This window comes from Mariniradius sediminis (assembly GCF_021491425.1).
In the GTDB taxonomy this organism is placed as follows: Bacteria; Bacteroidota; Bacteroidia; order Cytophagales; family Cyclobacteriaceae; genus Mariniradius; species Mariniradius saccharolyticus.
On record NZ_JAKEVZ010000006.1, the window covers coordinates 171,216 to 286,558 of the forward strand.

The following is a 115,343-nucleotide window of genomic DNA, read 5'->3' on the forward strand; positions in this document are numbered from 1 at the left end:
AGCATCCCGGCGTGAAATCCGCGGCGGTCAACTACGCCAACCATGCCGCTTGGGTGGAATGGGATGAAAAGGAAACCAATCTCCCGCAACTTCAGGAGGCGGTACAGCATGCCGGCTACGAACTGCTGATTGCCGATTTGGAAGCGGAGGACCTGGAAAGCATCCAAACCCAAGCCTATTTGGCGCTCAAGAAAAAAACCATGCTTGCAGGACTCTTGGCCCTACCCGTGTTCCTGATCGGGATGTTTGCCATGCACATGCCCTATGCCAACTGGATCATGTGGGCGTTGACGACGCCGATTTTGCTGGTTTTTGGGCGGCAGTTTTTTGTGCAAGCATGGAAACTGGCCAAGGTCCGCCAAGCCAATATGGACACATTGGTGGCACTTTCCACAGGGATTGCCTATTTGTACAGCAGCTTCAATACCTTTTTCCCAAAGTACCTGCTTGGTAAAGGCATCGAACCCCACGTGTACTTCGAGGCAGCGGCGGTGATCCTTTTTTTCATATTGCTGGGAAAAACATTGGAATCACAGGCCAAGGCCGGCACTGGCGCCGCCTTGAAAAAACTCATGGGCCTCCAACCCGACGAAGTGAGTGTACTGGATGGGAAGAATGAAACCGTCAAAAAAACCAATCAAGTCAAAGCAGGTGATACCATCCTTGTCCGGCCGGGACAACGAATCCCCTTGGATGGAAGTGTCCTGGAGGGCAATTCCTATGTTGACGAGAGCATGCTGAGCGGTGAACCCATCCCCCTTGCCAAAGCCAAAGGCGACTCGGTCTTCGCCGGTACGCTCAATCAAAACGGCAGCATAGCCATCCGCGTGGAGAAATCCAGCCAACAAACCTTGCTTTCCAACATCATCCGGCGGGTGAAACTGGCACAGGGATCCAAAGCCCCCGTGCAGCAGCTGGTCGACAAGATCGCGGCGGTCTTTGTGCCCACGGTATTGGCGATCGGCGTGGTCACCTTACTAATTTGGGGCCTAAGCGGGATCGAGGAAGCTTGGCTGAGGGGCATGCTGGCCTTTGTCACCGTGCTCGTAATCGCCTGTCCCTGCGCCTTGGGTCTGGCGACGCCCACGGCCATCATGGCTGCCATGGGCAAGGGCGCCCAGATGGGAATCCTGATCAAAGATGCGGAAAGCCTGGAGAAAGGCCGGAAAATCGATACCCTCGTGCTGGACAAGACGGGCACGGTTACCGAAGGCAAACCAAGTGTGACGCAGTTCTACCCTACCGCGCATTGGAACTCCGAGCATGCCCAGATCATCCATGCTCTCGAACAAAGAAGCGAGCATCCACTGGCCAAAGCAATACAAACCTATTTTCAAAAAGAGGCTGGACCTATCGAAATACAAGACTTTCAAGTCAAAGTCGGCAAGGGTATTTCAGGAAAGATCAAGGACAAAACCTACCGTATCGGTAGCCACGCCTGGCTGATGGGGGAAAAAGTAAACCCTAACACAGTCCTTTCAACCCAGGTTGAACCTGCACTTGAACAAGGTGCAATCCTTATTTACGCTGCGGAAAATGAGGAACTGATTGCCGCCATCCAGATTGCTGACCCGATCAAAGCCGGATCGCAGGAAGCCATCGCCCAAGTCAAAGCTGCTGGAATCGAAGTCCATCTGCTTACCGGGGACCAAGCGAAAACTGCCCAATGGGTAGCTGAACAGGTCGGGATTCCTTATGTCAAAGCGGGTACATTGCCCGAACAGAAAGCGGCCTATGTCCAAGCGCTGCAGGCACAGGGCAAAAAAGTCGCCATGGTGGGTGACGGGATCAACGATTCCGAGGCGCTAACCTTGGCGGATTTGAGTATTGCGATGGGACATGGGACGGACATTGCGATGGATGCCGCCGGGGTGACGCTGGTGCGCTCGGACCTGCGGCAGATCCCAGCCCTGCTGGAACTTTCCAAAAAGACGGTCTCCATCATCCGCCAAAACCTCTTTTGGGCATTTATCTACAACCTGATCGGCATTCCGATTGCGGCGGGTGTCTTGTATCCCAGCTTTGGCTTTCTACTCAATCCCATGATCGCCGGCGCCGCCATGGCCATGAGTTCGGTATCTGTGGTGGGGAATAGTCTGAGGTTGAGGTAAAATCGGTCTTTCAAAAATTCACTCAACCCAAATATTTTTGATTCAAATTCCCATTTCCATTAAACTCGTATAAAAAAATGAAACTGCGATTCAAAACCAACGTCAAATGCGGTGGATGTGTAGCTGCCATCACACCCGAAATGGACAAACTAGGCGCCACTTGGTCCGTAGACCTCAGCCATCCCGACAGAATCATGACTATCGACGGCGATGTCCCCAAGGACGCTGTCCTCTCCGCCATGAAAACGGCCGGATACCAAGCCGAAAGCCTCCCCGAAAATTGATTTTACGCTTAAATTGCTAGCTTTGCCCCGATAGTTATCCAGCCGATAGCTTTCGGAAAGCGTCTATGATCAACTACCAACAATTCACCTTAGACAACGGCCTTAACGTCATCGTCCACGAGGACCTTGGCTCCCAAATCGCCGTTGTCAATATTCTTTATAAAGTAGGGTCGAAAAACGAGGTTCCCGGAAAAACGGGCTTGGCGCATTTCTTCGAGCACCTGATGTTTGGCACCAGCAAAAACGTCCCCGTCTTTGACACCGCGCTCGAGCGCGTCGGCGGTTCCTGCAATGCCTTTACGAACACGGACTACACCAACTACTACATCACCCTGCCCGCGGTGAATCTGGAGACAGCCTTTTGGCTCGAATCGGACAGGATGTTTCAATTGACCCTGCAGGAAAAGACCATCGAAACCCAACGGAAGGTCGTAATCGAAGAGTACAAGCAGCGCTATCTCAACCAGCCTTATGGCAATGTGCTCCACCTGACAAGGGGCTTGGCCTACGATGTGCACCCCTACCAATGGCCGACCATCGGCAGGGATATTCAGGACATTGTGGATTATACCCAAGCGGATGTGGAGGCCTTTTACCGGACGCATTACCGACCTGACAATGCCATCTTGGTCGTGGCGGGCGGTGTGAAAACAGCCGATGTGCAGCGTTTGGCAGAAAAGTGGTTTGGGGAGATCCCGGCGGGAAACATCAAAAAAGCCGACATTCCCCGGGAACCAAGCCAAACCAAAAAGAAAACCAAGACCGTGTACGCCGACGTCCCGAGCGACGCGCTGTACAAAGTATATCATGTGCCTGGAAAGCTTGAAGAAGGCTTCCTACAAGCCGACTTGATCACCGATGTGCTGGGTTTTGGGAAATCTTCCATCCTGGAGCGTCAGTTGGTGCAAAAAGGCCACGTCTTCTCTTCCGTGGAGAATTATGTCACCGGCACCTCCGATCCGGGTTTGATGGTTTTTTCAGGGAAAATGGAAAAAGGCCAAACTGCCGAACAGGCCGAGGAAGCGCTTGATAAGGTAGTCGGTGCATTTCTCCAAAACGGTTTTCCGGAGCAGTTCCTCGAAAAAATCAACAACCAAGCGGAAGCAGGTCTCGCCTACGATCAGATCCAATTGATCGGAAGGGCAATGAATTTGGCTTATTTTGCTTACTTGGGACATCCTGACCTGTACATGCGGGAGTTTGAGCGAAAGAAAAACATCCCTATAGACAGCATCATGTCTTGGGCAAAGAACATCCTCAGGGAGGAAAACTCCTCGGTTATTTATTACAAATCAAACAATTGAGGTCCTCGGACCATTTATCCCATATGACCAATTTTAGAATAGGATTCGGATACGATGTACACCAATTGCAGTCGGGGTACGAGTTTTGGCTGGGAGGCATCCGCTTGCACCACCAAAAAGGCGCCGTCGGCCATTCGGACGCAGATGTGCTGATCCACGTAATTTGTGATGCGCTCCTGGGCGCCGCCAATCTGAGGGACATTGGCTATCATTTTTCCGACAAAGACCCCAAATACAAAGGTATCGACAGCAAAATCCTCCTCTGCGAGGTGATGCAGCTTATCCGGCAGGAAGGCTACGAAGTCGGCAATATCGACTCGACCATCTGTCTGCAGGTCCCCAAAGTCAATCCCCATATTCCTGAGATGAAGAAATGCCTCTCCGAGGTCATGGGCGTGGAAGAAAGAAACATCTCCATCAAGGCCACCACGACCGAGCGATTGGGATTTGTGGGCAGGGAGGAAGGAATTTCGGCCTATTGCGTGGCCCTTATATATGCAAAATGAGATGAAACGGGAAGTCAAAATCATCCAAACCGAGGACGGTTCCCATTCACTTTTTGTGCCGGAACTGAATGAGACCTACCATTCCTTCCACGGGGCGTACCGCGAATCCATCCATGTGTTCATGCTTTATGGCTTGGAAGCTTGGTACAGCAGAAATCCAGACCGCTTTCCGATCCGGATTTTTGAGCTTGGCTTCGGGACAGGACTCAACGCTTGGCTGACTCTGGTCTGGGCCGAACAGTACCATGTGCCGGTCCTTTACCATACGATAGAGCCATTTCCGTTGGAAAAAGAGATCTACAGCCAGTTGAATTACATTGAAGTCGACACTTCGATTTACCATTATGCCCCCTATTTCAAAAGATTGCATGAGGCACCTTGGAATGAGGGGAGGATTTTTTCGGAGTATTTCAACATGAAAAAAGACCAAACCACTTTGGCGAATGCCGTATTGTATCCAGCGGATGTGGTATTTTTCGATGCTTTTGCACCCAACAAGCAGCCGGAACTATGGACCAAGGAAAGTTTGGGAAAAGTCGTGGAAGCGATGAATCCGGGAGGAATTTTCGTGACCTATTGTGCCAAGGGACAGGTCAAGCGAGACCTGGCTGAGCTGGGTCTGACGGTAGAAACCCTTCCCGGCCCTCCCGGCAAAAAGGAAATGGTGAGGGCAACAAAGGCGGGTGGATAATTTCCCGACTCTATTTCACAGGCGGTTTTTCCTCGGAATTTTTCTTCTCTCTCGGTTTCTTGGCTTGACCTAGGCCGAGGCTTCCTTTGATACCGCTGAATGTGGTTTTCCACCAATAGTTGAAAATAAACTTCTCCTTGTCCCTTACTTGGTAGATGCTCGCATTGATTGGCTTTCTTTGATAGCCCCGCGGGTTGTTGGATCGGACCGCAAATGTGTTTAGCACAAAGGTCAACATGGATTTCATACCCTTTCCTTTGGTCAATGTCCGCTCATCCAATAGTTGGACGTTGAGATCCTCGTACAGGAAGGTCATTTTCCCAATCGCCTCGTCGTCATTGGCTTCGAAGGACCAATCTGCGTTCAAAATCCTTCCATCCCGAGCACTGGCAAATGCATTTGATTTCAGGATTGAATTCAAAATCCCCACTCTAAACTCACCCAATTGGGCGTTGATGCGCATGGGATAGGGCTCATGGTAAAACAAATGCCCCTGCATGTTCAATTTGGCCTCGCCATTGAGCGTCGCATTGGCAATCAGGAAGGATTCTTCCAATGGATAATCCTGACCGGTCTCCACGCCAACATCGAAAGGGAAAAAAGCAGCACTGATATCCGAAAACTCAAGGTAACCCGGCACCATTCCTTTGTCGGGAAACTCCTCATAACGTACAAAACCATCTTCAATCGTCAGGGTGTCCAGCCGCAGCGCCAATCCCGCTTCCTTCATCATCTGTTGGGGCATTGGTTTGAATACGTTTTCCTTTTTGGGGAAACGCTTGTCCCTGAACATTGCCGCCTCTATTCCCTGTAATTTTAGGGATTTTGCCACCAAGGTTTTGTCGGCCAGGTACTTTTGATAATCCGGCCTTTCCAACGTGATGTTTCCAACCGAAATATGGGCCACATCCGTTTGGACACCGATCCGACGGGCATAGTCATACTTGCCGATTCTTGGCAAAAACTCCAAATCCCGAATTTCAGCTTGACGGTTATTGAGCTTGATATTCCCGATCTTGATCCGGTTGAGGCTGTCTTTCAAAAGGATTTGGTAATCGGACCAGGAAACCTCAAAATCATTCTTCAACAAAGACTTTGGATCAAAATTCTCTTTTCCCGTAAGGTCCATGACGATATCCGCTAAGGAGACATTCAGACCATTTAAAAACAATGGTTCGGCACCGGTATTTTTGTCCAACACACCAAAACTTCCTTCCACAATCCTGAAATCGGCAAGCGTCAAGGATTCGAACATCGCTGTCTCGGATACTTGCTTTTCCCTATTTTTTGGAGGGGCTTTTTGCTGGTCCACAAATACCTCCATGTCGGGACGGAACAAACTCACTTCCTGCAAGCCGATTTCCTTGCCTTGCTGAAGTGCCTCAAGGGACTTTGTCTTGATTAAAACTGCGGGGATGTGTCCCGAGAACACCGGAATGCCCGGTTTGCCTGAAAGATTGTTGGGAATCACTCGGAAACTCTGTAGGAAGATTGCCTCCCTACGGGTATCAAACTGGACATTCTTGAAAGTCACTCTGTGGACACTGTCAGCCAATGTAAGCCAAAACTCCTCCGCACCAAGCGTCACACCCGAAAACATACCGACAAAATCCCGCTTACTGATAGTAGCGCTGTCAAGGTAGAAATCGAAGAAATTCAAGTTGATACCAGTGTTGACCAATTCCTTTTGAACTCCACCTTCCTTGATGGATACAAAAAGTTGGGCTTTCTTTGCTGTAATTGTATCGATCTGGATGACATCGATGGTCTTGGGCAAGCTACGGGGCCCAACCTGCCTTCTCCGCTTTGGGGCTTCAGGCAGCACAGCATCATCGTTGATCAAGATATTGACCAAGGCATCGTCCAGTTCCAATTTTTGAAGACCCAATTGGTTTTCAAAAAGAAACCTCTCCAAATCCACTCCCCTGAACAGCATCGTTGGTATTGTCGCCGATATTTTCAGTTTCTCGTTCAGGTCGGCCCTTGGATTCACCTTGACATTTCTTGCGATGATTTCTTCATTTGCCGAGTTGAAGTTGATACGCTCGGCATCCATGGTATATTTTCCGTCGGCGATATTAAAGATATACCTGTTCAACTGCAGGTCAACCTCTTCAGAAAACAGAAATCCCATGTTGGAAATTTCCGCGCCCTTTTGGACTTGAAAGTTCTTGATGCCGAGATCGATGTCCTTGTCCGAAAAGCTCTGTGTCCCTTTATTACTGCTGCTTTCCAATGACATAGTTCCATCAAAAAGACTCAGCGAATCCACCCTTATTTCATCAAAATAATTGGTCAATAAATTCGCAATTTCCTGCCGGGTAATCACATCCTGGACAGCAGAGTCTGTTTCTGTAGGTTTGAAGCTTTTGATGGAAATCTGTGGTCGAGGCACATTGATTTGTTTGACATGCAGGATCCCATCAAAATAGGCACTTACTATGTCCACACCTTTCGCTTCAAACTTGGGCACATAGATGTCCAGCACCGAATTTTTCCCATAAGTCTCCAAAACAGCCTTTGTTTGGACATTTTGCGGAGGTTTGATGGAAAACCCATCGATGATGATTTCCTGTTTTTTGGTATCGAGTGAAAGCCTGTTTGCCTTGAAAAAATGTAGGTTATCGGCAAGCTTCAAGGCATAATCCTCAAACTCCAAATGCAGGTTGTCTGCTAGGAAAATACTTCTGCTGTCACTTTCCTCGGTGCTTTCATCCAGTGCAAAATTCTCCAGCAATAGGTTCACTTTCCCAAAAGAAAGGCTGTCCTGCCTGATCTTGAGCCTGTTGTCCATCACCAAAGAACCGTCTCGGATCTCAAACCGCTTAAAGTACACCCCCTTCAAATATTCTTGAAAAACAAGACTCACGCTGGCGTCTGAGGGGTTTTTCTTTTTGCCCTGCAAATCCTTCAATACGATCTTTGGCTCCACCAAAACCACTTCCTCCATATCCAAAACCGACTCGTTGTAGGTTTTTTTCAGATTGGCGTTGTTGATCATCAGCTCGGCAACCTCGATGTCGAGAATATTCCGCGCCCGTGGCATTTCGGCAAACTGAACCGGAAACAACTGCAATCCTTGGATCCGGATATTGTCGTCAAAGGAGCTCAACTTGACATATTCGCCTTTGATCCAATGGATGCTATCGCTGAGCGCCAACTCAAATTCCCGCAGAGAAACTGAGGCGTCTTCTGCATAAAAAAACTGGTTGACTTTGCGTGACTCATCTGGGCCTACGTAAAAATCCGCCATTTGAAAATCAATCCTTTCCGCTTTGATCCGGTATTCCCCTTGGGCTTGGCTAAGATTCCTTTTTCGAAACGACCCTTCAATAATCTCAAAATCCCTGATTTCGACCGAATTCAAAATCCCGTCGATCAAGCTGTAGAGGTCAAATTGCTTTGGCTCAGTTGCCGTCTTTTGTCCCTCCCGGCTGACGATGTTGAAATTGGGACGCCGAAGCAGCAACTCCCCCACCTTCACCTCCGAGGTATAGAAGACCCGGTTGATGTCGGCATCCACCAGCTTGATATCGTCCAAATCGATGCTGAAATAGCTTGTGGAAAACTTCGAGAAATCCGGCTGGATATGGACGTCCTTTGCTTCGATGAACTGATCCAAGGATGATACGCGAATCTGCGCTGCCTTGATCGTATGCACGCTATCCGCCAATAAAATAGCGAAATTGTCAAACCCAAACTCGAATCCTTCAGCGTTGAAAGGCGTCGCAGGCCTTCGATCCTGCATGATCTGGATATCTTTCAGACGAAAAAAAGTGTTTTCAGCTTGGATCGATTTCTGGGAAATAAAGTCCTTCAACAACAGGTCGGCATCAGAAATAGCAATTTGCTTTATTCTGATTTCATTGATTTGAGAAGACAAAAACGACTTTCTTATCTCTTGCCGCAACACTTCCAGGGGAGATTGTCCCGGAATACTGTCTTTTTTTTCCGATTGCACAAACTTGAATTCCAATTGAGGGCCAACGAGCTCAATATCTCCCACGACGATCTCCTTTTTTCGAAAAAGATAATTCAACCCCTTGACCGTGACATCCTTTACCGCAGCCCTGTAGTACGGGCTGGCTGCCAAAGAATCAAATTGGCCTTCTACGGGATTGATTTTGAGTCCTACAAAGGTGATCCCCCGCTGGATAAATAGGATACGAAAGGTATCAAAGTCGATTTCGTATTTGTTACCCGAAGCTTGGTAAACTTTCTCCTTGAGGTAATTGCGCAGCAAAAGATCCGAACCAAAGTAGAAAAGTGTCTGAAAGATGAGAAGGATACCGCCCAGCACCAGGAGCATTTTCAAAAGCCTCCTTTTTTTCCTGGGTTTTTCTGTTTCAGTTACTGGTACTTCTTCACTCATAGGGACTCGATTAACTATTCAGAAAAACTATGTTCCTTCACGTAAAGGAAATCCAAAACAATCTACTCCCGCATTTTTAGATTCTGGGAAAAACCCCGAGCCACTTCGATTGGTATGGAATCAATACGAAAGGTAATAATTGTGCCATTTAAAAAAAAAAGGCAAGGACCAAAGCGCGGTCCTTGCCTTTTGTTTTCAACCCAAATTGGAAAGCTGTAGGAGAAGGATTCGAACCTCCACGGGGCAGTTAGGCAACACAAGAGCTCTTCATGCGCTTTTTCCAGTCCAATCCTGATCATAACCAGAAAAGGTTCCCCACCCCCGAGACAGGAGGGCTTGTCTGCCAATTTCAACATCCTACAGAGTGTCGATTCAAAAAACCGTTTGTTTTTCGAATGGGTCAAAATTAACAAACAGGTTCATTTGTTAAAATTTTTTTAAAAAAATATCTCAAAATTTACATATTCGTCATTCTTGGTCGAAATGATTGCCGTAAACGAATTTAAGTTTTGTGAATTTGCCTGAAAATTGGAAAGTCGATAACGTACCACCTGACTTATGGGCATAAAAAAAGCCGTGAAACAGGATTTCACAGCTTTAGTCAATTAACAATAAACCCAAAATAACCAGTAGCAGGAGAAGGATTCGAACCTCCGGGCAATGCCCACCTGGATTTCCATCCTACTTTTCAGTCGACTTTTACCAACTGATTTCGATTCAAAATTAATGGGAAAATTGATTCTTTAAAAATATTGCAAATAATTTAACAATAATTTACAGTATTTTTATTTTTGAGATTATTTTTTAACAAATCGTCACATAAAATCGATTGCGGAAACTTGAATTTTGAAAACTTAACAACGTGTTTTGAGTTTCCAGACCTGAAACAAAAGGAAAATCAGTGCGGACCAAGTCAATTTTGGTGGTATTCGAACATCCCTTAGGACAAAAACAGGATCAGGATTCGAACTTTACATAATTCTCCCATTTTTCTATCAGGGATTTGAAGTCTTGCGGCAAGGGTGCCTCAAAGTACATCTTCGCATGCGTAATCGGATGGACAAAGCCAAGTGACATAGCGTGGAGTGCCTGCCGGGGCATGATTTGGAAACAGTTGTCAATAAATGCCTTGTACTTGGAAAACTGTGTCCCCTTGCGGATTTTATCGCCTCCGTACATGGCATCGTTGAAAAGTGGATGTCCGATGTGTTTCATATGGGCGCGAATCTGATGGGTCCGGCCGGTTTCGAGTTTGCACTCAAGCAGTGTCACATACCTCAGGCGCTTCAGCACCTTCCAATGCGTGACGGCATGTTTTCCCTGCGAACCATCGGGATAGGATTCCATTACCTTGCGGTCCTTGGGACTGCGGCCCACGTGTGCACGGACGGTACCGGAATCTGCCTCTGGTTCGCCCCAGACCAAGGCAATATAGGTTCGATCGATGTGGTGGTGAAAAAACTGCTTGGCCAAATCCGTCATCGCCGCTTCGGATTTTGCAATCACCAACAATCCCGAAGTATCCTTATCGATACGATGCACGAGACCGGGCCTTCCCGTATTTCCAGGCAAAGTCGGCAATTGATTGAAATAATACACCAAGCCATTGACCAAGGTCCCGGTCCAATTGCCGTGCGCGGGATGGACTACCATGCCAGCCGGCTTGTTGATGATCAGGAGATAGTCATCTTCAAAGACTATGTCCAGCGGGATTGGTTCAGGCAAGACCTCCGTATCTCGTGGAGGCCGATCGATAAATACCTTGATCTCGTCGAAGGGCTTGACTCGGTAATTGGCTTTGATAGGTTGTCCGTTGACCAGGACATTTCCGGCGTCAATAGCCGTTTGGACCTTGTTGCGCGTGGCGTGGGCCACCTTTTCAGTCAAAAACTTATCGATCCGCGTGAGCCCTTGGCCCTTGTCAACGATAAATGAAAAACGCTCAAAGAGTTCTACCTCCTCATCCTCATCATAATTTTCGAGTTCCAAATCCTCCGCCATCCTGCAAAAATAAGGGCAATTGCGAAAGATTCGGATATTTGGCAGAGAATAGAAGTACGAAGTTTGAAATGTGAAGTGCGAAATTGCTTGCCAATGCAGCTCGGACTGGTAACGCTATGGATTACCAAAACCTCTGCACCAAAATAATATGCCCCAACAAGAACCAATGGCGAATGCTTTTTCCTGAGACAATTTTAACCCAAGAAATCGACCTGCCCATCCTTCGGGAAAAGGGAATCAGGCTTTCCGTGCGGAGATTGGACATGGTGCATCCCTTGGTCTCCGGCAACAAGTTTTTCAAACTCAAATACAACATCGCGGAAGCCAAAAGGCAGGGAAAGAATACCCTGCTGACCTTTGGAGGCGCTTTTTCCAACCATATCCATGCGGTTGCGGCAGCGGGAAAAATACTTGGTTTCAAGACTATAGGCGTCATCAGGGGGGAAGAAACCTTTCCGCTGAATCCGACACTCAGATTTGCGACGGAGGCTGGAATGCGGCTGCATTATGTCGACCGGGAGAGTTACCGAATCAAAACCCAGGAAACATTCTTGGAGAGTCTGAAACAGCAATTCGGCGAGTTTTTCCTTATTCCTGAAGGCGGAACCAATGCGTCTGCCATTCGCGGTACGAAGGAAATCCTATTGGCTGAGGATGAACATTTCAGCCACATTGCGGTCGCAATCGGTACGGGTGGTACTTTTGCGGGCATTGCGGGGAGCATGTATTCCCATCAGACGCTATTGGGATTCTCATCGCTGAAGGGGCTTTCTATCCAAAATGAAGTAAGCCAACTCATGCAACTTCAAAAAATTCAGCCAAGGGGAGCAGTTCGGATTTTGGACCAATACCACTTTGGCGGCTATGCAAAGCACAAACCCGAGTTGCTTGATTTTATGTTGGATTTCTTCGCGCAAACGGGCATCCCCTTGGACCCCGTGTACACTGGAAAAATGATGTTTGGGATCCTGGATCAAGTGAAAAAAGGAGCATTTTCCCCCGGATCAAACATCCTTGCGATGCATACTGGCGGGCTTCAAGGCGTATTGGGCTTCAATGAACGCTTTGGGACTAGGCTTCCCTACACTTCCTTGAGTACGTAAATATCTTCTTTCTCCATTGGCATGACCTGAAGGACGTTGGCCAATACCAGCCTGATGAGTGTTTTGGAAGCCAAGAATCGGGGCAGTTTGGCTAGCTGTTGGAACTCTCCGAGTGTGATTTGGCCCCTCTGCGCCAAGGCCTTCATCAGCACCGTTTCCTTTTCGCCGTAGGTAAAGACAATATCCTTCGGAACCCTACTTTTTTTGAGGATCTCCCACATCTCACGACTCGCCTGCAGGCTCTTCTCTCCGGAGCGCACGTAAGCCCTTTTGCGCTCACCATCAAGGATGTAGTGCGGCCGGGAAGGGGATTTAGGGATTTGGAAAACCGCCACGCCCTTTTTCTCACTCAGTTTGAAAATCTCCACTTCATATTCCAAAGTTGGTCGGATCATGTCGGCGATTGCATTTTTGATTACAAAAACCTCCTCTTCAATGAAGCGCTGCCCGCTGACCGTGCCGTCATCATCCACACCGACAAGCAGATATCCCCCTTCAGTATTGGCCAAAGCGATCAATTCACGCACGATTTTTTCGGGAAACATGGCTTTCTTTTTGAACTCCAGCCGGACGCCTTCGCCCTCTTTCGCCAATTTGTGGATATCCTGCAGGGTCATTGTTTTGGAATTCTTTTGTCTTTTTCGGGAAAAGCCTGTCTATCAAACGCCCCTTTTCAATTCCTCAAGCCTGTTTTTGAGTCCCTGCCATTCGTCGCGGAGACGGGCCGCCTCCATGAAGTTGAGTTCCTTGGCCGCCTTCTCCATCTGCTTCTGGGTTTGGGCAACCAACTTTTCCAACTGATCCTTGCTCAAATATTGCACAACCGGATCCGCTGCTACCAAGGCTTCCGCATCCACCGGTTCGTCGTAGAATTTGGCGTTTTTCTTACTGTCGGCCACTTTGGTTTGGCCGAGGATCTTCTCCTTGGATTTGCGGACAGTTTTGGGGACGATACCATTTTCCTCGTTATAGGCCAATTGCAGGCTTCGTCTCCGCTTGGTCTCGTCTATGGCGGACTGCATGGATTCGGTAATGGTATCAGCATACATGATGACCTTGCCGTTTTCATTGCGCGCTGCGCGGCCGATCGTTTGGACGAGGCTACGCTCATTGCGCAGGAATCCTTCCTTGTCGGCATCCAAAATCGCCACCAAGGAAACCTCGGGCAAATCCAGCCCTTCCCGCAATAGATTGACACCCACCAATACATCGAAAACTCCCAAGCGTAACTCCCTCAATATCTCGACCCGGTCGAGCGGCTTCACCTCTGAGTGGATGTAGCGGCTTTTTACGCCGACGCGCTCGAGGTACTTCTGGAGTTCCTCCGCCATCCTTTTGGTCAAGGTAGTTACCAATACACGATCGCCCATTTTGACACGCTCGTCGATTTCCTCCAAGAGATCGTCAATTTGGTTGGCGCTGGGCCGCACGTCGATGATGGGATCCAGCAATCCGGTTGGACGGATGATCTGCTCCACCACTACGCCCTCTGTCTTGGCCAACTCAAAATCCGCAGGCGTCGCGCTGACATATATGACTTGGTTGATCAGGCTTTCAAATTCGTCAAAATTCAAAGGCCTGTTGTCCAGGGCTGAGGGAAGGCGGAATCCATATTCCACCAAGTTCACTTTGCGGGAACGGTCACCGCCCCACATACCTCGGATCTGCGGCACGGTCACGTGGCTTTCGTCAATGACCATCAAAAAGTCGTCAGGAAAATAGTCAATCAAGCAGAAAGGTCGTGTTCCCGGTTTTCTCCTATCGAAATATCTTGAATAATTCTCCACCCCCGAACAATAGCCAAGCTCCCGGATCATCTCCAAGTCAAATTCGGTCCGTTCTTTCAGTCTTTTCGCTTCGATGAATTTCAGGTCCTTTTCGAAAAAAGCCACCTGTGCCATCATGTCGTCCTGGATTTCATGGATGGCCGTGTCGATCACGTCGCGACCTGTCACGAAGAGATTTGCCGGGAAAATGGAAATGATCTTTTCGTCCGAAATCTTTTTTCCCGAAGCCGGATCGATACGTTGAATTGCTTCGATCTCATCGCCCCAAAAGAATATCCGGTAGGCGAAATCAGCATACGCCACAAAGACGTCCACTGTATCTCCCTTTACGCGGAAAGTCCCATGGCTCAAATCATTGTTGGTGCGGCTATAGAGAATGTCCACCAATTTGAACAGCAATTGGTTCCGGGGTATCCTATCTCCTTCCTGCAGGCGGATCACGTTTTTTCCAAATTCGTCAGGATTCCCAATACCGTAAATGCATGAAACAGAAGCAACCACAATCACATCGCGTCTGCCCGACAGCAATGCGGAAGTAGCGCTCAGGCGTAGTTTCTCGATTTCATCATTGATCGAAAGGTCTTTTTCGATGTAGGTGTTGGAAGTGGGAATAAAGGCCTCAGGCTGGTAATAGTCGTAGTAGGATATGAAATACTCCACCGCGTTTTCCGGGAAAAACTGCTTGAATTCCCCGTAAAGCTGTGCTGCAAGGGTCTTGTTGTGGCTGAGTACCAGGGTTGGCTTTTGGACCTGCTGGATGACATTGGCAATGGTAAAGGTTTTTCCCGAGCCCGTCACACCCAACAGCACCTGGGCAGAATCCCCGTTATCAACGCCTTCGACCAATTGTCGGATGGCCTCAGGTTGGTCCCCGGTGGGCTGGTACTCCGATGTGAGTTTGAATTCCATACCTCAAAATTGAAAATAGATAACACTCGCAGGGAAGCAAAAAGTTTGGGAAAAAGAGAAATCGGCTATGCTTTTTTCTCCCACCCAAACCTATCCATATTGTAATACAAGAAATTTGTCCGAAGCAAAATCACCAACAAAACCGGCACGATGCTCGGATGAAAGGATTGAATCCCGAATATCCAAACCAACAGGGCCACATTGGTCAAGATCATCGCCGCGAGCAGGTATTTCCTCACCCAAGGTTTGACTTGATTTCCCAACAAAGCGAAAGCAAGGATCAGGTTGGTTGGCAATGCCCAAAGCACGTTCCAGTTGAGTTTAGTTTGGGAATGGAAAGTAAAAAACCAGAGTGACACAATGACAAGTCCCAATAATCCCAACGCCGCGAAAAAACCGACGTCGAAGCCCTTGTAAAGCCGCTTTTTCTTATATCCTACAAAGGTCAAAACCACAACCGCTATGGCAAATATCCACCAAAGCACATAGGGATTGAGCAGGTCCATCTTTGACTCCCTTGGCGGAAAATTGAGCACTTCGAGCTTTTCCTTTACCAGTTTGCGGCTAGGGCCGTCACCAACAATCACGGCGCGGTCAAATGCCGCCTCCATGTAATCAGGCAGGAATTGCTTTTCGCGTTCCTTTGCATCTATGTCGATGACAGAGCCTAATGCCAAATCAATCCCAAAATCCGCCCAAGGCAAGGGGTACACATATTCGTCGATCAGGTTTCTGAAGGTTTTTTGTTCAGCCAGCAGGTCTTCATTCCAATCCAGCTGTTCTCCCAGGACCTGTTCCATCACATCCCTTATCCGCGTCGCGCAGTTGTCATAGAAAAAGTCATAGCGGTAAAACCGGTTTTCGGGCAGGTAGTTGTTGTCCAAAAATTCGATCAGCTTCGCAATTTGTTCCGGACTGAGGTCGAGGACCTGCTCACGGACATTGCGCTGGAAATAGTTGTACTCCATCAAAAACCGCTCGTATGTCGTCACGCTGAGCATGTAGTCGAGCGTTCGTTGGGTGAATTTGAGGTAGAAAAACGGTGTATTGAAATCGAATGTCCCGTAGTTGTACACCCAGTTCTGGTTGGTCTCCTTGTTCCATATCCGGATGGCGCTGTGTCCAAAAGCCGAGTACAATTGGTCTCCCGGATCGCAGGTCAAAAGCGAAACCTGGTATTGCTGCGCGTTGGCAAAAAAAATAGTCGAATAAATAAACGGGTAAATCAGGAGTAACTTTTTCAAATGCTTGCCCATACAACTAAATTCATGAAGGTGATAGACTTTTTCAAATATGGGTGTTTACGGCGGGAAAAATCGTATCGGGTTTTCAAAATCTTTTGGCTTGCCAAAGGATGTCATTCATTTGTTCTTTTTGGCCTTGTGGATTGGTCAGTCCGCCTGGGCACAAATCCCATTGGAGCTGGGGGACTACCGGACCATAAGCTCCGGGGATTACAACAATCCGGCTGTTTGGCAGAGATGGGATGGTGCGGCTTGGGTTGCCGCCACTACCAAGCCAACCCAAAGCAATAACATTTTTATCGACCAAGGACATGAAATCAGGCTCACCGCCAACGAAGCCGCAAACCATGTGTACTTGTTTAGTGCAGCCACACCGGGAAGGAAGTTGAATCTCCAATCCTTCGAATTAAGGGTATATGGTGCATTGAGAGCCATGGAAACAATCGGTGGGGTATTTTTCCTGAACAATGTCACGAGTCTTTTGACGGATTGGATTTATCCAGAAGCAGGTCGGGTCGTTTTCAAAGGAGTATCGAGGACGGTTGTCGAGCGCGGTTCTTGGAGCGCAAGCAATATCAACAGCCGCTACACGGTGGTTTTTGACCCTGATCCTGGCGCTACACTAACCGTCAATGCCGGATTCAAAGCCAATACCTTCATCATCCAATCGGGGACGGTTCTCCAAAAGGTAAATACGGCAGGCACGCCCATCTGTGCGACTTTTTCCTATAACAACCAAACAATCTTCAATGGGATGGGTCCATACGGCGACTTCATCATAGAACCGGGCGCGACCCTTGTTTCCGAATGCTCAGCGCCTTTGGAGCAAATCATACGCAGGTCAGCGGCTGTTCCCGGCGCACTCCTCCATGTGAAACCAGGAGCAAACCTCGTGTTCCTGGGCAGCGAGCCAACCTTGGATGTGGCAGATTTCAGAATGGAAGGAAACGTGTACTACCGCTCCAATTCAGGCACACAACGCTTGGTGCGACGGGTTTTGTCTAGCGCCTCAAAACCCAATCAATACCACAACCTCCTTTTCGAAAACAATGCTACAAAGCAATTGCCTGACTCTGTTTTTGTAGCGGGGGACATCGCTTTATTGAACGGGGGAAACATCACCGAATCACCTACCTACTTGCGCCTGAATGGAGACGGCCTGCAACAAATCGTCAATTGGAACCTGAACGTGGACCAGGTCGAAGTCAACAAGCCGTCCGGAACTGTCCTTGCTTTGGAGGACGTTTCGATCAAACGCAACCTCATCATGAGGGATGGCCAGGTGGATTTCAACGGTTTTGATCTTTTTGTCAATACGGCAGGTACGGGCGGGCTTTTCTATGAAGGTGGACAATGGCTCAACCTCCACCGTTTTCATTACCAAAACACACCTACCACACTAAGTGAAACCAACGGCACTTTTCCTTTTGAAGACGGCTACCAAGGCGGCATCAGGAAAGTCCAGTTCCTCGGCAACACCAGCGGTGGCAATCTGCGGGTAAGGATGGTTGAAATCCCAGGTGCCAATTGGGATCCCAACTATGACGACAATGACGGCACGCCGATCCTGTACCAACTCAATTCCTACTTCGAAATGGAGGGGCTCAATGCAGGTCCGGGAACATTGGAAATGCGGATCTCAGCAGACAGTTTGGTGGTGTTTGCCGTCGAGGACCTGAGGATTGTAAGCAATGGGCAGGCTGCGCCGGGAAGCCATTTGACAGGGATCGACCCTGACCAACAGTGGGCTAGGCGAACGCTCTCGTTGAATGAAATCAACGGACAAAGCTTCACGGTTGGTAGTTTTGGCCCGCTTTCGGTGTTGCCATTGGTTTGGAAAGACTATGAGGCGATCCAAAACCAAAACCATATCACGGTCAATTGGACCGCAGTGCAGGAAAGAGACAATCGTCATTTCTCGATCCACCGATCCATAGGCGGGATTTCCAACTTCAGCAAGGTGGGGGAAGTCAAGTCAATGGGAGATTCGGAAGGCGAACAAAAATACGCGTTCAGCTATCTGGAGTCTTTCGCGGAAAAAAATGTCTTCTTCAAAATCTGCCAGCATGACTTGGATGGGAAAAGCACCTGTACACCGGTCTTCCGTATCCGCGGTGCAGCAGAACAGTTTTCCGAATCAGGCATCAGCATTTGGCCAAACCCCTATCATTCAGGGGAGCTGCGTGTCCTTTTCCCACAGAAGTTTCAAACCAGCCACACGATGGTCAGCCTGAGCGATTACCGTGGAATGCTTCTCTTCAGCGAAAGATATCCGGATGGTAATTGGCGCATGCTTTTGGAAAACCTTCCTCCCGGCATGTATGTGATGCGGTTCAGCGACAACAAATACACTGAAACCGTCCGGTTCTGGAAACAATGATATTCCTAAAATCTTCTTTTTAATACATCATCCCCATGCCCATCGCCTTGGTACATTCTACTTGGTACTTGGTACTTTTCTCCATTCCCCGTCTCTCAACGGCTTTGCGCATTTGTCCCAAAAAAGCCATCTGAAAACCCATTTTTAATTATCTTGTCCATCAAACCCAGACGAACCATGACCATCCTTTTTGTTTTTGTAAGCATCGCCGTGCTCATTCTGCTGATCACTTGGCTCAAGCTGAATCCATTTCTCGCTTTCCTGATTTCGTCCATTTTGGCGGGCTTTCTATTGGGCATTCCTCCGCAAAGCATCGCAGGTTCAATCCAAAAAGGCATGGGTGGACTGCTCGGGGACCTGGTGATCGTGATCGTGATGGGCGCTATGTTGGGCAAGCTAGTTGCGGAGAGTGGTGCCGCACAAAGGATCGCTGATACCCTGATGGACATCTTCGGGGTCAAAAACGTCACTTGGGCGATGATGGTCACGGGCTTGGTCGTAGGCATCCCCTTGTTCTACAATGTGGGTTTTGTACTGCTTGTACCCTTGGTATTTACGGTTTCCTACCGCTTCAAACTACCTGCCGTCTATGTGGGGATTCCGCTTTTGGCCGCACTCTCGGTCACACATGGATTTCTGCCGCCGCATCCATCTCCAGCGGCCTTGGTCGCTCAGTTTGGGGCCAATATGGGCCTGACATTGACCTATGGTTTGATCGTGGCTGTACCGACGATTATCATTGCGGGACCCTTGTTTGCAAAGTTTTTGAAGAAAATAGATGCCAAGCCTCTCGATACATTCCAGGCCAAACCAAAGGCGGAAGCCGAGCTTCCCGGCACCTTCAATAGCTTCTTTTCGGCGTTGTTTCCCGTATTTCTACTGGTGGGCACCTCTATCTTCAACCTGAATGCGGATAAAGAAAGCAGCCTTGCCCCGATCATTTCCTTCATCGGCGATCCGGGAATGGTGATGTTGATTTCCCTGCTTTTGGCGACTTATACCTTGGGTGTTCGCAGGAATTTTAAGATCCCTGCCCTGATGGATATCTATGTGGCAGCGACCAAGGATATCGCGATGATCCTGCTGATCATCGCAGGTGCAGGTGCACTGAAGCAGGTACTCCTAGACTCAGGCGTCAGTCAGACCATCGCCGACAACCTGCAAGGTTGGGACGTGCATCCTTTGGTATTGGCATGGACGATTACGGCGATTATCCGGGTTTGCGTAGGTTCGGCGACTGTGGCCGGCCTGACCACGGCGGGCATCATCGCGCCGATGGTGGGTGCATCAGGAGTTGATCCGAATCTCTTGGTCTTGGCGATTGGTGCCGGCAGCCTGATGTTCTCCCATTTCAACGATGGGGGATTTTGGCTGTACAAGGAGTATTTCAACGTCAGTGTCAAGGACACCATCAAGTCCTGGTCCCTGATGGAAACCATCGTCGCAGTGGTCGGACTGGCAGGTGTGCTTGTGTTGGATATCTTTGTGTAGAAATGCCGGGTGAAGGAGGACCAATGGGAAAATGGAAGGAATGCCGAGGACCGAAGACGGAAGTTCCAGAATTCAAGACTCTCCGTTCTTGTTCCTTGCATCTTGTTTCATATCTCTCATCTCTCGTTTCTAACCTCTTGATCCTTGTATCTTGTGTCTTGTGTCTTGTGTCTAGCATCTCGTTTCTCATTTCTCCCGTCTCATATCTCAAATCTAAACCATGCATACCCCAGAAGAAAACTTCGCTTCCCTAGGCCTCAGCCTACCTCCCGCCCCCAAGCCCTTGGGCGTTTACAAACCTTGCCTTGTTGATGGCAAATACCTCTACCTCTCCGGACATGGGACCGTCAAAGAGGACGGCACACTGATTATCGGCCGCATCGGTGAGGATATGGATATCGAGGCCGGCAAACTCGCCGCCCGGCAGGTGGGCCTCGCGATGCTTGCCACGATCAAAGCCAACATTGGCTCGCTCAACCGGATCAAAAGGGTCATCAAGGTCCTCGGCATGGTCAATTGCACGCCGGATTTTGAGCGGCATCCTTATGTCATCAACGGCTGCAGCGAGTTGTTTGCCGCGATATGGGGAACCGAAAACGGCATCGGCGTCCGCAGTGCAGTAGGCATGGGTTCACTGCCAGACAATATCCCGGTGGAAATCGAGGCGCTGTTTGAGTTGGGGTAAATGGAAAGAAATCCTGTAGTCATGGCTCAGGAATTACTTCGGTCCGTACACCAACGACACTGTATCTGCTGAAATATCCTTTATGGTCAAGGTCCTTAGTTTTTGAGCCAATTGTTTTTCAATTATCTCCTGATCAGAATTTGCCCCCAAATCTCCTTCCGAGATTATAAATACTGTAAGCCTCCCTTGGTATCTGTTTCTGATGATCGATTGGGCGCTGACGCTGTTTACAAACACTTCCGATGACTCAGAGGTAATGATCGGCAAAACCGCACCTTTGGGTATGAGATTCCGGTATAAGTCCCGAAACTGATCATCAACGCTCTCGTCATAGCCCAAATAGCTCGATGGTCGGATGGAGGAAATTTCTTCCTCGCTCGGATTTAGGCTGTCGTTCGAAAGAATAAAATAAACGTTTTCGTCTGAAGAATTTTGTAAAAAAATCGCTTGGGAATTGCGACCTCCGCATGAAAGGGAAACTACCAAGACAAGAAGTGAAGTAACACTTTTTGCACTTAGAGTCTTTAAGATTTTGAAAACCATATTGATCATTGATTTCAGAATTCTTTGGACGGAAATCACTTCTCTTCTCCAGCTTGGTTTTGCCTAACCTCTTCCAGTTTTTTGAGAAATTCCTTTCTCGTCAATGGCTTGGCGTGCTTCAGCCGACGGGCTAGTTCCGCTTCCGGGTCATTCGAAAATGGCTTAAATGATGTTTTTGTCTTCATAGAAGTAAGGTACAAAGGAAATTTCATTTTCCGCAAAAGTACTTTTTGATCTCTGTTTTATCGGCTCTTCTTGCGTATTGGGACACAATTCTATGGCCCAACGAAAAAACATATAATATGGGATTTGTTGAAGAAGAAAACCCCACTGCCAAGAAAACCGGTGATTCGTCGCCAGCCTCTGAAATATCGAAGATTGATGTGTCATTGTCGAAAAAAACTTCCTCCAGTTCCTTGGTTGAGCGAATACCGCTTTTTTGCAATTGTGTGATGGAAAGGTTTGACGTATGGTCGAATGAAAAGTCTATATCCATAGAGAATTATTTATTCAAGTTTGAATCCAATCAATTCGGTACACAGTGTTCTTTTCCCACTTAAAGGTGGCAGAATCCATTTGCCTAATCTTTGTCTATTAGCAGACTTAAGAATTGAATAATCTCAATAGGAAACCTCCACCACGCTTCGATCCTTGCCAAATACAATGTCAACATTATCAGAGGAGAACGGATTACATGAATAGGAGTAAACCGTCCGGCCGATATCAATATCTTTAAATAATCCTTCGTCTCCCATAATTTCAAGCACCTCCGACTCCGTCATGCCAAGTTGAATCTAGGCTGATTAAGTTAAAGCTTCTCAACAAACCCCTTTAGCTGCTGCACAAGTTCATCGCCTTTGCTGGGTCTATGGATACCCTCCCTGATCAATTTTCCTTCCTTGGTAATCAGCAAGTAGGTGGGAAATCCGGTGATATTGACTTCTTTATCAAACTTCTGAAACGCATCTTGGTCAAGAAAGAAATGTTCACCCGCCAAGCCAAATTTTTTGATTTGGTTTTCAAATGCTTCCCGCTCGGATCTTCCGCAGATATACGCAAAAACAACGTCCTCGGGGACCTGCTTTTTAATCGTTTCGGCATACTTAAATTCACTGATGCAGGGACCACACCAGGTAGCCCACACGTCGATATAGATTACTTTTCCTGGAAATTTGTCTTTAAGCTGGCTAAGTACATTGTCGGCCCTCTCGGCAATCGCCACGCCCTCGACAAACCGCTGATTTTTTGTGCGCTCAAAATCGGCAATTTCTTGCTTGATGATCGCCAAAACCTCAGATTTTAGATTCAATGAATCGAGTTGGTTTTGGATTGATTTTGGGATATCTTCCCCGACTCCTTGAAAATTCATGTCCAAAAAAATGGCGATGATACTCGAACGTGAAAGTGTACCGAGATCCGAGATTTTTTCTTTCAGATGGTTCCATAGCGCTAGCGTGTTAAAACGTGAAAAATCTTGCCTATATAGCTCTCTCACTTCCTTGAATTCATTTGAAACAACGAGGCTGTCGTTCGGAACTCCGTTTTTAACTTGATCAAACCAGGTTTCCACACCCGCTCGATGTGATTCTGAAAGCTCCTTCTCTTTGAGGAAACTGTAAATCATCAAACTTCCATTTTTCCTTGTGATTTCAGATTCGGAAGGACGCATCGGCATGGTAAATTCTCGCATAAGTCCAGAATATTCCGAAGTCATGAGATCCTCCAAATCATCTGTGACTAGATTTTTTACAACCCTGATGTAGTCGTCTGAAACATCTACTGGAATAAGTCTACCTTCAACAATCCCTGAATGCAACCAGATGTATCTCATAAGGTCATCGGCCGCATACGTTCTTGCACCTCTGATGCTAACATCTTTGACTATTTGGCTCACTGGGATTGAATCGAAATAGCGGTTGAAAAAATCTACATGTGTATTCATTAGTCCTACACGATAGTCCAAGAACTCAGTTTCTTCTAGGGTTTTCTGTAGGCTATCCGTAAGGAAATACTGACGCACTTTCATAAATTCAGGATAAAGTAACCGCCTTTCCTCATTTTCAACGGCCAAATCCCCCATGAAGTCGATACCTTTCACCATTTCCCAAGAAGATATCCCTCCTCCAAATGAGCTCTCATCTATCACCATTACCTGCTTAGCGCCGGGCATTGATAAATAGCTAAAGAAGGCATCACCAATTTGCACCATAACTTCCTGGGGATAATCCGAAGGGAATATCACTTTGAATCTACCTTTTTCATCAACCTCGCCTGAGAACTGAAGCTGATTATCGCTGAAAGCATGATTGTAAATAACTTGGATGGTTGAAGGCATCCCTGCTTTTGGAAGAAAAATTCCCTGCAAAAGGACCTGGTCTTCCTTAAAAAAATTTCCTGACAAGTCTGTTTGGCCGACTTTCCTGTTGCTAAGATTACTTGATTTTTGCGCTTGGACAGGAATTCTATCCGCCCCGTCTTCCAGCAAGTGGCGATTCCCGTCTTTTATGATTTGAAGTTTTCGCCTTGTATCCTGATTCGCCAGTAAATACTTCCCCGGACCAACTAACTCCATATCCCAAAATCCTCCCTTGTACAGCGCAACATCCTGAGCAATCAATAGCAGTAGTTCATTGCTGCCGTCTGCGGAGTACCAAGTTTCAAAATTGGAATCGGTTGATCCAACCTGAGAAATCGCATGTAAACTCACTAAAATGAATGCAAAAAAAGCAAATAAAGGCTTCATCATTGGTCGAAATTATTTTTAGCCAAATTATTAAGGCTTTAGATAATAAGCAAACAGAGTTACCCTACTTATTTCATGTTTCGGGAAAACACCATTTCGTTCACTCGTTCAACAGAGTTTTTTTGTCCATCTACACTGAGTGGAACGCGCAACCAAATCCCTTCACACCTTAAGTGCACTCAATATTCAAATTGAAATACGAAAGGTAAATGGGATTCCTGAGCCGAATTAGTATTGAAAGCAAGAGAACGAACCGAAAAATCCATCTGGATCGATTCGGTGAATACCCCTCCATTCCCGTTTTCTTCTTATTTTTCCAAGGTTACAAAAAAGCACTTGCCACATGTTTACCATTGATGCCCATTTGGACCTGAGTATGAACGCCCTGGAATGGAACAGGGACTTGACCAAGCCACTTTCCGCGATCAATGCGCGGGAAAAGGGACTGACCGATAAGCCTGATCGTGCCAAGGCGACCGTCTCTCTTCCAGAATTGCGCAAGGGCAATATCGGACTTGTGGTAGCCACACAAATCGCCCGCTTTGTGGATGTTGGCAATCCCTTGCCGGGTTGGCATTCGCCCGAGCAAGCCTGGGCACAGACCCAAGGCCAACTGGCTTGGTACAAGGCCATGGAAGATGAAGGGGAAATGGTCCAAATCCGAGATTTGGAATCGCTTGAAAAACACCTCCACCTTTGGATCCATGAGCTCCCCTTAGGCACAAAGCCCATTGGCTATATCCTTTCGCTAGAGGGGGCGGACAGCATTGTCAACCTCCATTACCTCGAAAAGGCATATGCCTCGGGACTTCGGGCACTTGGACCTGCACATTATGGCCCCGGTCGGTACGCCAATGGCACGGACGCGAAGGGAGGTTTGGTCGGGAAAGGCCGTGAACTGCTCAAAGAAATGCAGCGGCTCAACATCATTCTGGACGCGACCCACCTCTGCGATGACAGCTTTTGGGAAGCAATGGACCATTTCCAAGGGCATGTTTGGGCCAGCCACAACAATGTCCGCGCATTGGTCGATCACAACCGACAGTTTTCCGACGAACAAATCAAAGTACTTGTCGAACGCGGGGCGGTAATTGGTGGCGCCATGGATGCCTGGATGATGGTACCCAATTGGGTTCGTGGCAAGTCTGACCCAAAGGCCATGGACTGTGGCCTCGAAAAACTGATTGATCACATGGACCATATCTGCCAGATCACCGGCAATGCCAACCATATCGGAATCGGCTCTGATCTGGATGGAGCCTTCGGACGCGAACAATGCCCCTATGACTTGGAATCGATCGCCGATCTCCAAAAAATTCCCGGTCTTTTGAAGAAAAGAGGATATGCAGACCAGGATATTGAAAAAGTAATGCACAAAAACTGGTTGCGTTTTTTGCGGAATGCTTGGAAGTAATTTCCGATTTCTAAACAGGGTTGGCTCGCATTTGGCAGAAACTTCAACAAACTCCTTTGTATTGGGTAAAATCTATCGGCCCGAATCGCTCATCCCTAGCGGAACTATGGCACAATCCATTTGTAACTGCAGCCTTGCTCCAGATGTACGATATCCAGTTCGGGGAATTTTGTTTGGAGATGCTGCTGCAAGAGCCGCATGCCGTGTTCCTCTGAGGTACCGTGGTCGATGATCACCATCGGCTTCCCGGAGTCCGTCGCAAATTCTCCGTGTGACCAGGTTCGGAACACATCGTTGATCACGAGGTACATATCAGGGTCCATGTGCGCAAACTGCATCGGATCACTTGCATTGCCCGTCCCAACGCCAATGGACTGGATCAGCCTGTTTTCGTCCCCATAGAAACCCACGCCCGGCTGACCGAATTCCGCCAGTGTTTTCGAGATTTTTTTGGCAAAAACACCCGCCTTGATCGGTCCCATTTTGTATACCGTGTAGTACTTTTCCTGTCGCAAGATATCCCCAAGACCAAAACCCAAAACCTTCCCAAGAGCCGCGGACATGCCAAAATCCATGATTTGATCGATCGAATCATGGTTTCGAATCACGACGAGGTCATTTTCCAAAATCCAGGCCTTCTTCTTTTCGGCCCATTCCATGTATTGTTTTTGGGCAGCGGGAAATCGGTGGTAGTCTCCTTGCTTTTCGTCCATGTCCCAATGGGTAAAAAAAGTGGGCTCATGGGCTACGACCACATTTGCGCCGGCATCCTTGGCTTTGCGCAGCGTATCCCAATACGGGGTCCAGCAGGTGGCGACTTTCTTGATTGGCGTATCAGGATCGCCTACAATCACACGGTCTACGGTCGGGTTCCGTTCAGGTGCCATGGACAACATGTAACGGCTCAGTTCCACAGCTGTTGCAGGAACTTCCACTGCTTGGTTGGCAAACAGATCAAAGGGATTGGTTACAAAAGATGCCCCGACAGCCAGTCCGGTCAGCTTTAGAAATTCTGTTCGTTTCATGCTTCAAGAAAGTTGATGGGAAATATAGGAAGAAAAGCATTCTCTAAACCACTGAAAAGTAACAGTGGTAAGCCGCCGATCGAAGCGTGCGGGATCTATTTTTTTCCTGCCCAGTTGCCTAATCAAAGGGCATATCAGGGATATTCGTCTTAGAAAGTTCTCAATTTAAAAACCTACAAAAAGCGTAAGTAGAAGTCGCACTTGCTCCGAGCTTGAAGCCTTGCTTTTTCACCCAGATGAACAGTTTTTCCTACATTGTAAAAATGAACCGTAGATGAAAAAAGTCAGCTAGGATAAAAATTCTTCCGCTCTAAAACCGAGATTCACATAAACCGTCACGAAAGCCAAGGGAATTCGTCGGTATTTTGCCGCGCGAATCAGAGCGACTTCTCCCTCTCCCTCACGAGCACTTCGGTCAGGCGGTTCAATTCCTCCACTTTGTATTCAAAATCTCCCTTGAGTGTCTCCCGATAGCGGTGGATATTCTCGACCAAGTCGTTGATGTCTTCGGGGATCACCTCCTCGAGTAGTTGGCGCAGCCGCTTCGCTGTCGTTGGGGATTTGCCGTTGGTGGAAATCGCGATCTTGACGTTTCCCTTTGTCACAATCCCGCCCAGGTAAAAATCACAAAGCGCCGGCGTATCGGCCACGTTGACCAAGAGATACCGCTCCTTGGCATCATCGTGGATCCGTCGGTTGACGGACTTGTCATTGGTGGCGGCGATGACGAGGTGCTTTGCTCCCAAGTATTTGGGATCATAGGCATCATCGATCAAGGTCACGTTGGGCGCTTGTGCAGCCAATTCCAGAAACTCTGCATTGAAGGCTTTTGACACTGCGGTGACTTGGGCCTCAGGACTGCTTTTGAGCAAAAAAGCCAATTTTTCCGTGCCAACAAATCCCCCACCGACGAGAAGGACATTGAGTTGGTGGACTTTGAGAAAAATGGGATAAAGCGGATTGGCCATGGGAAATATCAATTAATGCTATCGAATACTTGGGAACGTAGTATCCTTCGAAGCAAGGGGTACACGGACGACTTCCTGATAGACTTCCTTGAGCTGATAGCTTTCCTTCACCACTTCCCCAATCACAATTACAGCCGGTGCCAAATCCCCCAAACCATCCACTTTGGACAGGATGTCGGCAATGGTACCGGCAAGCACCTGTTGCTCATGGGTGGTACCGCTGCGGATGATCGCAATCGGAAGGGCACTTTTGCCCTGCTTCGTATAGGTATCCACGATTTCAGCGAGCTTTTTGGTCCCCATCAGGACGACCACCGTGGCGGTAGACTGGGCAGCAATGCGGAGGTCATTGGAAAGTTGGCCGCTGCTGGTTGTTCCTGTGATGACCCAAAAACTCTCAGAAATGCCCCTTTTGGTCACTGGAATGCCTGCAGCCGCCGGCACAGCGACAGAGGATGAAATACCCGGCACCACTTCCGTCGTAATGCCAAAAGCCTGGATATAGTCGATCTCTTCCGCCCCTCTTCCAAATACAAAAGGATCGCCGCCTTTCAGGCGCACCACATGCCCATGTTGCAAGGCATAGGACACACACAGCCTATTGGTTTCCTCCTGGGGATTGACGGAAGAGCCCTCCCTTTTTCCCACAAAAACCTTGATGGCCTTATCCGGGGCATGCTTCAGCAGCCTTTTGTCAATCAGCGCATCATAGAGCACGACATCGGCTTTGTTGAGTGCCAAGACGGCCTTTAGCGTGATCAGTTCGGGGTCTCCCGGGCCTGCACCGACGAGGGTGACTTTGGGTTTGATGGAGGTACTCATGCCAACACCTCCCTTTCCCGATAGGCACTGATGGCCTCAAACACACCCAAAGCATCTTGGAAATAGGCTTTCGCAAATGCCTCGGAAGGTTCGTTTTGGTTGATCTGGTAAATGATCGCAGCCAAGTCGGACTTGAGGCTGATCTTACCTGTTTGGATAAATGTCTCGTCAAACAATGCCACGATGTTGGCGTAGGAATTGGTGCTTTTGCTTTCGCTGAGCAAAATCGCCTTGGCGGCATTTACCATCGCTGCATAGGTATGGTAGATGCTGTCGGACCATTTCCGTTCGATGAATGTCTCCTTGGCCAAATCCAGTTTTTCCCTTGCTTCCAAGAGCAAGGTAGCTACCAAATCAATCACCACACCCGCACATTCGCCCACGCCGACAGCCACTTGGTAGGCTTCTTCATGCCCCCAATCGACTTGGTCGCTTTCGGTGACTGTACTCGTATCGGCAAGCTCTTTCAGGATTTCGTAGAAATACATATGGCCAAGACGGTCATAGTAATCCAGGAAACTTTCCTCCTTGCCTGCATTATTTTCAAAATCAGCTATCAGAATCCTGAGCGCCTGTGGACCCCTTCGGCTGGGGATTTTGATGACTTTATCCGCGAATCTCCCTTTGCCATTGCCCAAGGTGCCACCACCCAACAGTACCTGCAGTGCCGGAACGACAGCTTTGCCGACTTTCATGGACATGCCCTGAAAGCCTATGTGCGCCATATTGTGTTGGCCGCAGGCATTCATACAGCCGGATATCTTGATGGTCAGGTCTTTGTTTTTGAGATACTGGGGGTATTCTGCCAAGATCACCCGCTCAAGTTCCTTGGCTATGCCCGTCGAACTGGCAATACCCAAGTTACAGGTATCCGTACCCGGGCAGGCAGTGATATCTCCAAAGGTGTTGTAGCCGAAATCGGAGAGGCCGATCTTTTTCAATTCTTGGTAAAAAAACGGCACCGCCGTCTCCTGCACATCGCGAATAAGGATATTTTGACGAAGGGTAAACCGAATCTCGTCATTGGCAAATTTGCTGACCAAATCCGCCAATGCTCGAGCCTGATCCGTATCAAAATCGCCCAAGGTCACCTTCACGCCGATGGAAACAAAGCCCGCCTGTTTTTGCGGGAACACATTCGTCAATTTCCAACGCTCGTAATTCAGGTCCTTCGGCTCGGCCACAGCAGGAACCTGCGGGGTATTCAAAACCCTTGCGTTTTCGAAACCTGCCGCATCAACCGCATAGGTCTTGTAGGGAAGTGCTTTCTTTTCTTCTTCTACCAAATTGAGAAAAGCCTCGATCCCGATATCGGAAACCAGGAATTTCATCCTTGCCTTCAGCCTTCTTGCCCGCTCACCATGTCGGTCAAAAATCCGCAAAACACCTTCAATGAACGGGATCAATTCGTCCTCTGGCAAAAACTCCGTGATCAAATCCGCATGCCGTGGCTGACTGCCCAAGCCGCCACCCAACAACACCTTGAAGCCACGGATTTCTTTTCCTTCCAAGGTTTGAATCTGTGGGATAAAGCCCAAATCATGTAGGTAGGAAAGCGCGGTGTCTTCTTCTGAAGAAGAAAACGCCATCTTGAACTTCCGGCCCATTTCCCCGCAGATCGGATTGCGCAGAAAATACCGGAACACGGCGTCCGCGTAGGGTGTCACGTCAAAGGGTTCCTTTGGGTCTACACCCGCGATCTCGGAGGCAGTGACGTTCCTGACAGTATTGCCGCAGGCCTCGCGCAGGGTCACGTCGTCCTTTTCCAACTCCGCCCACAAGGCAGGCGTTTCCTCCAAACTGACGTAGTGGATTTGAATGTCCTGGCGCGTGGTGATGTGGAGTTTTCCGGTAGAATAGGTATCAGAAACTTCGGCAATTCGCCTCAACTGTGGACCTGTCGCCTTGCCATAGGGCAATTTGATCCGGATCATTTGTACACCGGGCTGTCGCTGTCCATACACACCCCGCGCCAGTCGAAGGCTGCGGAACTTCTCCTCGTCGATCTTTCCCTCACGGAATAGGCGGATCTTCCGCTCCAACTCGAGAATGTCTTTTTCGACGATTGGGTTTTCGATTTCTGTCCTAAAACTCTGCATGGTTGTAATTAATTTTCCCTATAGGGATTGTGGTTTATGAGTATCAAAGAAAGCCTAGAAGGATCCGGGCTTTGATCATCTAGGAAATAAAGCCTACACTGACCGTGTCAAAGCTGCCTTCATCGATCAGGATGAAGCTGCCGTTGGAGCGGTTGGATTTGTAGGGATCAAAATGGATCGCCTTGCTCAGGCGCAATTTTACCTTACCGATATCATTGAGCCGAAGCTGCTGCGCAGGTTCCTCGCCGGAGAAATCGGTTTTGACCACCGCGTCGATGGTATCTACTTTCGCAAGGACCCTATTGACACCGTGCTGAAGGGTAAACTTGTCCCCTACACGCAGCGGCCGACTATTGACTTGGCAGATCGTGGCAGAGATTTGCTTGTCGGAATGGGGCTCCTGACCCGCTTTGACCAACATATCCCCTCGGCTGATGTCCACTTCGTCTTCTAGGGAAATGGTCACAGAAGCCCCCGGCAAGACCTCATCGAATTGCTGATCAAAGAATTGGATCGACTTGATCTTCGTTTGGTTAAATGAAGGCAAGACGGTCACTTCGTCACCGACTTTCAGGGAAGCTCCATACAATTTGCCTGCAAATCCCCTGAAGTCGTGGAATGCCTCTGTTTTCGGCCTGACCACATACTGGATCGGAAACCGTGCCACCGCACTTTCGTGCAGGTCGGATGGTTCGAGTACTTCCAAATGGTCCAATAGCGTGTTGCCAACATACCAAGGCATGAGCTCGGATTTTTTGGCGATGTTTTCTCCTTTCAGCGCCGAAATCGGAATGAAGGTGATTTGGTCGACTTCGAAGTCACTCTTTTCGACCAAGGCTTCAAAGTCGGATTTGATCTTGAGGTACACATCCTCGTCGTAATTGACCAAATCCATCTTGTTGATGGCGACGACCACGTGACCGATCCGCAACAGGTTGCTGATAAAGAAATGCCTATAGGTCTGTTCGATCACCCCTTTTCTCGCGTCGATCAGGATAATCGCTACCTGGGAAGTCGAAGCGCCTGTCACCATGTTGCGGGTGTACTCCACGTGACCGGGCGTATCTGCGATGATGAAGTTGGTTTTGTCGGTATTGAAATAGATGTGGGCAACGTCGATCGTGATGCCCTGCTCGCGCTCTGCAACCAATCCGTCCGTTGCCAAGGAAAAATCGAGGTAGTCAAACCCGCGCTGCCGGCTTGTACGTTCTATTGCTTCCAATTTGTCCGTAGTCAGCGATTGGGTATCGTACAAAAGCCTGCCAATCAGCGTGCTTTTGCCATCATCCACCGAGCCTGCGGTTGCTATTTTTATGAGTTTCCTGTTTTCCATTTTATTAGACTTGAGACGTGAGACAAAAGACTTGAGATCACGTCCATTTATATTTTTTACCCTTGAACTCTTTAGGTCCGCCTATTCCTACGGCCGCCCTTCTTTATTTTTTTCAACTTGTTACTTTCTACCAATCCTCTATTTGCCTCGACACTCGCTTCTTGCCCCTTGCCTCTCGCCTCTCGTCTCTCGCTTCTCGCTTCTCCCCTCTCGCTTCTTGTTTCCTACCTCTTGTGTCTTGCGTCTTGTGTCTAATTAAAAATACCCCACCTTTTTCCTCTTCTCCATCGCTGCTTCCGAGCGCTTGTCGTCGATCCGCGCGCCGCGTTCGGAGATGGTCGATTGGCGGATTTCAGCTACGACTTCTTCCAAAGTTTCAGCTTCGGAGAGCACGGCGGCCGTGCAGGTCATATCGCCGACCGTTCTGAATCGGACCATACGCTCTTCCACCAGTTCGCTGGATTCCCTGTACACGTGTTCGTTGGCAGTCCAAATCATCCCATCCCGGAAGAAAACCTCGCGCTTGTGTGCGAAGTAGATCGAAGGAATGCGGATGCCTTCGGATTGGATATATTCCCAAACATCGAGTTCTGTCCAATTGGAAATCGGGAACACACGGACGTTTTGGCCTTGGTGGATTTTGCCGTTAAGCATGTCAAAAAGCTCCGGCCTTTGGTTTTTTTCATCCCATTGCCCAAAATCATCCCTGACAGAAAACACGCGCTCTTTGGCCCGTGCTTTTTCCTCGTCCCTCCGCGCGCCACCGATGCAGGCGTCAAACTTGAATTCCTCGATCGCGTCCAGCAAGGTCGTGGTCTGAAGTGTATTTCGGCTGGCATAGCGGCCCCGTTCCTCCGTCACTTTCCCTTGGTCTATGGAATCCTGCACGTTGCGCACGATCATTTCCAATCCCAATTCAGCCACCAATTCATCGCGAAATTGGATGGTTTCCGGGAAGTTGTGTCCTGTGTCAATGTGCAGCAAAGGGAATGGAATCCGCGCAGGATAGAATGCCTTTTGGGCCAGGCGTACCAAGGTGATGGAATCCTTTCCTCCCGAAAAAAGCAGCACCGGCTTTTCAAACTGTGCCGCCACCTCCCGCAGGATATGGATGGATTCCGCTTCTTTTGGATTGGGTATAAATCGGTTGGACATAGTCAAATGTGAGTTTCGAAGTACGAAGTACGAGGCCTCTTCAAGCCTTAGAACCTTATTATTTATTAGTTAAACCCTTGAAAAAAGAAGAATCATTAATTAATTTTTCAATTTTCAAATCTTTCAATTTTTCAATGTCGAATGTCGAATGATGAATATCGAATTACGAAGTCTTGCGTCTTGCATCTTGTGTCTCGTGTCTTATTTCGCATGCAAACCACACTCCTTTTTCGAATCTTCCCACCACCAGCGACCGGCGCGGGCATCTTCACCGGGGAGAATCGCCCGCGTACAAGGCGCACAGCCAATGCTGACGAAGCCTTTGTCATGCAGCGGATTGTAAGGAATCTGATGGTTTTGGATATACGCAATCATTTCGTCGTAAGACCAATCCAAAAGCGGATTGAACTTGATGATTTGATTGGCTTCGTCCCATTCGATTTTCTCCATGCCGGCGCGGTTAGCGCTTTGTTCGGCGCGCAGGCCCGTCACCCAGACTTGTTGGCCTTTCAAAGCCCGCTTCAATGGCTCGACCTTGCGGACGTAGCAGCACATTTTTCTGTTTTCGACCGACTCATAAAAGCCGTTGATGCCGACATTGGCCACGAGGTTTTCGACCGAGGGCCTTTCCGGGTACAGGACCTTGATGCGGAGTTTGTACTTACTCTCCGTGCGCGCCAACAGGTCCAAGGTCTCAGAAAACAACCTGCCGGTATCGAGGCTGAAAATGGACATCTGTGCTTTGCTTTGGGCAATCATCTGGGTGATGACCTGGTCTTCCTGGCCCAAGGAAGTCGAAAACGTCACTTTCCCGGGAAACAAGTCCCCCAACAACACCAAAGCATCGGCTGGACTTAAGCCCCTGACCTGCTCTTGAAGCGAATGGATATCGATTTGGGTATGCATAGCAAATACAAAAGTATGTAAACTCTATAATTATTATAGGGAATTAGCGTAAAAATTTTTACTCTCGATCCAAAATATCAGCCAAAGTCTTGTTTTCCAACACGTTGAGCATTTCGTCGCGAACCTGGATCATGACGCTTCTGAGTCCGCAGGCGGCTTCGTTTTTACATTCCACGCAGGGTTCGTAGTAGTTAAGGCTGACGCAGGGAAGCAGGGCAATCGGCCCGTCGAGGAGACGGATGACCTTGGAAAGTGGAATATCTTTAGGTTCTTTGATCAGGTAATAGCCGCCGCCTTTCCCTTTTTTGCTGCCAAGGACACCGGCTTTTTTGAGTTCGAGGAGGATGTTTTCGAGAAATTTGTGCGAAATCCCGTATTCCTCCGCAATATCATGGATGAGGATGGTTTTTTGGTCGCGGTGCTTTCCCAAGTAGGTGAGGGCATGGAAAGCATATTTGGTTTTTTTGGACAGCATGGATACAAAAATAAGGGAAAAATCGGGATGGGAAAGAGAAGTCTTCGCCGTTACCTACCCAATCAAAAACTTGATGAACCGAACCAGTTCCAATAAGCATAAAATAGTTCCTCCAATCAAAAGGGCATAAATGAATCCATTCCTTTGGGTTTTCCAATACCACGTAAAAATCGTGATTCCAGCTTTGTCTTTTCTAATCTCTTTGTTGTATCGGTAAAGCCCCCAAACAAGTAAACCAAGGCCAATTAAGAATACCATTCAATTATCTGCTTTGGAGATTCGAACCTACCTACCCTGGCCTTGGGTGGAATTTACAATTCCAACCTTCTATACTTTCAATTTGAAATTGGAATACCCTGCCAACTACCACAGCGGAATATAGTTTGAGATCAGGTAAATTGCAAATCACAAAAATAAACGATAGTAACTGCAACTAGCGCCTTCGCCATTCTACGTCCAGCGAGGGAAAATTTTCTTTTACCATACCAAAACGCTACCTTAACTCAAATTCGATGTCCCCAAAATCAAGTTCTTCATCTCCTGCAAGAATAGGAGGCAATCTAAGGCTGATTTTGTCAACCTGTTTAAAATCGTTGACCTCTGATTTTGGAATTGATGCGAATACTTTGAACTCTATCTCTCTATTTTGCGGCAAATGGGTTGTATGTAGGTTATTGGTTGCTAACCCAATTTCCTTTACTGAATTCAGCTCTCTCCCGGTTAAAAAAACTCTAACGTCAGTTGATTTGAAGTAAATCTTAGTATCCCGAACACTTATTTTGACCTTAAAAATTACCTCGCTCGGTACGGTAGTTGGCTTTGAAACTAGCAATTTTCCTTGAATTGACATTTTTGAATTGGTTTCGCCTAGTAAAAGCCCGGCATTCTTATCAAAACCAGGACTCATTAACTGAACAGATTTATAAACCGAACACGAGGCAAGTATTCCAAAAAAGATAAAGATTAGCATTCGTACCATGATTCAGCGTTTTTAAAACTCCACCTTTGGAATTCATTTATAGTTTCGCAGGTGCATTGATGAATTCCGATATCCATCGCTGATTCAATTTCAAGCTTTTTATACTTTCAATATTCAATCGCAACAGCTATCCGGATATCCCATCGGAATATAGTTTGAAATCAGGTGAATTTCAAATCCACTTCACTGATGTCCACCAACACCCCAGAAAACAAAAAATCCCCGGCAACTTGCCGGGGATCGGATAAACCTTTGGGGTTTCGGAAACCCCGAAAGTTTATATACTTTTTCAAACCCCCGAGGTCAAAAAAAGACCTCAGGGGTTTTGGATCAAATCATCCCCACACTTCGCTTCACAAACTCGGTCAGGTCCTTGCCGGTCAGCAGGCCTTGGGCCAAGAGCGCCAAGTCAAAGGACTGCTTCGCAAGCTTGGACTGCTCGGCCTCGTCGGCTGCCTTGAGGATCTTGTCGATGACGGGGTGGTTGCCATTGATGGCGACCTTGTAGTTGTCCGGCATCGAGCCGTAGAAACTCATGCCGCCGCCCATTTGGGCCATTTCCTTCATCCGCCGCATAAACTCATCCATGGTCACGGTCACGGGCATTTCCTCTGGGCTGAGGCCCTCGATCGAGATGCTGTAGGCTTTGTTGTCGATGGCTTTTTCGAAGATTTCCTTCACCTGCTTGGATTGTTCTTCGTTCAGCAGGTTGGCATAGGAAGCGTCTTTCTCGATCAGTTTCTCGGCCACATCGGCATCCACACGCTTGAGGGAAGTCTTTTCTTCCTTCATCTCGAGGTGTTGGATAAAGTGGTTGTCGATCGGCGAATCCATCACGAGGACATCGTAGTCCTTCTTGTTGGCACTTTGGATAAAGGCATCCTGCTTGGCGACGTCATTGGCATAGAGATAGACAAGCTGCTCGCTTTTGTCGGTTTGGAAAGGCTTCACCTTTTCCCGGTATTCGGAAAGCGTGAAGAACTCGCCCTTGGTGTTTTTCAGGAGCGCGAAGTCCTTGGCTTTTTCGGCAAACTTGTCCTCGCTAACCATGCCGTATTTCACGAACAGACCAATGTCGTTCCACTTGCCTTCGTAGACTTTGCGGTCTTTTTTGAAGAGCTCACCCAGCTTGTCGGCCACCTTTTTGGTGATGTAGGTATTGATTTTCTTGACGTTGCTGTCGGCTTGCAGGAAGCTACGGGACACGTTCAGCGGAATGTCGGGAGAATCGATCACCCCATGCAGCAGCATCAAAAACTCAGGAACGATATCCTTCACTTCGTCCGTGATGAACACCTGACGGCTAAAGAGCTTGATTTTGTTTTTCTGGAAATCGAAATCGTTTTTGACTTTGGGGAAATACAAAACCCCTGTCAGATTGAAGGGATAATCCACGTTCAAATGGATCCAGAACAGCGGGTCCTCTCCAAATGGATACAATTCCTTGTAAAATGCGAGGTAATCCTCATCCTTCAAATCCGACGGCGACTTGGTCCATATCGGCGAAGTCGTGTTGATGATGTTGTCGACTTCGACGGATTTCCACTTCTTCTCGCCTTTGTCGTCCGTACCGTCCTCCTGGCTTTCGGTCTTGGTGCCAAACTTGATCGGCACGGGCAGGAATTTGCAGTACTTGTCGAGGATTCCTTGGAGTTTCCACTTGTCCAAAAACTCTTCCGAATCCGCATTGAGGTACAGAATCACGTCAGTGCCGCGGTCTTTTCTCGAGCCCTTGGCAATCTCAAATTCGGTGCTGCCGTCGCATGTCCATTGCACCGCTTCGGCTCCATTTTGATACGAAAGCGTCTGGATTTCGACCTTGTCCGCTACCATAAAGGCAGAATAGAAACCAAGACCGAACTTGCCGATGATCTCATTGGCGTCCTTGGAGTCCTTGAATTTCTCCATGAACTCGGTGGCGCCGGAGAAGGCAATCTGGTTGATGTACTTCTTGACATCGTCGGCCGTCATACCCAAGCCTCGGTCGGAGATCGTGATGGTTTTTTTGTCTTTGTCAAAAGCCACCTCGACCCTGATATCGCCCAATTCGCCGCCATATTGACCGAGTTGGGCGAGGCGTTTGATTTTTTGGGTGGCGTCTACCGCGTTGGAGACCAGTTCCCGGAGGAAGATTTCATGGTCTGAGTACAAAAATTTCTTGATGATCGGGAAGATATTCTCGGTATGGATCGAGATGGTACCTTTTTCCTGCATGGCTATAAATAGTTTGAGTGTTACAAATATTAGATACGAAGCCCCTATCAACAGGCGTTCCAAAGGGATAAAAATGCCAATTTGTCAGAATCATGATAAAAGGCTAATCGCTATGTGCAAAGGCACGGAGGATTCAAGCAATTGGTTTACTTTTGCCCCATGTTCCAGCAACTCAAGACCCTCATCAAGAAGGAAATTACGCTCGAATGGCGGCAGAAGTATGCACTCAATGGCATCTTGCTGTATGTTATATCGGCTGTGTTTTTGACCTATTTGAGTTTTGGTGCTAGGGACGGCAATATCAGCCCACCTACTTGGAATTCGCTGTATTGGATCATTATCCTTTTTTCGGCAGTAAATGCAGTGGCCAAAAGTTTTGTCCAAGAGCATCAGGGGCGGCAACTCTATTACTACATGGTGGCTTCGCCGGAGTCCATCATCCTGTCCAAAATGATCTACAATGCGCTACTGACCTTGCTCCTGGCGTTGCTCGGTTACTTGGTATTCAGCGTCATTTTGGGCAATCCGATTGCCAATCAAGGGCTTTTCCTCGTCAACTTGGTTTTGGGAGCTTTGGGATTCTCGGCCTGCCTGACGATGGTTTCGGGTATCGCCTCCAAGGCTAGTAATAATGCGACGCTGATGGCGATATTGAGTTTTCCAGTCGTCATCCCGATCCTGTTGATGGCTATTCGCGTGTCCAAAAATGCCATGGACGGATTGGATTGGTCCACGAGTTGGGACAAAGTCTTGACCTTAGTTGCTATCAATGCCATCGTGACCGTGACTGCCTATCTGCTTTTCCCCTATGTTTGGAGGAGTTAGGAAGTAAATGGATTTAACTTTTTGGGAAGTGGATTTTCACATGAATCCGACGCTTTTCATAGCATTCCTGCCGTTCCCAACATAAAATGACAAAAAGCACCGTAATGAGGAACTTATGCCCTATTTTTGCGCTTGAAAATTGCAAAAGTAACCCATGAAGGCAAAGTGGTGGAAAGTCCTGGCCATAATCCTGCTGGCCTATACCCTTACGGCCGGACTTCTGTTGGATGTACCCAGGCTACCTATTCTGAACGAGACCATTCGCGCATTGTATTTCCATGTTGCTATGTGGTTTACGATGATTCTATTGCTATTGGTGGCAGTGGTGTACAGCATCCGATACCTCCGCAGCAACGACTTGAAAGATGACGATGTCGCCATCGAATTTACCAATGCAGCAATACTTTTTGGCTCCATAGGCATATTGACAGGGATGCTTTGGGCGCGCTTCACTTGGGGCGCCTTTTGGGTCAATGACCCCAAACTCAATGCGGCTGCTATCGGCATGTTGATGTATTTCGCCTATTTGGTATTGAGAAATTCCCTTGTCGATGTCAGCCAAAGGGCCCGCATCGGCGCTGTATACAATATTTTCGCTTTTTCTGCCTTTCTTCCCTTGATATTCGTGCTTCCAAGGCTGACCGACAGCCTCCACCCCGGAAACGGGGGTAATCCCGGCTTCAATGCCTACGACCTGGATTCCCAGCTTCGGATGGTGTTTTATCCCGCGATCATTGGTTGGACGCTCTTGGGCGCTTGGATCGGAACACTGCGCGTAAGGCTACGCCGGGCAGAGCGAAAAATCGAAGAAAAATTGATCAATCAAGTATCATGAAATCGAGCTTGAGGAAAACTTTAAATTCCGGCATCATCGCGTTACAAGCGAGATTCCATATGTCCATTGAAAGACAAATGAATTTCATATGAAAAAATGGATTATTCTTTTGCTGATGGCTTGGAGCCTTCAGGCAAGCGCACAAGAAAAAATCGAAATCACCTCTGAGGATTACCAAAACTCCGGTGTAGAGATGGCGGATGCGATGCGTGCTGATGGAAAAATCTATGTTTTGGTGGGCATTATCTGTATCGTATTTGCCGGAATCACCGTATACGTCATCCAAACAAACAGGAGAGTCAGCAGGTTGGAAAAGCTGTTGGAATCACAGGAATAATGGAATCCCAAGCGTTGGCTTGAAAATAATCAACTATTTATTATGAAAAAAGGACATATCATCGGACTTGTGATTATAGGCATAGCAATCCTGATTATCGTCTCGATGCTGGGCGATGCCAGTACCTATGAGTCGTTTGCTACTGCCAAAGAAATGAAATCAAACGGAAACGACAAAGCCATCCACGTGGTGGGCCAATTGAAAAAAAGTGCAGATGGGAACGTAGAGGGAATCCAAGTCAATGAGGACAAAACATCCTTCTACTTCATGATGGTGGACAACGAAGGCACCGTACAGCAGGTCTATTACAATGAACCCGTGCCAACGGACTTCTCTCGGGCAGAACAAGTCGTCGTAATCGGATCTTACAAAAACGAAGACCTTTTTGTAGCTGATAAGATCCTGATGAAATGCCCCTCCAAATACCAGGAAACGGAAGTTTCAACAGCTGGTATGTAACCCAACAGTAGCTTCCCCCTTTTATGATCAATACCTTCGTCGGTAATCTCGGCCATTTTGCAGTCATCGTTTCCTTTGTGAGTTCCTTGGTGACTGCTTTTGCTTACTACCAGTACATCAAAGCCACTGAATTGGAAAAAGCCAACTGGCGGAGATTCAGCCGTTCTTTCTTTTACATCCATGCCGTGGCCAGCGTCACGGTTGCGTTTGCACTTTTCGAAATCATCTACAACCATCGTTTCGAATATTTCTACGCCTATTCCCACTCTTCCAAAGCACTTCCTGTTCATTACATGATTTCGAGTTTTTGGGAAGGCCAAGAGGGTGCGTTTATCCTATGGATATTTTGGAATGTGGTGCTGGGACTCGTCTTGATCCATACCAATAAGTTTTGGGAAGGACCTGTGATGATCGTGTTTTCATTGGTTCAGGCCTTTTTGGTCTCGATGATTTTGGGGGTTGTGATCGGTGATTTGAAGATCGGATCATCTCCGTTTATCCTATTGCGGGACATGATGGATGCGCCGATTTTTGAGATGAACCCGGATTTCGTACCCGAAGACGGTACTGGCTTGAATCCCTTGCTTCAGAATATCTGGATGGTCATTCACCCGCCGACGCTTTTCCTGGGATACGCGTCCACCTTGGTGCCTTTTGCCTTTCTGATGGGCGGGTTGGCGACCAAAAAATACACTGAATGGGTGCGGCCTGCTTTGCCGTGGGCACAGTTCTCGGCCATGATTTTGGGCATGGGCATCATCATGGGTGCTTATTGGGCTTATGTGACGCTGAACTTTGGCGGGTATTGGAATTGGGACCCGGTCGAAAACGCCGTGTACGTGCCTTGGCTTATCATGGTGGCAGCGATCCATACCATGATTACCTTCAAGAAAAGCAGCACCGCCTTGAAGTCCTCGATTGTTTTGGTCATTGCGTCCTTTGTACTGGTACTTTATGCTACATTCCTCGTGCGCAGCGGCGTATTGGGTGACTCCTCGGTACACTCATTTACTGACTTGGGACTTTCCGGTCAGTTATTGATTTACATGTTGTTCTTCCTTTTTGTGGCGATATTTTTGGCTGCGAAAAACTGGAAACATATCCCGACTTCCGAAAAAGAGGCCTCTGTCTATTCCAGGGAATTCTGGATTTTCATTGGCGCCACTACCCTGGCTTTGATGGCATTCCAGGTGATCTTGCCTACATCCATTCCAGTTTGGAACGCCTTGGTCGAAAGCTTCGGAGGCATTTCCAACCTTGCCCCTCCTGCGGATCAGATCGGCTTTTACACCAAGTTCCAATTGTGGTTTGCTGTGGCGGTTGCTTTATTGACAGCTGTTGGGCAGTTTTTTTGGTGGAACAAGATGGACTCTAAGGCGCTCCGTGAAGCTTTAGTGACTCCATATGTCATTTCCGTTGTACTGTCAGCGATTATCATTATTACCGGAAAAGTATTCGACATCACCTACATCATTGTCGTTTTGGCAGGAACTTTCACAATTGTGGCCAATGCAACGATTTTGATTCGCTTATTGAAAAAATCCAGCTTCAAACTGGCTGGAGGATCCTTGGCGCATATTGGCTTGGGGATGATCTTGATTGGCGTGATGTTTTCCTCGGGCTATTCGGAAGTGATCTCCTACAACATGTCTGGATTGACCTACAGCAACTCTTGGGAAGATGAAATGAACAAAGAGCATGTGCTGCTTTGGATCAATAAACCAACCCAAATCAAGGATTACACGGCTATCTACCGAGGCAGACAGAAAAAAGTGGTAGGCGTTCCGGGTTATGTAAACGTCAACCTGATGGAATCCACCGGCAATGTCAATGAGGCCGTGGCGCTGAACGACATCGAAAAAAACGGCAAAACCTATTTCAAAAAAGGAGACACGCTTAAAATCGTATTGGAGGAAAATGATTATTTCCAGATCGACTATTACCAAAACGACGAGTTGAAATTCACGCTGAATCCCATGTCCCAGTTCAACAGCAGCATGGGACTGATTTCTTCACCCGACTCCAAGCGCTATTTGACAAAGGACCTTTACACATTTGTCTCGGCCATCAATGATTTCGAGGATCCGGAGTGGAAAGAGGACGAAATCTTCGAAGTATCACCCGGAGAACAGTTTTTTATTGCTGATTTCGTGACGCAATTTGAAGGAGCAGAAGTCCTCAAAGAAATCGACGGGATGCAGCTAAATGATGGGGATATCGCTGTCAGGGCCAACTTGAGTGTGATGGACTATGATATCGAGAAAAAATTGCAGCCGGTTTTCATCATCCGTGGTAACCAAGTCGGCAAAATCCCGGCGATCGACAATGAACTGGGCGTAAAGGTGGAATTGGAAAATATCCTGCCCGAGCAAAACAAGTTTTCCTTCAAGGTCAACCGCTACCAAAAGGACTACGTGGTACTGAAAGCTATCCTCAAACCCCAAATCAATATCCTCTGGATTGGCACCATCATCATGCTGATTGGGTTTACAGTCGCGATCTACCGCAGGTACGACGAATTCAGCAAAATGCGTGACAAGGGATTGGAGGGTTCTTGATTCCTATGTTGCTCCCCATTTTCAACACCTCGATCGACCGATATTCCTTTTTGACTGCGGCAAACCCGGGAATTTTGTACTTTAAAGTTTGGAACCATTGAACATGCAGTACAACTTGAAAGAATTGCCCAACGGCATCAGAATCGTACATCAGGAAATTCCGCATACCAGGCTGGTGCACTGTGGGTTTGTGCTCAACATCGGTAGCCGTGACGAGTCCAAAGAACAAGAGGGCTTGGCCCATTTTTGGGAGCATATGGCCTTCAAGGGGACCAGAAAGCGGAAGGCTTTTCACATCATCAACCGTCTCGAATCCCTCGGCGGCGAGCTAAATGCCTACACTACAAAGGAGAAGGTATGCTTCTACGCCAGCCTTCTGAAAGACCATTTTGGGAAGGCGGCGGAATTGTTGTATGACATCACATTCCATTCGATTTTTCCCAAAAAACAGATTGAGAAAGAACGCCAAGTGATTCTCGAAGAAATGTCCATGTACCGGGATTCGCCGGAAGATTCCATCCAAGACGACTTTGACGAATTGGTTTTTGAGGGGCATGCCTTGGGAAGGAATATTTTGGGAAATGAGGAAACTGTCAAAAGCTTTGGGCAAGAAGATTTCTTTGATTTTATCTCGACGAGGTTTGACACTACCCAGATCGTTTTTTCGGTTGTGGGCAACGTCTCATTCAAAAAGGTGCTGCAACAGGTGGAAGGTGTTTTGGCGGAGATTCCTGCGAAGAGAAGCCTTTACGTCCGAAGCAAATTTGCAAGCTACCAGCCCAAGACCAAAACGCTCGAAAAAGATATCACGCAGGCCCATTGTGCGATAGGTAAGCCAGCCTACTCCATGTATGACCCGCGTCGCTTCCAACTCTACCTGCTCAATAACATCCTTGGCGGACCGAGTATGAATTCCCGTCTGAACCTTGCACTCCGCGAAAAGCACGGCTATGTGTACAGCGTCGAATCCAACTATCAAGCCTACTCTGATACCGGGTTTATTGGTGTTTTTTTTGGCACAGAACCGGGCACGGCAGGCAAAGCCAAAAAGCTTGTCCTCCATGAAATGGAGAAACTGCGTACGCGCAAAATGGGAAGCCTCCAACTTCACATGGCCAAAGAACAGGCCATTGGCCAAATGGCCATGGCTGAAGAAAACTACGCGGCGCTGATGTTGGTCTTTGGGAAAAACCTGCTTGACAAAGGCCGGATAGACTCATTGGATACCATTTTTGGAATCATCCGTGAAACCACCGCGGAAGATATCCTGACGATCGCGAATGAGGCCCTGGACCCAAATCAACTCAGCTACCTCAACTATATTCCCGCATAAGATGGAATTCATCGACCCAGCTTTATTGGCATATTGCGAAGCGCACAGCAGCGAGGAAGATCCGATTTTGAAGCATATCTACCGTGAAACCCACGCAAAAGTGCTGATGCCCAGAATGCTCAGCGGGCACCTCCAAGGGAAGTTCCTGGAATTCATCTCGAAATCCATCCAACCCAAAGTAATCCTAGAAATCGGCACCTATACCGGATATTCGGGCATTTGCTTGGCGCGTGGCCTGGCAGCAGGAGGCAAACTCATTACCCTCGACATCAACGATGAACTGGAAACGATGGTCAGGGGATTTTTTGAAATGGCAGGCCTCTCGGACCGCATCGACTACCGCTTGGGCAATGCCCTAGAGATCATTCCGAGCCTCCATGAGCAGTTTGATATGGTCTTTATCGACGCCGATAAGGCCAACTACATGCGTTATTATGAACTAGTTATAGACCAAGTTCGGCCGGGTGGCGTTATTTTGGCGGATAACGTTTTGTGGTCAGGAAAGGTAATCCTCGAGGCTGGAAAAAAAATCGACAAAGACACACAGGTGATCCTGGATTTCAATAAAATGGTTCAACAAGACCCAAGGGTGGAAAATATCCTCCTTCCTATCCGGGACGGACTGATGATGGCGAGAAAAAAATGAAAAAGAACAATACAATTCGCTTGACTTTATTGGCTTTTGCCTTTCTGATATTCGGAGAGGCCTTTGGACAAGTGCCGCAAGTGCCGTCGGAAATGCGCTTTGCGGACCTAACAATCAAGATCAATGAGCAGGCAAGGAGGGAAATCCAAGCCGATGTGGACGCACTCTACCGCAACGCCTCCTATTTTCAAGTGAAAGCAGAGCGGGTAAACCTTTACCTGCCGATTGTGGAGAGGGAATTGCGTGCGGCGGGCGTACCGACCGACTTCAAATACCTGGCAATCCAGGAAAGCAGCCTGATCGCCGACGCTGTTTCCACATCCAATGCGGTAGGATTTTGGCAATTCAAACAGGGCACTGCAGAGGAGGTATCCCTGCGTGTGGACAGCCAAGTGGACGAGCGCAAAAATATCGTTGCTTCCAGCCAAGGTGCTGCCCGTTACCTGAAAAAACACAATGCCCAGTTCAACAATTGGATGTGCGCATTGGTCTCCTATCAAATGGGCCTAGGTGGTGCAAAAGCCTATTTTGGCACCCAATACAACGGCAAAAAAGTGGTGGAAGTGGATCGGAATTTCCATTGGTATTTCAAGAAGTTCCTAGCGCACATGGTGGCATTTGAAGCCCCAACGGTGATGCTGGCATCCAATTCAGGCTTTTTGGAGGAAGTCCAAGTGCAAGGGCCTACTACTTTGAAGGCCTTGGCCCCAAGGCTTGGCGTCACGGAAGCACATTTGAAAGAATACAACAAATGGAGTCTGAGGGGAAATGTACCGGATGATAGGCCGTATTCAATCCTATACATCAAGCAAGGTGCACAAAAATCAGTTCCCGCCATTGCCTCGTCAACGCAGACCCAAGCTTCCGAAACCACCTATTCGCCTCCGGCCAGGTACACTTCAAGCCCTCCAGCCAATCCTTATCCAAAAATCACAGGGAATACCCAAAATTCCACCCAGCCAAACCAAATCAAGGCCAACGACCTGAATGCAATCAAGGCCGCCCAAAATACCCGTCAGGAAAATCTTGCGCAAGAGGTTGGTCTCAAAGAAGGAAAATTCAGGAGGATCAATGACCTCGGCAAAAATGAGAAAGTCCAGGCCGGGCAGTTTTATTATACGGAACCAAAAAGATCAAAAGCAGAAGCCGAAACCCACGTGGTAAAACCCGGAGAGACACTGTGGTCGATTTCCCAAATGTACGGCATCAAGCTTTCCGCGCTGAAGGCAAAAAACCGAATCCGCGAGGACCGCGATCTCAAAGCTGGCATGATCCTAAATCTGCAGGATTTTCGGCCTCGAAATGAGCCGATTCCGATGGTACCGGCCAATGAATACCGCCGGATCGTCGCAGGCGAAGAAACAAGCCCTCCTTCCAAAAGCATGACTCCAAAAACGGAGGCAACTCAGAATCCGAGCACGCCCTCTACATCCACCACCGAGCGTAATGCCAATCGGGTGATACATACTGTAGTACAGGGAGAGACGTTATTCCGCCTAAGCCAACTGTATGGTGTTTCGGTGGATGATATCAAAAAATGGAACAACTTATCCGATAACAATATCCGCATTGGACAAAAAATAACGATTTTGAAGCCCTGATCGAGCGAGCGCTATTTCTGAAATGTTGAAAAGATTTCTTGTTTCTTTTTTATTGCTTTTAACTGCATATGGATTAGTCCGTGCGCAGGATCCGCTTCAAAAAGCTGATACGCTGCTGATTAGTGGCGACACAATCATTATGCTGGGGGATTCGGTCATTATCAAACAGGCACCCAAGCCTGTCTATTGGGAAAAAGGCGGGAACTACAACCTCAGCATCCAACAGGTCAGTCTGTCCAACTGGAATGCGGGTGGTTCGAGCAACCTCGCCTTCAATACTGGCCTGAACCTATTTGCCAATTACAAAAAGGACCTCATCATCTGGGACACCAAATTGACCATCAACCTCGGCTTCAACCGCCAAGGTGGAAGGAGCTTTGCCACTAGAAAAACAAACGACAACTTTTTCTTTATCACCAAGTACGGCCGCGAGCTTTCGCCAAAGTGGTTTCTTTCCACACAGCTGGACGCACGGACACAGCTCTTGGCTGGATACCGCTACTTCAGACCTGCGGGTGCGGAGGAAGATGCGAGGACCCGGCTTTCGGACTTTCTGGCGCCCGCCTACATCCAATCCTCCACCGGTCTCAACTATCGCCGGGATTTCAAAAACAAAGATCGCCTTTCGCTCATCGCGTCACCTTTTACGGGGAGGTTCACGATTGTCATGGATGATTCCCTGAGCAATGCGGGTGCTTTTGGTGTAGTGCCCGGCGAACGCTTGTATGCAGAAGCGGGGCTTTCCTTCAGCTCGATGACGGATTTCCAGATTCTCGAAAACGTCAGGTGGAGAGCAGATTTAAACCTCTTTACCAACTTCGAGCGGCTCGGCAACTTTGTCGTCAACCTCAACTCGGTCATCAGCTTCCGTGTCAACAAGTACATCACGACACGGATGGAAACAATCTTGATTTACGACGAAAAAGTCTTTATCCCGCAAGATAACGGCCCACCCAAACAAGCCGTACAGCTTCAAAATGCGATCAACTTTGGCTTGGCACTGGAATTCTAAAAGTCGGTTTCCAGTTTGAACCGATTCAGCAGTTCATCAAGCAAGTCGCTTTTTTCCCGAAGGTAATGCAGCTTGTCGGTGCTCGTGTAGAGTCGCTTTTTGTCATCTTTGACTTCCTCCCGTACCTCAAATTCAATCTGTAGATTGTAATTGTTGAGTTTCCGTCTGAGTTCGGTCGTGATTTCTTGTTTGATTTTTTGAAAAATACCGGCCTGAATGTCCGATACCAAATGGAAAACTGCCTTTTCACCCTCCAATTCAAAAGGCTGATTCAGCGCGACTGCTTCCAGATTTCTATGCTCTTCCTTGAAGGCTTGTATAATCCCCACCAAAACATTGGACAGCTTTTCTTTATCAAAAAAATCAACCTGGTGTTCCTCGGCTTTTTCATGGACGGTACGATCATGAACAACTTGTACAGGCACATCGACCGATTGCTGGGAGACAATCTTTTTAGCTGCTGTGATGCTTAATGGAATCGAAACGGTTTTTTGGATGGGCGTTTTCTTTGCCTCCAGTCCATTGCCATTTTTGAAAAGTGAGGGTGCCGGTGACGTGGGTTCGACACTAGGAGATGCCTGGGCTAAGCTTTTTTTTTTGAATCCTCCTGTGCCAAAGCCGCCAAGCTGATCGCTTGTGGGAGCTTGGAAAGTTTCATCAGCGCCAATTCGACATGAAGGCGCTGGTTACGGCTGCTCTTATAGTTGATATCGCATTGGTTGCAAATATTGAGTGCCGAAAGTAAAAATGAAATGGAAGTCTGTTCAGATTGTTGAAGGTATCTGGCTCTAGCTGACTCCGAAACTTGCATGAGCGTCACAGTCTCAGGGTCCTTGCACACCATCAGGTCGCGCAGGTGCTCCGAAAGACCCACGATGAAGTTGTGCCCATCAAATCCTTTCTTCAAAATCTCATCAAAAGTAAGCAGGACCTGACCAATGTTTCCCGCCAAAACCGCATCCAAGACCTTGAAATAGTAATCGTAGTCGAGGATATGGAGGTTGTTGATCGTTTCCTGATAGGTAAGCTTATTGGTAGCCGAATAGGTAACGATCAAGTCAAAAATCGACAAAGCATCCCGCAGCGCGCCGTCAGCCTTTGTGGCGATCAGGCGAAGTGCCTCTTCCTCGGCCTCAATATTTTCCTGCTTTGCAATATGCGTCAGGTGATCGGCAATGTCCTTGATCTGTATCCTGTTGAAGTCAAAAATCTGACAACGAGAAAGGATCGTTGGGATCACCTTGTGCTTTTCCGTGGTCGCCAAAATAAAGATGGCGTACTTCGGCGGTTCCTCCAAGGTCTTCAAAAAGGCATTGAAAGCCGCATTGGAGAGCATGTGCACTTCGTCAATGATATAGACCTTGAAGAGCCCATGCTGTGGCGCATACCTTACCTGCTCGACCAGGTTGCGGATATCATCGACCGAATTGTTGGAAGCGGCATCGAGCTCGTGGACGTTGAATGATGCGTTGTTGTTGAACGCCGTGCAAGAATCGCATTTATTGCAGGCTTCGAAGTCCGCCGTTCGGTTTTGGCAGTTGATGGTTTTTGCCAAAATCCGCGCACAGGTGGTTTTACCTACACCCCTTGGCCCGCAAAAAAGGAAAGCCTGTGCCAAATGGTTATTCTTGATCGCATTCTTCAGCGTCGTGGTAATGTGCTGCTGCCCAACCACGGAGTTGAAGTTGGACGGCCGGTATTTCCGCGCTGATACGACAAAGTTTTCCATCGCTGCAAGATATAAAATTATTGTAATTCTGGACTTGGGAATCCATGAACTGTACCAGTGATTTTTTGCAACAGTTTCATAATCAGGGATAATAATTGACCGTTTCGATTTTTCGGATCAGGCGACTTAATTTGATTTCCCAAAACTTGGATTGCGGCCAAATCCTCAAATCAACGGCAGACTACGATTTTTCCCCTGAAAAATTTAACTTCCGATATGAAGTTCAAAATCACAATCATCGGTACCGGCAATGTCGCTTGGCATTTGTCCACAGCAATGGAAGAGGCCGGCCATACGCTTACCGAAGTGTATGGGCGGGATATCAAGCAAGCCGAAAAAATCACGAACAGGGTTTACCTTGCCGAACCCAAGGATGACTTGGATTTCTCGGACTCCGAAGCGCAAATATTCATCCTCGCGGTAAGCGACAATGCCATCGCGGAGATCTCCGATGCCATTATCCTGCCCGAGGAGAGCATCTTGGTCCATACTTCGGGCTCTGTGCCCTTGGATGTGTTGGGGTACAGTTCGGCAGCCTACACGGGGATTTTCTATCCTTTGCAAACCTTTAGCAAAGACCGCAACATTGACTTCGCCGAGGTTCCGTTTCTGTTGGAATCCGAAGACCAAAGCACGCTGCAAAAACTCCAAAAACTCGCCAAAAGCCTTTCTCCCCACCAATACATCCTCCGATCCAAGGACCGACTCGCCCTGCACGTAGCCGCGGTATTTGCCAGCAACTTTTCCAACCATATGCTTAGGTTGTCAGAGGAAGTAATGAGGAGACAAGGCTTGGATTTTGAGATGCTCAAACCGCTCATCATAGAGACCATCAGCAAGAGTCTCGAGCTCGGGGCCAAACGTGCACAAACGGGTCCAGCAATCAGGGGCGATTTCCAAACGCTGGACCGCCATTTCCAATTTTTGAACTACAACGAGCAGGTGGCGGAAATTTATAGGCTATTATCTCAAGACATCATTGATTCCTATTAAAAAATACCTGAAAAGGACTATTTGTAATCACCAAGTTCTTTCCTACCTTTGACCCGGGTGATTAAGTTACTTTTTAATGTTAATGATGGCCTTGCAATTCTTGGTCTTCAAACTTTTGAAAAATCAAGTGGCAGCCAAAAGCTGCCACTTTTATTTTTACCAAGGATTTAATAGCTGATTTTCGGTTTCCGCAATTCCCATTCGGAATAATCTCCATCCTGGTGATCGTTGGTTTACTCTTCCCAAGTTCCAAATTTACCCATCTGATAATCCATGTATGCTTGCCGGATTTCGTCTTGGGTATTCATCACAAATGGCCCCTGTGCGACCATAGGCTCTGCGAACGGCCTAGCATGGCCCAAAATCACCACCGCATCCTCCGAAGCTTCGACCGCAATAGCATCGCCATCATTGTTGAATTCCACCAAAGTCCTGAAGGGGACCCTATCACCCATAATCCTGACCGACCCACGCACGATGTAGAAAAAGACGTTTTCAGTCTGTGGAATCTCCTTTTGGAGTTTTGCTCCTTTGTCAAGAAAAACGGTACTCAGGAAAATCGGTGTGAGGGTTTCAAAACTGCCTCGCTCACCATTCCATTCCCCCGCGATCAATTGGACCCTCACGGTCCCCTCCTCGCGCAGGGTGAAGTGGGTGATTTCCTCTTTTTGCAATCCGATATACCTCGGCTCAGTCATTTTCAGCCTGGCAGGAAGGTTCAGCCACAGCTGAAGGATTTCCAATGGTCCTCCTTCCTTCTTAAACTGCGAAGAAGATACCTCGGCATGGATCAAACCACGCCCTGCAGTCATCCATTGGACTCCGCCCGCCCTAATCACCGATTCGTGCCCGCCGGAATCCTTGTGCATGATATCCCCTTCCAAGATAAATGTCACTGTCTCCATGCCCCGGTGCGGGTGTGGACCAAATGGAAGCCCGTGGTTATTGGGACCGTAGGTTTGAAAACCATGGTGATTTAAAAAAATGAAGGGGTCAATCTGCCGCAATCTTGGCGAAGGAAGCGGATTGTAAGTAGTCAAATCAGCGATGGGATGGTAGGTAGCCGGGTGAAGGTTCTTTATGGTTCGCATGGCTTTCTCTTATTTATACAGACATAATTGGCCTTTCAGGTATTTTGTTCACTGGATTTTGACGAAATGAGGCAAAACCAAGCAAAAAAAAAAAGCCTGACCAAGTCAGGCTCTTCTCTTATCTCAACCAAGCGAGGGATACCTCGTCTGGAACTTTCATTCTATCGGCAAGGCGCATATACCGATCCGAAAGGTTGGATAGGTAATCCTGGGCTTTGGCCGCCATGTCATTCAGACCGCTCAGGCTTTCGATTTTCCAAAGTTTGACCAAGTGGTCAATGATCCTCGCATAATCCCATCCGGTGTAGATGCCGATCTTCTGTGTGATGGCAGAGAACTGGTCAAACAGCGTGGGATTGCTGCTTCCTTTTCCCATAAGGACTGCAGGCATGACGATCTGTTTGCGCATCATTTTTTCAAAGGCCAGGATCGCCCCGCTGGGATCAATCTCGAAAATCTCGCTCATAAAGCTTTTGTAGGCCTTTTCATGCCGCGCTTCGTCACCGGCAATGGTTTTACAGATTCGGGAGAGCACGTCATCGCCGGCCTTGTCTGCTAGTTTGCCGGTATTGACATGGGAGATCTTGGTGGCTCTTTCCTGAAAGGAAGTGTAAATGATCGCCTGGTAAGGGTCACGCTCCGAACGCGGGTCAAAGCCGTTGTAGATCAGGCGGTGGATGGTTTGCTCCACCTTTTTCATATCCGCCCGTCCCGAAAGGTAAAGGTACTTGTTGAGCAGGTCGCCGTGTCGGTTTTCCTCTGCTGTCCAGGCCTTGGACCATTTGACCCAACCCGAATTACTCAAGAGGTTACCCTCCACGTTGATTCCTTCCAGCATATTGAAATAGGTCTGGTAGCTCGGTAGGGCTTCCTCTGTAATCATATTGCCGACCAGGGAAGTAATCACAGTATCCGGGATATTGGCCGCTCTTTCCTGCAATTTCTTCAATTCTTCAAACGCCTCTGGCTTGCCCATGTCGGGCAAAAAATCAGATGGCTGCCAGCACTCTTCTGGATCGACCAGAACGTTCTCCACGGCATTGGTTACAAAACCGTCCAAATGGGAGATGACCTCCATGTTTTTCTGTAATTCGTAATCGATATTCTCTGATTTTTTCATGATACTTTCTGGATGCGCCAGATCAAATTTTATTCGATTTTACACAAGCATAGGCAAAATTGGAAGTGCAAGTTCTACGCTTGGAAATATTCACTGATCAAAGGTATCCACAATTTACGGTATTGGGTTACAAAAAACCCGATTTCGAAATCGGGTTTCCATGACAAAGGTCAACTTTCCCCAATTTAAGGCCGCACTATTTGGTCAGCACCCAAGTTTTCTGGTTGAAATTGGAGGGTGCAGTCGCCCGTAGCCTGTTGGCAATTTTGTCCAAATACATCGTATTATACCTAAGGCGGGTAATGTAGTTGGGCAGGTTTGGATCACCATTCCAGCAGTGTTCGAAGCGGTCTCCGTATTTCACTTCCCCGGCATAGTAGGGATCTTTGGTGCTTTCCAAAAACTCCTCGCAGAGGTAAACGGCATTGTTGAGGTAATAATTGTCCATATCCCCACAGTAAATGTGGATTTTTCCTTCCAAGTCTTTGCCGAGTTTGCCCCAATCCCGCTGCATGATATGGGTCAGGTCATAATTTTCCTTCCAATGGGCCGCGACTTCCTTGTCGATTTCACCGGTATACTTATCCCAAATGGGCTTGGGATAGCCATCTTCGCCTACTGGGGAAAAAACAGCCTGCCAGATATCCCACTGGTCTCCCGAAAGGCTCTTCTCGCCACCAAATGCCAACTCCCGGTAATTCATATCCCTCAGCATCGTGGAGACATGCCCGAGGTAATTCCTTTTTCCCACCCGGTCCATTTGTTTGAAAGGTCCTCCAAATGAATATGCATTCTCATCCTCGTAGATATTGACAGTCGTGAAAGCCCTGAAGTCAATAGGGTCTGGACAGGCCGCAAAGCAGCCATTGTACTCGGTGGGGTACTTGACCTGCACGGCCAGCGCCTCCCAGCCCCCCGTCGAACCCCCATAGGTGAAGCGGGCCCAGCCCTCGCCAATGCCGCGGAACTGCTGCTCGATGTAAGGGATGAGTTCGTAGGTGATCGCATCCCCATAAGGCCCCAGATTCTCAGAGTTGACGGCATAGCTATCGTCGTAGAACGGATTGGCATGCTGGATTTCGATCACGATGAATTTGGGAAAATCGGGTGAAATCCACTTTTGGTAAAAATCATAGGCTTCCTGCTGCTGGATTTTGTTGTAACCGTAGATGCCAAACCGTGCATTGTATTCGTCCTCCAGATTCTCATCGGGCGGTGAGGTCCTGAACCCTCCAAAATCAGAAGGAAAATGTCCGTGGTAAATCATCAGCGGATAGTACTCGCTTGGGTTCTTCTCAAAATCCCTCGGCAACAGCACATGGGCACCGAGGTACATATCCCTGCCCCAGAAATCCGACAGCATTTTGCTCTTGAACTTGATATGCTTCACAAACTCGGTATCTGCCGGTTCTTCGACCGGTGGATTGATTTGGTCCATGTGGAGTTCGATCGGGGTCTTGCCATCCCAAGTGACTTTTTTGGTCGGGCTGAAGATATTGCCGGGCGTGCGGTTCCATTGCCTTCCCTCCCACTGGTCCATGGGCATCTTCACGGTATGCCCATCCGAACGCTTAAAAGTCTCATATTTGACAAAATAGGCCTGAACCCAATATTCTCCCGCGGGGATATCTTCCCAGTTTTCGATTGGAAAACCAAAAGACTCCAAGTCAAACGACAAGGGCTCCCCTTTTTTGTAATTCTCAATATCCATCCCAAAAACCTGCGCCGAACCGACCTCATCACTCACTGCTAACCTTGGCTCCGGGCTTTCACTGTGGTGCAGCAAGAGCAGCAGCCTGCCATCGGAAATCTGTTCTTGGAATTGATCGGCGATTGTAATGACTACTTTGGAAGATGGGCCGGAATTGCAGGCGGAAAACAACAACAGGAGCAAAAACAGTGAATTGGCAGCGCGTTGCATATAGGATGTTTGGTTGATTCAGTAAAATTTAATGTATTTCGTCGGTAAACCTTATGAAAATTATACGGATGGAAAAGTTTTGCTGCCCGTACCAAATAATCTACCATCTATCAATCTTGATGAATTGAAAATTGTCGAAAATGATACATTAAGGTAAAATTCCAGAAATGATGAGAAAATCGATATGGATCGTCTTGGGACTGGGCCTTTTGATGGCCTGTTCCGCAAAAACCGAAAAGATAGACTATACCAAACTCTCCGAGGAGGAAGTTTTGGCTGAGGCAAAGAAGATCGCCCACGAAACCATCATTGTGGATGGACACATGGACCTGCCCTACCGGATGTACAACCTCGGCAACCACTTGAATGGAGCGGTTTATGACTTTATCAACCGTCAGACCGAGGGCAATATCGACTATGTCAGGGCCAAGGAAGGCGGCGTGGATGCGCCATTTATGGCGATTTATATTCCTGCCTCTTACCAAGAGAAAGGTGGGGCCAAAGTCCTCGCAGACACGCTTATCATGATGGTGGAAAGGCTGGTAAATACCTGGCCCGACAAATTGGCCCTAGCGAAAAGCCCGCAAGAAATCGAGGAAAACTTTAAGAAAGGCCTGCTGTCCCTTCCCATGGGCATTGAAAATGGCGCTGCCATCGAGGATGATATCAATAACCTGCAATATTTCTTTGATAGGGGAATCCGCTACATGACACTGACCCACGGCAAGGACAATCTTATCGGCGACTCTTCCTACGACACTGCCCGTACCAACAATGGGCTGAGTGATTTTGGGAAAAAGGTAGTGCTGGAAATGAACCGCTTGGGAATGATCGTGGATGTTTCCCATGTGGATGACAAGACTTTTTTCGATGTGGCAGAAGTGAGTAAAGCACCAATCGTGGCTACCCATAGCTCGGCAAGGCATTTTACGCCCGGATTTGAGCGGAATGTATCCGATGAAATCATCCAAAAAATCGCAGAGAAAAAAGGCATGGTGATGATCACCTTCGGTGGAAGTTTTATTGACCAAGGGTACGCAGCGGCGGGTGACTCCATACGCGCGCATATTCAGGAATGGCTCAAAACGAATAACCTCACGATGCGTGATTCCGTTGCCCAAGCATATATCGCCGCCTACCGCGCCAAAAACGCACCAACGGTCCAAGTCTCCAAAATCGCCGAGCATATCGACCACGTCGTCAAGCTAGTCGGGATTGACTATGTGGGCCTCGGTTCCGATTTTGACGGTGTGGGAGATACCTTGCCTGAGGGAATGAAAGATGCGTCTATGTATCCCAACCTCATTGCCGAATTGCTGAAAATGGGATACTCGCGGGAGGATATCGAGAAGATCTGCCACAAGAATTTCTTCCGCGTCTGGAAAGATATCCTAAATGCCGCAGGATAGCTTGAAAATCCTCCCCATCGGAGGATTTTTTTGTTTTTGCCTACATCCTCAAATGATGCATTGAAATTTTCAGCATTTGAGAAATATTTTTCCTTAAATTCGACATCGGTCAACATATCCTATGGAAGCAGAAATCAAGAAACCGAAAGCCGAAAAAACCGATAGGGAGCGGCAGACATTTTTCCGAGTAACATTCAAGAACAATTGCAACCTGCTACAGATCGCAGACAACAAGGCCAATATGGTCATCAGCATCAATGCACTGGTCATATCTTCCATCATTGCCATAACAGGATATGGAATGGTTTCGCAGGTACTGGATTTTCAAGGGCTGAAAATGGTCTTACCAATATCATTGATTGCTATATCCTGTTTCAGTTCAATGGTGTTGGCTGTACAGGCTGCGAGGCCTAAGATTATCACCAAACAATCCGTGCCGAAGGATTTGGGGAAAAGCAGCATCCTGTTTTTTGGAGAGAGTTCCAACTATTCCCTGCAGGATTACTTGAGTCAAATTGATTTAATCCTACCCTCCAAAAAAGAGATTCATGAACAAATGGCCATTGCGCTCTACTATCAGGGCAAAGTATTGAACCGAAAATACAAGCTACTCAGCTATGCCTACCTGGTCTTTATCTTGGGTTTGGCCTTTGGGCTGTTGACCTTTTTGGTTTATCTGATTTTCATGACCTAGACATCCACATTCAAAACACCTTGACATCATGGCAAAGAATCATTTCATTTTTTACCGCGCCCTATTTTCCCTGGCCACCATTTGCTGTTTGACAGCAAGCCCAACTTATGCGCAGACGGAAAACGTATCCAAGCTTTTTCGTGAAGACGCCCCACTCGAAGTCAAGCTGTCCTACTCCTTTCAGGAAATCAAGAAAAAGAGCGCTTCAAAAGCCTACACCCCCACCTACTTCCACTACAAGAATGAGGCTGGAATCTGGGACTCGGTCCAAGTGGAAGTCCGTGCTCGGGGAAATTTCCGACAAGAAAGGTGCATGTTTACCCCCATCAAAATGAAAATCCCAAAAGGCGACCGCAAAGGCACCATTTTGGGTGGGAATAAAAGCCTGAAGCTCGTGTTGCCTTGTCAGAATGCCAAATATTCCAACGACCTTATCTTGAAGGAATATCTCTGCTACAAACTTTACGAACCTGTTACGCCTTATTTTTTCCACACCAGGTTGGTCAACATCACGCTAACGGATGTACAAAGCAAGCAATCCAAAACCTATGAACTGAAGGGGATCTTGGTGGAAGATGATGAGGAAATCGCGGATCGCTTCGGGGCAGAGATCAAGTCAGACGTAGACATCAATCCATTCCGCCACCATGATACAACAGCCCTGAAGCTGGATTTTTTTCAATATATGATCGCCAATACAGACTGGTCGAGCTACTACCAACACAATATCCAACTCATGCAGCTTCCGACCAAACAGTACATTCCGCTTGCATATGACTTTGACATGTCTGGTATGGTGGATGCACCATATGCAGTGGTAAGCAAGGAAGTACCGATTCAGTCGGTGAGGGAAAGATATTTTCGAGGCGTTTGTCGAACGGATGATTTGTATGCCTATGTACGGGGGTTTTATTTGGAAAAAGAGGAAGAGATTTTCAAAGCCTACGACTATATCTCCGATCAAATGGATCCAAAAGAAATCGAAAAAAGCAAAGCCTATTTGGATGGATTTTTTAAGACCTTGAAAAACGAGACACAGTTCAAAACAGAGATATTGCTCAGGTGTAGGAAATAATAGGTTAGTCTTTTCCTTTGGCTAGACGTGAAACCTCTTTATCGCTTTCTGGGAACGGGCTAAAGCACCGTTCCTATTGAACTAACAAACACATTTTTTACGTCCGGAAGCGATTATCCTAATTGCCTCCTGTTGTGACCGAAAATTTTAGACAGAAAAGGTTTCAACCCTCCAACCGCTCCTTCAAATCCAAATAGGCACTGACCATCTTGAGGCTGCCATAGTCGTATTGGTCGGGATAGGTTTGACGAATTTCAGACAGATCCCCGGCGTGTTTTTCCAAAATAGCCCCTATCTCATCGATCTGCCGCTGTCCCATGTGCCTAAAAATATCCACCTGCCCTTCTCCAATCCCCCGGGCCAAATGGCCTCGGATCGTGGACTCTGCCAATCCCCTTTCGGCAGCAATTTCCGAAATGTTCTTCCCAGCATTGCTGAGTTGGTAGGTCAGGAGATAAGTATCGCCCTTGACCCGCTTGAGGGAGGGTTCCTTTTCCGACTTTTTCTTCTTGCCGGTCTTCGAAAGACTGAATTTGGGGTTTTCCGCAGCTGCCTGCTTGGCTTCCAAGGCCGCCTGCAGGCGCCAATCAATCAGCTCTTGGGTGATTTGGTTGACCTTGCCAAATTCTTCCCCATCGATGATGGCACGCGAAAGCAGCAATACCCGACGCACTTCTTCCCATTTCCTAAACAGGGCCAATTCGATACCCGACAGGCCCTCTTGGTATTCCTTGGTCTTGGAAAACCGCGCAACTTCGGCGGAATGTATCAGGACCAATTTGAGCGCCTTTTCCAATATCTTGGAATAGTAGGCTGAGCCTTTTTCCAGCCTTTCGGACAACTTCTCCATCTCAGCGGCCTGCAGCAAACTGACGAGTTGGCGCTGGAACTTGGTCGTATTCTCGGATTCAAAAGCAAGGTCGGCCATCAAAGTCGGGATAGCAAGGCGCATTTCGACATCCTCAAACTCCATCGAGCTGTCGGCATCCTTTTGGAAGGCCTCAATGCTTTGGAACAGGGTCTCCAAGGAAAAGGTGTGGGTGAAAAGCTTCTCCAAATACCTGCGCTGATGGAAGGACAACAGCTTTTCCAAAGGCTCCTGTTGGCTGGCGGAAACAGTGAAATCCGAGGCATTCGGATCGGCGGAAATGATATGGCTTTGGATGCGGGTCCGCAGGGTCAGTCCCTCCAAGCCCTTCAGGCGACTCAGCGCCACATACACTTGCCCCGGGGCAAAAGCCTGCCCTACATCGATAATCGCCCGCTCAAAGGTCAGTCCTTGGCTCTTGTGCACGGTCACCGCCCAAGCCAATTTAATCGGAAAATGCTCGAAAGTACCGATGATTTCTTCCTCAAGTTCCTTGGTCGTTTCATTCAGCACATAGCGTTTGTTTTGCCAAATCTCGCGGCGCAGGGTCGTGCGGAATGCATTCCCCTCCATGATGACAGCGATCTCATCCCCTTCGATTTCGGCAATCCTGGCCATTTTTCCATTGAAATACTCCGCCGAACCGCTCGAGTCGTTTTTGATGAACATCACCTGCGCCCCTTCTTTCAGTTCGAGCACCTTGGGCAAGGGATACATCGACTCAGGAAAATCCTTGTCGATGACCGCTTCAAAAAAATATGATTTTCCCGGCAGGGCTTGGAGTTCCTGTTGGTTGATCGAGTCGGCCTTGTAATTATGAGTCGTAATGGTGATGGTATCCTTCAGCGACTTGATTTGATCCTCTGTTTTATAAAAGGAATTGAGGGTTTGGATATCGGCGGGCGTGACCCGGTTTTCCCGAAGGTGATTCAAAATCGATATGAATTGCTCATCCTTTTGCCTGAAAATCTTGTCCAATTCCAAATAAACCATGCCCGAATCCCGCAGCGCCGCCGCCTCAAAGAAGTGCATGCTTTTGTAAAACTTACCCAAAACCCGCCATTCCTCATCCTTGACGATCGGCGGCAATTGGAACAAATCCCCAATCATCAGCACCTGCACCCCGCCAAAGGGTTCGGAAAAATTGCGGTGCACACTTTTCAGCCTGTAATCAATGGCATCCAAAACGTCTGCCCGCAGCATACTCACCTCATCGATGATGAGCAACTCGATGGATTGAAGTACCTTTTTTCGGCTGGCGTTCAGCGTATGCCTCCTGCCAAGGCTGTATTGTGTGTAGAATCCACCGCTGCTGCCAAAGTTCCCCTCAGGTTCACGCGTTGGCAAAAAGGAACCCAAAGGCAGCAGAAACTGCGAATGGATGGTCACTCCCTTGGCATGAAGTGCGGCAATACCCGTCGGCGCCACGATGACAAAGCGCTTGTGGGTCAATTGGGCAAGCTTGCGGAGAAAAGTCGTCTTCCCCGTGCCGGCCTTTCCCGTCAGAAAAATCGGGCAATGCGTCGTGTTCACAAAATGTGCGGCCAATTCCAGCCTATCGGTCACTTGGTGTTCCATAGGCTCCAAAATAAACTATAAATCCAAAGGAAAAGGCGTGTGAAACGTTTATTTAGCAAAGTTTTCAAAAAAATGTAACTTTGTCGACCGTAGATAGTTGTCATACTAACTATTACAACACGAAGTAATTTTCCCCATCATCCCCATGTCCAAGTCCATCGTCGTCACAGGAGGAACCAAAGGAATCGGAAAGGCCATCATCGAGCGATTTGCTGCAGAAGGCTTTTCGATCTTCACCTGTGCACGCAGCCAAGTGGGATTGGATGAGTTGAGGAGTGAACTTGAAAGCAGGTTTCCCGGAGTATCTCTGTTCACGATGCGGGCAGATCTTTCGCAGAAAAGCGATGTCATTGCCTTTGCGGAAGCGGTCAAAAAGCAGGCGATTCCGGATGTTTTGGTCAACAATACGGGGGTATTCCTTCCCGGATCGATCCACTCGGAGCCCGAGGGCAACTTTGAGCTCCTCATGCAGACCAACCTGTATTCGGCCTATTACCTGACGCGAGCATTCACGGCAGAAATGATCGCCCGCAAATCCGGGCATATCTTCTCCATTGGCTCCATTGCGGGACTGACCGCCTATGCCAACGGTGGCAGCTATGCGATTTCCAAATGGGCCATGTTGGGATTTACCAAATGCCTGCGGCAGGAATTGAAGGATTACCAGATCAAAGTCACCTCGGTCATGCCGGGAGCGACGTACACGGATAGTTGGCAGGGAGCCGATATTCCCGAATCAAGATTTATGAAAGCATCGGATGTGGCAGAGGCGGTTTGGTCGGCCTACAACCTTTCGCCCCATTCCGTTGTTGAAGAGATAGTTATCAGACCTCAGTTAGGAGATTTATAATCACGGTATGCAAGCCAAGGAACTACTGGAAAAAATCAAGTATTGCGACAGCCTGACGTCTTATTCACGCAGAAAGACGATCCCTGTACGTGTCGGCGACGTCATCATCGGCGGGGACAACCCCATCGTGGTACAATCCATGACCACGGTCGATACCATGGACACCCAAGGCTCAGTGGAGCAGTGCATCCGCATGATTGAGAGCGGCTGCCAACTCATCCGAATCACGGCCCCCAGCATCAAAGAAGCTGAAAATCTCCAAAATATCCGCAACGAGCTCCGCAAGCGGGGTTACAATACGCCCTTGGTAGCGGATATCCATTTCACGCCCAATGCAGCGGAAGTAGCCGCACGCATCGTGGAAAAGGTCCGTATCAATCCCGGCAACTATGCCGATAAGAAGAAGTTTGAGATCATCGAATATACCGACCAAAGCTATCAGGAAGAGCTCGAAAGAATCCGCGAGCGCTTTTTGCCTTTGGTAAAAATCTGCAAGGAACACGGTACCGCCATGCGTATCGGTACCAACCACGGTTCGCTTTCAGACCGCATCATGAGCCGCTACGGAGACACCCCGCTCGGCATGGTCGAGTCGGCGCTGGAGTTTTTGAGGATTTGTGAAGACGAAAACTTCCACGACATCGTGATTTCGATGAAATCCTCCAATACCCAAGTCATGGTCCAAGCCTACCGCCTTTTGGTCCAAAAACTGGACGAAGGGGGCTTCAAACCCTATCCGCTGCACCTCGGCGTCACAGAAGCGGGCGACGGGGAAGACGGACGCATCAAGTCCGCCGTGGGCATCGGTACGCTCTTGGAAGACGGCTTGGGGGATACGGTCCGTGTGTCATTGACCGAGGATCCTGAATTTGAATCGCCAGTGGCAAAGACTTTGGTCGACAGATACCTGGGCCGTGAAAACCACGCGCCCATCCCAGCCATTACCCATTACCCGATTACACCCTTTGAGCACAACAAGCGTGACAGCATCGAAGTGTTCAACTTTGGGGGAACCAACGTACCACGGGTCATCACGGATATCTCGGCAGTCGCCCATATCACGGAAAAAGAAATGAAAAACCTTGGCCATTTCTATTTGCCCGAATTGGACAAGTGGAAAATGAACGACCAAGGGGCCGATTATGTGTTTTCAGGCGACCATCCGATTCCCTTCATGCTGCCCAACGGGATGAAGGAAATCCAATACTACAACCACTGGCTGGCCGCAGAGGATAGGAACAACAAGTTCCCCGCCTTTACCCTGTCTGAATTCAAGCTTGCCGAGGAATTCCATTACGGACTTAATTTCCTCTTCCTGTCAGATGTCGAGGTGGAAGAGGCTTTGCCCTTCATCGAAGGCAGACATGATGTCGTCATCATCCTCCACAGCGACAATGCCCACAACATGGCGGCTTTGCGCCGGGCCTTTGTCCAACTGATGGAAAACCACAGCCAAATCCCCGTTGTCGTCAAGGTGGATTACCCCGCGCAGACGCAGGACAAGACGATGCTTTACGCCGCGACCGACGTGGGCGGACTGCTTGTCGATGGTCTTGGCGAGGGGATTATGATCGGTTTGGAGGCATACCGGGAAGCGCCGCGGGAAGTACTGCTGGAGCAGGTCAAGCTGCACAATTCCGTCAGCTTTGGGGTACTGCAGGCCGCGCGCACGCGGATGTCCAAGACAGAATACATTTCCTGTCCTTCCTGTGGCCGGACTTTGTTTGACCTTCAGGAAACCACGGCCATGATCCGAAAGCGTACGGACCACCTCAAGGGTGTCAAGATCGGCATCATGGGTTGTATCGTGAATGGACCCGGCGAGATGGCTGATGCGGACTACGGCTATGTGGGATCCGGAAAAGGAAAAATCACCCTCTACAAAGGCAAAGAAGTGGTCAAACGCTCCGTAGCCTCCGAAAAAGCCGTCGACGAACTGATCGAGATCATCCGCAAGGATGGCATGTGGATCGAGCCGGGAGAGCGCTTGGAGGTTTGATTTACGCGTGCGCTGAGGGACAATTTACCAGTCAGATTAAAATCTATTTTTTTGAAGGCAGTATCCACCAATCAGGGATTTCCTTGGACTGTTATATACTCTTCGAAAAGCACCGTGCTTTCTTCGTTTTTGTCGAAGAGTGTACGAATGGTGTACTAGGCATGTACTAGGGGTATACTTGGAGTGTGCTTTATTAATGAATGGTCTGAGGCTCCTGAATTGGATTTGTAGGTTATGGACCGAACGGATCGCGAGTCGATTTTTCGAAGATCTCAAATTAGCTTTTTCAAGATTGGCCTATCTCAAACAATAGGATATCAACATTTGAATCAATTTAGTTCAAGCTTGATATTGAGGTCATTCAATTTTTTTACGGAATTCATCTTCGATCAATGGTCCGATTATTTTCAACTTAATCAATTTATTAAGGTAATCAGGCGAAGATTCATCGGAAGAATAGGCCTTCAAATCAAAATCAAGCGTTTTATCAAGAAGCCAGTATCTTATATCTCCATTTTGCTGTTGGGTTTTGACTGCAACCCAATTTTCATCCGACTTTGCTGAAGCAACATACTCCCGATAAGTTCCATCAGGAAAATAATGCTCATCGTAACTCGGAATGATATACGTCCCGCCTGAACAACAATCACCCTTTTCACCCAAACAATATACAATAACACGATCTTCAAGTCGATCACCCTCAAGCAACGCAAAATTGCTTCCCAGATCGTTAGACCCGAAAAAACCACAATCACATGATACAAAACCAAAAAAGACGGTCAGGCACAACAGCTTTCGAATAATTGGCATGTCTAGTCAATATTTAGTATGCATTCTCGATTCACAATAAACCATTGTGGTGGCTCGGCAAATTCCTCTAAATGGTCAAGTTCAATTCAAATAAAGAAAGAATATCTCATTTACACCTAAAGAGCCCCTACCCCTTCCCGCTCACCTCGAGATACCGCTCCATATCAAGGTTCATGATACCCCAAATATGCCCATCGGGGTCCGCGAGTGTATGTACTTGCATGTATCCCTCATCGATAGTCTCACCAGCTACCCTTCCACCCGCTGCGACTGCTTTGGAAAGGACGGTTTCCACTTGTTTGGGACTAGCCAGCGGCAAGGTGAAAGAAGCAGAAATCGCTCCTTGCTTATCCGCTACTTGTCGTTTGCTCCCATGGACGAAAAACTCCCTGGACTGCAACATGACCAAGACCCCTTCTCCCCAAGCCATACAGGTTTGGCTTTCACCTGAAAAAACGGGATTCTCCACAAAACCCAATTGTAGATAAAACCTCCTCGACCGCCCCAGGTCGGCAACTGGCAGGTTGATAAATATCTTTTTCATGTTTTTTTGGTCAGTTGGTGATCAATTTCCGATATCCGTGCGCGTACCAGTTGGGCAATCAACGCCTCCGGTAGCGGTTTGTCGGGGGTAAACCGTACGACGGTGGAGGAGTAATCAAAGGTCTCCAACTTATCATGAAAGTCCTTCAAAACTCTACCGTCCATGATGAAAAATGATAGGTGCTTTTTAGAAGACCTGAATCCAACAACCCTTTTGCCAAGGTAGTAGTAAAACGGCACACCCCTGCTGAGGCGTTCTTCCGCCATAGGGACTAGCGCTTGGACTTGGGAACGCAACTTATCCAAGGCGATCCTTTCCTTTTCTGGAAGCTTTTCCAAGTATTCCAACACTTCGGATCTCTGAGCCATCCTTCTATTACAGTTAAAACGCAGCTTACGCGGGAAAAGCACCTAGGGTGCCATAGACTTGAATTCCGAATAAATGACAAAGGGATTGCACCTTTGGTACCTGCCGCGCAAAATGTCTGCATCGGAAACAAAGTCGAAAGGGTGGCCCTGCGTCAAAGGCCAGGACTATCTCCATAGCAATGCCAAAGTCAAGCCTTGGCAGGTTAAAAAACAAAATCGGGAAGCATCTTGGCGACACTTCCCGATTCATGAACTGGTAATCGTAACCACCAACTCATGTCAAGCTACAGTTATTGTGACTTTGCATCAGTTGCCCAAAACAAAAACCCGATTCGAAACAAGTCGTTCTTTCGAACTCCTTTTGTCGTGATGATGCTTCTGCGGTTTCCCGTCTCAGACTCCAAAACATTGCTGTTTCTTCTTGTCCCTTCGCTTCTCACTTTCTATTTCAAAACCGAACCCGGAATCGTACTTCCGATCTTTTATCTCTCACTTGATGTTATCAAATTTCGCACGTTGATACCTGAATTCCAATCATTTGTTGATATTTTTATAAACAATTTTTCCACCAGAAAGTAGGGGATATGCACAAGTTTTCAACAAAAAAAGAAGTAGCCCCGTCGGGAATCTAACCCCTGTCCGAATGTCCAACATAGAAAGGAATCATACTCCAAAAGACGCTCTCTGGACGGGCGGGTGGATCTTAGGTTCCGGAGACCTACGTACTATCCCCGTCCGACTGGCGACAGCCGGGCGGGCCCGTCCGACCGACGTCAGCCGGGCAAGCATTGAACTACGTGACCAGAACCTTTTTTAGAAATTCTCTACCTCTTGAAGATTTGAAGTACTTTTCCCGCTTGACCGCTTCGGATAATGTCCCAAACTCTTCAAAATAGACGATCACAAACGGTAAAAAAGGGCGTATAGACTTTGTCATCCCCGAGTTGTGTTGACGTAGTCTGACCTCCAAATCCTTGCAATGGCCTTTGTAAAAATAGTCGTGGTTTACGCTCCTGATCACGTACGCGAAGTATTTCTCCATTCTACAAAAAAAAATTGGTGAAACTATGTAGCCCCGCCGGGAATCGAACCTGGATCCTAGGTTCCGGAGACCTACGTACTATCCCCGTCCGACTGGCGTCAGCCGGGCGGACATTGTACCACGGGGCCAGAAAGTTTGTTTTTTAGAAACGCTCTACCTCTTGAAGATTTGAAGTACTTTTCCCGCTTTACCGCCTCGGATAATGTCCCGTATTCTTCATAGTAGACGATCACAAACGGCATAAAGGGACGTATCGACTTGGTCATCCCAGCATTGTGTTGACGTAGCCTGACTTCCAAGTCCTTGCAGTGACCCTTATAAAAATATTCGTGGTGTACACTCTTGATCACGTATGCGAAGTACTTCTCCATCCTAAAAAAAATCGAAGTGAAACTTTGTAGCCCCGCCGGGAATCGAACCTGGATCTTAGGTTCCGGAGACCTACGTACTATCCATTGTACCACGGGGCCATTTATAAATGGCTTAGTTTCATTTCACCAAGAAAGCCACTTTCGGCCTTCATTCGGACAATTAACGACCTCAAAAGTCAATGGCCAAATACCTCCGGTTCCGGAGACCTACGTACTATCCCCGTCCGACTGGCGACAGCCGGGCGGACATTGTACCACGGGGCCAATCATTCAAACAAATAAGCCACTCCTACATTTGAAGTGGCACCTTTGTAGCCTCGACAGGAATCGAACCTGTATCTAAAGTTTAGGAAACTTCCATTATTAGTAAGAATCCTAAAATTCTGATAATCAGAGACTCAATGTTTTTGATTGCAGTATATCGGGATCGTTTTGATAGGAAACTGCAATCGGCACTGCAAATATATGAAAAATGAACCCATAAGTCTAACCCACTCAATGATTCAATTTTACATCATTTAATTTATTCGAAGTAAATACCGCCTTTTTGGATCGATACCTCAATAAATGATACCAATAATGGATTTAACCGAGCGATTTTTCGAGACCAAATTATTGAAAGGTACATCTTACTTCACCACGCTTTAAGTACATTCAAAAAACAAAAAATCGGTATAACATCGTCATCTAAACAAATCGGTCACTCTTTTCTGAAAAGGATACAAATCCTCGAAAAAGATTTAATCCATTGGATATGGGTTGGATGCATTTTCGAAAAAATTTTGCTATAATCGCTTACTTAACTTTTAATCGTAAGACTTATGGCCTTTAATAATGTAGAAACACCTGAAAATTTTGAACAAAAATGTCTATGCGTGTTAGTATTAGATGTCTCTGGCTCTATGTCAGGGGACCCCATAGATCAATTGAACAACGGGATCAATACTTTTCATGAAGAAATCAAAACTGACTCAACAGCAAGTAACAGACTCGAAGTCTGTTTGATTGAATTTTCTTCTGATGTTAATGTACTTGTGGAGCCGTCACTTGTCGAAAATTTCACGATGCCGCGTTTGATAACCAAAGGGACTACCAAGCTGGTTGACGGAGTTAGAGAGGCAATTCAAAAAGTCTCCGAAAGGAAAGGCTGGTATAAATCTACGGGTCAAAGATATTACCGGCCTTGGATCATCCTGATGACAGATGGTGCACCGGACAGTGATCAGGATGTGGATAGTCTCGCAAACGAAATTAGGACTGGTACCGCAAATAAGTCATTTTTCTTTTTTGCAGTAGGCGTCCAAGGTGCTAACATGGACGTATTAACTAAGATATCAAGCCCCGAGATGCCGCCATCTTTCTTGAAAGGTTTAAAATTCAGTGAATTCTTTAAGTGGTTGAGTGCAAGCATGACAACAGTAACCGGATCAAAAGATGGCGACACTATCAATATGCCAAGTCCAGCGAGTTGGATGAAAGGTTTTAAGATATAACCCTGTAAAAACTAATTAGGTATATAATCGCACCCTAAACTTTTTGAATAAACTGTTTATATGTTTGACATCTACAATGGATTCTTCCGTTTAGTCTCGTTTGTGGCATTCGCATTAGCGTTTTTCATCTTCCTATATTTAGTTTGGGATATTTTTAAAAAACGAAGTTCTTATGTTACACTTAAGTCAAAGGGAAGAATCAAAACTACGTATTTAAAGGTTAGGGAGAAAGAGACAATTAAGGGTCAGGTTTCCGAAGGGTCGGCTGATGATCTTTCCGAACTCAAAATCAATATAATCACTGACGACCCGGTTGATCAGAGAGAGACTATCCTAGTCAATGCTTTTCCTAGTACCTTCGGCCAATCATCGTTAGAACCAGAATCAAACACTGGAGACGGGGTACAAAACGAAAGTCCATCTAATGATACAAAAGACGACGGAGTACCCGGTCTTGACACGTCAAAGAATGATAAATTAAGGGAGATTCAAGAGAAGAATGAAAATTCGGCGGAAGAGTCTAGTAGTCAAGCTTTGTATATTGGTAATTGGATAATTGTTGGAGGTAGATCAATCGGAAAATCACACAGGGAAAGTGGATTACCTTGCCAAGACAATTTCTTTTTGTCTCCAATTAATGAAAACTCTGGAATTGCTGTAGTTTGTGATGGTGCTGGTTCAGCAAAAAATTCACAGATAGGATCTAAGTTTGTTTCGGAGAGAGTTATTGAAATTTTTGGCAAAATTATGGAGACTGGAATCGGTTTGGATGCATTAGAAACGATTTCAACAGAGCAATGGAGAGAATGGGCAAAAAAAGGTCTGTATCAGGTAAGATTGGATTTGGAGGATTTTGGAAATAAAAATGGATACTCTCTTTCAAGTTTATCTTGCACTGTTATAGTTGTAATTTATCATCCCGCGGGTATTCTCGTAACCCACATAGGAGATGGGAGGGCCGGTTATCTGTCTCCGGAAAAAGGATGGCTGCCTTTGATCAGGCCATACAAGGGAGAGGAAGCAAATGAAACTGCATTCATAACCTCAAAAATTTGGAATGAACAGGATATAGATTCCTTTTTGGAAGCAGAAGTTTTCCAAGAGGAATACTCTGCCTTTACGTTGATGTCTGACGGATGTGAAACCCATTCCTATTCATGTAGTATTTTTGACAGCAACACTAATTCGTGGTCAGACCCAAATTTACCATTTTCTAAATTTTTTGACCCGTTGATAAATGGTATTAAAGAAATGAAAAAAGCCGGTTTGACTCCTGAGGAGATTGGGTCAAAGTGGACTGATTTTCTAATCTCAGGAACTAATGGACTTGCTAGTGAACCTGATGATAAAACATTGATCTTGGCGGTTTCAGGATTATAAATGAGCTTTTTAAATGATTGTCACAACAGCTTCATCTCAAACAATCCATTTGGAGACAAAACCATTTCACAATGGCGGTGAAGGAGAACTATATCGAATAATCTCTCCAACGGATTATAAAAATCGATGCGTGAAAATCTATTTCTCTCAATATCAAGACAAAAGTAGAGAAGGAAAATTAAATTTTTTGATTAGGAATCGCCCTTCCCAAAATAGGTTTTCTTCCGATTTCAAAATTTGCTGGGTAGAGGATGTAATATATTTGAACGGAAAGTTTGTGGGGTTCATAATGCCGCTTGCTTTTCCAGATAGTATTCAACTTTATGAAATATGCACCAATAAAATCAAGCAAGGTATAAACAAGGTCTTTCATGAGAAATTTGACAGAAAGAAACCTTCCTCTCTAGAGAATCGCCTAAAACTCTGTGTAAATATAGCAATAGCGATTCATTGTATTCATGAAACAGGTACCTATGTATTCGTGGATCTAAAACCCCAAAATGTCTTGATTGACCCTAATGGAAGGGTCTCAATAGTAGACCTTGATAGCTTACAGGTGTCAAAAAATTCAAACATTATTCATCATGGTCATGTGGCGACACCAGAGTATACACCCTTTGAGGGAAGCTCCCTGAATCCGTCTATCAATTATATTCCTCCCACCTGGGACTATTTTTCTATGGCTGTAATCTTTTATGAGATAATTTTTGGCTTACATCCTTACGTGGCGACCAGCCTGAAACCATATGAAAAGCTCACAACGATCCAAGAAGCAATAAAAAACGGCTTGTTCGTGTTCGGATTAAAATCACAATATCTAAAGGCCCCTGAACAACATGACAATTTCAAACTCCTTCCCTCAAATATTCAGAAATATTTCATCGATGCATTTGATAAAGGAAACACTTCTCCGCTACTTAGGCCTTCAGCTCAGGATTGGGGTAAGGTTCTGGCCGAAGAGGTCGCCAACGAAACCGACAAAGTTAATATAAAGTGCCCCGTCTGTGGAAACGACACGAATTTTTCAAGGCATAGAAGTGTCCAAATAAATTGTATTGGTTGTAATTCGGTATTAGATATTAGAAAAGGTAACGTATTTGGTTACACAAAAGAAAAGATTGTTTATCAAGATAGGACAGTGTACAAAGACAAGGAAGTTGTTAAAACTAAGGGCTCAACTTTATGGAAAATCATTTCAGCGGTTGTCATTTTTATCCTATTCTTTGTCTATCTGAATCTTAGCGATAATATCAATACCCTTAAGTATGAAATTGCCACAATCCAGAATTTAAAAGAAGATGAACTCGCTACACTGCGAACAGAGAATAGTAATCTCGTTATCGAAAATGGCAAATTAAAAACGGAGGTAAATGATCTAAAGGACGAAATCCGAAAAGAAAACAGTTATGGACGGAGTTCATATTTCTCGAGCCTGATATCTGTGGACATGCTTGCCATTTTTGATGAGGAAGGTCGAAATTACAACCTACTTGTGCCCGCAAAGGGTGATGTGACCTACATCTATCCAGTCTTAGAGATTTCATACCCCAAGAACTTCTCGTTTCCAAAGGAAGTTGATGTTTCGGTAAAATTTATCTACCCGGATGGCTCTCTAAGTCGGGGCACGGGATCTTCAGCAACCTATACATATACTGATAGAATTGAAATCAATGGAGCTGATTCACGAATTCGACTTTCACGCTGGGGCAAAAAAACCAGAGGAGACTATACGATTTTTGGTGACTACAAAATTGAAATCTGGATTAACAATCAATTGAAAGCTTCAACAAAGTTTACAATTTTTTAACGATCCAGAAGTAAATTTGAAAATCTACTTTTTGCGGGAAAAGCCTAGCTAAAGTTACCCGACAAAAATTCCATACCTCGACATGCGTCCAGACTAACGTAAAGTACCCAACCTGCAGATTAAAATCAAATCGGAACCAACGGAGCACAGAATTTCAAAGGTCTTTAATCCAAGCGCAACAATAAAAAACCAAGATGAAGTTGCACAATAAATTTTCAATTAAGTCTGCCGTCTTTATACCGCTCAGTCCGAATTGTTTTATTGTTGTTTAGATCAACGAAAACAGTGATTCCATTTCTGACCCCACCCTTGATTTTCACGACTTCCTTTATATTATTACTCTCATCGATCTGAAAAAATTCACCCGTAAACGCAGAACCGTCCAGCCGATAGTATCTTTCTCTGGGATTAATACCTTCGTTATAATCTAACTCCATCTTTAACCCTTGGTCATAAAAATATTGTATCCATTTTCCAGTTTTGTAATGTTTAAAGTAACCTCCTAAAAGTATTGGCTGATTAGCATTATTCATGATTTTAAACTCTCCATCCTTGAATCCCTTTGTTCCATCGCCTATTTCGTCATCTATGGATAACAAAAAAGTTAATTCAAACCAATCCTGATCAAGTCTGGATTCGGTCTTTGACCAATAGACCTGTGAAACATAACCGCCTTGTGTGTATTCTGTCAATCTACAATGATATCCTTCAGAACTTGCATTGAAAATCTCGTATCTCCTGGATGGCTCAATCCCTAGACTATCGAATCTTACTAACTCTACAATACTTCCTGAATCAAACTTTATGATTTCGCGTGGTCTTTTGAAACCGTTCCATTTTATATGTTCGCCATGATATTCTCCTTCCAAATAATTTAACGTTTCCAAGATATGGCCCTCTTCCATAAACTGAATCCACTCGCCTTCACGTTTATCTTTTTTGTAGTTACCTTTTTGAAAATAGGATATTGTCTCACCGTCAAGGTCTTGATTAGTATATCTATGTAACCACTCTCCTTCCTTTACCCCATCTACGTAAACACCTCTTACAATTAAATTTTTAACAGAATCAAGCAGTTCATATTCACCATTTAGTTTATCATCTATAAAATTTGAAGTTTCATTGACTTTCGTTTCCCGAATTTCTTTGCAAACGCTTACTTCACCACCTTTCTCGCTTGATTGTTGGCAATCAATCTCTTCCTCAAACAAATATGAATACCTAATCGACTTTCCATTTAACTTTCCATTTGAATAACTTTGAACTAGAAATAATTGATTTGAGTATGGCCGAACATTACCTTCTGAGTCAAGGAGCCTTTCATAATAATATTTCCATTCTCCTGTTTTTTTTCCTTGCGTGTATGCCCCTTCGCTTAATATCGTACCTGTCACTCCATAATTCCTCCAATAACCAGATTCCAGTCCATCTTGAAAACTACCTTCAGTTACAAGAGACAATTTGGATGTATCCGTTCTTATGATTCCTCCAACAAGGAATCTAATATGATCTAAGTAAACTTTATAGTCTCCATCAAGTAAGCCATTCTTGTGCGAACCTAGAATTAAACTGTCCCCCTTAACGTCCTGAAAAGGCCCATTTAATGAACCATTTTTATAATTTTCGATTGTTAACAAAATCTCCTGTCCTTCACTATAGGCAAACAACTCCCATTTTCCATTTTTTTCATTATTCAGATATTCTCCAATTAACCTCAAAAACAATTCACCAGTACCTTCATCATACGAATATTCAGCCCTTGGCCCATTCTTTATATTGTTTTTGTAAGTAGTAAGGGTCAAAAGATTCTTACCCTCAAATACTCTTACAACACCATCAAGTTGCCCATTGACCATTTGATATTCCACCTCCAAATTTCCATTTTCATCGTATTCTTTAAAAATTCCATGTTCAACTCCATTTATGCAGGCCCCACTCTTCATTAGCTTCCCATTTTCATGGAAAAATCTAAATTCGCCATGTAGCTTTCCGTTAACCAATGTATATTCCGCCTTAACGATGTTACCATAATGGTAATCAATCTTCCTCCCGTTATTCAAATCGTATACACCTTCGTTTCTAATCAAGGTTATTGTGTATGCGGTTAGAGTTCTATCAGTCCAATCACTATCACTTCGTTTTTTTGTCGAAGTATTCAAAGTAAAAGAGGAATTCCGATAAGTTGAGATTAGTTGATTATCCTCTATTTTACTTTCCACAAGCTTGAAACCAGATGGACCCAAATTGCTTTGTATTAAAGAATAGGAGTCTTGATTAAAGAATGAGTAAGATATTTTATTGGGATAACCCTCATAGGTGAATAAATAAAACCATGCCTGTGCTTTATCGCTAAAGGAGTCTTTGTTATATGACCATGTAATTGTGCTATATTCTTGAGAACTACCCTTTTCCGAATCATAATAAACCCATCCCTTAGACATCAAAAACTGATTAATCTCCTCCCAGTTTTTCTTTCTCCCAAGATTAGTCAGTTCATTGATTGTCAGTTTTTGCCCAAAAACGGTGGACAGGTAGAAAAGGCTGAATGCAAGCGATAAAACGAATCGACTCATATTAAATAATCAAAGAGTAAAGGACCTAAAACAGTATCAAACTGTATACAATGTACAATCTAGTTTTATAATATAAAAGGAGAAATTATTGAAACATCCCAAAGATTTTACTGAATTTAGTTTCCATTAATTGAATAAACTAAACCACCTTAGATGACAGTAGCTTATTATTACTAATTTTATGATCGAGACTTTTGAAGAAAGGTGGAATAATCTGGCATAGCGACAAAGCTAAAAGGAAGGTAACTCCCTATTTTCCGACTAGACAAAACAGATTTCCAACAATAAAATATCTCTATTTCTTACGCATATCTCAATAAACAAAGGCCGCCAGTTTAAGACCATGAATTTCAAACACCTTTGGTACCTAGTCGACGGTGACGGGTTCAGCCTAATCTTGGTCTATAATCCAGACTTCTATATAGTTTATGAAAACAGGAAGTCAAAGGTTCTATGTTTTGAGGTGATTGACCCAAAAAATTTCGCACAAGAGGTAACTGACTTCATAGAGAAGGTGGACAGGGAGTTTGATGAATCCCTTTGTTCATTTAAGAGCCGAATCATTTCCGAAATAGAAAAAGTCATTCTTGTGCACAGTACACCATTAAATTAAGAGGTGTCCCATTTTCCAGAAATTTTTCCCAAAAATTTTTTCCCGACACCGTCCCCCCTCCTAAGACTCCAAGATTTCCCCCCAGGGAGGGGGGATACCTATAGAAGCCACAGGATCTTCAGGCACCCGGGGGACCTCCGACTAGAGAAATCTTACCGGCAAGGTTTCACTTCCTTTAAAAAAATGGGAGTGCAACCTTGTCGACTCAGGTCCACACCGGTGAGATCTGCATGAGAAATATCACTGGCAAAAAGCTTGGGCTCCACCGACCCTGGAAAAAAACCTCACCGGGTAAGATCTGGGCTTTGATTTCAGCTGGCAATCCGAATGACTTGCCAGTATAATTCTAGGTAGATCTATGCCCAGGATCATTTTTTTGCGCAAATCGATCAGCACCTTAAGCGCATTTTTATCCCTATCTCTCTCTTTTTTTCCTTTTATTCAAGAATAAAATTAAACGCTGATTTTGAGCCGTTTAGAACCCAAAACAGGCGGCAGAGTGAGGATTTGGCTGTATTTTTATTCTCAGATTAAAATCAAAAAAAATGAAGGTAAAGTATAATCGGGTTTCAACCTTGAATCAAACAGGTGACCGCTTTCAAGCAGACACCGACCAATACGACCTGACTTTGATGGACAAGGTATCAGGTACACAAAAGTTTAACGAGCGTCCAAAGGCCAAGGAGTTGATTCAACTTGTGGAGTCTGGACAAGTGAAGGAGCTGGTGGTGGAAGAACAATCACGACTAGGCAGAAACACAGGCGATGTCATTCAAACTTTGGAGTGGCTAGAAAAACATGAGGTCAATGTAATCGTCAGAAACCTAGGTATCCAATCTCGGCCAAATGGAAAGAAAAATCCAATCTGGAAAATGATTTCGGCGGTGATGTCTTCTTTGTACGAATTGGAATTGGAGAATATTAAGGAGCGGACAAAGGCAGGTCGAATGATTTATGTGCAGAAGGGAGGCGTACTAGGACGACCAATAGGATCCAATGAAACTGAAAAGGACTTTTTAAAAAAGGAAGGGAGTATGTCGATTTTAAAGTATCTCAACAGAGGTATGACAATTCAAGAAGTTTCCAAATTGACTAATTCTTCCAGTCGGACAATCGTCAAGGTAAAGAAGATTGCAAAAAAGCACCAACTTTTAAAAAAGTAGACGATGGATTCAATCACATTTATCGCCAATTACCCTCGTTACGTAGATGAATTGGAAAATGTCATACGACTAGAATTTCGATCCTCCTTGGATCAACTTAGAAATCTGGACCCCCATGACCTAGTGACTCCAGAAAGCTGGTTTCCTGACGAATTGGCGGCCAGAGGCCTCGTTTTAGTCCTTTTTCTGAACGAATTGAAAAAATCAAAGACCATTTCATCCAAGTGACAATCCCCAACCTAAGGATTTGGAATACAGTATCAATAAAAAAACACCCGAATGGGTGTTTTTATCGTTTATTTTTGGTGCAATCTTGATATTGTCGCCCTTTTTGGTTTGGTACGACAAAAAAGATTCAATAATCACCAATTCCCTACGACAAAAAATCCATCAAGTCCTGTGCATTTAGGCTGGAAAAGAATTCTATCTCTGGTAGAACATCATGCCTTCTCTTGATTGAAATTAAACCGGAAACCTCACTTTTTTTTAAAATTAACTCACCAAAATACATCATTGGAAGGGAACCAGTGGAGTTGGAATTCCTAAGACTTGCCAGTTGATTTTCAATCGCCTGCTTCCGGATGATCAGCTCCTGTAATGTCGCTTGATTTATCTGATTTCTCAAACCTTGGTAAAAATCCACAACCATCCCCAGCCTTGCTTTAGTTGCTTCCCTCCCCAATCTCGCATAGAAACTGTCCTCTTCCCTACTCGTGTGATGCGTATAATATAGGTATTGGTAAATAACCCATTCAAGACTCCGTTCATTTTTGAAGTCATCACCAAATAAGTACTGGTACTGTTCTATGTCCATGTCTCCCTTTTTGGCTAATTTCCAGCCATTTAAGGGATCATGCTGCATCTTCTTTACGTTTTTTGAAAATTAAGGGTGGTCAGTATGATTCTTGCGAGAAAGTTGTGAAAATCCGCTGAGGAGCAATGAATATTGATATCATCATCTCGTTCAGGATCGATGTTCAAATCTTTCAAAATCTTATAGCCAATCTTCAATTCAAGCGGTTGCCGATACGGGAATTTTCTAATTTCTTTTATAAACTCCTTAATATCCAGGTAATTGTAATTCTCTTCTTCCATTCTACTTACTTTTTTTAAAATATTGGTTTATGGACTTTCTCACCAATTCAGATTTGGTGGATTCCTCATTTTCTATGTAGTCACGGATCATTTTTTCCTGCCTAGCTGTGATTCTAACACGCAGTGGAATATCCTTTATGTTCTTCTTCATATCTATAAATATCAGTGTATTCCAAAAAGTCAGATTCTATAAGAAAAAAAATTTTATACTGTAATTTTATCCATGACAAATTTTAATTGCTAAAATTTCCATTTTTCATATTTTTTAGATATATTTTTTAAACCTCGAATAATTTATAATCGCCAAAGGATGAGGTTTACTTTGGCCTAAAGACGAAAAAAGTTTATGAAAAAAAATTTAAACCGAAAAGGAATTTGGATTCCTTTAGACATCCTGGAAAACACAACCTTAGACTCAACCAACAAAATTCTTTTGTCGGAAATACTCTCGTTGACTAAACTACCAGACCATTGCTTTGCCTCAAATAAATATTTTGGCGAATTGTTGGGATTAACCAGGTCATCTGTATCAAAGCGAATATCCTTTCTTCAAGAAAAGGGGTTTATCAAAACAGAGAACAAGTATGAAAATAATCACTGTGTTGGTAGAATTATTACAGAAGGAAATGTGATACCTCAAAAGAACAAGACTATTTCTAACAAGAAAGGGGGTAGTTCTTTCAAAGACTAGAAGGTAGTTCCATTACAAGAAGTGGGTAGTTCATCCCTAGATAAGGGGGTATTTCCAACAAGAAAGAGAGTGTTTCCCTTGGGAAGCCAATTAATACAACTACAAATTTATATAAAACAAAACATAAGAATAAAATAGATAAAAATATAAAATAGAAATACACATACTAGTATACAGAAGTTTTAAAAGAAAAAATAAATATATAGTAATGATAGTACTTTGAACATTGTTGAAATTAAAAAGCACTAATTCTATTATATATTGATTGGTTGTCAAACTAGCATAAGCGCTAGCATTAGCTCAAAAAGACTATAAAATTGGCAATGATCGTAAATTAGATATTGAAGCAACGCACAAATATTATGCATGCCATAAGAATCAAATGGAAACTAAAATTCTATAAACATCATTGACCCGAATATTGATATTGGCAAAAATGCTAGCGCTACTATAAAAAAGGGAATAAAGTGTTATACTTCTACCAAGGTGGATAGTTCAACTGCAGTAAGAGATATTGAACATAAAACTATTTTATAAATAATATTGTAATTGCTACAATCCTAATTCTTGCCATGATCTGGTATTAAGAAAAAGATAAAAATTTCAATGCAAGTACTGCTTCTAAAGAATCCTAAAAGGAACTAATGATTGAAAAATTCTAAGAGCAAAGGAGTGTTCCATACCTTTAACCAGCGCTTGAAAATATATTACTTTATGTAATTTAAAGGAACTAGAGAGCCATAGAAATTTAACTCCCCTCAACTGGATTTTGGACGTAGTCCAGCTTGCGCACCGGGGAACCCTCACCCCCCAGTTCCGCTCACCCCCCTCTCCCAATCAATCTTGAAGCGTTTGCCGGAAATGACGCGGACCGTGCCCTTCCAAATAGGTTTACCCAATTTCAGCATAATTTATAATTTGCTACTTTTACCTCTCAAGCGTACCCAACAACCTAGCGTTCTAGATGACCATCAATTTCAATAGATCCGATTTTTTCAACAAACTGTTCCCTGAAGTAGATGCTACCAATGATGCTGCCGTAAGACAAAAACTGGCGGAATTCTACCATCCAATCAAAGTCAAAATCCTAATAGAAGGCGACAAGATTGTTGTAGAACTTCAGGATACTGTTAAAGAGAGTAAATCCAACGATTTTTATCGGGCAACCGATCTTTGTGCCAAAAAAAGGTATCAGGAGGCCATCCCGATATTCCACCGCCTTATCGAAGAGAATCCAACGGATTCAGAGTACCATAGAAACCTCGCTCAGGCATATGAAGAATCAGGCGACCATGAGACAGCCATCAACCATCTGATTGATGCCCTCAAATGGAATCCTTCCAACCATTGGGCTTTGATTCTTATGGGCAACATCTACGTCAGGTATTTCAATGATCTGTCCACAGCCATGGCATATTTCGACCAAGTGGTAGAAACGGATCCTAAAAACTATGTGGCGTTGAACAATATCGGTGGTACCTTCCTACAATCCGGGAAATTGACCTTGGCGGAACGATACCTATCCAAGGCTTATGTTGCCAACGCCAAATTCCCAAACGTCACCTTGGGTCTTGCAATAGTGAATTTTCAGAAGGGTGATTTCAGAACCAGTTTTGGCTTCGCGATCGAATCCCTAAGAAACGAAGAACAGGTGGAAGGACAAGTGCACCAAAAGGCTCTCCAGCTCGCACTTGAATCTTCGAAATCCCTCATCAATCAAAATGTAGGCAAGGAATCCCTCGTAGACTACATCCAGGAGATCGAAAATCTGACTGGCAAAGATGTAAGGATCGAGGAAGACCCAACTATTTCGACAGCGGCCAAGGTCGAATATGCAGAGAATTACGGAAGGGATTTCCATTTGGTCAAAACCAACCCAAAATACCCCAATACAGACCATTTAATAGCACATGAACTTACACACCTCAAACTGGCAGAAGAAGCCCGTAAAGTTGGTGTAAACAAGTTATTCATTGGAAATGACGGAAAACTGGACGACTTCAGGAAAACTATCAGGCCATCGCTCAAAAATCTGGAAAAAAGGGGCGTGCCAGAGGCTAGTATTTCAAAGTATTCACAAGATCTGTTCCAGGGGATTCTCGGACAAGTATTCAATACACCACTTGACCTGTTCATCGAGGATTATCTCTTCAACCATTTTCCTGAGCTGAGATTCGTCCAATTCCATTCACTATACCAAATGAACGTGGAAGCCCACAAGGCCGTAAACGACCCTAAAATCATCGAATTATCACCTCCCAATATCTTGACAAAAAGCCGGATTTTTAATGTCGTCTCCGCAAGACACTTTGAATCTTTATTCGGTGTGAAAATGGAAAAAACATTCACCATAAGACCCTTCGAAAAAGAACAGGTGGACGCTTTTTGGGATGAATTCAATGAATACCGAAATGATAGAAAACCGGGAGAAGAATATGAACTGGTCCAACATTGGGGTGAAGATTTGGAATTGGACTCCTACTTCGAACTGGTGGATGAGTCTGCCTACAGGTCCAAGGGCAAACCTTCGACCAAGACACCTGAGGATGTGTTGAACGCCATAGAACAGGATCCTTTCCAACAGCAGGGATTTGATGAGGACGAGGAGGAAGAACTCGGGAAATTCCAAGAACAGCACGCTGGAAAGGATATCAATATGGCGGTGGCAATGTATATGGCGGGTGCATTGGGTTACTTCAAGGATATGTCGAAGGACAAAGTCAAGGAAATTGCACTAGAGGTCGCCATGCTAGGAAGAACTGGTATAAATCCACAGAAGAAAGGATACAAACTCAACAAAATCCCCGGCACCACTTTTTCCGGATACAAACTACTCGCCTATTACTATGTCAGTTGGGCAATCGCCATCCCTGAGATGCTGAAGGACCTTCAGATGCCTTTCGAGAAGGAATTTGAGCTGGCAAAGAAAATTTCAAGCTAAAAACCAAAGGATCTCCGCCAACTACCGTCACAATTTTGGCCAACTTGAAACTAGAGTAAAATATCCCTTAAGTTTATCTTTCAACATTGGAAAATCCATCGGCCTATAAGTTTTCATTTACTGCACTTTCCCTGAAAATTCGGGAAACGATCCAGCTCGCCCAAAAGATAAAGGAACACCAACTGTCCCTGAATGACCTATCTCCTAAGGATATGTCAGATTCACGGGGAGCAACCAGTAAAAGGAAGTTTCAAGAAATGATCAGGAGACTTCAGCAATTTTCAGTTGAAGAACTGGATTTATTAGCTGACGGGAATCCCGAACAGCAAAAACAACTTTGTTTATTGGGATTTGCTCGCTATTATAGGTTCTTCTATGATTTTGTAACGGAGGTGATGCTGGAAAAGACTATGGTCTTCGACTACGAGTTGACAGATAGGGATATAAATTCTTTCATAAGTAGGAAATCTATTGACCATATCGAGCTTGAGTCTCTTGCAGAATCAACGAGGAAAAAAGTGGTGCAGGTTCTTTGGAAGGTGCTCGAACAATCTGGATTAATCAACTCGGTCGATGGGAGAAGAATCATCCCTCCTTTTTTGGATGACAGAGTTGAAAGATTGATTCGCAAATCCAATCCAAACGATCTCAAAATCTTCCTTTTTACAGAAGATAAAATTAAGTTGACATGACAGAAACTGAACAAATACATCTCAAATTCTCACATATTTTTCAGGTAGTCAGTTCTGAGAGTTTTCTGAAAATGGATGCCTTGGGTGGTGAAATACCTTTCTGGATTGCACCATACGATGTAGCCGTTTCAAACCAAGTGGAGATAGAGATCAAGAACCTGAGTAAAAAACTGCTGGCAAAAGGCATCAAACCTTTGATAGTTGATCTTTTCGAACTGTCCGTACAAATACTTGAAAGTCATGTCGGCTTGGAAGATGTCTTCTACATAGAGGGTGACAGCGATAAGGAATACTTCAAAGAAACACTTCAATCCATGCTCAATATTCACGAGCGGTTTATACCAAAGATGATTGAATTGAAGAATAAAGCGCAACCACAGGTTTTCATGATCAAGGGAGTCGGTGCGGTATACCCCTTTATACGGTCGCATAATATCCTTAACAATATTCAGGTAGCCATGAACGACATCCCAACATTGATGTTTTTTCCGGGAGTCTACAATGGAAAATCACTGAACCTGTTTGGGCAGCTGATGGACGACAATTATTACAGGGCATTTAACATTGACAATTTTAAAGTATGAGTGAATTCAAAGACCTCTTTCGAAAAAACTTTTCAAGACCGATTGAAACCGTAATAAAGGCGGATGACACCGACCATGTCCACCAAGAGGTGGATGAGTATGTGGTTACCAGAGAGGTTGCCAAGAAACTGGCCATATTTTTCGAATCCTACAACGATTCAGATAATATCAACGGCGTATGGATTTCAGGTTTTTTCGGATCAGGTAAATCCCACTTGCTGAAAATCCTTAGCTACGTTTTGGAGAACAAATCCCTCAATGGTGACCATTTGGGAGAGTTGTTTGCCAGCAAGATTTCTGACGACCCCAAACTGAAGGGTGATATCCTAAGCAGTACCAAAAAGTATAAGTCAGAGAGCATACTGTTCAACATTGACCAGCAAGCACAGATAACCAACAAGACGGAGGCAAACGCCATCTTACAGGTGTTCTACAAGGTGTTTTTTGATCATTTGGGGTATTACGGTTTCAGACCTTTCATCGCCAATTTTGAAATGTACTTGGAGAAGGAAGGGAAATATGAACTCTTCAAACAGCAATTCGATGCCTTGTATGGAAAACCATGGAAGGAAGGGAGAATGGATTATCCATCAAGGAGAGTTAATGATGCCGTTGCCAATTCATGTGGGTTTATTTTTAATGAACATCCTTCAAAATATGAAAACCTACTCAAAGAATATCGCGAGACTCAGGCTTTCTCAATTGAAGACTTTGCCATCAAGGTAAACTCGTACATCAAGTCCAAAGGACCCAATTTCAGGCTGAATTTCTTTGTGGATGAAGTGGGGCAGTACATCGCAGAGAACACCAAATTGATGCTCAATCTTCAGACCATCGCTGAATCCCTCAATACCAAATGCCATGGAAATGCGTGGGTGGTTGTGACTTCTCAGGAGGATCTGGAAAGTTTGGTGGGTGATGACTCCGGAATACAGTCAGATGACTTTTCCAAAATTCAGGGCAGATTTAGGGTACGGATGCCACTTACTTCGGCAAACGTGGATGAGGTAATTGAGAAACGTCTCCTTGAAAAGGATCACTCAGGCACCGAAAAGCTGATACAACTCTACAGACGGGAAGGCGAAAACCTCAAAACCCTGCTCTCTTTCTCAGAGACAGGTATGCAGTTTAAAGGATATCGGGACGAAGATGATTTTGTGAAAAAGTACCCCTTTATCCCATATCAATTTGATCTCTTCCAACAGTGTATAAAAGCACTTTCCAGACACAATGCCTTCCAAGGTAAGCACCAATCAGTAGGTGAAAGGTCCATGTTGGGTGTATTCCAAGAGGTTTTGAAAAATACCACATTCGAAGGCTTGGATGGCTTGGTTTCATTTGACAGGATGTTTGAAGGAATCAGGGCCTCCTTGAGAACAGAATCCCAGAATTCGATCATCGTGGCCGAAAACCAACTGAGCGACTCACCGTTTGCGCTGAAAGTATTGAAGGTCCTATTCCTTGTAAAGTACTACGACAATTTCAAGACAACTTCGAAAAACATCAGCGTACTTCTGCTGGATTCGATGAATGCCAAACCTACCCTTCATCATGAAAAGGTAGAAAAAGCACTGAACCTTTTGGAGCAACAAACCTACATCCAGCGAAAAGGGGAAGAATACGAATTCCTTACGAATACGGAAAAGGATGTAGAAGAGGAAATCAAGAATATAAAAATCGATGAAATTGCAGTTTCCCAATTATTGAATGAACTGATATTTGATGGTATCATTAGGGATACCAAAATCAAATACGTCCAAAACAAACAGGAATTTGACTTTGCCAGAAAGATTGATGGGGACCTATTCGGCCGGGACAAGGAACTTAAGATTGAAATAATTACGCCAAACTCCGGCAACTACAATAACTACAGCCAATTAGCCAGCTCAACACTCGCAGACCCTGGACTGATGGTGGTGAAGCTTCCAGAGGACAAGCGGTTGATTATGGAAGTGAGGATGGCTTTGAAGACGGAAAAGTATATGAAGCAGAACAGGTCACTTTCTAATGATGACAATATCATCCGAATTCTGTCAGAAAAAGGTCAACAGAACGGGGAAAGAAAACGCATACTGGAAAATAATCTAAATGGATTGTTAGCGAAATCTTCGTTTTTCTTGGCGGGGAAGGAACACGAAGTTGGTACGAGCACGGATGGAAGGTACAAGGTCCTTGAGGTCGCCCAGGATATCATCAAAGTGGCATACTCGAAATTGGAGCTACTTGGTTCTGCCAACCTGGATGAAAACCAACTTCGTCTGATCATGAGAAGTGGACAGTATGGGTTATTTGATGGAAACGAGGCCACTTTATCTGCACCTGAAAGAGAAATCACCAACTTCATCGAAAGAAGAAAATTACAACATGATAGAACCACTTTAACCGACCTAAGAGACCACTTCTCCAAAAGGCCTTATGGCTGGACCCAAATGGCAGTTTGGTGTATTGTGGCTCAATTATACAAGAGAGGCAAGATAGAAGCCCGACAAGACTCGAACTCCTTGGAAGAGAGCGATTTCTTTGATACCCTCAACAACAATAGACTTTGGGCAAACACCCTTTTGGAACCCCAAGTCGAGTTCAGTTCGACGCAGCTCAAGCGGCTGAAAGATATTCATTTGGAGATGTTTGACGAGACCAACACGGCTACCGAAAGCAAGGATATCGCCAGACTCTTCAAGGAAAAGGTCAAGGCCTTGGAGGCTGAAATCAGAGCTTATCTCAACCAATCCACTCAATACCCCTTCCTATCTTCGCTGGAGAATTTGGCTATGTTACTTAGGAAACTGGGCAACATGGATTATGCCGACCTGCTGACAAAATCCAGCGAGTTTGAGGATGAACTTTTGGATGACAAGGAACAGTTCCTTGACCCAATCAGGCATTTTTGGAACGGGGAACAGAAGAAGATTTTTGACCGGCTGCTCCAATTCCTACAAGGGAATCAGGCAAACTTCGACTATGTGGATACACAAGAAAGAGGATTCCTATCAGAAGTTCGGGAAGATCAAGCCCCATATAAGGGTGATTTGATCAAAAGAGCCAAGGAATCTATGGATGCTTTGGAGGCGCGATTGATTGGAAAAATCAAGGAAGAAAAAGATATCACTTTAGAATCCGCAAAGGAAAGAATCACTCAGATTCAGTTACAGGAAGGCTTCGGCGAACTCAAACCCAACCAACAGGATGAGATTCTGGCTCCCTTCAGAGAGATTATTTCTAGAGCAAAAACCCAAAACTACATTGCCAACCTACAGGTGGATAGGGATAGGTTGGGAGCATTGTATACGGACCAATTGAACAAAATCGGCAACCTGCTGGCCAAGGCAAATCCTCCGACACCGGGGACAGCAGAGATCACGCCTGTAGAACACTTTATCAATATCAAGGAGGTGGAGAAAAAGGTAAAAACCTCCAAAGGCCAATTGAAATCAGAGGCGGATGTGGAAGAATACATTGACTCCCTTCGGAAGGCTATGCTGGAACAAATCCATCAAAACAGGAAGATTACTTTAAACTGATACCCCTTATTGTTTTACCACTTTTGAGTTACTTACATGAACACCAATAACCTCAAGAAATTTGCTCAGGGAGCGAGAAAGAAATTGTTGGACCAAGTATCTGCCAAACTGGATTATGTCCTCTCCCATGATACACCCACACTAAGGACAAAATCGGAGACCCTTAAAAGACTGAATGATGAACTTGCTTCCATGGGAAGAGCATCCCTGGTCGACAAGGTGGCCTACACCTGGTTCAATAGATTGGTGGCCCTGAGGTTTATGGATGCCAATGGGTTTCAACCATTGGGAATAAATGTCATAACCCCAGTCTCAGGTATAAGTCCCCAGATACTTGAAGAAGCACATGCCGGTCATATTTCGGAAGAACTTCCATTACACATAGAGGAAGTGATGGATATTTTAGATGGTAGGGTTCCTTCCATCAATCCCGACAACGATGCCTACCGAATCCTATTGGTAGCCTCCTGTAATCAACTGAGCAGCGTTTTTCCCTTTCTATTCGAAAAAATCAATGACTATACAGAACTCCTCCTTCCTGATGACTTGACATCTTCTTTCAGTATCGTCAAAGACATACTCAATGGAATGTCCGATGAAGACTGCCAAGAAGTAGAGATTATCGGATGGTTGTATCAGTTCTATATTTCAGAAAAAAAGGATGAAGTGTTCGCTTCAGGAGAGAAGGTCAAAAAAGAAGACATCCCTGCGGCCACTCAGCTCTTCACCCCGAGATGGATTGTGGAGTATATGGTTCAGAATACCCTTGGGAAATTGTGGCTTCAAAACCGACCCAATTCCAAACTCAGGGATTTCATGCCCTACTACATCGAGAGTCCTTCTGCACAATCAGCGGATTACCTGAAGGTCAATTCGGTCGAAGAAATCACCCTTTTGGATCAGGCATGTGGTAGTGGTCATATTTTGGTTTACGGCTTTGAACTCTTTTCCAAGATCTACGAAGAGGAAGGATACGCCAGTAGTGAAATCCCTCAATTGATCATAGAGAAAAACCTTTTTGGATTTGAGATAGATGAGCGAGCGGCTCAGCTGGCAGGATTTGCCCTGATGATGAAGGCAAGGTCTTACCATAGAAGGTTTTTCAAAAAGGAAGTCAAGCCCAATATCCTGCATTTCCAAGACCTCAATTTAGCGGAGGAAGAAATCAAACCACTCTTCAAAGATTTGGGGATTTCTATTTCTGATGCATTGTTTCATGACCTCAAAATGATGAAACAAGCGACCAATTTTGGTTCCTTGATTCAACCCCATATCAATACAAAAACCTTGGAGGAAACCATAAATTCACTTCAATCCAAAGTTCAAGGGGCTGATATCTTCTTCAGACCAAAGATTGAAAACTTGATTCAGACCTTAGACCAATTAATTCTTCTCAGTAACAAATACCATTGTATCGTAGATAATCCACCATATATGGGTGGTGGAAATATGAATAAGGAAATTTCCGATTTTGTAAAAACAAATTATCCTGATAGCAAGGCAGATTTAATGGCCTGTTTTATGGAGGCAGGTCTTTCGGGTTTAAAGGAAAAAGGATTTTTAGGAATGATAAATCAAGAAACATGGATGTTCAAAACGACTTATAAAGATTTAAGGAGGAAATTAGCTGGAAATTATTCAATCGACACGATGATTCATTTAGGTACAAGGGTTTTTAAAGAGATAAATGGAGACAAAGTTCGTTCAACTTCTTTCACTTTAATAAAGAGTAAATTAATTGATTATGGGGTATACAAAAAACTAACTTTTTATAATGATTCCGATTTAAAAAAGGAGGCTCTCCTTAATAATGAAAGTAAAACATACTTTTTTAATAAAAACCTTACAAAAAAAATCACTGAACAAAACTGGGCCTATTGGCTTACTGATAACGGAGTTAAGATTATAGAAACTTCGAAACCATTAGCTTTTTTTTCTGAACCAAAAAAAGGTACAACAACATCAAAAGATGATTATTTTTTAAAATTATGGTATGAAGTTTCTTTTGATAAAATTGAAATAAATCAAAATTATAAGGAAAAAATTAAAAAAAAATGGTTTCCTGTAAATAAGGGTGGTGGATTTAGAAAATGGTATGGACTTTTAGAATATGTAATTAATTGGGAAAATGATGGTGAAGAAATTAAAAACTTTAGAGATGAAAATGGTAAAATCCGTTCACGACCTCAAAATTTAAAATTTAACTTTCAAAAAGGAATTACATGGACAAGTGTAAGTTCTACAGGTTTGTCTTGTAGGTATTCACCCGAGGGGATGTTAATGACTGATAATGGTGCAACAATTTTCAATTCTCCAGATGAGTTAATTACTCTGTCTTTATTGAATAGTGTAGTCGGAGAATATTTTCTATCTGTTTTGACTCCTGGTTTCAAATTTGATGTAGGAGTAATTAATAAATTCCCTGTCAAAACTGGTGTTTTTTCTGAAAATCCTGTGATAGTAGAGAAAGCATTGGAAAATGTAAATATTGCAAAACTAGATTGGGACTCCATGGAGGTTTCTTGGGATTTTCATAAAAATGCAATATTAAATCATAAGTGCGATTCAATAGAAGAAACTTATGAACTGTATAAACACTTTTGGAAAAATAAATTTTCCCAGGTTTACATTAATGAGAAAGAGTTAAATCGCCAATTTATTGAAATCTATGGTCTAAATGAGGAGTTAACAGCTGATGTACCAATTGAGGAAATTACTATTCAGAAATTGGAATCCAGCATAGAAGATGGGCATTTGGTGTTTCATTCTAATGAAGTTTTTATGCAGCTTGTTAGTTATTTTGTGGGTTGCATGTTTGGTCGTTACTCTTTGAATAAAGAAGGGTTGATCCTAGCCAATCAGGGAGAAACCATAGAGGATTATTTTAGAAAAATCGAAAAGTCAGCGGAAGAGGTATCCTCCTTTCCTGATGAAGATAACATCATACCGATCTTAGATGACGAGTGGTTTGAAGATGATATTGTTTCCCGTTTCCATGAGTTTCTGAAGGCCAGTTTCGGAGAGAAGAACTTCCGAAAGAATTTGGCCTTTGTGGAAGAATGTTTGGGGAAAGATATCCGAAAATACTTTGTGAAGGACTTTTATAAGGATCATATCCAGCGGTACAAGAAAAGGCCTATTTACTGGTCTTTCTCTTCTCCGAAGGGACATTTCACCGTGCTCATCTACATGCACAGATATACCCCTGATACTCTAAATCGGATATTGAATAATTACCTCAGGGAGTTTATCGAAAAACTTCAGGCACATCGGAAAAACCTTCTCCATATAGAAGTGACAGGAACCCCTGCTGAACAAAACAAGGCCAGAAAAGAGATCATCAAACTGGATGAAATGATAGCCGACTGCCGTCAGTACGAAACAGATATCCTGTATCCACTCGCCACAGAACGTATCTCCATAGACTTGGATGATGGGGTATTGGTGAATTACAATAAGTTTGGCAAGGCTGTAACCGAAGTCCAAGGTCTGAACGACAAAAAGACAAAGGAAAACGTGAAGAAGTTTGATTGGATTGATACGAGTCAAATTCGATAAAATAATTAATCCATGAAAATCCAACGAATTGCAATTCGGAATTATAAGAGCATCAAACATATAGACATTGACTGTTCACCTAAAATCAATGCCTTTATAGGAGAGAACAGTGTGGGTAAGAGTAATATTTTTGATGCAATAAATTGGCCACTTGGTCCAGTTTATCCTTCATTTAATTCTACTCTTCCACAAGACCATTTTATGGGAGATGAAGCAAATGAGATTCAAATCTCCTTATTATTTGACAATGGAGAATACCTTCAACTATCTGAAAATTGGAAAGATAAAAGTGGAAGGCAAAAATCAGGTCTTAATCTTTCGCGGAATTACATCTCTGACATAGAAAGACAAAAATACTGTTCGGCGTACTTGGGAGTTGATCGGTCGGTTTTGGATTATTCTCCTTCTAACCGCTGGTCTTTAATGGGACGTATCCTCCTTGAAATCAATCAAATGTTTAAAGAACAAGAACATGTTGATAAGGAGACAGGTGAAGTCCTGAAGAAAACTGACTTGTTTAAATCTGAGCTAGAAAGGATCAGAGATGAAATCCTTTTCTCGGTTGAAGATTCGTCTGGCACTCAGGTGATGAAGAAATTTATTCAAATCCTTCAGGTCGAAACTGCCAAACAATTAAACAGGCCAGATCATGAATTAAAGGTTGATTTAAATCTTTACGATCCATGGAATTTTTTTAGAACTCTTCAATTGATCATCAAAGAAAATGACACGAATTTATCTTTTCAGGCTTCTAGCCAAGGTATGGGTATTCAAGCGTCTATCTCAATAGCAATTCTGAAGGCATATTCCCAACTAAAATTAAACAACAATACCCCTCTTTTTATTGACGAACCTGAGTTATTCCTGCACCCACAAGCTCAACGAAATTTCTATAAGGTTCTTTGTGAGTTAGCTGAAAGTGGTACGCAAATTTTTTACACAACTCATTCTCCCAACTTTCTAAATGTTGGTCGGTTCAATGAGGTTTTTTTAGTGAGGAAAAGTCCTGATAAAGGAACCTATGTCCGATGTGCAAAACCAAGTTTATTCATCGAGGATTTAACAATAAGGCATGGGATATCATCAAGCGAAGAAGATCTTTTACTTCATTTCAAAAATTCGTATGAAGAAACAGGTGACACACAGAAGGCTAATGAAGGTTTCTTTGCAAAAAGAATCATCCTTGTTGAAGGACAAAGCGAAACCCTTCTATTGCCCTATTTCTTTGATTTGATAGGGTTTGATTATATCGCAAAGGGGATAACCATAGTAAGATGTGGGAGTAAAGGCGAAATAGATCGATTTTATAGATTGTATACTGAGTTTGGGATTCCCTGTTTTGTGATATTCGATGGAGACATAAATCATTTGGGAAAAAAAAAGAAAGTAGAGGAAGATACTATAAAGAATAATAAGGCAATTCTCTCTCTTTTTGGAATTGAAGAGGATTTCCCTGATGGAAATGTCAATGACTTTTACTTAGGTTTTAATACCTCCCTTAATGATAATTTAGGGTATGAAACTTTGAAAAAAGGATTGGACTTGTATAAGGAAGTGAGAAATAAAATAAAGTCCGAAGAAGAAGTCCCTTCTTGGGTTAAAGAATTGGTTGTGAAAATCGAGCAATTGCCCGATAATATTTCTAGTGTTTTGAAGACAGGTTAAATCGTTTCCTGATTTGTTTTAAAGAATCAATGACTAAAATCGAAGAAGGATTAAGTAGGTTGTTTTCCAAACATCGCATCATTGTATGGTACGATGAGGAGAAGGGGTTTCTGGAGGATTTTGAGATGATTTCTATCCCCTCAGTGGAGAAAAGGAAAGTGAATAACAACGAGTTTTCACTTAAATACGAACTCCTTATCCAGCATCCCCAGCGGAAGTATTTGCTCTATGCCCCCTTCCTAAGACCGGAAAACGAAGACAATTGGTTGTTGGATATAGAGCTCAGTCATCATGTGTTCCATACCGACCAAGAAGCGATGGTCATTCAGGAGTTGGATTTACCCCTTTCGTTTCGGGCGTGGGTGAAGCGACACCTTGAGTTTTTTAAAAGTAAGGAACGGATCCAGAAGCTCAAGCATATCCTTGGAGAGAAGGAAACGGAAACAACTTTGACCCTAAAGCTACTGCAATTGGTAATGGGGGGTGAAGATGGTTCGATAGATGGATTGGTGAAAGCCTACACCTTGGGATTTTTGAATGGCAAAGAAGACAGCCTCAAGAAGGAATTGACAAGGTTTGGACTGCATGAGCCATTTTGGTCATTTGTAGAAAACCAATTCAACTACAAATCTGCCAATCCTTCCATCTATGACTTCGTCTTGGAATCCTTCCAGCGGAGCTTCCACCCCCTATCAGGAAAGGCACAAGTCAATAATTCGGCCAAGGTCCTATTGGCCACTTGGAAGGATACCCGGTCATTTGAGGAATCCTTCAAACTGCTTTCTGACAGGGTGCAGGAAGACTTGAAAATCAAGGGACTCTTGGAAAAATACCCGGTGGAAGACCTGATACAGGAAGATGTGTTTGAAGATATCGATAAACGAATCGTTATGGAAATGGCGCAGCATATCCGCAACGAAACCCTTTCCCTGGATAAGGTAGAATCAGCGCTCAAGCTCAGGGAATCGAAGTTTTGGTATCCGAGGTACAGGCCGTTCTACGATACCCTATACTATGCTGCCCAGTTGGTGGAATCCGTCAAAAAGAACCAAGAACTTAAAATCAGGGACTATGAGGATGGATTTAAACAGTATACCGAGCGGTGGTACCAAATGGATCAGAATTACCGCCTTTTCCTCCAAAACTACAGGGAAACCAATCAAAACAATGCCCTGAATCCCCTGTACAAAAGAGTGCACAAGGTCTATTCCAACACATGGTTGTTGCGATTGAGTGACAAATGGCAAGAAGTTATTGACAATCAAAAAGATTGGTATTTCGGGGTTCACTCCCAAAAAATGTTCTTCAAAAGGGACATTCAGTCTCCCTACTTGGAAAAAAAGACAAAGGTGTTTGTGGTCATCTCAGATGCTTTACGGTATGAATGTGGAATTTCTCTCCATGAGTCATTCCAATCCCAGACTCGGTTTACTTCCAAATTGGCCTATCAGGTGACTGGGCTTCCCTCCTATACCCAATTGGGAATGGCCTCACTGCTTCCCCACAAAACATTGAGTTTTGGGGACGGAGATGAAATCCTAATCGATGGAAAAAGTACCAAGGGCAGTCAACCCCGCAAGGCTGTCCTACAGGAGCATTCCAAAGTCAGGGCGACAACCATACTGGCTGAGGACTTGATGAAAATGGCCTCCAAAGGCGAAGAAGCCAAAACTTTGGTTCAAGAGCATGACTTGGTGTATGTCTATCATAATAGAATTGACAAAGTCGGTGATGACAAGACTCAGGAAGACAAAGTTATTGAAGCATCAAGAGACGAAATCAACTTTTTGGTCGAATTGGTTAAGAAGATCACCAATATGAATGGAAACCATGTTGTCATTACTTCCGACCATGGTTTTATTTATCAAAATGAAGTACTGGAAGAAAGTGATTTTTCCGATGCCAATGTGCAGGGAGATATCATCAGGGACAACAGGAGGTTTGTATTGGGCAGGGACCTCAGTTTCAACAACAATGTCGTCAAGTATTCGGCAGAATCCCTGGGTATCAAATCCGAGGTAGATGTATTGATTCCAAAAGGTATCAACCGACTCCGGAAACAAGGGAGTGGAAGCAGGTACGTGCACGGTGGTTCCTCGCTCCAGGAGGTGGTGGTGCCAGTATTATTTATCGCCAAAAAACGAGTGGACACCGTCTCCAAAGTAGATATAGATGTATTGAACAAAACCAACAACCGCATCACCACAAACATCCATACCATCAAGTTCTACCAAGAACAGCCCGTTTCCGAATCGATCCTGCCGAGGAGCATCAAGTCTTATTTTGCAATCATCGAGGCGGATGAATCCAACAAAAAGATTATAAGCGATGTGGTATTGTACACCTTTGATTCTGAATCAAAGAGAGCCGAAGAACGGGAGGTTATAAAGAAATTCACCATTTCCAGTAGTCAAAAATCAAGTGCAAATACTTTTTTGGTCATTGAGGAAAAGGTGGAAGGAACCAATAAGTGGAATATGATTTCCAAATTTCCCTATACCCTGAAAATAGGAATGGACAGTGATTTTGATGACTTCTTATAATTTAACTGAAGTATGAAAGAACTTGATGTATTGATCAATAGACATTTTGGCGGAAAGGTAGTACGCAAGGACTTGACAAGTCAGGTCAAAGGCAATGCCAGTGTCCCAACTTTTGTTTTGGAATACCTATTGGGTCAATACTGTGCGACGGATGATGAAGAAACAATACAACAGGGTATTGAAACTACCAAACAAATAATCGCCAAACACTTTGTCCATAGGGACGAAGCCCAGGTCATCAAATCGACTATCCGAGAGAAGGGCTCGCATCGGATCATTGACAAACTCTCAGTCAAACTAAATGATAAAGAGGATCGATATGAGGCCAACTTCGCCAACCTAGGATTGAATAGGGTTCCAGTGAGGGATGATTTGGTGAAACAGTACCCAAAACTATTGTCAGAGGGTGTATGGTCGCTGATTACGATTGCCTATGTACCCTCCGATGAGCGAAACACACTGCCTTGGGTGATCGAATCCATCAAACTGATTCAGGTATCAAGAGCTGATTTGGATGAATACAAGGTCCTCCGAAGCCAGTTCACTAAAGATGAATGGGTTGATTTGCTGATGCAATCCATAGGACTCAATCCGGATGAGTTTACCTTCAGGTCAAAACTGATGGCAATCACCCGACTGGTACCTTTTGCGGAGAACAACTATAACCTGATTGAATTAGGACCAAAAGGAACCGGAAAATCACACGTCTTCTCAGAATTGTCGCCACACGGGATCTTGATATCGGGAGGTGAAGTATCCAAAGCAAAGTTATTTGTCAACAACTCGAATGGAGAGATAGGTTTGGTGGGCTATTGGGATGTAGTGGCCTATGATGAGTTTGCCGGAAAGACAAAGAAAGCTGACAGGGGATTGGTGGATATCATGAAAAACTACATGGCCAACAAGTCATTCTCCAGGGGTACCAACATCTATCAGGCTGAAGCTTCCATGGTGTTTGTCGGCAATACGGACCATTCAGTCCCCCACATGTTGACCCATACGGATCTGTTTGATGCCCTTCCCAAAGATTACTATGACACTGCATTTTTGGATAGGATCCATTGCTACCTTCCAGGGTGGGAAGTGAAAAAGTTGAGAAACGAAATGTTCACCTCGGATTATGGCTTCATTGTCGACTATTTGGCCGAAATCCTAAAACAACTGCGAAAAGAAGACCATTCACAAGGCTATAAACCCTACTATGAACTTTCATCCACAATCACCACAAGGGACAAAACCGCCATTGAAAAAACTTTTTCGGGTCTCGTAAAGGTCATCTATCCGCATGGAGTCTTAGAGGAGAAGGAAGTCAAGGAATTGTTGGACTTTGCCATAGAGGGGCGAAAAAGGGTCAAAGATCAACTGCGGAAAATGGACGAGACCTTCAACGATGAAGTGGTCAAATTCGAATACACAGCGAGAGATGGGAAGGTGCACACGGTAGAAACTTTGGAGGTATTGGAGTTTGGCGATCCCAAATTGGGTATCGAAAAACAGGAAGAAGCCAAAGTGGAACTCCCGGAAGTGGCAAACATGTCAATAGAACCCCAAAAGAAGGTCTTGGCAGGGTTACATCGCACAATCAGGGATAATCAGACCAATGTGAGTTATAAAGGGTTATTTGGGGATTATTTGGTGGGTGCCACCCATGTGGTTTTGAAGGACCCTTATATCCGACTCCCCTACCAAATGAGGAACTTCATAGAATTCTGCCGATTGATAGCAGAACTAAAGGAAGAAGACCAAGAGGTGCGAGTTCATTTGGTCACCAACAACAATGAGGAATACATTGAAAATGCCAAAGGAGCCTTTGGGGAATTGATCGAGAGTTTGGCCCCAATCGGTATAGACCTCTCCTATGAGTTCAGCGATGTCCAACATGACAGAAGCATCGAACTTAACAATGGATGGAAGATCATCCTTGGAAGAGGGTTGGATATCTGGCAAAAGACCGGAGGTAGATACGATATAGCTGAATACTATCAGGAGAAGCGGATTTGTAAGGAGTTTGAGATTACGGTGGTGGAGCATGGGTTAAGCATATGACAGAGATTAAACCTAGGTACAAAATTGTTTATGAAGACCTGGATTCGCTAGGAATAGGCAGATTCTTGACATCAAGGGAATTCAAAATCATTATGTCAAAGAGAGGAATCTTTGAACAATGGGTTGAGTTTGTAGGGTCAGCAACTCAAAAAAGAACATTTCACGCCGTTGGATTTGACCATGAAATAGATGATTCATTGACGGCCCTTGCGGATATGTTTAACCAAATTCAAAATAGTCAAATCTGGGAAGAACTAATATCTTTCATTATTTCAGAGTTTATTAAGTCTCTGGAATTTAGAATCAACCTCCAACACTTAAAGGAAAGTCTCTCCTTGACAGGATTTTCAGAAAATTCATTGAGCCTTATTTATAGGGAAATCGAGATGAATTCAGAGAAAGATGAAAAACGTACTTTAAATAAAAAGAACGTTTCATCAAACAATCTGGAGAAACTAGCAGAAAGATCTAAGTCAAAAGTATTTATCGTTCATGGTCATGAGGAAGGGTTGAAACAATCGGTGGCAAGATATCTAGAAAAACATGGAATAAAACCAGTAATTATTAGCGAACAACCCTCAGGTAGTAATACCATCATAGAACAAATTGAAGAATATGGTGATGTAGATTTTGCAGTTGTTTTAATGACTGGAGACGATGAGGGTAGAAAAAAAGGAGACAGAAAGTTTAATAGCAGGGCGAGACAAAATGTGATTCTTGAATTGGGGTATTTTTTAGGAAGATTGGGCAGGAAACACGTCGCAGTGATTTATGAGAATGACGTTGAGAAACCTTCTGATTTTTCTGGAATCCTTTATATCCCATATGATTTACATGGAGCTTGGAAAGTTAAATTGGTAAAAGAATTAAAGTCTAGTGGGTTTAGATTAGATATGAATCTTGGCCTTTAAAGGCAGGAAATCCTGAAACCAGAGTAGAATGAGTAGGTACCGAAGCACCCATGAGGAAATATACCAAAATGGCAATTTTGCCTTTATCAGGGAATATTTACGCCATTATTTTCGGGGAGAGATACCTATCATAGTCGAAAAAATCGCTTATAACAAACAGGATTTAACAAGAATAATGTCCCTGATTAAAGATGACCTGTATAAGGACATCTTGGAGAAAAAGAAAAGGGATTCTTCCAAAAAAGAGGGTTTTTACACAGACCCAAAGTTTTTCATAGAACTCATAGAAGAATGGGTGACGATGGTCAAAAGAGAGAAAAGGGACTTTTTTATCCGCAAGCTCAATGCGATGCACTTGAAGACGGTAGGATCACTATTGTCAACAAAACTTTTTCGAATTGAAGACCATCCTGAAACTGGAGAAATTCTAATTCTACCCCGTGCGGATGTAACAATGGATAAAGAGTTTTCTGATTTTTTAGCCATGGTTGTTTCAAAAATAAGGCAGTATGAAGAGGATAACGGACTTCGTTAAATTGAATTTCAGATCAAATAGGGAGTCACAGGGTGAGATCACCTTTGAGGTTGCCAAGGGATTAGTGATGGTGGTACGACAGGATGAGAACCCAAAACCGACGTATGCTCTTGGATTTAAAGCCGTAGAGATTGGAGACTTTGTGTTAAAGGACAAGTTTTTTGCCGAATCCCAAAATGAGGACACCATCATATTGGCAATTCGTTCATGTGTAAAAATGGAACACATCATGAAGCGAAAAATATCCTATTTCAAGAATGATTTTACTTTGAAGGAATAGTCGATAAGGGGTATCAAGAACATTTTTTTGACGCTTCCCAGGGTTTTGGGTTTGATTTAATGAGAGAGTCGTTCTGATGATCACCAAGTCCTATTAATGAGGAAACAGTCAATAAAATGAAAAAAGGCGGAAGACTATTCGAAGGGATTCGTTAGTTTTTATTTGTCAGATATACAGCACATTACCCGAAGATAAGGTGATTTTTTTGAAAATGTTGTTAAAATAATTTGCATAACATTTTTGTTGTCCCTAGCTTTGTCACAACAAAATAGAAAGGCTATGGACTTACTTCTTGAACTCAATAATCCTCCAGTTGTAAAATGTTTGCTTCTTCTCCTTTTGACGGGAATTAATGAAAAGATAGATTGGTCAAATAATCTGATTAAAGATTACAAGTCACAATTCATGGAACTGAAAGAAAAGTCGGAGGCCAATGAATTTGTTTATCTCGTACTACAAAATAAATTTAAAAAGGAAGTGTTGGAGGATAAATCATTGACTCACCTCCATATCCGTTTAGAAAAATTGAAAAAGAAACTACTGAAAATTTATTTTACGTCATTAAAGAAAGATACCGAATCATACAAAGATTATGAATACATAGGTGATTACAGTTCATTGGTATCAAAACACTTTCTACAGATGGAAAGGCTAAAGTTAGTTATTCAACCAGATGTTCAAATAGCTACTAGTGTTCATTCCGTAACCAAATTTACTTATGTAACGGCGAGAGGATTCTGGATTTTAGACACTGGAAAAAGAGGTAGGAAATTTATCAAATCTTTAGGTAGGTTGGATGAATTTGAAGGTGGTAGAAAGAACCCTCAAATATTGAAACTTGGAATTGAAAAAATCCGAGAAGAAAGTCTCAAAGAATACAACCAACAATATCCTGACTAAAGGGTATTTTTTTGGAAATCTTGTCGACCTGATAATTATCACAACAATCTAAACATTTAAAATATGTAAACCAATTCTAGGGGTAAAAATACCTCTTAAAGGGATTCTCATGCCCATATGGTTGTCCCGGAAATATTCACAACAAAAATAGATTTCAAATAAAAATTCTTATGAAAAAAGTGAAAACCAATGGTACCCACGAGGTATCAATCCCTGCTGCCAAAGCAGAAGAGGTGTCTGACAAGAACCTAGAAATGTTGAACAATCGTCAATCAACTTGTACTAAGATGATTCGTGATTACGGATACAGGTTCCTACCTGTAGTTCCTCAGAAGTTCCCTGAGAATCTGGACCCAACCAAATTGAGACCAGTGAAAGTCAGACCCGTCTTGGAGGTATCTATCGACAAAGTCAAAATTCATCCATCTTCTGAAGTTACATATATCAATAAGGACCTTAGAAGTCTGAAGTTTGTAATTTCTAGGATGGGTCTCATTGAACCAGTCTCAGTAGTTCAAAGGGGAAAGGAGTTCCATATTTTTGACGGGATTTCCCGATACAAAGTAGCTCAGGAATTGGGTTGGGAGAAAATCATGGTAGAAGTTTTTGACCTTGCCGATGATAAAGTAAGTGACCTTCATGTCATCAAGAACATGAAAACCAAACGGTCCCTAAAGGAACAAATCATCAAGGCTGAGGCGGTCCTTGGTGTCCTTGGTAAGTCCCAAGGAAAAAGAAGGGAACAAATTGGAGACATCAATCTCAAAGATGATGATTATGGACTAGCTGGTAAGGACAGATTTCAATTAACCTGTGCCTTACTCGGCCTTGACTTTGCTTCTTCTACCCTTAGAAAGATTATCGAAATCAAAGAATTCGAAGAGAATGGAAATGAGGAAGTGAAAGGGTTGGGTCTTTTGGATAAAATCGAAAATAAGGGAATGTCGATTTCCAATGCTTACAATCTGATGAAGAACTACATGGAGGCAGTTGTTGAAAGACAAGAAGTAACTTCCATCATGAAGTCCTTGGATGAAGGTTACAATAATCGATATCTCCTTTTCAATAAATCATGTGAAGACTTATCTGACCTGGAAGAAAAAAACATTCAGTTAATAATCTTTTCGCCTCCTTACTTCAATATGAGAATTTACCCGGAAGGTATTTCTCCTGCAGATATTCCTTTCGGTTTGGAGTCAAATCCGGATGAATATGTAAAAAGAAGTATTGAGTTCTACAAAGGTTTAAAAAGAGTCCTGAAAGATGATGGTTCACTCTTCATCAACATTGCAGAGTCATATAAAAATGGGGTAAGTTCAATTACAGTCAATAAACTCATTATCGCAATGGTTGAAGATGGCTGGTACTTGGTTCAGACCATCAAGTGGAAAAAAACCAACCCAAAACCCCAAGGTAAAATCAGACGGTTACGACCTGTCACTGAAGAAATCCTTCATTTTGTTAAAAATCCAACATCCTTTAAATACAATGAACTTGCCTTTTGGTCTGAAGATGAGAACATCACAGTTCAAGCAGGATGTAATGATGAAATTTCAGGTGATAAGAAAACGAAGGAACCAAAATATTCTCTGAAGAGACCGAGAGTCTCGTTAACTGATTTTATAGAAAGTCAAAAGGTGCAGGGCATCATCGAAGGTTCAATTTTCAATTGGACAAAATTGAGAAAGATAGACCCAAACTACATTCATGTTGCGCCATCACCAGATTATCTCGCAATCATCCCAATTCTAATGACAACAGACCCTGGTGACACTGTTTTGGATGTATTCTCTGGTAGCGGGACATTTTTGGATACCGCGATAAGATTGGGTCGTAATGGGGTCGGTTATGATACCGACCCCAAGTCCATTGAATTCTCCAAAAAACGACTTACACGTGCCTTGGAGGAGGAAATACCCGGAGAGGAATTACGGAGGATCGAAAGTCATTACTTCATCCAAGCGGCATAAAACAACTGCTCCGGTAAACATCTATGACTACTTGATGGAACCCTAACCACTTCTTCAAAACCCATGGAAAACCTACAAACCGATATTCTCGAATCGATGGACATCGATGATATCAAATTACCAATGGGGATCTTCGTCACAATACATGAAGTATTGCGAACCCCACCATCAGAAATAGTTAAAATCAACAAGGACAACGTATTGGTGGATGGGATCGGGGCATATCTCATGCATGTGAAACGGGGTGACAGAAAGATCAACGTGATCAGAATCAACATGCTGCAAAAAATAAATATGCGCTTAGATTCGGCGGCTTAATCCACAATCCCCATGAAACTGAATTATTCTTTCATTTTGTTTCCTACTTCCACTCCAGGAATAAAGACCATTTATGAGATCCAGACACTTGGCAACAAGGTGATTAGCCGAAAATCGTTGGGAATTCGGATACAGGAAAAAAATTGGGACAAGTCGAAGAAAAGGGTGAAATCCAAAGAACCGGAGTCCATTCATATTAATAAGATCCTTCAAGAGAAGGAGGAACAACATACTATCGAAAAGGACACCCTTTCAAACCTAGCGTCCGAAAACTGTTGTTCATTGAAATATATGGAAATGGAGTTGGAACGCGGCAGACTCGATGGTACAAAGAAAATCTCCACCTACAATAAATACATAACGGTTCTAAATAGCCTCAGGAAGAGTGTAGCGGAAAAGATGGGGACGAAATACCTCCCATTTTCGAAACTGAAAAATCTGGACACCATCCGGCAAATAACACTAGGGTTAAATACGGGTTACAGAAGGAACGGAAAACCCAAAAACCCAAAAGTCATTTTTAACTACCTGTCTGTATTCAAATCATTCGTAGACCATTGGAACAGGTATTCGGGAACCCAATACCCAGTGAATACTTCCACCTTCTTCAATTTCGTTAGAAAAACACAACCCAAGAAATTGGCGCCTGTTATCACTTCTGAGCAAATACACCAACTTGAAAACTATATTCCACCCAAAAAACGTGACAGATCCTACCGCCCCCAAATTCTGGCAAGGAACACATTCCTGTTCCAATATTACGCTGCCGGAATCCGATTTATCGATGCGATCACGCTGACCAACAAGATGATCAAGGAGGATAAGTTGGTGATCCCTATCCGCAAGACTTCAGACTTTATCTCGGCACCATTCTATTACCCCATGATTCACTGTATGAAGGATTACTTTCCTGAAATCTACAGGAGTGTCATCGATGAGGTAAAACTTGGGGGATTAAGTCTCGACGCCAACTCTATTCAACAGTTATTCAGACTTGAGCGCTTAGATTTCGCCAACTTAACCCACAAAGACCTCTGTGAAGTCATTTTAAGGGTCGCCGAGGAACAATCAGAACGCGAGCTTACCAGACAGTTAAAACAAATCAAAAACCGTTTGGAGGGGGAAATAATCAGTGTTTTCTTCCAGCGTCTAAGGGCACTGCCCGAAAGGTTTATATTCCCGCATTTAGACTTTTGTGATTTCAGGGATTCATTGGAAAACCAGACATCATTCAGCAAGGACCAAGAATATTTTATCCATAGAGCAAGAACCCGTCATAATGGTTCATTAAAACGTATCAGTGAAAACCTTGGTATTGAGGGTTTAACAGGACATGTTCCAAGACATACCTTGGCAAATCATTTGGCCTACTCTGGGCATTCCGAAGAAGAAATCCGTCAAGTTCTTGGCCATTCGAATATCAAAACCACTAAAATCTACCTAAGGGAGAGGCATGGATTTTCAGGCAGTCATGAAATTATGAAGAGGTTTTTGGAGGGTAAGGTATAAACTTATCAAAAACTAAATTTAGGGGAGGATTAATCTTGCTTAATCTATTTATCCTATTGTTCTAACGAGCGCTATTGGTTGATCGATTACCGTTAGTGTTTTGAGAGGCCATTAGTCAACAATCAACGCTTTACAGTGTTTTTGTCATTTATCAATCAAGTTTTGCCTATAATATTCATAATCCCCTCCATATTTTCTGATGAATTTTTCTTTGGAAATATAAACCCCTCTAATCTGTGATGTACCCATACCGCCTTGGACCAGAAAAAGTGAATCCTCACCAAAGTCTATGAATAAGTGCCTTTGAACATTTGCCCAACTTTTACGGGGACTTTTCCAATAAAAAAATTCACCATTAGCTTCCTTTTTTATCTCTTCACTTCGTCTCACCCATCTTACTGGTGGCCGAGGAAGACTTTTCAACTCTAAGTAATCTTCATCCTCCCAGTAGTCTTTAACACTAAGGTTCTTTTTAAAATCTTCACCATTTATCAACCATAGCATTCGTTCCCCATAGAAATCCTCCCTTTCTTTGATCACGGGCATTGAAATAGGAGAGTTTTGTAATTCAATAATGACATTTTGAACGGTCCGAATGTCTGCAATATGTCGTTTACCTTCTTTTTCAATTCCTATCTCGGCATTCTCTTTGCCAAAAGTCATTTTCCAATGTTTATGCCAAAAAGACTCGGGTTCGTACCATGAATCACAATTCTCATCTTTAAAATGAGCCCAATGCCAAACAATAACTGCACCACATTTAGACAACAATTTCCCATTACAAATTGGACATGTTCCTCTTGCTCCTGGGGTTGCTTCAATTTTTTCGTTATTCACTAAAGCCCAAATCATTATACCTTTTATTCAACTTTGACTAACAGTATTTTGAAATGTCAACTTGGGGAAAAGATCACTATTTGTAATTAAACTAAACACATTTTTTTTTAAAATCTCAAACTTTCCTTGATAGCCTATATCAGCATCCACTTTTACATAGACGACTACAATTCATTCTTCATTCGTTTATTTAACTATTAGTTTACAAAAATCACAATATTAAGTTGATCGAAGCATAATGCCTGTTTCTATTTTCAAAATCCCAAAAGTCAAATTCAGAAGTCTAAAACAATTCTAAAATCTTCCTTTATACATAGAGGAGGTTTACTTAAAAATCATCTCTTCAACTGCAAGATCAACTGCAATGTTGACCTCCGGACACAAAAAAAGGGATGTAATTCACCCCTTAAACCATTGAAAATCAATTTTGTAGCCTCGACAGGAATCGAACCTGTATCTAAAGTTTAGGAAACTTCCATTCTATCCATTGAACTACGAGGCCGGTCTAGATGCAAGACGGGAGACTTATGACACAAGACCGGTTCAAAATTTTCCTTCGGAACTTTAGAATCCAAAATCTTGGCTTTCGCTTCTCCTCTCTCGCCTCTCAAACTGAGGCGCAATTTTACAAATTCCACTTCATTCAAGCAAATTAATCAGGGCCATTTGCGCTTTTAAATATTAAACCGCTATCTTTGCAGTCCAAAATTTGAGATGGACGAGATCCATCAATTCATTTAATATCAAAACTATATGGCAGTAAAAATCAGATTAGCGCGTAGAGGCCGAAAAAAATTGGCCATGTACGACGTTGTCGTAGCTGATGCGAGATCTCCACGTGATGGACGATTCATCGAAAAGCTCGGGACTTACGACCCCAACACAAACCCTGCTTCCATCAACATTAACAATGAGCGTGCTCTCAAGTGGTTGATGAACGGTGCACAGCCTACCGATACGGTAAAGGCAATGCTTTCTTACAGAGGTGTATTGTTGAAAAAACACCTTCAGATCGGCGTGTTGAAGGGTGCTATCACCCAAGAAACAGCGGACGAGAGATTCGAAGCGTGGAAGGCTTCCAAAGAAGCTGCCATCAGCGGAAAAGTCGACAAATTGGCCAAGGCTAAAGCAGATGCCAAGCAAAAGGCATTCGAGGCGGAAGCTGCCAAAAACCAGGCCCGTTTGGACGCACTGAAAGCAAAAGAAGTTGTCGCTGCCCCTGCTGAAGAGGCTCCGGAAGCTCCTGCTGAAGGCGAAGAAACACAAGCGTAATTTGATTTCCGGGCCATGAACAAAGACAAATGTTTCCATTTGGGCCACATTGCCAAAGTTCATGGACTGCATGGTGAGGTTGGGATCGTGTTGGATGTGGACTACCCTGAGGACTACGAGGGACTTGAGCACGTCTTTGTCGAACAAAAATCCCGCTTGGTTCCCTTTTTCCTGGAACATTTTGTCATCCAGCCCAACGGCAAGGTCTTGGCAAAATTCGAGGACATCGATACGGTCGAAAAAGTCAGCCCACTCGTGGGAAGCGAACTTTACCTGCCGCTGACCGAACTCGAGGAACTTGGAGAAGACCAATACTACTACCATGACCTGATTGGTTTTGAGGTGCACGACGAGGCACTCGGCAAAATCGGGGAAGTGAAAGTGATTTACGATTTGGAAACCCAGGATTTATTGGGTGTCGAACATAAAGGAAAGGAAGTCCTGATACCAATTCAGGAACACATCATCCAAAAAGTCGACAAGGCAGAAAAGAAAGTTTACTGCCAGCTGCCCACAGGATTGCTTGACATATACTTGGAAGACTGATGCGCATTGACATCGTCACCGTGGTACCCGGACTGCTGGAAGGCCCTTTTTCCCATTCGATTCTCAAAAGAGCGGAAGAAAAAGGACTCGCTTCAGTAAAAGTCCACAACCTACGGGACTATGCCACCGGCAAACAAAAGCAGGTCGACGACTATGCTTTTGGAGGCGGGGCGGGGATGGTCATGATGATCGAACCAATAGCCCGCTGTTTGGAACATCTACAGCAGCAGCGGACCTACGACGAGATCATCTACATGACGCCTGATGGAAAGACCTTTGACCAGCAGATGGCCAACGAGCTTTCGCTGAAAGGCAATCTCCTCATCCTTTGTGGACATTATAAAGGTGTCGACGAGCGGGTAAGGGAGAAATTCATTACCCGGGAAATCAGCATCGGGGACTTTGTGCTATCGGGTGGCGAGTTGGCCGCGGCAGTAGTCGCAGACGCCGTCATCAGGTTGATACCCGGAGTGCTCAACGATGAGACCTCCGCGCTCACAGATTCCTTCCAAGACGGCTTGCTGGCACCGCCGGTATATACCCGACCTGCCGAATATGAAGGCATGAAGGTACCCGAGGTGTTGCTCTCAGGCCACCAAGCAAATATCGAAACCTGGAGATTTGAAGCATCGGTTCGCCGGACAAAAGAGCGAAGACCCGACCTGTTGGAAGGGAAATAGCGGAAAGGCGATAGTAAGAAAGCAACAGAATTAAGAATCCATTCAAACGCTGCGCCGAGGCATCTTGGCAACAAGCAAATAAATCATACGGCTATGAGCGAACTACTAAAATTTGTAGAAGCGGAATACAACGAGGTGAGAGCCAAATTCCCTTCTTTTAGAGCTGGAGATACCATCAATGTCCACGTGAAAATCGTCGAAGGTAACAAAGAGCGTATCCAGCAATTCCAAGGAACAGTCATCCAGCGAAAAAACCCCAGCACCAACGGGGAGACTTTCACTGTAAGAAAGATATCCAACGGAATCGGCGTAGAGAGAATCTTCCCACTCCTTTCACCATCCATCGACAAAATCGAGCTGTTGCGTGAAGGTAAAGTCAGAAGGGCAAGATTGTACTACCTGAGGGGACGTCAAGGCAAATCCGCCAAGATCAAAGAAAAAATCAAACACCACAAAGACTAGTCGTCTTTGTCATCATCAAAAAGGGAATCCGAACAGGTTCCCTTTTTTTTGCTTTTTGTGTTTCATTTTGAGCCAATAAGGATAGTAAAATTCCAATCCGACCTCATGTACACAAATTAGACAGCTTTACTGCCGTTGTTTTTTTATCTTTGCGCCCTAATAATCCGAAAAGGATATGTTCCATAGCCTCTTTCAATCGGAAATCAATCGTCCATGAACCAAACCGTTCGCGTCAGATTCGCGCCCTCACCAACGGGTGCACTCCATATCGGCGGGGTGAGAACCGCCCTGTACAATTACCTTTTTGCCAGAAAAACCGGAGGGAAGTTCCTCCTTCGCATCGAGGATACAGATCAGGCCCGCTTTGTGCCGGGTGCAGAAGAATACATCCAGGAAGCCTTGGCTTGGCTAGGGATTTCCCCCGAGGAAAGTCCGTGGCATCCCGGAGACTGCGGACCCTACCGTCAGTCCGAACGGAAACCCATGTACATGCAATATGCTTTGGACCTGATAGAAAAAGGCCATGCCTATTACGCTTTCGATACAGCCGAGGAGTTGGAAGCCATGCGGGAAAGGTTGACCGCCGCCAGGGTCGTCTCCCCCCAATACAATTCCATCACGCGTACCCAAATGAAAAACTCACTCACCTTGTCCGAGGAAGAGGTGAAGACAAGACTTGCATCCGGTGAACCTTATGTCATCCGCATCAAAATCCCCCGCAAGGAGGAAGTGCGCCTGCATGACATGATTCGCGGCTGGGTCGTGGTACACAGCAGCACCCTCGACGACAAGGTCCTGATGAAATCCGACGGCATGCCGACTTACCACTTGGCCAATATCGTGGATGACCACTTGATGAAAATCACGCATGTGATCCGAGGTGAAGAATGGCTGCCTTCAGCGCCTTTGCATGTTTTGCTTTACAGGTATTTGGGTTGGGAGGACACCATGCCGCAGTTTGCACACTTGCCCCTGCTGCTAAAGCCGGACGGCAACGGCAAACTGTCCAAGCGGGATGCCGAGAAACAAGGCTTTCCTATCTTTCCGATGGACTGGAAAGACCCGGTGACCGGGGAGACAGCCATGGGATTCCGCGAGGCAGGTTACTTGCCTGAAGCGGTATTGAACTTTCTGGCGTTTTTGGGTTGGAATCCGGGCGACGAGCGCGAATTATTTACCTTGGACGAATTGGTCGAGGCATTTTCCATCGAGCGGATCGGCAAATCGGGAACCAAGTTTGATATCAACAAGGCTAAATGGTACAACGAACAGTACCTTCGCGAAAAAACCGACGCTGAACTAGGTGCATTCCTCAAAGCTGACATCGAAAAAGATGGACTGGGTATTTCAGAAGATAAAGCGGCGAAAATCGCCCATATCATGAAAGACCGGGTCACCTTCCCTCAAGACATTTGGAGAGACAGCAAGTTTATGCTCATCGCCCCGACCACCTTCGACCAGGAAGTCGCTTCCAAAAAATGGAACCAAGAAGCCGTTTCGGTTTTGACGCAGTATATCGAAGAGTTGGAAGGATACACGGAAGAATTCAGCCCCGAAGCTGCCAAGGCTTTGATTGAAAAAGCGGCTGAAACCGTAGGATTGAAACTTGGAAAGGTAATGCAGGCTGTTCGCTTGGCCGTCACTGGAATGGGCGGCGGACCGGATTTGATGGCGGTATTCAGTATCATCGGCAAAGAAGAATTGACAAAACGGATTAAATTTGCCCTACAGACTTTGACCGTCTAAGCATAGAATCCTTAGCGTAAAATCCCAAAAAAAATGGCCAAGAAACCAAAAAAGGAAGAAAACCCGAAAGTCCACAAGGATTTGGAAGGCTTCAAAATGAGCATCAATTCCTTCGGGGAGATTTCCAGCAGCTTTTCAATCGACAAGATCAATGAGTTTCTCAACAAAAACGTAGAGGATAAAAAACTCAGGGACAGGGACGATCTGGCGGATATTCCCTCTGAAAAGAAGAGAAAAGGAAAAACCGATTCTGAATAACGCTTAAAAATGCACAGAAATTAAGGTCTGTGCATTTTTTGTGTCTCAATTTTTTAAACCATTCAGAATAAAACTATATTCACTCACAAATTACGAACTAAACCACTATGAAAATTTTTACTGGCATTTTGTTCTTAGTGCTCGCCTGGCATTCGGGATTTTCGCAAACGGGGACGATTTCCGGAAAAATCACAGACAGCAAAACCGGAGAGCCGCTTCCTTTTTGCAACGTATTTATCTCCAACTCGACCATTGCCACCACGACCGATATCGACGGAAATTACGTGCTGGAAAATGTCCCAGAAGGCGAACTGGAATTGGGATTTTCATTCATCGGGTACCAGGCTGTTCAGAAACCTGCCTCGGTGAAGCCGGGGAGCAAACTTACGTACAATGTCGCGATGGTTTCTCTCGAGCAAGAACTCTCAGACGTAGAGGTAAAAGCTTCCAGGGACAAAGCTTGGGAACGCGAACTCCGTCGGTTCAAAAATTACTTCCTGGGAAATGACAATTTCGCAGCCCAATGCGAGATCCTCAATCCCTGGGTGATTGACTTCCCGAGTGACAATTCCGCCAGCAATTTCAAAGCATCCGCCTACCAACCCATCGAAATCCGAAATGACGCGCTCGGCTACAAAATCACTTTTGACTTGCGGGAATTTTTCGTCACACAGCAATTCTACCGCATTGCGGGGGCCACGCGGTTTATGGAAATGGACACCTCGAATCAGGCCGTAAAAGACAAATGGGCCAAGAACCGTACCGACACATACCTCAAAAGCCCGATGAACATGTTTCGGGCGATGATCTCTAACCGCCACAACCAAGAAGGCTTTTTCCTTTATGGAGACAAACCTGGAGGTGCAGAAACACGCAATATGCGCACGGATGTCTTTGCCAATGAACTCGGAAAATCGGTGATTGAATACAAGCCAGAAAACCTTGTCGGCCCAGGCCGCAGACCGGGCGAATACCGCATCAACCTTAAAGGCCGGATCGAAATCCATTATGAAAATGGTTTCTCCAACGTCAATACCTACAAGGATGCACCTTACCCCATTTCTTGGCTTGAAGTAAACGGGGGTTACGTTTATGTCACAGAAAACGGCATGGTCATCAACCAAAAAGACCTCACTTTCTCAGGGGATATGGACAAGCGGAAAGTTTCGACACTATTGCCATTTGATTTCAAGCCAAACCTAGATGGAGCGAACACAAGCCTTACAAAAAATGCTGCCAGTCTTCAGGAAAAAGTCTACTTACACTTAGACCGCCCCTATTATTATCAAGGTGACCAACTTTTCTTCAAAGGATTTGTAAACTATTCCAGTCCAGAGTTCAAAAAGGATCTCAGCAAAGTCATGCATGTGGAGATAATTTCAAAGCAGCGGGATATCGTCATCCAGAAAAGATTCAAGATCGATAATGGACAGGTAATCGGAACGATTTACCTGCCCGACACGCTTGCACAAAAGGAATACTTTTTGCGTGCCTACACCAACTGGAACCGCAATTATGGACCGGAAAGCTATTTTGTGAAGGCGCTGCCCATCATCTCTACCTTTGACCGCATCACCGGCGATGAACCAAAAGTGGATTCACCCTTTGCGCAGGCAGGGTTCTCGACCGACAAGGATTCCTATGGGAAACGGGAAAAAGTAGTCCTAACGATTAGCCTGCGGGACAGGACGGGAGACCCTGTTTCGGCTAATCTCTCAGTTTCTGTGACCGACGCCCAATACGCCACGCCGGTAAATATCAATCCCGGAATAATCGATGGCATGAAACTCTCGGAAGTCCCAGCCAATATCAATACGGATAAATTTTTGTATCCGATCGAAAAGGACCTCTCGATGCCAGGCAAATTTACCAACGAGAAAGGCAAACCGGAAGCAGTACCTTTCACGGCGTATTTCAACAACTTCGAAGGCTCGGTGGACTTGCAAACGGACAGCGAGGGTAAGTTTGTACTCGACCAAATGGACTATTACGGGCCATTAGACTTTGTTTTGATGACATTGGACAAAAAAGGAAATGCCCGAGGTACTTTCCAATTTACGCCAAGACTTGTTCCTCCCTTTTTTGTACCCTCATCCACCAGCATGCCCAAAATCTCCACCGTCGATCAGCCTATTTTCCAACATTGGCAAACGGAGACTGACAACACAATTGATCTCAAGACGGTGACGGTCAATGAAACCAAAGAATCCTCAGGGACCCGCGCCATCTATGGCAATCCCGATTATGTAGTCAATGGCGAGGATTTGATGCGTGGGGGAAACACCACAGATTTGCTTCAAAGCCTCAAACAGTTTGTGCCCGGCATGTCGGTCACTACGCTCGGACAAGTAAGACTGAGAGGTGGGGCGGCTTCCGCATCCAACTCCCAGGAACCCATGGTCATGCTTGACGGTGCGATTTTGCCGGGGAGTTCTGTCGCAGGCAACCTCGCGACCATCAATCCCAACGATGTGGAACGTGTGGAGGTAGTTTCTCGGACCAGTTCGATGATGGGCGACCAAGGCAGGAACGGCGTCATTGCAGTCTATCTTAAGAAAGGCGGGGGAAATTCACCCTTGCCGAATCTCGCCAGCAAAGACATAAACTCGTTTACGTTGGAAGGTTTCTCCTTACCCGGAAATTTCTTAGTCTTCGATTACGAACAACTGGAGGAAGCTCCGCAATGGGACGAAAGAGCGACTTTGTATTGGAATCCCCAACTCATCTCCGACCCCGACTCAGGACAAATCCAGGTAATTTTCTTCACCAACGACAGCCCCGCCCCAAAGATCGTCGTCGTCGAAGGAGTTGATCAGAAAGGGAACCCTATTCAAGCCAGATTTCAAATAAAGGTGAAACAATAGGCTTCTTGGTGAGAAATGGTCGTAAACGCTTATTTTTGGGCATGCAAAAATTTCTTGCCGTTTTCTTTTATCTTTTTGTATTTGGGTCTGTAGAGACATTGGCGCAGACAAGCATCGGCATTCGGGGCGGTATATCTTCCTCCACGATGAGGTACAGATACAGTCCGGGCAGAGCTGAAGTACGAACTGGCGGAATTACAGCCCCTACTTTTGCGCTCGTCATTGAACACTTTGCGTCCAAAAACGCCGGAATCCAGATCGAATTACAAAAAATCACCTTGGGCTACACGCAAAGCAACGAACTCGGCGAGACGAATATTTCCGAATGGGATTACCTGAAAGTACCCGTTCTCTCAAATTTCTATGCGGGAAAAAGCGGAAGGTTCCACATCAAAATTGGCCCGCACATTGGGTACATGCTACAAGCAAGGGACGTACAGCGAGAATTTGATGGCGACGGAACAAATCTGCCCACCTATGGAGGACCATCGGACGATCCAAACAGATTCATGTATGGCATCACCGCCGGAGCGGGACTTTCAAAACTCTTTGGAAAAAGTACCTTGGAGGGAGACTTTCGATTTTCCTATGAATTTGGAAGGCCGGAAACCCAAGACCGGATTTTTGACATGAATTCCACCAACATCGAAATCACGCTGACATACATGTTTCAGTTTCTGAAAAAGAAATACCAGGACGACTAATTGTCCAACTCATGCTGACAATTTTCCGATAAGGACAAGAAAGCGGAACTTTGAACGATAAATCGTGTTTAGAATCTAAAATCAACACCATGCTCCAAACTCAAAAAAGACCTGTCCACATATACATGGAAGCGAATCCCAACCCAAATTCGCTCAAGTTTGTCATCAATTTCATGCTCACAGACGAGGGAATCAGCTTTGACTATCCCGACCAAGCCAGTACGGAAAACTCCCCTCTTGCCCATGAGCTTTTCAATTTCTCGGCTGTTGAGCGGGTGTTCATCACTTCCAATTTTGTGACCGTCACTAAGAAAAACTGGGTCGAATGGCCAGAAATACAGGATTTTATCCGCGACCATATCAAAAAATACCTGGAAGCCGGAAAGGCAGCCGTTCAGGTCACTTTTGACAAAGACCCACTTTTTGATGAAAACGACTCGGAAACGGTCAAGAAAATCAAGGGTATTTTGGACGAATATATCCGCCCGGCAGTCGAGCAGGACGGTGGAGCAATCGTATTCCATAGCTTCCATGATGGCATCGTGAAGGTATTGCTCCAAGGAAGCTGCTCGGGCTGTCCGTCCAGTACCGTGACACTCAAAGCCGGCATCCAAAACCTATTGACACGAATGGTTCCGGAAGTTTCCGAGGTACAGGCCGAAGGAATCTAAGTTGAACCAGGGTCTCGGATGTTGAGGGGAAATTATACATGGGCTGCACTAGGCCTAGTCAGCGTGCTGGCTAGGCATTTTGCCATTAAATATCCGGAGAAAACAGAGCTTTTTTATTCTCGGTTGTTTTTTCCCGGCATCCGTAATCTTATCGACAATACACTTTCCATCCTGCCATTTGCCACGGTCTACATTTTTGTGGCATCCATATTCCTGTTTTTAGGAATCTATTTCTACAAAGTCTGGCGCATGGAGGGATGGAAAGACAAGGTCGGCTATTCCATCCGTTCCTTGGCCAACTACCTAGGAGCGATTGTGTTTTTCTTCCTGATATTGTGGGGATACAATTACCAAAGGATCCCGATATTCAAACAAATCGGCATCACACCCGTGCCGCTCAATGAAGATCAACTCCTCGGTGAAATCAAACTCACAGCCAATATCGTCAACCAGCTTCGCGCCAATATCGAGGAAGATACCGTGGCGATAGAATCGATTATGGATTACGGGGATTTGGAAAAATTGGTACGGGCCAACATGCGGGAAAATCTCTACCTGCTGGGCTTGAACTTTACAGGAAATCCCCGCACGAAGCAATTTTACCCCGCAGGATTTATGCGAAGGATGGGAATTTTGGGAATCTATTTCCCCTACACAGGCGAAAGCTACATCGACCCCACCTTGCACCCACTCGAAAAACCTTTTACCATTGCCCACGAAATGGCGCACAGCTACGGTGTGACCGACGAAGGAGAGGCCAATTTCATTGCTTGGGTCATTTGCAGCAATTCGGAGGAGGCCCTGCTCCAATATTCTGGCCAATTGCGGCTATTGCGCTACCAAATGCGCGACCTCTACCGCATGTCCAAGGAAGTCTACATTGATTTTTATAAATCCCTACCCGCCGGAATCCGAAACGACCTGGTTTCGATCCAGAAATCCAACGAGCTGATCAAACCCTTTAATCTGGAGATCAGCCGCAAGTCGAATGATCTTTTTCTCAAAACCCAAGGCGTGAAAGCGGGAGTAAACAGCTACCAGGAACTCCCGATGCTCGCTTTTGCCTGGAGAAACCGGCTGAAAGAATAATTGCTAAGCTCAATCCTCCAATTGGCGACGGTACATTTGGATTGTATTTTCCAAACCGTAATACAATGCATCGCAAATCAAGGCGTGACCGATGGACACTTCGTCCAAAAACGGAATGGATTGTTTGAGAAACTTGAGATTGTGGAGGTCCAAATCATGTCCGGCATTTAGTCCCAAGCCCAATTCCTTTGCGATTGCAGCAACTTCCACGTAAGGTCGCACTGCCTTTTCACGATTGATAGGATAATTGGAGGCATAAGGTTCCGTGTACAATTCCACCCGGTCCGTTCCCGTAGTCTTTGCAGGTTCAAAAAATTTCACCTCGGGATTGATGAAAATAGACACCCTAACGCCATAGGACTGTAACTCAGAAACAACGTCCTTCAAGAAAGCCTGATGGGCAATCGTATCCCAACCGCTTGAAGAAGTGATTGCCTGCGGCGGATCGGGCACCAAAGTCGCCTGTGCCGGTCTGACCAATTTGACCAAATCCATGTACCGCTGGTCCGGATAGCCTTCGATGTTGAACTCAGTGCTGATCACCTTCGCCAAATCCAGAACGTCTTGGAATTTGATATGCCGCTCATCAGGTCTGGGATGGACCGTAATGCCTTGGGCACCAAATCTTTCCGCGTCCAAAGCCACTTTTACAAGGTTTGGGTTGTTGGCACCGCGAGCATTTCGCAGCGTCGCGATCTTGTTAATATTTACACTGAGTTTGGTCATTTTACTTAATTTTAGGGGTACTTTTGCCACAAATTTACACCGATAACCCAAAGAACAAGATCATGAGCTTGAAGGCAAACATAGAATCGGAGATCAAAAACGCAATGCTCGCCAAAGACAAAGACAGGCTACGGGCGCTTCGTGCGATCAAATCGCTCATCCTGCTGGAAGAAACCAAGGAGGGTGCGGGCGCAAATCTTACGGCTGACGATGAAATCAAGCTCCTGACAAAGGCTGCCAAACAGCGGAAAGATTCCGCAGATATCTACAAGCAACAAAACCGTGAGGACCTTTACGCCGTGGAAATGGCCGAGCTTTCCATCATCAATGAGTTTTTGCCCAAGCAGCTTACAGAGGAAGAATTGGTGGCCGAATTAAAAAAAATCATCGCTGAAACGGGTGCGAGCTCCGCGAAGGACATGGGCAAAGTAATGGGCGTTGCCACAAAATCCCTGGCTGGAAAAGCAGACGGCAAACTCATTTCCCAAAAAGTGAAAGAACTTCTTGCGTAGATGTTTGATATCCTGATCATCATATTTTTGGCCATTGGCGCCTATGAAGGATTCAAAGAAGGCCTATTTGTGGGCTTGATTTCTTTTGTTGCCTTCGTTGTGGCCTTGATGTTGGCGTTCCATCTCATGCATTGGGGTGCAGGAATTTTGGCCGAGCAACTCAAGGACTCTTCCTTTGTGTTGCCTTTTGTGGCGTTCTTACTTATATTTTTTGGGGTACTGATGATTGTGCGTGGCTTGGCTTTTCTGGTCAAAAAATCCATGGACATCACAGTTTTGGGAACTGCAGATGACATTGCGGGAGGTATTTTGGGGGTTTTCAAATCCGTCCTCTTTTTGAGTTTTCTAATATGGATTGCCGAGTCTTTTGAATTTTCCTTCATCACCAACTGGACCAAAGATTCCAAAATCTACCCCTTCGTCCAGCCGATTGCGCCATGGATCGTGGCGTGGGTGCAGCCTTTGCTGCCGATTTTTCAGGATACGATCGACAAGATTTATGATTTGGTAAAGGCCACAGCGGATGGTATTGTTGATTGACAATTTCGATTCCTTTTCACATATCCTGGCCGACTACCTCCTGCAGACCGGAATCCCCCTCAAAATCGTCCGAAATGACCAATCCTTGCATTCACTTACAGCCGGAAACTGGGAAGGATTGATCCTGTCTCCCGGCCCAGAATCACCCGAAAAAGCGGGAAACCTGATGGAGATATTAGGCCACTTTGCTGAAAAGGTTCCCATTCTCGGGATTTGCCTTGGACACCAAGCGATCGGCCTACATTGGGGTGCTACTCTGGCAAAAGGGAAGCAACCTGTCCATGGAAAAGTGCATGCCGTGAAATCCCTTTCCACACACGAAATACTATCCGGATTGCCGGAATCATTCATGGTCACGCGTTACCATTCCCTGCTATTGACCGAGCTACCTGATTGCTTGGAAGTGTTGCTGGAAACAAATGATGGTGAAGTGATGGCGATCGCACATCGGGAATTGCCGATTCTGGGAATCCAATATCATCCGGAAGCCTACCTGACGGAATTTGGAAAAGAAATCATCCAAAACTGGCTCCGGTGGGCAAATATTCTTCCGAAAACCTTGTAATTGGGTCGAACCAGCAGGTTTGAAATTTCGTTTTTTTATTCAAATTCCTTTAATATCTTTATTGCATGCAGGCCTACGAATTTATCAATAATCTGATCCCTCCCTTGAAGCTTAAAGACAAGGTGAAGATGGCTTTGGGCTGGATGGAAGAAATCAGGACGGGCCAACTTCCTGTCGTGGATGGGGGAAGATTCCTGGGATTTGTGACTGAGGACCTGATTTTTTCTTTGAACAACCCCGATCTTGCCGTTTCCAAAATCGAACTGGATTCGCCTTCATGCTTTGTTTACCTAGACAAACATATCTATGATGTCATCAAAGTCGCCTCGGAAAACCATTCCAATATGGTAGCGGTGGTTGACCGGGAAAACAATTACCTTGGCGTGGTGACCATGGAGGATGCGATAGGCGCCTTTGCCAACTCGCTTTCGATTCAGTCCCAAGGTGCAGTAGTGGTACTTTCCATGTTTATGACGGACTACAGCCTCTTTGAAATCGCCCGCATCATCGAATCGGAAAACACAAAAATCCTCAGTTCCTTCATCTCCAATGATCCTTTGGACGACTCTAAAATTAAGCTGACACTCAAGCTGGACCGGACAGAAATGCGGCATATCAAAGCAACCTTGGAACGGTTTGGCTACAAAATACTGGATCATTACCAAGAAGAGGAAGGCGTCAGCGGCGAACAGGAAAGAATCGGTAACCTTTTGAGGTTTTTGGAGCTATAAACCTTGGGCTGGATGAAGATCGCTTTACATGGGATTGGGGTACAGAAAGAATTTTTCCCGGCTATCCACTCACTTTTTTCACTTCTGAAAGAAAATGGAATTCAGTTTTATTTGACCGAAAGCTTCCACAAGTCACTCAAGAAACAAGCTTTTGACAAAGGAAAGCTGCCAGAAACGCTCTCGAAAACTGCCATTGAAGAAATGGATTTTGTGTTTTCGGTCGGTGGCGATGGTACCTTACTCGATACCGTCTGCCTAGTAGGACGTACCGAAGTACCGATCCTGGGTATCAATACGGGACGGATGGGATTCCTTGCCACAGTCGCAAAAGAGAATATCAACGACGCGATACAAAATCTCCTCTCCGGAAAATACACCCTCGAAGCGAGGTCACTCCTCAGTTTGGAATCCGATAAAGCTCATTTCAACGGACTGAATTTCGGGCTGAACGAATTCACGATCCACAAGCGCGATACCTCCTCGATGATCACGGTCCATACCTACATCAATGACCTCTACCTCAACAGCTATTGGGCGGATGGATTGATTATAGCGACACCGACTGGCTCTACGGGATATTCCCTGAGTTGCGGTGGCCCGCTGATTACGCCCGGTGCGCGGAACTTCGTCATCACCCCAGTAAGCCCACACAATCTCAACGTGCGGCCGATTATCGTGTCGGACGAGAGCGAAATCAGCTTCAGGATCGAAGGGAGAAGCGAAAAATTCCTGATCTCTTT

At 45.1% G+C, this 115,343-nt stretch carries 93 protein-coding genes and 3 tRNA genes (2 of these 96 cut by a window edge); 60 read left to right on the forward strand and 36 right to left on the reverse strand.

Features of this window, described 5'->3' with window-relative positions; all coding sequences use genetic code 11:
- The 5 genes from L0U89_RS09535 to mnmC2 form a co-directional block, all read left to right on the forward strand.
- Window positions 1–2,111: the 3' portion of a heavy metal translocating P-type ATPase gene (locus tag L0U89_RS09535; protein ID WP_234861301.1), read on the forward strand. Its footprint begins 82 nt before the window's first position; only the last 2,111 of its 2,193 coding nucleotides appear in the window; the start codon falls outside the window, past its left edge; its stop codon occupies window positions 2,109–2,111.
- Between the two features lie 77 nt (window positions 2,112–2,188).
- Window positions 2,189–2,395 (forward strand): heavy-metal-associated domain-containing protein, encoded by a 207-nt coding sequence (locus tag L0U89_RS09540; protein ID WP_234861302.1) that lies wholly within the window; start codon window positions 2,189–2,191, stop codon window positions 2,393–2,395.
- A 65-nt stretch (window positions 2,396–2,460) separates the two neighbouring features.
- Window positions 2,461–3,699, forward strand: a complete 1,239-nt coding sequence (locus L0U89_RS09545; protein WP_234861303.1) for a M16 family metallopeptidase — start codon at window positions 2,461–2,463, stop codon at window positions 3,697–3,699.
- 23 nt (window positions 3,700–3,722) lie between these two features.
- Window positions 3,723–4,205 (forward strand): 2-C-methyl-D-erythritol 2,4-cyclodiphosphate synthase, encoded by a 483-nt coding sequence (gene ispF, locus L0U89_RS09550; RefSeq protein ID WP_234861304.1) that lies wholly within the window; start codon window positions 3,723–3,725, stop codon window positions 4,203–4,205.
- A gap of 1 nt (window position 4,206) precedes the next feature.
- A complete protein-coding gene (gene mnmC2 / locus L0U89_RS09555) occupies window positions 4,207–4,896 on the forward strand; it encodes a tRNA (5-methylaminomethyl-2-thiouridine)(34)-methyltransferase MnmC2 (RefSeq protein ID WP_234861305.1) in 690 nt (229 codons plus the stop codon).
- A gap of 10 nt (window positions 4,897–4,906) precedes the next feature.
- Here mnmC2 and L0U89_RS09560 read toward each other — a convergent pair whose 3' ends face one another.
- Together L0U89_RS09560 and L0U89_RS09565 are read right to left on the reverse strand one after the other, a co-directional pair.
- The gene (locus L0U89_RS09560; protein ID WP_234861306.1) at window positions 4,907–9,268 is read right to left on the reverse strand and encodes a hypothetical protein; all 4,362 of its coding nucleotides are present in this window, start codon (window positions 9,266–9,268) and stop codon (window positions 4,907–4,909) included.
- A 957-nt stretch (window positions 9,269–10,225) separates the two neighbouring features.
- Window positions 10,226–11,269 carry an RluA family pseudouridine synthase gene (locus tag L0U89_RS09565; protein WP_234861307.1) on the reverse strand — a complete coding sequence of 348 codons (1,044 nt, stop codon included), beginning with the start codon at window positions 11,267–11,269 and terminating at the stop codon, window positions 10,226–10,228.
- 173 nt (window positions 11,270–11,442) lie between these two features.
- Between L0U89_RS09565 and L0U89_RS09570 the strand changes: the two genes are divergently transcribed.
- Window positions 11,443–12,372: a 1-aminocyclopropane-1-carboxylate deaminase/D-cysteine desulfhydrase gene (locus L0U89_RS09570; RefSeq protein WP_234861308.1), complete on the forward strand. Its 930-nt coding sequence runs from the start codon at window positions 11,443–11,445 to the stop codon at window positions 12,370–12,372.
- Here the strand turns inward: L0U89_RS09570 and L0U89_RS09575 are convergent.
- The 3 genes from L0U89_RS09575 to L0U89_RS09585 form a co-directional block, all read right to left on the reverse strand.
- Window positions 12,351–12,989 (reverse strand): AlbA family DNA-binding domain-containing protein, encoded by a 639-nt coding sequence (locus L0U89_RS09575; RefSeq protein WP_234861309.1) that lies wholly within the window; start codon window positions 12,987–12,989, stop codon window positions 12,351–12,353. The two genes, L0U89_RS09570 and L0U89_RS09575, sit on opposite strands and share 22 nt — an antisense overlap.
- A gap of 42 nt (window positions 12,990–13,031) precedes the next feature.
- A complete protein-coding gene (gene uvrB / locus L0U89_RS09580; protein ID WP_234861310.1) occupies window positions 13,032–15,068 on the reverse strand; it encodes an excinuclease ABC subunit UvrB in 2,037 nt (678 codons plus the stop codon).
- Between the two features lie 65 nt (window positions 15,069–15,133).
- The gene (locus L0U89_RS09585; RefSeq protein WP_234861311.1) at window positions 15,134–16,324 is read right to left on the reverse strand and encodes an Lnb N-terminal periplasmic domain-containing protein; all 1,191 of its coding nucleotides are present in this window, start codon (window positions 16,322–16,324) and stop codon (window positions 15,134–15,136) included.
- 88 nt (window positions 16,325–16,412) lie between these two features.
- On the opposite strand from L0U89_RS09585, the gene L0U89_RS09590 reads away from it, so the two are divergent.
- The 3 genes from L0U89_RS09590 to L0U89_RS09600 all read left to right on the forward strand — a co-directional run bounded on the left by L0U89_RS09590 (window position 16,413) and on the right by L0U89_RS09600 (window position 20,868).
- The gene (locus L0U89_RS09590) at window positions 16,413–18,692 is read left to right on the forward strand and encodes a T9SS type A sorting domain-containing protein (protein WP_234861312.1); all 2,280 of its coding nucleotides are present in this window, start codon (window positions 16,413–16,415) and stop codon (window positions 18,690–18,692) included.
- Window positions 18,693–18,869: 177 nt separating this feature from the next.
- Entirely contained in the window at window positions 18,870–20,183 is a 1,314-nt protein-coding gene (locus L0U89_RS09595) for a gluconate:H+ symporter (RefSeq protein WP_008627623.1), read from the forward strand.
- A gap of 220 nt (window positions 20,184–20,403) precedes the next feature.
- Window positions 20,404–20,868 (forward strand): RidA family protein, encoded by a 465-nt coding sequence (locus L0U89_RS09600; protein WP_008627625.1) that lies wholly within the window; start codon window positions 20,404–20,406, stop codon window positions 20,866–20,868.
- A 33-nt stretch (window positions 20,869–20,901) separates the two neighbouring features.
- On the opposite strand, the gene L0U89_RS09605 is transcribed toward L0U89_RS09600, so the two are convergent.
- The 3 genes from L0U89_RS09605 to L0U89_RS09615 form a co-directional block, all read right to left on the reverse strand.
- On the reverse strand, window positions 20,902–21,411 hold the full coding sequence (locus L0U89_RS09605) for a hypothetical protein (RefSeq protein ID WP_234861313.1): 510 nt from the start codon (window positions 21,409–21,411) through the stop codon (window positions 20,902–20,904).
- Between the two features lie 35 nt (window positions 21,412–21,446).
- A complete protein-coding gene (locus L0U89_RS09610) occupies window positions 21,447–21,596 on the reverse strand; it encodes a hypothetical protein (protein ID WP_234861314.1) in 150 nt (49 codons plus the stop codon).
- A 623-nt stretch (window positions 21,597–22,219) separates the two neighbouring features.
- A complete protein-coding gene (locus L0U89_RS09615; RefSeq protein ID WP_234861315.1) occupies window positions 22,220–24,157 on the reverse strand; it encodes a TlpA family protein disulfide reductase in 1,938 nt (645 codons plus the stop codon).
- 340 nt (window positions 24,158–24,497) lie between these two features.
- On the opposite strand from L0U89_RS09615, the gene L0U89_RS09620 reads away from it, so the two are divergent.
- Window positions 24,498–25,568 carry a dipeptidase gene (locus tag L0U89_RS09620; RefSeq protein ID WP_234861316.1) on the forward strand — a complete coding sequence of 357 codons (1,071 nt, stop codon included), beginning with the start codon at window positions 24,498–24,500 and terminating at the stop codon, window positions 25,566–25,568.
- A gap of 104 nt (window positions 25,569–25,672) precedes the next feature.
- Here L0U89_RS09620 and L0U89_RS09625 read toward each other — a convergent pair whose 3' ends face one another.
- The 10 genes from L0U89_RS09625 to htpG form a co-directional block, all read right to left on the reverse strand.
- Entirely contained in the window at window positions 25,673–26,593 is a 921-nt protein-coding gene (locus L0U89_RS09625) for a Nif3-like dinuclear metal center hexameric protein (RefSeq protein ID WP_234861317.1), read from the reverse strand.
- Between the two features lie 377 nt (window positions 26,594–26,970).
- Window positions 26,971–27,561: a precorrin-2 dehydrogenase/sirohydrochlorin ferrochelatase family protein gene (locus L0U89_RS09630; protein ID WP_234861319.1), complete on the reverse strand. Its 591-nt coding sequence runs from the start codon at window positions 27,559–27,561 to the stop codon at window positions 26,971–26,973.
- A gap of 18 nt (window positions 27,562–27,579) precedes the next feature.
- Window positions 27,580–28,383 (reverse strand): uroporphyrinogen-III C-methyltransferase, encoded by an 804-nt coding sequence (gene cobA / locus L0U89_RS09635; RefSeq protein WP_234861320.1) that lies wholly within the window; start codon window positions 28,381–28,383, stop codon window positions 27,580–27,582.
- Window positions 28,380–30,482 carry a ferredoxin-like domain-containing protein gene (locus L0U89_RS09640; protein WP_234861321.1) on the reverse strand — a complete coding sequence of 701 codons (2,103 nt, stop codon included), beginning with the start codon at window positions 30,480–30,482 and terminating at the stop codon, window positions 28,380–28,382. The genes cobA and L0U89_RS09640 overlap by 4 nt, the downstream gene beginning before the upstream one ends.
- A gap of 79 nt (window positions 30,483–30,561) precedes the next feature.
- Window positions 30,562–31,815 (reverse strand): sulfate adenylyltransferase subunit 1, encoded by a 1,254-nt coding sequence (locus L0U89_RS09645; RefSeq protein ID WP_234861322.1) that lies wholly within the window; start codon window positions 31,813–31,815, stop codon window positions 30,562–30,564.
- 255 nt (window positions 31,816–32,070) lie between these two features.
- A complete protein-coding gene (gene cysD, locus L0U89_RS09650) occupies window positions 32,071–32,970 on the reverse strand; it encodes a sulfate adenylyltransferase subunit CysD (RefSeq protein WP_234861324.1) in 900 nt (299 codons plus the stop codon).
- A 201-nt stretch (window positions 32,971–33,171) separates the two neighbouring features.
- On the reverse strand, window positions 33,172–33,876 hold the full coding sequence (locus L0U89_RS09655; RefSeq protein WP_234861325.1) for a phosphoadenylyl-sulfate reductase: 705 nt from the start codon (window positions 33,874–33,876) through the stop codon (window positions 33,172–33,174).
- A 58-nt stretch (window positions 33,877–33,934) separates the two neighbouring features.
- Window positions 33,935–34,351 carry an RrF2 family transcriptional regulator gene (locus L0U89_RS09660; RefSeq protein WP_008627637.1) on the reverse strand — a complete coding sequence of 139 codons (417 nt, stop codon included), beginning with the start codon at window positions 34,349–34,351 and terminating at the stop codon, window positions 33,935–33,937.
- Between the two features lie 493 nt (window positions 34,352–34,844).
- Window positions 34,845–35,258: a hypothetical protein gene (locus L0U89_RS09665; protein WP_234861326.1), complete on the reverse strand. Its 414-nt coding sequence runs from the start codon at window positions 35,256–35,258 to the stop codon at window positions 34,845–34,847.
- A 402-nt stretch (window positions 35,259–35,660) separates the two neighbouring features.
- Window positions 35,661–37,544: a molecular chaperone HtpG gene (gene htpG, locus L0U89_RS09670; protein WP_234861327.1), complete on the reverse strand. Its 1,884-nt coding sequence runs from the start codon at window positions 37,542–37,544 to the stop codon at window positions 35,661–35,663.
- A gap of 159 nt (window positions 37,545–37,703) precedes the next feature.
- On the opposite strand from htpG, the gene L0U89_RS09675 reads away from it, so the two are divergent.
- The 9 genes from L0U89_RS09675 to L0U89_RS09715 all read left to right on the forward strand — a co-directional run bounded on the left by L0U89_RS09675 (window position 37,704) and on the right by L0U89_RS09715 (window position 47,150).
- A complete protein-coding gene (locus tag L0U89_RS09675; RefSeq protein WP_234861328.1) occupies window positions 37,704–38,369 on the forward strand; it encodes a heme exporter protein CcmB in 666 nt (221 codons plus the stop codon).
- Between the two features lie 154 nt (window positions 38,370–38,523).
- Window positions 38,524–39,204, forward strand: a complete 681-nt coding sequence (ccsA, locus tag L0U89_RS09680) for a cytochrome c biogenesis protein CcsA (protein WP_008627655.1) — start codon at window positions 38,524–38,526, stop codon at window positions 39,202–39,204.
- A gap of 88 nt (window positions 39,205–39,292) precedes the next feature.
- Window positions 39,293–39,541 carry a CcmD family protein gene (locus L0U89_RS09685; RefSeq protein WP_234861329.1) on the forward strand — a complete coding sequence of 83 codons (249 nt, stop codon included), beginning with the start codon at window positions 39,293–39,295 and terminating at the stop codon, window positions 39,539–39,541.
- Between the two features lie 42 nt (window positions 39,542–39,583).
- Window positions 39,584–40,000 (forward strand): cytochrome c maturation protein CcmE domain-containing protein, encoded by a 417-nt coding sequence (locus L0U89_RS09690; RefSeq protein ID WP_008627657.1) that lies wholly within the window; start codon window positions 39,584–39,586, stop codon window positions 39,998–40,000.
- 23 nt (window positions 40,001–40,023) lie between these two features.
- Window positions 40,024–42,558, forward strand: coding sequence for a cytochrome c biogenesis protein CcsA (gene ccsA / locus L0U89_RS09695; RefSeq protein WP_234861330.1), 2,535 nt, complete (start codon window positions 40,024–40,026; stop codon window positions 42,556–42,558).
- Between the two features lie 103 nt (window positions 42,559–42,661).
- Window positions 42,662–43,891, forward strand: a complete 1,230-nt coding sequence (locus tag L0U89_RS09700; protein ID WP_234861331.1) for a M16 family metallopeptidase — start codon at window positions 42,662–42,664, stop codon at window positions 43,889–43,891.
- A gap of 1 nt (window position 43,892) precedes the next feature.
- A complete protein-coding gene (locus tag L0U89_RS09705) occupies window positions 43,893–44,537 on the forward strand; it encodes an O-methyltransferase (RefSeq protein WP_234861332.1) in 645 nt (214 codons plus the stop codon).
- Window positions 44,534–46,138, forward strand: coding sequence for a LysM peptidoglycan-binding domain-containing protein (locus L0U89_RS09710; protein ID WP_234861333.1), 1,605 nt, complete (start codon window positions 44,534–44,536; stop codon window positions 46,136–46,138). The genes L0U89_RS09705 and L0U89_RS09710 overlap by 4 nt, the downstream gene beginning before the upstream one ends.
- Before the next feature lie 22 nt (window positions 46,139–46,160).
- Window positions 46,161–47,150: a DUF3078 domain-containing protein gene (locus L0U89_RS09715; protein WP_234861334.1), complete on the forward strand. Its 990-nt coding sequence runs from the start codon at window positions 46,161–46,163 to the stop codon at window positions 47,148–47,150.
- On the opposite strand, the gene L0U89_RS09720 is transcribed toward L0U89_RS09715, so the two are convergent.
- Entirely contained in the window at window positions 47,147–47,575 is a 429-nt protein-coding gene (locus L0U89_RS09720) for a DUF8439 domain-containing protein (protein WP_234861336.1), read from the reverse strand. The genes L0U89_RS09715 and L0U89_RS09720 overlap by 4 nt on opposite strands.
- A 158-nt stretch (window positions 47,576–47,733) precedes the next feature.
- A complete protein-coding gene (locus L0U89_RS09725) occupies window positions 47,734–48,879 on the reverse strand; it encodes a DNA polymerase III subunit gamma/tau (protein WP_008627668.1) in 1,146 nt (381 codons plus the stop codon).
- A 216-nt stretch (window positions 48,880–49,095) separates the two neighbouring features.
- Between L0U89_RS09725 and L0U89_RS09730 the strand changes: the two genes are divergently transcribed.
- Window positions 49,096–49,872 carry a Rossmann-like and DUF2520 domain-containing protein gene (locus L0U89_RS09730; protein WP_234861338.1) on the forward strand — a complete coding sequence of 259 codons (777 nt, stop codon included), beginning with the start codon at window positions 49,096–49,098 and terminating at the stop codon, window positions 49,870–49,872.
- A 233-nt stretch (window positions 49,873–50,105) separates the two neighbouring features.
- On the opposite strand, the gene L0U89_RS09735 is transcribed toward L0U89_RS09730, so the two are convergent.
- From L0U89_RS09735 to L0U89_RS09745, 3 genes are all read right to left on the reverse strand, one after another.
- Entirely contained in the window at window positions 50,106–50,963 is an 858-nt protein-coding gene (locus tag L0U89_RS09735) for a pirin family protein (protein WP_234861339.1), read from the reverse strand.
- A 118-nt stretch (window positions 50,964–51,081) separates the two neighbouring features.
- A complete protein-coding gene (locus L0U89_RS09740; RefSeq protein ID WP_234861340.1) occupies window positions 51,082–52,083 on the reverse strand; it encodes an acyl-ACP desaturase in 1,002 nt (333 codons plus the stop codon).
- 196 nt (window positions 52,084–52,279) lie between these two features.
- Window positions 52,280–54,004, reverse strand: coding sequence for an alpha/beta hydrolase (locus L0U89_RS09745; RefSeq protein WP_234861341.1), 1,725 nt, complete (start codon window positions 54,002–54,004; stop codon window positions 52,280–52,282).
- A 170-nt stretch (window positions 54,005–54,174) separates the two neighbouring features.
- On the opposite strand from L0U89_RS09745, the gene L0U89_RS09750 reads away from it, so the two are divergent.
- The 3 genes from L0U89_RS09750 (at window position 54,175) to L0U89_RS09760 (ending at window position 57,182) form a co-directional block, all read left to right on the forward strand.
- The gene (locus tag L0U89_RS09750; RefSeq protein WP_234861342.1) at window positions 54,175–55,413 is read left to right on the forward strand and encodes a dipeptidase; all 1,239 of its coding nucleotides are present in this window, start codon (window positions 54,175–54,177) and stop codon (window positions 55,411–55,413) included.
- 121 nt (window positions 55,414–55,534) lie between these two features.
- Entirely contained in the window at window positions 55,535–56,107 is a 573-nt protein-coding gene (locus tag L0U89_RS09755; protein WP_234861343.1) for a Pycsar system effector family protein, read from the forward strand.
- A 28-nt stretch (window positions 56,108–56,135) separates the two neighbouring features.
- Complete coding sequence (locus L0U89_RS09760) at window positions 56,136–57,182, forward strand: hypothetical protein (RefSeq protein WP_234861344.1); 1,047 nt, start codon at window positions 56,136–56,138, stop codon at window positions 57,180–57,182.
- A 163-nt stretch (window positions 57,183–57,345) separates the two neighbouring features.
- Here the strand turns inward: L0U89_RS09760 and L0U89_RS09765 are convergent, their stop codons facing one another.
- Window positions 57,346–59,628 (reverse strand): helix-turn-helix domain-containing protein, encoded by a 2,283-nt coding sequence (locus L0U89_RS09765; RefSeq protein WP_234861345.1) that lies wholly within the window; start codon window positions 59,626–59,628, stop codon window positions 57,346–57,348.
- A gap of 145 nt (window positions 59,629–59,773) precedes the next feature.
- Here L0U89_RS09765 and L0U89_RS09770 point away from each other — a divergent pair, with 145 nt between their 5' ends.
- On the forward strand, window positions 59,774–60,478 hold the full coding sequence (locus L0U89_RS09770; protein ID WP_234861346.1) for an SDR family oxidoreductase: 705 nt from the start codon (window positions 59,774–59,776) through the stop codon (window positions 60,476–60,478).
- A 7-nt stretch (window positions 60,479–60,485) separates the two neighbouring features.
- Window positions 60,486–62,477: a (E)-4-hydroxy-3-methylbut-2-enyl-diphosphate synthase gene (gene ispG / locus L0U89_RS09775; RefSeq protein WP_234861347.1), complete on the forward strand. Its 1,992-nt coding sequence runs from the start codon at window positions 60,486–60,488 to the stop codon at window positions 62,475–62,477.
- Between the two features lie 357 nt (window positions 62,478–62,834).
- Here the strand turns inward: ispG and L0U89_RS09780 are convergent, their stop codons facing one another.
- The 7 genes from L0U89_RS09780 to L0U89_RS09810 form a co-directional block, all read right to left on the reverse strand.
- Window positions 62,835–63,287, reverse strand: coding sequence for a hypothetical protein (locus L0U89_RS09780; RefSeq protein WP_234861349.1), 453 nt, complete (start codon window positions 63,285–63,287; stop codon window positions 62,835–62,837).
- Between the two features lie 127 nt (window positions 63,288–63,414).
- Window positions 63,415–63,831, reverse strand: coding sequence for a VOC family protein (locus tag L0U89_RS09785; protein ID WP_234861350.1), 417 nt, complete (start codon window positions 63,829–63,831; stop codon window positions 63,415–63,417).
- Entirely contained in the window at window positions 63,828–64,199 is a 372-nt protein-coding gene (locus L0U89_RS09790) for an iron chaperone (RefSeq protein ID WP_234861352.1), read from the reverse strand. Before L0U89_RS09790 ends, L0U89_RS09785 begins: the two co-directional genes overlap by 4 nt.
- A gap of 793 nt (window positions 64,200–64,992) precedes the next feature.
- A complete protein-coding gene (locus L0U89_RS09795; RefSeq protein ID WP_234861353.1) occupies window positions 64,993–65,241 on the reverse strand; it encodes a GIY-YIG nuclease family protein in 249 nt (82 codons plus the stop codon).
- Window positions 65,242–65,269: 28 nt separating this feature from the next.
- Window positions 65,270–65,369, reverse strand: a tRNA-Arg gene (locus L0U89_RS09800).
- Entirely contained in the window at window positions 65,340–65,612 is a 273-nt protein-coding gene (locus L0U89_RS09805; RefSeq protein WP_234861354.1) for a GIY-YIG nuclease family protein, read from the reverse strand. Before L0U89_RS09805 ends, L0U89_RS09800 begins: the two co-directional genes overlap by 30 nt.
- Before the next feature lie 27 nt (window positions 65,613–65,639).
- Window positions 65,640–65,711 (reverse strand) — tRNA-Arg (locus tag L0U89_RS09810).
- 722 nt (window positions 65,712–66,433) lie between these two features.
- On the opposite strand from L0U89_RS09810, the gene L0U89_RS09815 reads away from it, so the two are divergent.
- The 3 genes from L0U89_RS09815 to L0U89_RS09825 all read left to right on the forward strand — a co-directional run bounded on the left by L0U89_RS09815 (window position 66,434) and on the right by L0U89_RS09825 (window position 70,292).
- Entirely contained in the window at window positions 66,434–67,105 is a 672-nt protein-coding gene (locus L0U89_RS09815; protein WP_234861355.1) for a vWA domain-containing protein, read from the forward strand.
- Window positions 67,106–67,165: 60 nt separating this feature from the next.
- Window positions 67,166–68,485, forward strand: a complete 1,320-nt coding sequence (locus L0U89_RS09820; RefSeq protein ID WP_234861356.1) for a PP2C family serine/threonine-protein phosphatase — start codon at window positions 67,166–67,168, stop codon at window positions 68,483–68,485.
- Between the two features lie 130 nt (window positions 68,486–68,615).
- Window positions 68,616–70,292 carry a protein kinase domain-containing protein gene (locus L0U89_RS09825; protein WP_234861357.1) on the forward strand — a complete coding sequence of 559 codons (1,677 nt, stop codon included), beginning with the start codon at window positions 68,616–68,618 and terminating at the stop codon, window positions 70,290–70,292.
- Window positions 70,293–70,507: 215 nt separating this feature from the next.
- On the opposite strand, the gene L0U89_RS09830 is transcribed toward L0U89_RS09825, so the two are convergent.
- Window positions 70,508–72,865, reverse strand: a complete 2,358-nt coding sequence (locus tag L0U89_RS09830; protein ID WP_234861358.1) for a toxin-antitoxin system YwqK family antitoxin — start codon at window positions 72,863–72,865, stop codon at window positions 70,508–70,510.
- A gap of 343 nt (window positions 72,866–73,208) precedes the next feature.
- Here L0U89_RS09830 and L0U89_RS09835 point away from each other — a divergent pair, with 343 nt between their 5' ends.
- Together L0U89_RS09835 and L0U89_RS09840 are read left to right on the forward strand one after the other, a co-directional pair.
- The gene (locus tag L0U89_RS09835) at window positions 73,209–73,478 is read left to right on the forward strand and encodes a hypothetical protein (RefSeq protein WP_234861359.1); all 270 of its coding nucleotides are present in this window, start codon (window positions 73,209–73,211) and stop codon (window positions 73,476–73,478) included.
- 545 nt (window positions 73,479–74,023) lie between these two features.
- The gene (locus L0U89_RS09840; RefSeq protein WP_234861360.1) at window positions 74,024–74,641 is read left to right on the forward strand and encodes a recombinase family protein; all 618 of its coding nucleotides are present in this window, start codon (window positions 74,024–74,026) and stop codon (window positions 74,639–74,641) included.
- Window positions 74,642–75,014: 373 nt separating this feature from the next.
- Here L0U89_RS09840 and L0U89_RS09845 read toward each other — a convergent pair whose 3' ends face one another.
- Window positions 75,015–75,503: a hypothetical protein gene (locus L0U89_RS09845; protein ID WP_234861361.1), complete on the reverse strand. Its 489-nt coding sequence runs from the start codon at window positions 75,501–75,503 to the stop codon at window positions 75,015–75,017.
- Window positions 75,504–77,391: 1,888 nt separating this feature from the next.
- Between L0U89_RS09845 and L0U89_RS09850 the strand changes: the two genes are divergently transcribed.
- The 15 genes from L0U89_RS09850 to L0U89_RS09920 all read left to right on the forward strand — a co-directional run bounded on the left by L0U89_RS09850 (window position 77,392) and on the right by L0U89_RS09920 (window position 100,400).
- Window positions 77,392–79,368 carry a tetratricopeptide repeat protein gene (locus tag L0U89_RS09850; protein WP_234861362.1) on the forward strand — a complete coding sequence of 659 codons (1,977 nt, stop codon included), beginning with the start codon at window positions 77,392–77,394 and terminating at the stop codon, window positions 79,366–79,368.
- An 86-nt stretch (window positions 79,369–79,454) separates the two neighbouring features.
- The gene (locus L0U89_RS09855; RefSeq protein WP_234861363.1) at window positions 79,455–80,060 is read left to right on the forward strand and encodes a DUF1819 family protein; all 606 of its coding nucleotides are present in this window, start codon (window positions 79,455–79,457) and stop codon (window positions 80,058–80,060) included.
- The gene (locus tag L0U89_RS09860; protein WP_234861364.1) at window positions 80,057–80,644 is read left to right on the forward strand and encodes a DUF1788 domain-containing protein; all 588 of its coding nucleotides are present in this window, start codon (window positions 80,057–80,059) and stop codon (window positions 80,642–80,644) included. Before L0U89_RS09855 ends, L0U89_RS09860 begins: the two co-directional genes overlap by 4 nt.
- On the forward strand, window positions 80,641–84,165 hold the full coding sequence (brxC, locus tag L0U89_RS09865; RefSeq protein WP_234861365.1) for a BREX system P-loop protein BrxC: 3,525 nt from the start codon (window positions 80,641–80,643) through the stop codon (window positions 84,163–84,165). The genes L0U89_RS09860 and brxC overlap by 4 nt, the downstream gene beginning before the upstream one ends.
- A gap of 36 nt (window positions 84,166–84,201) precedes the next feature.
- Complete coding sequence (pglX, locus tag L0U89_RS09870) at window positions 84,202–87,723, forward strand: BREX-1 system adenine-specific DNA-methyltransferase PglX (RefSeq protein WP_234861366.1); 3,522 nt, start codon at window positions 84,202–84,204, stop codon at window positions 87,721–87,723.
- 12 nt (window positions 87,724–87,735) lie between these two features.
- Complete coding sequence (locus tag L0U89_RS09875; RefSeq protein WP_234861367.1) at window positions 87,736–89,388, forward strand: ATP-dependent nuclease; 1,653 nt, start codon at window positions 87,736–87,738, stop codon at window positions 89,386–89,388.
- 29 nt (window positions 89,389–89,417) lie between these two features.
- Window positions 89,418–91,931 carry a BREX-1 system phosphatase PglZ type A gene (gene pglZ, locus L0U89_RS09880; protein WP_234861368.1) on the forward strand — a complete coding sequence of 838 codons (2,514 nt, stop codon included), beginning with the start codon at window positions 89,418–89,420 and terminating at the stop codon, window positions 91,929–91,931.
- Window positions 91,932–91,943: 12 nt separating this feature from the next.
- Entirely contained in the window at window positions 91,944–93,977 is a 2,034-nt protein-coding gene (gene brxL / locus L0U89_RS09885; RefSeq protein WP_234861370.1) for a BREX system Lon protease-like protein BrxL, read from the forward strand.
- Between the two features lie 92 nt (window positions 93,978–94,069).
- Window positions 94,070–94,888 carry a TIR domain-containing protein gene (locus L0U89_RS09890; protein WP_234861371.1) on the forward strand — a complete coding sequence of 273 codons (819 nt, stop codon included), beginning with the start codon at window positions 94,070–94,072 and terminating at the stop codon, window positions 94,886–94,888.
- 211 nt (window positions 94,889–95,099) lie between these two features.
- A complete protein-coding gene (locus L0U89_RS09895) occupies window positions 95,100–95,423 on the forward strand; it encodes a hypothetical protein (protein ID WP_234861372.1) in 324 nt (107 codons plus the stop codon).
- On the forward strand, window positions 95,398–95,703 hold the full coding sequence (locus tag L0U89_RS09900; RefSeq protein WP_234861373.1) for a hypothetical protein: 306 nt from the start codon (window positions 95,398–95,400) through the stop codon (window positions 95,701–95,703). Before L0U89_RS09895 ends, L0U89_RS09900 begins: the two co-directional genes overlap by 26 nt.
- A gap of 279 nt (window positions 95,704–95,982) precedes the next feature.
- Window positions 95,983–96,603 carry a hypothetical protein gene (locus L0U89_RS09905; RefSeq protein ID WP_234861374.1) on the forward strand — a complete coding sequence of 207 codons (621 nt, stop codon included), beginning with the start codon at window positions 95,983–95,985 and terminating at the stop codon, window positions 96,601–96,603.
- Between the two features lie 170 nt (window positions 96,604–96,773).
- On the forward strand, window positions 96,774–98,573 hold the full coding sequence (locus tag L0U89_RS09910) for a DNA methyltransferase (RefSeq protein ID WP_234861375.1): 1,800 nt from the start codon (window positions 96,774–96,776) through the stop codon (window positions 98,571–98,573).
- Between the two features lie 63 nt (window positions 98,574–98,636).
- Complete coding sequence (locus tag L0U89_RS09915; RefSeq protein WP_234861376.1) at window positions 98,637–98,891, forward strand: hypothetical protein; 255 nt, start codon at window positions 98,637–98,639, stop codon at window positions 98,889–98,891.
- 12 nt (window positions 98,892–98,903) lie between these two features.
- Window positions 98,904–100,400 carry a tyrosine-type recombinase/integrase gene (locus tag L0U89_RS09920; RefSeq protein WP_234861377.1) on the forward strand — a complete coding sequence of 499 codons (1,497 nt, stop codon included), beginning with the start codon at window positions 98,904–98,906 and terminating at the stop codon, window positions 100,398–100,400.
- 144 nt (window positions 100,401–100,544) lie between these two features.
- On the opposite strand, the gene L0U89_RS09925 is transcribed toward L0U89_RS09920, so the two are convergent.
- Window positions 100,545–101,252 (reverse strand): competence protein CoiA, encoded by a 708-nt coding sequence (locus L0U89_RS09925; RefSeq protein WP_234861378.1) that lies wholly within the window; start codon window positions 101,250–101,252, stop codon window positions 100,545–100,547.
- Window positions 101,253–101,667: 415 nt separating this feature from the next.
- Window positions 101,668–101,739: transfer RNA gene (locus L0U89_RS09930), tRNA-Arg, on the reverse strand.
- A 251-nt stretch (window positions 101,740–101,990) separates the two neighbouring features.
- Between L0U89_RS09930 and L0U89_RS09935 the strand changes: the two genes are divergently transcribed.
- The 10 genes from L0U89_RS09935 (at window position 101,991) to L0U89_RS09980 (ending at window position 111,529) form a co-directional block, all read left to right on the forward strand.
- Complete coding sequence (locus L0U89_RS09935; protein ID WP_040480204.1) at window positions 101,991–102,509, forward strand: 30S ribosomal protein S16; 519 nt, start codon at window positions 101,991–101,993, stop codon at window positions 102,507–102,509.
- 15 nt (window positions 102,510–102,524) lie between these two features.
- Window positions 102,525–103,055, forward strand: a complete 531-nt coding sequence (gene rimM / locus L0U89_RS09940; RefSeq protein ID WP_008627696.1) for a ribosome maturation factor RimM — start codon at window positions 102,525–102,527, stop codon at window positions 103,053–103,055.
- Window positions 103,055–103,735 (forward strand): tRNA (guanosine(37)-N1)-methyltransferase TrmD, encoded by a 681-nt coding sequence (trmD, locus tag L0U89_RS09945; RefSeq protein WP_234861379.1) that lies wholly within the window; start codon window positions 103,055–103,057, stop codon window positions 103,733–103,735. The genes rimM and trmD overlap by 1 nt, the downstream gene beginning before the upstream one ends.
- Window positions 103,736–103,828: 93 nt before the next feature.
- A complete protein-coding gene (gene rplS / locus L0U89_RS09950) occupies window positions 103,829–104,197 on the forward strand; it encodes a 50S ribosomal protein L19 (protein WP_234861380.1) in 369 nt (122 codons plus the stop codon).
- Window positions 104,198–104,410: 213 nt separating this feature from the next.
- The gene (gene gltX, locus L0U89_RS09955; RefSeq protein ID WP_234861381.1) at window positions 104,411–105,943 is read left to right on the forward strand and encodes a glutamate--tRNA ligase; all 1,533 of its coding nucleotides are present in this window, start codon (window positions 104,411–104,413) and stop codon (window positions 105,941–105,943) included.
- Between the two features lie 33 nt (window positions 105,944–105,976).
- Window positions 105,977–106,201 carry a hypothetical protein gene (locus L0U89_RS09960; RefSeq protein ID WP_234861382.1) on the forward strand — a complete coding sequence of 75 codons (225 nt, stop codon included), beginning with the start codon at window positions 105,977–105,979 and terminating at the stop codon, window positions 106,199–106,201.
- Window positions 106,202–106,308: 107 nt separating this feature from the next.
- Window positions 106,309–109,065 carry a TonB-dependent receptor gene (locus L0U89_RS09965; protein ID WP_234861383.1) on the forward strand — a complete coding sequence of 919 codons (2,757 nt, stop codon included), beginning with the start codon at window positions 106,309–106,311 and terminating at the stop codon, window positions 109,063–109,065.
- Window positions 109,066–109,106: 41 nt separating this feature from the next.
- A complete protein-coding gene (locus tag L0U89_RS09970) occupies window positions 109,107–109,769 on the forward strand; it encodes a porin family protein (protein WP_234861384.1) in 663 nt (220 codons plus the stop codon).
- Between the two features lie 89 nt (window positions 109,770–109,858).
- Window positions 109,859–110,440 (forward strand): NifU family protein, encoded by a 582-nt coding sequence (locus tag L0U89_RS09975; protein ID WP_234861385.1) that lies wholly within the window; start codon window positions 109,859–109,861, stop codon window positions 110,438–110,440.
- Window positions 110,441–110,458: 18 nt separating this feature from the next.
- The gene (locus tag L0U89_RS09980; protein ID WP_234861386.1) at window positions 110,459–111,529 is read left to right on the forward strand and encodes a DUF3810 domain-containing protein; all 1,071 of its coding nucleotides are present in this window, start codon (window positions 110,459–110,461) and stop codon (window positions 111,527–111,529) included.
- 9 nt (window positions 111,530–111,538) lie between these two features.
- Here L0U89_RS09980 and L0U89_RS09985 read toward each other — a convergent pair whose 3' ends face one another.
- A complete protein-coding gene (locus L0U89_RS09985; RefSeq protein WP_234861387.1) occupies window positions 111,539–112,255 on the reverse strand; it encodes a pyridoxine 5'-phosphate synthase in 717 nt (238 codons plus the stop codon).
- Window positions 112,256–112,317: 62 nt separating this feature from the next.
- Between L0U89_RS09985 and L0U89_RS09990 the strand changes: the two genes are divergently transcribed.
- From L0U89_RS09990 to L0U89_RS10010, 5 genes are all read left to right on the forward strand, one after another.
- Window positions 112,318–112,767 (forward strand): GatB/YqeY domain-containing protein, encoded by a 450-nt coding sequence (locus L0U89_RS09990; protein ID WP_234861388.1) that lies wholly within the window; start codon window positions 112,318–112,320, stop codon window positions 112,765–112,767.
- On the forward strand, window positions 112,768–113,307 hold the full coding sequence (locus tag L0U89_RS09995) for a CvpA family protein (protein WP_234861389.1): 540 nt from the start codon (window positions 112,768–112,770) through the stop codon (window positions 113,305–113,307).
- Complete coding sequence (locus L0U89_RS10000; protein ID WP_234861391.1) at window positions 113,291–113,872, forward strand: anthranilate synthase component II; 582 nt, start codon at window positions 113,291–113,293, stop codon at window positions 113,870–113,872. The genes L0U89_RS09995 and L0U89_RS10000 overlap by 17 nt, the downstream gene beginning before the upstream one ends.
- A 65-nt stretch (window positions 113,873–113,937) precedes the next feature.
- Window positions 113,938–114,603, forward strand: a complete 666-nt coding sequence (locus L0U89_RS10005; RefSeq protein ID WP_008627722.1) for a CBS domain-containing protein — start codon at window positions 113,938–113,940, stop codon at window positions 114,601–114,603.
- 12 nt (window positions 114,604–114,615) lie between these two features.
- A protein-coding gene (locus L0U89_RS10010; RefSeq protein WP_234861392.1) for an NAD kinase crosses the window boundary here: on the forward strand, window positions 114,616–115,343 show its 5' portion. 148 nt of this gene lie beyond the right edge of the window; 728 of the gene's 876 nt are visible here — the first part of the coding sequence; it begins with the start codon at window positions 114,616–114,618; its stop codon lies off the right edge, out of view.

Coding starts and splice junctions, on each gene's coding strand:
- L0U89_RS09540 (WP_234861302.1), top strand. CDS start 2,189: ATGAAACTGCGATTCAAAACCAACGTCAAATGCGGTGGATGTGTAGCT.
- L0U89_RS09545 (WP_234861303.1), top strand. CDS start 2,461: ATGATCAACTACCAACAATTCACCTTAGACAACGGCCTTAACGTCATC.
- ispF (WP_234861304.1), top strand. CDS start 3,723: ATGACCAATTTTAGAATAGGATTCGGATACGATGTACACCAATTGCAG.
- mnmC2 (WP_234861305.1), top strand. CDS start 4,207: ATGAAACGGGAAGTCAAAATCATCCAAACCGAGGACGGTTCCCATTCA.
- L0U89_RS09560 (WP_234861306.1), bottom strand. CDS start 9,268: ATGAGTGAAGAAGTACCAGTAACTGAAACAGAAAAACCCAGGAAAAAA.
- L0U89_RS09565 (WP_234861307.1), bottom strand. CDS start 11,269: ATGGCGGAGGATTTGGAACTCGAAAATTATGATGAGGATGAGGAGGTA.
- L0U89_RS09570 (WP_234861308.1), top strand. CDS start 11,443: ATGCTTTTTCCTGAGACAATTTTAACCCAAGAAATCGACCTGCCCATC.
- L0U89_RS09575 (WP_234861309.1), bottom strand. CDS start 12,989: ATGACCCTGCAGGATATCCACAAATTGGCGAAAGAGGGCGAAGGCGTC.
- uvrB (WP_234861310.1), bottom strand. CDS start 15,068: ATGGAATTCAAACTCACATCGGAGTACCAGCCCACCGGGGACCAACCT.
- L0U89_RS09585 (WP_234861311.1), bottom strand. CDS start 16,324: ATGGGCAAGCATTTGAAAAAGTTACTCCTGATTTACCCGTTTATTTAT.
- L0U89_RS09595 (WP_008627623.1), top strand. CDS start 18,870: ATGACCATCCTTTTTGTTTTTGTAAGCATCGCCGTGCTCATTCTGCTG.
- L0U89_RS09600 (WP_008627625.1), top strand. CDS start 20,404: ATGCATACCCCAGAAGAAAACTTCGCTTCCCTAGGCCTCAGCCTACCT.
- L0U89_RS09605 (WP_234861313.1), bottom strand. CDS start 21,411: ATGGTTTTCAAAATCTTAAAGACTCTAAGTGCAAAAAGTGTTACTTCA.
- L0U89_RS09610 (WP_234861314.1), bottom strand. CDS start 21,596: ATGAAGACAAAAACATCATTTAAGCCATTTTCGAATGACCCGGAAGCG.
- L0U89_RS09615 (WP_234861315.1), bottom strand. CDS start 24,157: ATGATGAAGCCTTTATTTGCTTTTTTTGCATTCATTTTAGTGAGTTTA.
- L0U89_RS09620 (WP_234861316.1), top strand. CDS start 24,498: ATGTTTACCATTGATGCCCATTTGGACCTGAGTATGAACGCCCTGGAA.
- L0U89_RS09625 (WP_234861317.1), bottom strand. CDS start 26,593: ATGAAACGAACAGAATTTCTAAAGCTGACCGGACTGGCTGTCGGGGCA.
- L0U89_RS09630 (WP_234861319.1), bottom strand. CDS start 27,561: ATGGCCAATCCGCTTTATCCCATTTTTCTCAAAGTCCACCAACTCAAT.
- cobA (WP_234861320.1), bottom strand. CDS start 28,383: ATGAGTACCTCCATCAAACCCAAAGTCACCCTCGTCGGTGCAGGCCCG.
- L0U89_RS09640 (WP_234861321.1), bottom strand. CDS start 30,482: ATGCAGAGTTTTAGGACAGAAATCGAAAACCCAATCGTCGAAAAAGAC.
- L0U89_RS09645 (WP_234861322.1), bottom strand. CDS start 31,815: ATGGAAAACAGGAAACTCATAAAAATAGCAACCGCAGGCTCGGTGGAT.
- cysD (WP_234861324.1), bottom strand. CDS start 32,970: ATGTCCAACCGATTTATACCCAATCCAAAAGAAGCGGAATCCATCCAT.
- L0U89_RS09655 (WP_234861325.1), bottom strand. CDS start 33,876: ATGCATACCCAAATCGATATCCATTCGCTTCAAGAGCAGGTCAGGGGC.
- L0U89_RS09660 (WP_008627637.1), bottom strand. CDS start 34,351: ATGCTGTCCAAAAAAACCAAATATGCTTTCCATGCCCTCACCTACTTG.
- L0U89_RS09665 (WP_234861326.1), bottom strand. CDS start 35,258: ATGAGTCCTGGTTTTGATAAGAATGCCGGGCTTTTACTAGGCGAAACC.
- htpG (WP_234861327.1), bottom strand. CDS start 37,544: ATGCAGGAAAAAGGTACCATCTCGATCCATACCGAGAATATCTTCCCG.
- L0U89_RS09675 (WP_234861328.1), top strand. CDS start 37,704: ATGTTCCAGCAACTCAAGACCCTCATCAAGAAGGAAATTACGCTCGAA.
- ccsA (WP_008627655.1), top strand. CDS start 38,524: ATGAAGGCAAAGTGGTGGAAAGTCCTGGCCATAATCCTGCTGGCCTAT.
- L0U89_RS09685 (WP_234861329.1), top strand. CDS start 39,293: ATGAAAAAATGGATTATTCTTTTGCTGATGGCTTGGAGCCTTCAGGCA.
- L0U89_RS09690 (WP_008627657.1), top strand. CDS start 39,584: ATGAAAAAAGGACATATCATCGGACTTGTGATTATAGGCATAGCAATC.
- ccsA (WP_234861330.1), top strand. CDS start 40,024: ATGATCAATACCTTCGTCGGTAATCTCGGCCATTTTGCAGTCATCGTT.
- L0U89_RS09700 (WP_234861331.1), top strand. CDS start 42,662: ATGCAGTACAACTTGAAAGAATTGCCCAACGGCATCAGAATCGTACAT.
- L0U89_RS09705 (WP_234861332.1), top strand. CDS start 43,893: ATGGAATTCATCGACCCAGCTTTATTGGCATATTGCGAAGCGCACAGC.
- L0U89_RS09710 (WP_234861333.1), top strand. CDS start 44,534: ATGAAAAAGAACAATACAATTCGCTTGACTTTATTGGCTTTTGCCTTT.
- L0U89_RS09715 (WP_234861334.1), top strand. CDS start 46,161: ATGTTGAAAAGATTTCTTGTTTCTTTTTTATTGCTTTTAACTGCATAT.
- L0U89_RS09725 (WP_008627668.1), bottom strand. CDS start 48,879: ATGGAAAACTTTGTCGTATCAGCGCGGAAATACCGGCCGTCCAACTTC.
- L0U89_RS09730 (WP_234861338.1), top strand. CDS start 49,096: ATGAAGTTCAAAATCACAATCATCGGTACCGGCAATGTCGCTTGGCAT.
- L0U89_RS09735 (WP_234861339.1), bottom strand. CDS start 50,963: ATGCGAACCATAAAGAACCTTCACCCGGCTACCTACCATCCCATCGCT.
- L0U89_RS09740 (WP_234861340.1), bottom strand. CDS start 52,083: ATGAAAAAATCAGAGAATATCGATTACGAATTACAGAAAAACATGGAG.
- L0U89_RS09745 (WP_234861341.1), bottom strand. CDS start 54,004: ATGCAACGCGCTGCCAATTCACTGTTTTTGCTCCTGTTGTTGTTTTCC.
- L0U89_RS09750 (WP_234861342.1), top strand. CDS start 54,175: ATGAGAAAATCGATATGGATCGTCTTGGGACTGGGCCTTTTGATGGCC.
- L0U89_RS09755 (WP_234861343.1), top strand. CDS start 55,535: ATGGAAGCAGAAATCAAGAAACCGAAAGCCGAAAAAACCGATAGGGAG.
- L0U89_RS09760 (WP_234861344.1), top strand. CDS start 56,136: ATGGCAAAGAATCATTTCATTTTTTACCGCGCCCTATTTTCCCTGGCC.
- L0U89_RS09765 (WP_234861345.1), bottom strand. CDS start 59,628: ATGGAACACCAAGTGACCGATAGGCTGGAATTGGCCGCACATTTTGTG.
- L0U89_RS09770 (WP_234861346.1), top strand. CDS start 59,774: ATGTCCAAGTCCATCGTCGTCACAGGAGGAACCAAAGGAATCGGAAAG.
- ispG (WP_234861347.1), top strand. CDS start 60,486: ATGCAAGCCAAGGAACTACTGGAAAAAATCAAGTATTGCGACAGCCTG.
- L0U89_RS09780 (WP_234861349.1), bottom strand. CDS start 63,287: ATGCCAATTATTCGAAAGCTGTTGTGCCTGACCGTCTTTTTTGGTTTT.
- L0U89_RS09785 (WP_234861350.1), bottom strand. CDS start 63,831: ATGAAAAAGATATTTATCAACCTGCCAGTTGCCGACCTGGGGCGGTCG.
- L0U89_RS09790 (WP_234861352.1), bottom strand. CDS start 64,199: ATGGCTCAGAGATCCGAAGTGTTGGAATACTTGGAAAAGCTTCCAGAA.
- L0U89_RS09795 (WP_234861353.1), bottom strand. CDS start 65,241: ATGGAGAAATACTTCGCGTACGTGATCAGGAGCGTAAACCACGACTAT.
- L0U89_RS09805 (WP_234861354.1), bottom strand. CDS start 65,612: ATGGAGAAGTACTTCGCATACGTGATCAAGAGTGTACACCACGAATAT.
- L0U89_RS09815 (WP_234861355.1), top strand. CDS start 66,434: ATGGCCTTTAATAATGTAGAAACACCTGAAAATTTTGAACAAAAATGT.
- L0U89_RS09820 (WP_234861356.1), top strand. CDS start 67,166: ATGTTTGACATCTACAATGGATTCTTCCGTTTAGTCTCGTTTGTGGCA.
- L0U89_RS09830 (WP_234861358.1), bottom strand. CDS start 72,865: ATGAGTCGATTCGTTTTATCGCTTGCATTCAGCCTTTTCTACCTGTCC.
- L0U89_RS09835 (WP_234861359.1), top strand. CDS start 73,209: ATGAATTTCAAACACCTTTGGTACCTAGTCGACGGTGACGGGTTCAGC.
- L0U89_RS09840 (WP_234861360.1), top strand. CDS start 74,024: ATGAAGGTAAAGTATAATCGGGTTTCAACCTTGAATCAAACAGGTGAC.
- L0U89_RS09845 (WP_234861361.1), bottom strand. CDS start 75,503: ATGCAGCATGATCCCTTAAATGGCTGGAAATTAGCCAAAAAGGGAGAC.
- L0U89_RS09850 (WP_234861362.1), top strand. CDS start 77,392: ATGACCATCAATTTCAATAGATCCGATTTTTTCAACAAACTGTTCCCT.
- L0U89_RS09860 (WP_234861364.1), top strand. CDS start 80,057: ATGACAGAAACTGAACAAATACATCTCAAATTCTCACATATTTTTCAG.
- brxC (WP_234861365.1), top strand. CDS start 80,641: ATGAGTGAATTCAAAGACCTCTTTCGAAAAAACTTTTCAAGACCGATT.
- pglX (WP_234861366.1), top strand. CDS start 84,202: ATGAACACCAATAACCTCAAGAAATTTGCTCAGGGAGCGAGAAAGAAA.
- L0U89_RS09875 (WP_234861367.1), top strand. CDS start 87,736: ATGAAAATCCAACGAATTGCAATTCGGAATTATAAGAGCATCAAACAT.
- pglZ (WP_234861368.1), top strand. CDS start 89,418: ATGACTAAAATCGAAGAAGGATTAAGTAGGTTGTTTTCCAAACATCGC.
- brxL (WP_234861370.1), top strand. CDS start 91,944: ATGAAAGAACTTGATGTATTGATCAATAGACATTTTGGCGGAAAGGTA.
- L0U89_RS09890 (WP_234861371.1), top strand. CDS start 94,070: ATGTCAAAGAGAGGAATCTTTGAACAATGGGTTGAGTTTGTAGGGTCA.
- L0U89_RS09900 (WP_234861373.1), top strand. CDS start 95,398: ATGAAGAGGATAACGGACTTCGTTAAATTGAATTTCAGATCAAATAGG.
- L0U89_RS09905 (WP_234861374.1), top strand. CDS start 95,983: ATGGACTTACTTCTTGAACTCAATAATCCTCCAGTTGTAAAATGTTTG.
- L0U89_RS09910 (WP_234861375.1), top strand. CDS start 96,774: ATGAAAAAAGTGAAAACCAATGGTACCCACGAGGTATCAATCCCTGCT.
- L0U89_RS09915 (WP_234861376.1), top strand. CDS start 98,637: ATGGAAAACCTACAAACCGATATTCTCGAATCGATGGACATCGATGAT.
- L0U89_RS09920 (WP_234861377.1), top strand. CDS start 98,904: ATGAAACTGAATTATTCTTTCATTTTGTTTCCTACTTCCACTCCAGGA.
- L0U89_RS09925 (WP_234861378.1), bottom strand. CDS start 101,252: ATGATTTGGGCTTTAGTGAATAACGAAAAAATTGAAGCAACCCCAGGA.
- L0U89_RS09935 (WP_040480204.1), top strand. CDS start 101,991: ATGGCAGTAAAAATCAGATTAGCGCGTAGAGGCCGAAAAAAATTGGCC.
- rimM (WP_008627696.1), top strand. CDS start 102,525: ATGAACAAAGACAAATGTTTCCATTTGGGCCACATTGCCAAAGTTCAT.
- trmD (WP_234861379.1), top strand. CDS start 103,055: ATGCGCATTGACATCGTCACCGTGGTACCCGGACTGCTGGAAGGCCCT.
- rplS (WP_234861380.1), top strand. CDS start 103,829: ATGAGCGAACTACTAAAATTTGTAGAAGCGGAATACAACGAGGTGAGA.
- gltX (WP_234861381.1), top strand. CDS start 104,411: ATGAACCAAACCGTTCGCGTCAGATTCGCGCCCTCACCAACGGGTGCA.
- L0U89_RS09960 (WP_234861382.1), top strand. CDS start 105,977: ATGGCCAAGAAACCAAAAAAGGAAGAAAACCCGAAAGTCCACAAGGAT.
- L0U89_RS09965 (WP_234861383.1), top strand. CDS start 106,309: ATGAAAATTTTTACTGGCATTTTGTTCTTAGTGCTCGCCTGGCATTCG.
- L0U89_RS09970 (WP_234861384.1), top strand. CDS start 109,107: ATGCAAAAATTTCTTGCCGTTTTCTTTTATCTTTTTGTATTTGGGTCT.
- L0U89_RS09975 (WP_234861385.1), top strand. CDS start 109,859: ATGCTCCAAACTCAAAAAAGACCTGTCCACATATACATGGAAGCGAAT.
- L0U89_RS09980 (WP_234861386.1), top strand. CDS start 110,459: ATGTTGAGGGGAAATTATACATGGGCTGCACTAGGCCTAGTCAGCGTG.
- L0U89_RS09985 (WP_234861387.1), bottom strand. CDS start 112,255: ATGACCAAACTCAGTGTAAATATTAACAAGATCGCGACGCTGCGAAAT.
- L0U89_RS09990 (WP_234861388.1), top strand. CDS start 112,318: ATGAGCTTGAAGGCAAACATAGAATCGGAGATCAAAAACGCAATGCTC.
- L0U89_RS09995 (WP_234861389.1), top strand. CDS start 112,768: ATGTTTGATATCCTGATCATCATATTTTTGGCCATTGGCGCCTATGAA.
- L0U89_RS10000 (WP_234861391.1), top strand. CDS start 113,291: ATGGTATTGTTGATTGACAATTTCGATTCCTTTTCACATATCCTGGCC.
- L0U89_RS10005 (WP_008627722.1), top strand. CDS start 113,938: ATGCAGGCCTACGAATTTATCAATAATCTGATCCCTCCCTTGAAGCTT.